The sequence below is a fragment of the Mesorhizobium sp. M6A.T.Ce.TU.016.01.1.1 genome, assembly GCF_003997065.1.
GTDB lineage: Bacteria > Pseudomonadota > Alphaproteobacteria > Rhizobiales > Rhizobiaceae > Mesorhizobium > Mesorhizobium mediterraneum.
Window position 1 is genome coordinate 210,133 of record NZ_RZTJ01000006.1, and the last position, 106,548, is coordinate 316,680.

Genomic DNA, 106,548 nt, shown 5'->3' on the forward strand with positions numbered 1-106,548 from the left:
ATGGTCATCGCCTCGACCTGGTCGTGGGTGACGTAGACCATCGTCGTCTTGAGCTGATGATGCAGCTCACTGATTTCCAGCCGCATGGTGCCGCGCAGGGCCGCGTCGAGGTTGGACAAAGGTTCGTCGAACAGGAAGGCCGAAGGCTGGCGCACGATGGCGCGACCGATGGCGACGCGCTGGCGCTGACCGCCGGACAGTTGGCCGGGGCGGCGTTCGAGATAGTTGGTGAGATTCAAGATGCGCGCCGCGTCCTTCACCTTCCTGTCGATGGTCGCCTGGTCCTCCCCCGCCATCTTCAGCGGAAAAGCGATGTTCTTGGCCACCGTCATATGCGGGTAGAGCGCATAGGACTGGAACACCATGGCCAGCTTGCGCTTGGCCGGCGCCTCGCCGGTCACGTCGCGGCCGTCAATGTTGATGGTGCCGGCGGTGGTGTCCTCCAGCCCGGCGATCAGCCGCAGCAGCGTGGACTTGCCGCAGCCCGACGGGCCGACGAAGACGACGAACTCGCCGTTCTCGATGACCAGATCGATGCCTGGAATGATGATCGTCGACCCGAAGGACTTGGAGACGTTCTTGAGCGTGATGTTTCCCATGGTTTCCTCCCCGAGAGGTATTTTTGTCGATTGCTTCAGGCAACGTCCGTTACTTCACGGCGCCAAATGTCAGGCCGCGCACCAGCTGCTTCTGGCTGAACCAGCCCATGATCAGGATCGGCGCGATCGCCAGCGTCGAGGCCGCCGACAGCTTGGCCCAGAACAACCCTTGCGGGCTTGAGAAGGAGCTGATGAAGGCGGTGAGGGGCGCGGCCTCGGTAGTGGTCAGCCGGATCGTCCAGAACGCCTCGTTCCACGCCAGGATGATGTTGAGCAGCATCGTCGAAGCAATGCCCGGCACCGCCATCGGCGTCAGCACATAGACGATCTCGTTCCAGAGCGAGGCGCCGTCCATGCGCGCCGCTTCCAATATCTCGCCGGGGATTTCGCGGAAATAGGTGTAGAGCATCCACACCACGATCGGCAGGTTGATCAACATCAGCATGATCATCAGGCCGATGCGGCTGTCGAGCAATCCGGTATCGCGGAAGATCAGGTAGATCGGGAACAGCACGGCAACCGCCGGCATCATCTTGGTGGAAAGCATCCACATCAGGATGTCCTTGGTCCACTTGCCCGGCGAGAACGCCATCGACCATGCCGCCGGTATGGCGACAAGCAAGGCCAGAATGGTCGAGCCGACCGACAGGAACACCGAGTTGAGGAAGAACTTGAAGTAGCCGCTCTGCGCCTCGACCGCGGTATAGCTCTCCGTGGTTCCCGACGGAAACAGGTTGAAGCCCTGGATGGCCTCCTGCTCCGACTTGAACGAGGTGATGATCGTATACAGGATCGGGAAGAAGACCAGCAGGGCGACGATCCAGGCGGCCGCGGTCGCAATCGTCTTGTGCTGGGTGCTGACTGCACGTGCCATCGTTTCCTCCCTTATTTGTCCAGGTTCTTGCCGACCGCGCGCATGGCGAAGAAGGCGACGATGTTGGCGAGAATGACGGCGAGGATACCGCCGGCGGATGCTTGGCCGATTTTGAACTCCAGCAGCGCCTTCTGGTAGACGAGGAAGGGCAGGTTGGTGGAGGCGTAACCGGGGCCGCCATTGGTGGTGACGAGGATCTCGGCATAGACCGACAGCAGGAAGATCGTCTGGATCAGGATGACGACGGTGATGGCGCGCGACATGTGCGGCAGCGTCAGATAGATGAAGCGGCTGATGAAGCCGGCCCCGTCCATCTCGGCGGCCTCTTTCTGCTCGCCGTCTAACGACTGCAGCGAGGTCAAAAGAATCAATGTCGCAAATGGCAGCCACTGCCAGGCGACGATGATGATGATCGCCAGCATGGGATATTGCCCGAACCAGTCGATCGGCTGCCCGCCGAAGAAGCGCGCAATATCGGCAAAGACGCCGTATTGCGGATGCATGATCATGTTCTTCCAGACCAGCGCTGCCACCGGCGGCATGACGAAGAACGGCGAGATGACGAGGATGCGGACGATGCCCTGTCCCCATATCGGCTGATCGAGCAGGAGGGCCAGCAGGATGCCGCCGATCACCGTGATCAAAAGCACGCTGACCACGAGGACGAGCGTGTTGAGGATCGACTGCAGGAATGCCGGGTTTGAATAGAAGAGCGCGTAGTTCGAGAAGCCGACGAACCCGTCGCGGATCGGGTTGAGCGGGTTGTACTGCTGGAAGGAGAACCACAGGGTGAACGCCAGCGGCACGATCATCCAGACGAACAGCAGCACCACGGATGGCGCCATCATGAAGCGGGCAAGCGAACGGGTCTGCTGAGTAGCCATGACGGTCACCCTTCAAAGGTCAGCCAAATTTTCGAAAGTGTGAAGGTGGCCGCCCGAACTGGGATTCGGGCGGCCCCTTTGCCGGCCATGATAGGCAACCGGCGTTCGGCACCGGGAGGAGCCTACTGGATATAACCGCCCTCGGTCATCGTCGCGGTGGCAGCGTCCTGCGCCTGCTTCAAGGCGTCGTCGACGCTCGTCTGGCCGGCGAGTGCCGCCGAGAACAGCTGGCCGACAGTCGTGCCAAGGCCCTGGAACTCGGGGATGGCGACGAACTGGACGCCGACATAGGGCACCGGCTTGACGGTCGGATGCGTCGGATCGGCGGCGTTGATCGAGTCCAGCGTCATCTTGGCGAAGGGCGCCGCCTTCTGGTATTCGGGGTTGTTGTAGAGTGAAGTGCGCGTTCCGGGCGGAACATTGGCCCAGCCTTCCTTCGATGCGACGAGCTCGGCATAGGCTTTGCTGGTTGCCCAGGAGACGAATTTCTGAGCGGCGTCAGCCTTCTGCGTGCCGGCTGGAATGGCCAGCGACCAGGCCCACAGCCAGTTGCCGCGCTTGCCAAGCCCGTTGTCGGGAGCAAGCGCGTAACCGACCTTGTCTGCGACTGTTGAGTTCTTCGGGTCGGAGACGAAGGACGCGGCGACGGTGGCGTCGATCCACATGCCGCACTTGCCCTGCTGGAACAGCGCCAGGTTTTCGTTGAAGCCGTTCGAAGACGCGCCCTCGGGGCCATTGGCCTTCATCAGGTCGACATAGAACTGCAGCGTGTTCTTCCACTCGGGCTGGTCGAACTGCGGCTTCCAGTTCTCATCGAACCAGCGTGCGCCGAAGGAGTTCGACATGGCGGTCAGGAAGGCCATGTTCTCGCCCCAGCCGGCCTTGCCGCGCAGGCAGACACCGTTCACGCCGCTAGCGCGATCCGTCATCTTGTCGGCGGCTTGCTTGATGAAGTCCCAGGTCGGCGCGTCGGGCATGGTCAGCCCGGCCTTCTCCATCAGGTCCTTGCGGTACATGACGAAGGAGCTTTCGCCGTAGAACGGTGCTGCGTAAAGGGTGCCGTCGACCGACAGGCCGCCGGCGATCGCCGGGATGATGTCCTTGACGTCATAGTCGTCGCCGAGCTTGTCGAGCGGCAGCAGCCAGCTTTGCTTGGCCCAGATCGGAACCTCGTAGGTGCCGATGGTCATCACGTCGTACTGGCCACCCTTGGTGGCGATGTCGGTGGTGACGCGCTCGCGCAGCACGTTCTCCTCGAGCGTGACCCACTGGAGCTGAATGTCGGGGTTCTTGGCGGTGAAGTCGTCGGTCAGCTTCTGCATGCGGACCATATCGCCATTGTTGACAGTGGCGATGGTGATGGATTCGGCATGCGCGGCGAACGCAAAAGCGCTGGCCGACAACAGACCCAGGGTGAGCGTGCGAAGTTTCATCAAATTCCTCCCATAGACCAAGCTGAGCATTTGCCTTGGCTATGGGCAATTACTCACTCTCCGTGAATTATGTCAAGCCGGATTCGTTGCTGCAGCGCAGCACGCAGCCTCGTGCGGGATTCGGTTCCGGACGGTTTGAATAAGCTTGCCGGCGCCCCAGACCTCGGGTTTTCGGCGCGGCGTATCGACCTATTGGCCGGCGATCTCAGCCAGGATCCATTCGCGAAAAGCGCGGATCTTCGGCACGTTGCGCCGCGCCTGGGGATAGACCAGCCAATAGGCATGGCCGTCGTCGCCGACCAGATCGAACGGCTGGATCAGGCGGCCATCGGCAAGCTCGGCGTTGAAAAGCGCGGCCGTCACGATCGCCACGCCCTGCCCGGCGATCGCGGCGTTGGCCTCGTAGGCCTGCGCACCCATGCTGGAGCCGGGGCGCTTGGCCAATTCCTCGACCGGCAGGCCGGCGGCGATAAACCAGTCCCGCCACCAGATGTCGCCGGGGTCTAGGATCGGCAGGCGCAACAGATCGGCAGGCTCCTTCACCCCGCCAATGGACGCCGCGAGTTTCGGGCTCAGCATCGGCGTGAAATCCGCATTGAAAAGCTTGTGCACTTCCACGCCCGGCCAGTTTCCCCCGCCTGAACGGATGGCGATGTCGATATCCTCGCGGGTGAAGTCGACCACGCGGTTCGATGTGTCGAGGCGAACCGCCAGCGACGGGTGCGCGACCTGAAACGAGCCGAGATGCCGCGCCAGCCAATTCGAGGCAAAGGTCAGCAGCGTCGAGACACAGAGCACCCCATCGGCGCCGCTGCGCGCGGCAGCATATGCTCCGCCCAACAGGGCGAACGCCTCGCTGACCGCAGGCGCCATGCGTTGCCCCGCCTCGGTCAGCACGATCTGCCTTGGCCGGCGCAAGAACAGAGGCGCGCCGACGCGCTCCTCCAGGAGCTTGATCTGATAGCTCGCCGCCGCCTGCGTCATGCCAAGCTCGCCGGCGGCCTTGGTGAAGGAAAGATGCCGCGCCACCGCCTCGAACACGCGGATCGCCTGAAGCGGAGGGAGTTGGGAGACCTGCCGTGACTTGAGTTCAGGCATAAGCCCTCCTTATGGGCCGTGATCGACGTTTGATTGGCAGCAAGGCGCCGTGAAGCCGATATTTGTGGTCGACGCATCAATCAGTTCAAGCATAGCGAAGGCTGACGATCATGACCACGATCCAGGAAAAGCTGTTTCTAACGCCAGGCCAAAGCTGGTTTTCGCGGCTGGCGCGCGGGCTTGCACGGCACGCGGCGAGAAAACGGGCCTATCTCGACATCAGGGAACTGCCGTCGCATCTGCAGCGCGACATGGGTTTTCTCGATGGCAACGATCCTTACGGTCGGCACAAATAGCCTTGCTGGACTTATCCCTAATCAACTGGCCGCCAGCAAAGCGGCGGCGGTCCGCTCGTCGGTGATGAGGCCGTTGACCAGCCGCCGGTTTACAGCCGCAAGGATGCCGGGCAGCTTCCGCTCGCCCATGGCGAGCGCGATCACCAGAGACTTTTCGCGCGACGGCAGTGACGCCGAAGACACCCTGTCATTGGTGATGCCCTCGATCATCCGGCCTTCGCGATCGAAGACCCAGCCGACGATCTCGGCGACGCCGCCGGCTTTCTGCAGCGCCTTCAATTCACTTTCCGAAATGAAGCCGTCTTCATAGAGCGGCGCCTTCGGGCCGAGATCGCCGATGCCGATGAACGTGACGTCGGCTTCCGCTGCAAGCGCCAGCGTCGGTTGAATCATCGGTTGGCTGAGCAGCATCTCGCGCTCCTCCGGCGAGGAGGCGATGACCGGCAACGGCATCGGGAAGGAGCGCGCCTTGACCCTGTCGGCCATGGTGAAGATGACGTTGTAGAAGGCGGCCGAGCCGTCGGGCGAGATGTTGCCGGTCAGCGACACGACCTTGTGCTGAGGGCATTCCATCGGCGGCAGCTGCTCGATTGCCGCCTTCAGCGTCCGGCCGGTGCCGATCGCCATGACGATCGGCGTCGGCGACCGCAGCCGCCGTTCAATCTCGGCCGCCGCCGCCTCGGCGACGCCGATGATGGTCGAGGAGGAAGCAGGATCGCTCGGCACCACCTCGACCAGATCGAGCGCGAAGCGCGATTTCAGTCGCGCCGCGAGATCGAGGCAATTGGCGATCGGGTGGTCGACGCGCACCTTGATCAGCCCTTCCGACACCGCCAGCGACACAAGCCGCTGCGCCGTCTGCCGTGAGATGCCGAGCGTCGAGGCGATCTGGTCCTGCGTGTTGCCGGCGACATAATAGAGCCAGCCGGCGCGTGCCGCGTCGTCCAGCCTGTTGCTGCCGCTGTCCTGCCGGGAATTCAACTTGCTGCCTCCCTGCCCCGAGCATCAAGGCGGGGGGCGCTTTACTTTTAAGGGGGAATGCGCTTGTGCGCAATTGCCTATCACCAGAGCAATTGCTTAGGTGAACTGCCCGAGGCGCCTGTGGTGCTTAGAGTGGATGATCGTAGCCAAGCAATTTTTGAAGTCCCGCAATGTCCGTGCAGTCAGGCGCGGCGGTTTATCTCCCGACGCAAACCCTTTAAGGGATTCAGACAAAGGAGCCTCGCATGACGCCGAAAGCGGTTTTCTGGGACATGGACGGCACGCTGGTCGATAGCGAGCCGTTGCACGAGGCGGCGCTGGTGGCGGCGCTGCACAGCGTCGGCATCGCGGCGCCGGCCAACCTGCATGAGCGGGTGCTGGGCATTGCCGCATGGCCGGTCTACGAGATGCTGCGCGACGAGTTCGGCCTCGACCTGCCCTTCGACGACTGGATCGTGCGCAAATACGATCACTATCTGCCGATGGCCGAGACGCTGAAGCCGCGCATCGGCGCGATCGAGATTTTTAACGAGCTGCGCGCGCTTGGCGTGGCGCAGGCGGTGGTGTCCAATTCCGACCGGCTGATCGTCGATGCCAATCTGCGCGCGGTTGGCCTCTTCTATCCTGGCATGAAGACAATCAGCCGCAATGACGTGCACGAGGGCAAGCCGCACGCCGAACCCTTCCTGCGCGCCGCTTGGCTGGCCGGTGTCGATCCGGCCGATGCCGTGGCCGTCGACGACAGCGTGACCGGCGCCACGGCGGGGCTGGCGGCGGGGATGAGGACGATCTTCTGGCCGGAGGCGCCTATGGACGGGCCGCCCGGCGCGATCGTCATCAACAGCGCCGACGAATTGCGGGCGGAGCTGGGGCTTTAAGTATCAGTTCCGGTAAACAGGCTCCTGCTCGTCGAGGATCGCCTTCAATTCAGACAGGTGCCGTTCGGCCTGGCCGGGATAGTCCTCTTGCTCCAGCGCTGCTTTTTCCGCGATTTCATCCGGCAGGACCCGCAGCGGACGGCCGGTCCACAGCGCCTTGATATAGGTCTCGGCGGCGCGCTCGAAATAGAACATGCGGTTGAAGGTGTCGGCGACGGTATCGCCGATGACCAGCACGCCATGGTTGCCCATGACCATCACCTTGACCTTCGGATCGGTAAGCAGCTGCGAGCAGCGTTCGCCCTCCTCCTCGAAGGCGAGTCCGCCATAGTGGCCGTCGACGACGTGGCGGTTGAAGAAGATCGCCGAGTTCTGGTCGATCGGCGGCAGCGTCGAGTCGGCGAGCGAGGCGAGCACCGTGGCGTGGATCGAGTGCACATGCATGACGCAACGCGCATGACGCACATTGCGATGGATGGCGCCGTGCAGGCCCCAGGCCGTCGGGTCGGGCGCATTCGGGCCGGAGAGGGTGTCGGGGTCGTTGGCGTCGATCAGCAGCAGGTCGCTCGCCTTGATGCGCGAGAAATGCACCTGGTTGGGATTCATCAGGAATTGCGAGCCGCCATCGTTGACGGCCAGCGAGAAATGATTGGCCACCGCCTCGTGCATGTTGAGCCGCGCCGTCCAGCGGAAGGCGCAAGCCAGATCGACGCGCTCCTCGTAGAAAGGCAGGTTGGTCAGCATTTCCTTCTGCAGGCGGGCGATGCTCATTGAAAACCTCCGTGAAAGAAACAAGGATGCCGCGCGCCGGCGGGACGCGCAACCGGTTTCGTTTGGTGCAGGCGAGGGCTTTGGCTCACGCCGCAGTGCTTCTGGCGGCGTCGATGCGCAGCCCGCCATTCTCGACGATAAAATCGATCACCTCCTGCAGGCCCTTGCCGCGCGACAGATCGGTAAATCCGAACGGCCGCTTGCCGCGCATGCGGGCGGCATCGCTCTCCATGACGTCTAGATTGACGTTCACATAGGGGGCGAGATCGCTCTTGTTGATGACCAGGAAGTCGGATCGGGTGATCGCCGGTCCGCCCTTACGCGGGATCTCCTCGCCCTGGCAGACCGAGATGACGTAGAGCGTCAGATCGGCGAGGTCGGGGGAAAATGTGGCGGCGAGGTTATCGCCGCCGGATTCGATGAAGACGATGTCGAGATCGGGAAATTTCTTGGTCATCTCGGCGATCGCCTGCAGATTGATCGAGGCGTCCTCGCGGATGGCGGTGTGCGGGCAACCGCCGGTCTCGACGCCGATGATGCGATCCTCGGGCAACGCTTGGAGCCGGGCCAGCATCATGGCGTCTTCCTTGGTGTAGATATCGTTGGTGACGACGGCGATGGAAAACTCGTCGCGCAGTGACTTGCAGAGCTTTTCGGTGAGCGTGGTCTTGCCGGAGCCGACCGGGCCGCCGATGCCGATGCGAAGAGGACCATTGGCTTGGGTCATGCGGAAAACTCCGTGATGGCAAGAATGGCGAAGCCGAGCCCGATCAAAAGGCACAGCGGCGAATAATAGCGGACATCGAACCGCGCGAAAGGCTGTTCCGGCGTCAGCCGGCGCCACCAGGGCGTGAAACCGGCAATGCCGCGCCCGAGGAAGACCAGCGCGATGAGCAGCGCCGTGGCGGCAAGCCCGGTCTTGGGAAAGGGCGTGGCAAACATGCCTTCAAGCGCCATCGGCCACAGCGTCGCCAGGCCGAGGCAGGCAGCAACGGCAAAAGAAGCGAAGGGCGCCGGCATCTCGTCGACGCCGCGAAAGCCTACCACCGCGCGGGCGCAGGAGGCAGCGTCGCTGCCCGGCCAGATCCCGCCAATACCCCAATAGACATGCAGCGTGGTGATCAGCAGCAGGACGATTGAGAGAATGAAGGCAAGTACGATCATGAGCGGAACAGCCGGGAATACTGGGTTTCGTGCTTCATCGCCATGATGTCGGAGACGAAGGCGCAGCCGCCGAGATCGTCAAGCGTCGAATTGGAGGCACGGGACGCCGTTTCCAGCGCCAGCGGCTCAAAGCCGGCGAGCAGCGCGGTGGCGCCGGTCTGGCCGACGACGCCGAGCCGGATCGCCGCCTGGACGAGATTGGAAAAGAAACTCTGCAGGAAGGCCGACAGCGCGTCCTGCAGCGCGATGGCGTTGCCACCGGCAGTTGCGCCGACTGCGACGCAATAGGGGCACTCGGCCCGCAGGCGTTCCAGCACCTGGCAGGGCCAGGCCGAAGCCGCCTTCAGGAAGGCCGCCCCTTGCAGGATGGTTTCAGTGTGGCGCTCGCGCGAGCCGGCCAAGGCCTCGGCGAGTGCGGCGATCTCGTCGAGATCACCGGCTTGCCGCGCGCGCCGCCAGCTTTCAGCAAACAGCACGGCATCGTTCCAGCCCGAGCCCATCTCGACCAGCGTCTCCAGCCATGCGGCGAGGTCTTTGCTGTCGGCAACCAGTCCGTCGTGCACGGCGCGTTCGAGGCCATGGCTGTAGGAAAAGCCGCCGACCGGAAAGGAAGGCGACAGCCACGCCATCAGCCGCAACAAGGCAACGTTGGAAGGCTGGTCAGTCATGATCATTGGTCGTGCGAGTGGCTGTGGGAATGCGATTCACTATGGGCATGGGAATGCGCCTCAGCGTGGCTGTGTGCATGCGCTTCGGCATGGGCATGACCGTGACTGTGCCCAGAATAGGCGCCGCGCACCGGCTTGAACGGTTCGGAGACGTCGCGCACGGTCGCGCCCAGCCCTTCCAGCATCGCCTTGATGACATGATCGCGCAGGATGAGTATGCGTTCCGCCTCGATGGCGGCCGCCAGATGGCGGTTGCCGATATGCCAGGCGAGCTCGGTCAGATGAACATGGCTCAAGGCGCGGATGTCGTAGAGCGGCTCCTCCGCGGCGATGATCTCGACATGGCGGCCATCCTCAAGCACCAGCCGGTCGCGATCGCCCAAAGCAACCGGCTCGGGCAGGTCGACCAGTATCTTGTCGCCGCCTGAAGTCTCGATGGCGCGGCGACGCAGGTGCCGCTCGTCATGGGCAAGCACGGCCCGATCATAGGGCGTGACCGCTCCCGCTTCGCCGGCGGCAAGCACGGAGACGGCACGCGGGAATTTAGTGAAGTCGGTGCGGATATCGAGCTTCATGTAACACCTGCCTTGCAAAAAGCTTAGTCCGTTCCAGGCATCGACCCAATGCCAGCGCATGACCCCGAAATCGAATTCGATTTCGGGAAGGATCATGCGCCAAGTCAAGTTTCTACAGCGTCCTTTGCGCGTCCGAAAGGACGCGCGGGGCTGTAGTCAAACGATCGTGTCGAAGAGCCGCAGGATAAACGATATCTGGTAGACGAGGGCGGCGGCGACAAAGGCGATGTGGAAGCGGCGATCGCGGACAAGCATCGCGATGATGCAAAGCGCGACGAACACCGGCGTGCGGAACAAATATTCAACGCCGAAGCGGGCAAAATGCTCGGGCCCTTTCAGAAGCGTGTCGATCACATCGAGCAAGTAAGTCGCCGCCAGCAGGCCGAAGAACCAGGCACGGCGCGAGTAGAAAAAATCCTCGTAGCTGGTGTAGTCCAGCATCGAGTCCGGAAACAGCAGCGCGCAGAGCAGGAACAGCGTGACCGCGTAGAAGATGATGAACAGGTACTTGCCAAAGGTCCAGGTCTCGATCTGGAACAGGCCGAACTCCCACCACCAGAAATGCACCAGCATCAAGAGCACCGACGCAACCCAGGCCAGATGCACCGAATAGAGCCGGTACTGCCCAGGATGCTGGACAATGCGGGCCACCCCGGACAGCAGCCGCGTGACGCCAAGCCCGATCACCATGCCCAAGATGATGCGGATGTGGGGGAATATGTCGTGGGCGTAAGGGAGTTGCTGGTTCATAAACGCCCAAGGAGGATTCGGTGCAATGGGGCTGTTTAAAGCGTCGCGGTCTAAAGGCTTAATCGCGGATAAGTTGATCCGACGACCAGGGAGCGCCCGGAAAAAAATCGTGGTGGAGTATGTCTCTGATCGAATACGGGCAGTCGACAGGAAAATCACGCTCGTTCAGACCCGTCTCGTCCGCCGTCTTTAGCCTCGCCATCCTGAATTCTCGTCCGAGCTGTTGCCCAGGATAAGCTTTCAGGCTTGGGCTTTCGTCGAGCAGGTTTTCGATCTGATATCGCTGCTCGCGGATTGTCATCAACCATCCGGCTTTACGCTTCTCGGGTTGAAATTGCCATTTGAGGAGGTGCAGTAGCAAGGTGCCCAGCCTGCTTCTGATCTCTCTTTTGTCGCTACGCCCCAAACTCTCGATCTCCTCCGCCAGATTTTCTCGATCGAGGTCGGACAGACGACCTTCGCGCAGCAGCGCGCCTTGTTCGGCGCACCACTGAGCATAGTCGGCCTCGTAGGGCGTCAATTGCTGTTTTCGAAAAATCTTGTTCATCCAGCGTATATTGCTCCAAAGGGTCCAGATTTCCAAGTTGGAAGCAAAAGATGGAGCCGATCAGGCGCTTTTCCGAAGCGTTTTCAGCGCGGCGGTTGACAATCCGTGCGCGGTTTTGGGCGAGCAGTTGACAGAACGCGCGCGCTTTGCCGTCAGAGACATTTGACCAAATTCATGAACTTTGGTGAAGTTGATTGGTTAGAACAAAAAGTACTTTTGTGCCATCGGCAGCACCGTGGCCGGCTCGCAGGTGAGCAATTCACCGTCGGCGCGGACCTCATAGGTTTCAGGGTCGACCTCGACATGCGGGGTGGCGTCGTTGAGCACCATCGAGTGCTTGCCGATGCCGCCGCGGGTGTTCTCGACGGCGACCATCTGCTTGTCGACGCCGAGCCTGCCGCGCAGGCCAGCGTCGAGCGCGGCCCTGGAAACGAAGGTCACCGACGAGTTGGTCATCGCCTTGCCATAGGCGCCGAACATCGGCCGGTAGTGCATCGGCTGCGGCGTCGGGATCGAGGCGTTGGGATCGCCCATCGGGGCGGCGGCTATCATGCCGCCGATCAGCACCATGTCAGGCTTGACGCCGAAGAAGGCCGGGTTCCACAGGACCAGATCGGCGCGCTTGCCGACCGCCACCGAGCCGATCTCTTTGGATAGGCCATGCGCGATGGCCGGGTTGATCGTGTATTTGGCGATGTAGCGGCGGACGCGGAAATTGTCGTTGTTGCCGGTCTCCTGCGGCAGCGAGCCGCGCTGGCGCTTCATCTTGTCGGCGGTCTGCCAGGTGCGGATCGCCACTTCACCGACGCGGCCCATCGCCTGACTGTCGGACGAGATGATCGAGAAGGCGCCGATGTCGTGCAAGATGTCTTCGGCGGCGATGGTCTCCTTGCGGATGCGGCTTTCGGCAAAGGCAATGTCTTCGGGAATCGACGGCGACAGATGATGGCAGACCATCAGCATGTCGAGGTGCTCGGCCAGCGTGTTGACGGTGTAGGGCCGGGTCGGATTGGTCGATGACGGGATGACGTTGGGCAGGCCGCAAACCTTGATGATGTCAGGCGCATGGCCGCCGCCGGCGCCCTCGGTGTGGAAGGCATGGATGGTGCGGCCCTTGATGGCCGCCACCGTGTTCTCGACAAAGCCAGACTCGTTCAGCGTGTCGGTGTGGATCATCACCTGCACGTCGTAATCGTCGGCGACCGACAGGCAGCAGTCGATTGCCGCGGGCGTCGTGCCCCAATCCTCGTGCAGCTTCAGCGAGCAGGCGCCGCCCAGCACCATTTCTTCAAGCGCGGCCGGCAAGGACGCGTTGCCCTTGCCCGACAGGCCGATGTTCATCGGGAAGGCGTCGAAGGACTGGATCATGCGCGCCATGTGCCACGGCCCTGGCGTGCAGGTCGTCGCCAGCGTGCCATGCGCCGGGCCGGTGCCGCCGCCAAGCATGGTGGTGATGCCTGACATCAGCGCCTCCTCGATCTGCTGCGGGCAGATGAAATGGATATGCGCGTCGAAGCCGCCAGCGGTGAGGATCTTGCCCTCGCCGGCGATGATCTCGGTGCCGGGGCCGATGATGATGGTGACGCCGTTTTGCATATCCGGATTGCCGGCCTTGCCGATCGCGGCGATGCGGCCGTCCTTGAGACCGATGTCGGCCTTGAAGATGCCGCCCGACGCATCGACGACCAGCGCATTGGTGATGACGGTGTCGACCGCGCCTTGGGCGCGGGAAACCTGGCTCTGGCCCATGCCGTCGCGGATGACTTTGCCGCCGCCGAATTTCACCTCTTCGCCATGAAGGGTGAGATCCTTTTCGACCTCGATGAACAGCTCGGTATCGGCAAGCCGCACCTTGTCGCCGACGGTCGGGCCGTACATCTGGGCATAGGCGGCGCGGGTGATTCTAGCCATCGGCAATTGCTCCTGAAATGCGGCCCAAAATACAGCCGGTCGAAGCCCGGCCCCACATTGTCGCCATCCTATGGTCACGCAATGACCCGCTGGGCGACACTTTCCGATCCCATTTAACGTTTGAGGTGGCTGGGCCACCCCAAAACGACCGTTTGCCAATCGATGGAAAGGAAGATCCATGCGCAAAACGATACGTCTCGCAGCCGCCGCCACCCTCCTGCTCGCGACCGCTGCCAGCGCCCAGCAACAGCCTGCGCCGCAACCCGGTGAGCCGCCGGCTTCGCCCGCTCCCGCGGCGCCCGGCGCTCAGCCGGAAGTGCCGGCGATTCAGACCGTCAACGTCGTCGACATCGAAGAACTGCCCGAGGAAACGAAGACGAAGGTCAATGAAGTGATCGCCAAGCGCGGCGAGGATGGCCTGCAGAAATTGCGCAGCTCGATCGACGCGACGCCCCAGGTCAAGTCCGCGCTCGAAGCCAAAGGACTCACCTCGGCGCAAGTGATCGCCGCCAGCATGGACACCAATGGCGCGCTGACCTTGATCACCAAGAAAGCGAGCTGACGATGCGCTATGGCGGGCCGGCACAAGGTCGGCCCGCCGCATCGGGGAGGGAACCTTCGCAGGGCAGAACACGTTTCGATTTTTTGGCGTAGAAACGAGCCTCGAAAGAGGCTCTGAGAGCGAGCGATGGCGATCACCACCTTCCCCGACACAAGATGGCTGCATATGATTGCCGCAACTGCGTTTCTCGCGGCGACCGTTCCTCAGGCCGCGCTGAATGCGCAGGGTCTTGAAGGCCCGGACACCGTCAACAGGATCATCGGCTCGGAGGTTGGCCAGGAAGAGACCAACACGGCTGTGGAGGCCGGCAAAGTCGCCACGGCGATCGACCGGACGCGTGAAAACATCGGCGCGGTGCGCAAGACCTCCAAGCTCGACAAGGTCGATATCGTGTTCCTCACCGATGCCGCGCGCACGGAAGGCGGTCCGCCGCCGGAGATCGAGACCAAGGTTAAGGAACATCAGGAAGACATTGCGGAACTGCGCAAGGAGATCGAGGCGAACGCATTGCTGTTCAACGCCATCGACTCGCGACGCGTGCTGACCGAAGACGTTCTCGCCGTGGAATTCGACGATCCCGGAAAGGTCGTCATCTACGCGGCGGCCAAGCCACCCAGCTGAGCCGGAACTGCTCGACGCCTTGGATTTCACAGCGCGCCCATGATCTTCTGCTGAAACCCACAGACTTCACGCTTGCCGCCGAGCGGCACCAGCGTGACGTCGCGCTCCTGGCCGGGCTCGAAGCGCATGGCCGTGCCGGCTGCAATGTCGAGGCGCATGCCCCGCGCCTTGTCGCGATCGAATTTCAACCCCTCATTGGTCTCGAAGAAGTGATAGTGGCTGCCGACCTGGATCGGCCGGTCGCCGCTGTTGGCCACTTTCATCGTGATGGTCGGCTGGCCCTTGTTCAGTTCGATCTCGCCGCCTGCCGTGATGATTTCGCCCGGGATCATCGCCAGCCTCACAAGACGCCGAAGGCGAGGCCGGCACCGACGGCCGCACAGGCGCCGCCGGCGGCGCGCGCAAGGCCTGGGAACCTGATGCCGAGGCCAAGACCGGCAGCGAGGCCGGCGGCATGGAGCAGCGCAGTGGCGACGGCAAAGCCGGCCATATAACCGAGTCCGCTGGCGTTTTCAGGCACTTCGGTGCCATGGGCGTGACCGTGGAACAGCGCAAACAGGCCGATGATGGCGACGCCGGCCGAGACGGGAAGATCGACCGCAAGCGCGACCAGCAGTCCCAGCGCCACGACCGACGCCAGTATGCCCGGTTCGATGAACGGCAACGGCACCTGCAGCATGCCGAGCGCGCCGCCCGCCAGCATGACGCCGACGAATGCGAGCGGCCATGCGACAACCGCCTTGCCGCCCTTGAGGGCCGCCCATAGCCCGACCGCGATCATCACCGTCAGGTGGTCGAGGCCGGAGAGCGGATGCATGAAGCCGGCTGACCAGGACGAGGTCGTGCCGATGCCGACATGGGCATAGGCGGGCATTGCAGCGGCGAGAAGCAGGACCGCCGAGAGGGACGTGCGTTTGATCGTTGCGGGAACCATCGATATGCCTTCCGTTGTCAGGATCGTGCCGTCACGCGGCATCGCGGGCCGGACCGCAGCCCTCGGCTTTGAAGACGCGCTTTGTCGAAGCGGGATATTTCATCAGCATCGCCGCCGGCCGAATCGGGCGCATGGAGAAATTGCCGCCGCAATTCGGGCAGGCGCCGGCCAGCACATTTGCCACGCAATCGGCGCAGAAGGTGCATTCGAAGGTGCAGATCAGCGCGTCCATTGCCTCAGGCGGCAGGTCCTTGTCGCAGCATTCACAGTTGGGTCGCAGCTCAAGCATTTTCCTCTCCTCACCTTATCGGCCTCACCTTATCGGCTCGTGCACGGTGACCAGCTTGGTGCCGTCGGGAAACGTCGCCTCGACCTGGACGTCGTGGATCATCTCGGCGATGCCCTCCATAACCTGCGCGCGGCTGACGACATGGGCGCCGGCCTCCATCAGCTCGGCGACCTGGCGGCCGTCGCGGGCGCCCTCGACGACAAAGTCGGTGATCAGCGCGATCGCCTCCGGGTGATTGAGCTTGACGCCGCGTTCGAGCCGCTTGCGCGCCACGATCGCCGCCATGGCGATGAGCAGCTTGTCCTTTTCCCTTGGCGTCAGGTTCATGCGTTTCCCTAGGATGGCTTAATCAGGAGTGGCGTAATCGGAATCAGAGTGACCATAATTTGGGCAGACCCGCCCGCCCGTTGAGCAATTCGACGAGCGGAACCAGCCGCTTGCGGAGCTGGTAGCCGTCCTCGGCAAACAGCCTCGCAAGAAGCTTGCCAGATTTCTTCACGCTCCAGACACTGGCGTCGCCCTGGCCGCCGATAATGTCCCGGGCCGGATCGAGCAAAGCCTCCACCCGCGGCGAGATCATCAGCACCGTCGCCATTGCTATGGCGCCGCCGGCCACCGCGGAACGGCCCAGAATGGCCGCAATGCCGGGCCCGATGCGGAAATCCTCGGCATGAACAAGCGCTCCGTCCTGACTGACGCGCCAGCGGTCGTGGAAACTGCCGTGCGCCGCGCGTTCGCCCATGGCGAGGCGGCCGAAGACGGTCGCCTCGAGCACCAGCGCCTCGGCACCGGCGGCAAGCTCCAGGTCGAGCCTGCGGGCAAAGGCCGATCGATCGAAGACGATGGTTTCCTGCGGCAGCCAGGCGATGCGACCGCCAGCGCCGACCGTCAGCTTCACCCGCACCTCGGCGCGATCGGATGCGGCACGGTAGATCTTCTCGCAGGCCTGGGTGGTTATGGTGGTGGAGGCGCCGGCGCCGACATCGACCTCCCAGCCAAGGCGGTCGCCGCCGGTCAACCCGCCGGCGGTGTTGATCAAGACGGCCTCGAGCGGATCGGCCGAGACGGCCGGCATGCGGATCTTGGCGGACCCATCCTGATAGAGGCGCCGAAGACGCGTGCGGTCGCCATTCCTGTCGCAGCCAAGCTGCGCCATTCCGGCGACGCGCTGGGCCGGCAGCACCGAGGTCAGGCCATGTTCGATCGTATCCACGGCGCCAACGTTAAGCACAGCGGCGCCTTTGTCGATATATAGCTTGTTGCTTGACAACGTTTCGGTTTCTATAGAGGGAGCCACCTTGGTACTGTCATGCAGCGCCTGACGGGGTAAAAGGCGACGATGACGATTTTGAATCCGGGAAAAAAGGGGCGCTGATCCGTTGGCGTCGAGAAACGACAAGGTTGGGGAAGGAACCGAATGGCTGACCAGCTGGCAACGGACATCATCGCGAAGATCAAGGCTCATGCCGAGCCCGGTGGCGAAGAAATCACCACCACTACCGAACTGACCTCACTTGGCATCCATTCGCTGGAACTGACGGAGATCATCTTCGACCTCGAGGAACAGTATGGCATCGAGATCGAGATGAACACGGTCGACGCCTGGAGCAACCTGAAGAACGTCGGCGACATGGTCGAGGCGGTTCGCGCGCTGATCGCGAAAAAAGCCTGACTGAATGCACAAGCGCGTCGTCATTACCGGCATCGGCGGCCTATGCGGGCTCGGCACCAATGCACCCGCGATCTGGGGCGAGATGCGCGCCGGCCGTTCGGCCATCGGTCCAATCGTCAATTCGGAGCTGCATGACCTGAAAGTCAGGGTCGGCTGCGAAATCAAGACGCTTCCCGATCACGGTATCGACCGCAAGCAGGTCGTGTCGATGGACCGCTTCAGCCTTTTGGCGACGATCGCCGCGCGGGAGGCCGCGCAACAAGCCGGGCTGACCTCGCACGCAGCCAACACCTACAGGATGGGCGCCATCGTCGGCGTCGGCGTCTGCGGCTGGGAGGCGATCGAAGAGAGCTATCGCGCCATCCTGCTCGAAGGCAAGAATCGCACCGGGATCTTCACCGTGCCGAAAGTGATGCCGGGCGCTGCGGCCGGCCATGTCAGCATGGATCTCGGCCTGCGTGGACCGGTCTTCGGCATCACCTCGGCCTGCTCTTCGTCCAATCACGCGATCGCCTCGGCGGTCGACCAGATCAGGCTCGGCCGCGCCGATATCATGGTCGCCGGCGGCACCGATGCGCCGCTGGTCTGGGGCATCCTGAAAGGCTGGGAGGCGCTGCGGGTGCTGGCGCCTGACACGTGCCGGCCATTTTCGGCCGATCGCCAGGGCCTGGTGCTCGGCGAAGGCGCCGGCATGGCGGTTCTGGAAACCTATGAGCATGCGGTGGCGCGCGGCGCCACAATTCTCGCCGAAATTGCCGGGGTCGGCCTTTCCGGCGATGCCTCCGATATCGTCGCGCCGACCATCGAAGGGCCGGAGGCGGCGATGCGCTTCTGCCTCGTCGACGCGGGGCTCAATCCGGAAGACATCGACTATCTCAATGCGCATGGCACCGGCACCAAGGCCAACGACCAGATCGAGACGGCGGCGATCAAGCGCGTCTTCGGCGACCATGCCTACAGACTTTCGATCTCGTCGACCAAATCGATGCACGCCCACTGCCTCGGCGCGTCGGGCGCCCTGGAGCTGATCGCTTGCGTGATGGCGATCCGCGACGGCATCGTGCCGCCGACGGCCAATTTTCGCGAGGCCGACGCCGATTGCGATCTCGACATCACGCCGAATGTGGCGCGCGAGCGCAAGGTGCGCGTTGCGATGAGCAACAGCTTCGCCTTCGGCGGCACCAATGCGGTGCTGGCGGTCAAGGCGGTCTGACCGCAGGCGGCTCACGGCTGGTTGCCCGGACACGGCGAAACTTTTCACCCGTCATATTGATTCGGGCCGCCCGTCACGCTTATTTCTCTGCGACCCGCCCCTCCCGCGTGCGCGCAAAAATCCCCGCCCAGGAGTTTTCGATGACCGACCTGTCCGCCTTTCCGATCGCCGCGCGCTGGCCGGCCAAACATCCCGAACGCATCCAGCTCTATTCGTTCCCGACGCCGAACGGGGTGAAGGTGTCGATCGCGCTGGAGGAACTCGGCCTGCCATACGAGGCGCATGCGGTGAACATCGGCAAGGACGAAAGCTGGACGCCGGAATTCCTGTCGCTGAACCCCAACGGCAAGATACCGGCGATGATCGATCCGGACGGCCCGGGCGGCAAGCCGATCGGGCTTTTCGAATCCGGCGCCATCCTGCTCTATCTCACCGACAAGACCGGCAAGCTGATCCCGGCCGACCCGGTGCGGCGTTACGAAACGATCCAGTGGGTGTTCTTCCAAATGGCCTCGATCGGGCCGATGTTCGGCCAAGTCGGCTTCTTCCACAAATTCGCCGGACGCGAGATCGCCGATAAGCGCCCGCTGGAGCGCTATCGCGACGAGTCGCGGCGGCTGATCGGCGTGCTCGAGACGAGGCTGAAGGACCGCAGTTGGATCATGGACGACGATTACACAATCGCCGATATCTCTATGCTGGGCTGGGTGCGCAATTTGATCGGCTTCTATGAAGCGCGGGAACTTGTCGGCTTCGACGACTTTCCCACTGTTGCGGCATGGCTGGAACGCGGCCTTGCGCGACCGGCCGTGCAAAAGGGCCTCAACATCCCCGCTCGGGGCTGACCGAACCGGCCGGTAGCGCAGAAAGGACGGCTCGGCCTATTTGGTTCTAGCGCCGCCCTTGCCCATGGCTGCCTTTGCCCATGACGGAAGCGGCAAGGGACGCAGCGCCCCGGGCCGCGGCGACAACCGCACCGGCCGCAACATTGGCCGTCGCCTTCACGGTGCGCATTGCGCTGTCTGCCAAGCCGCCATTTGCCGATTTCCTGGGCTCCGATTTCCTGGGCTTGGCGTGTTTTGCCGTGGCCTTGGCAGCGCCCGGCATCACCTTCCTCGGCGCCGCCTTGCCGAAAGTAGGCTTTGCATCCTTGGAGCGGGCGGCGACCGCCGGGCCGGCGCCTGTCTTTGATTCAGTTGCCTTTGATCGAGTCGCCCTGCCCTTGCCGGGCGCAGGCTTTCTTGCCTTGGTTGCCATCGGACAGTTTCCCTTATGTCAGCATCATTGCCGTATCTGACATAACGGTCGGAAAGTCCTAAGGTTCCGGCGGGGCCGTCCTGCGCATCAAGCGTGATCGCCAATCACCAGATCGGCAGGGCGGCGGCGGGCAAGCACGCGGTCGATGTTGGGCATGTCGTTGGAGGCGATCCAGGCGCGGGCATCCTCGTCGGAGCGGCCATGCTCGTGCCATCGCTCAAGCAGACGGCGCTCGAGCTCGGCACGCGGCACATCGACGAAAATAGAGAAATCGAACAGCGGGGCCAGTCGCGACCAGGGTTCTTCGTCAAGCAAGAGATAATTGCCTTCAACCAGGATGAACTTGGTGTCGGCAGCGATGATCGAGGCGGCGGCGCGCGACAATTCCATGCTGCGGTCGAACACCGGAATGGCGATGTCGGGCTCGCCCGCGCGGATGCGCTTCAGCAAGGTTTCGAAGCCGGCAAAGTCAAAAGTTTCCGGAGCGCCCTTTCGCGCGCGCAGGCCGCGCCGCTCAAGCACGACATCGTCGTAATGGAAGCCGTCCATGGGCACGATTTCGGCCGTGCCTTCCGGCAGCAGCTCATGCAGGCGGGTCGACAGCGTCGACTTGCCGGCGCCCGGAGGACCGGCGATGGCGACGACAAAACGCTGCGCCTTGCCGGCGCGCTTGAAGATGGTGGCGGCGAGATGAGCGATCTCGGACATCGGAGCCTTTCTGGCTGGTGTTTTCGATCGCATCTTGGCGATAGTTTGCCGGAATTTCAAATCTGCACTGGTGTTAAAGGCGACCAAGTTGTCGAGGTTGGCGCTAAAGCGATTGCCGCAGGGCACAGCCCAATCAGGCAGGCAGAGGTTGCCCGATCCGCAGGAAATCGCTGTCGAAGGCGACATCCCGCGCCGAACCGTCGGCCGCCGTGAGGCGCATACGCACCTGCGCGGTGGCGATGTCGCGCGGCGGCTCGCCGCCGGCTTCTTGGGGCAAGGCGCCGATGACGTGGCGGAACGAGACGCTGCGACCTTCGCCAAGAGCAAAGGCGGTCGCCACCCCTTCCCGCTTCAGCCAGTTGTCGCCGAGCGATGCGGCATGGCCGAGCGCCGTGCGGCCGTCCTCGATGCCGAGCACGCCGCGATGGCGGCCGCTCCACGGCGCGTAGTCGCGCCCGCCATTGCTGATCCACAGCATGGTGACCGGCAGCTCGGCCGGGTTCTTCAGCACCAGAACGAGATCGGCTTCCGCCTTTCGCGCCAGCGCGGTCCAGCCCGGCCCGCCATGGTCGGCCTCGACCAGCGTGACGAAATCCTCTCGGCTCTGGTCCATGCGATAGTCGGTCAGGTCGAGCGTGCCGCCATCGGCGGCGGGAAAATGCGTCAGGTCTGATGAGCGGGCCGGATAGGCGAAGAGAAAACGGCCACGGGCCGGATCGGGCTCCAACGGGTCGTCCGGCGTTGCCGCAAACCGCTTCGGCGAGAAGGCGAGCTTGCCGCCGTCCTTCATCACCGTCATCGGATGATGGGCGACGGAAATCGCGCCGGAACCGCCGGAAAAGACATGTTCCTGATAGAGAAACGGGTGGTCGTCGCGCAAGGTGAGGATCTTGTCGACCGTCGCGCCCATGACCTTGTGCTGCAACCTGAAGACCGCGCGCCAGCCATCGGCAGTCGCCTCGCTGCCGACGACATCCCACGGGCTGTTGGCCGGCCAGCCATGCAACGGCGCTTCCTCGACATCGCTGCGCGAAAACGGCGCGCAGAGAAAATCGCCGGACAGGCGAACGGTGCCGGCGGGCAGGTCTTGCGGCAGCGTTTCGCGCGGCTCGTCGATCCACGGCGCGCGATGCAGCGGTTTTAGCCGGCGCCCGTCGATATCGACCACTATCTCGGCGAGATGGCCGACGGTGAGATCGACCGACACCGAAATGCCCTTTGCCTTGATCGTGAGCGTATCCATGGCGCACCTGCTGATTCTGTCGGCGCCAGCAAACCCGCTCGATGCCGGTTGCGCAAGCCGCGTGGTCGGCATTTTACGTCAGGCAGCACTGGCGTCGGCGCAGCAGCCAGGCTTACTGCCGCTTGTATTCCCGCACCGGCGACTGGGTGCCGTCGGTGTAGGTTACCTGGACCGACATCGACCTCACGTCGTCGGCGACCTTGAAATAGGGGTGGTAGTCGTAGGGGATGGCGTAGGGATCCTTGGGGTCGCAGGCCGGCATCTTGATCTCTTTGTCGAGCGCCGCGCCGTTCAGGCCGTAATGCACCGCCTTGATGGCGCAACGGTAGGACAGCATATGGCTGAAATAGACCAGGCCGCGGTTGCCGCTGGCGTCGAAGGCGATCCACGACGTCCAGAACTGGTCGAGGATCTGCTTGTTGCCTTGCTGAAGTGCCGCCTCGGGGTCGAAGCGGATGTCGAACGGGCCGGTCTCGCGGCCGCTGACATCGAGATATTTGATCGCGATGCTGCCTGCCGCGGTGCTGTCGGGCAGTTCGAAGCTCGGATTGGGCATCGGCTTGCCGGTGGTCTGGTCGTTGAGCGCCAGGAAGCCGGTCTCGGTGAACGGGCCGCTGTCGCCCATGCGCCATGAAATGCCGGTGGCAGGTTCGGGAATGGAGATGGTCATCGACCAGCCCTGGTTCGAGCGCATCGGCGTCAACGTCGGGGCAAAGCGCTTGGCATCGAGCACGTCGCCAAGCGCCGCCAGCCGGCTGCGGCTGCGGTCCAGCCAGTCGGCAAGCTGGGTCTGGTCGACGAAATATTTGAGCAGCCCGCCATCCTTCTCATAGGACAGGAACTTGGTCAGCGCCGTCGCCTCGCTGCGCTTGTCGGACAGCGCTTGAAAGCCGAGACGATCTTCCGAAAACTCCTGCGACAGCAGGAAATAGGCCGGCGCGAAATCGGGATTGGCGGCGACGAACGCGTTGAGTTTTTGGAGACGCTGCGCATCTTCGAACTGCAAGGCATGGACAAGCTTGATCGACAGCGCCTTGCCCTTGTCGGCCAGTGCGCCGAACACCTCGCGGGCGCCGGCCTTGCCGTCCTGCACCCGCAGCAGAGTGGCGAAGCGCGTGTAGGGGTCGATGGCGTCGACATCGAAGCCGGCGAAGGCGAGGTAGGAGCGCCGGGCATTGAGCATGTCGCCCGACAGTTCGTAGACGCGGGCATTGTGATAAAACTCGTCCGGCCGCTTGGGCTCGGCGATCGCCCCGCCCTGTGCGGCAAGTGCGGCAAAACCCTTGGCGATGGTGTCGATCGAGACGGCGATCTGCTCGGTCGTCGCCTGCAGCTTCTGCGCCTCAGCCTGCTGCTGTTGCTGGCCGGCAGCCACGGTGTCGGCCAGGGCGTCGGTCGACTGCTTGACTGCTTCGACGGTCTTTTGCGTCTGAGCACCCTGCTCGGTCTGCTGCTGCTGGACCGAGGCGATCTCGTCGGTCTTTTGCAAAACCTTGTCGGTCGATTGCTTGACGGTCTCGACCGTCTTTTGCGTCTCGGTGACGGTCTGCTCGATCTTCGCCACCTTGGCCGAGACGATGCCCATCGAGCGCTGCAGCTCGGCCACGGCCGGCACCAGGCCGGCGACCAGCCCGTTCTGGGAATTCGTCTGCTTTTGAACGGCAAAGACGCCGCCAGCGACCGCCGCGGCGGTGCTGGCGAAGACCAGCGCCGGCAGCGCCTTGGCCGCCAGCACCAGCCGCAGCACAATGGCGATGGCGATGATCAGCGCGGCGATCGCGGCGACCAGCGCGATATAGGCGGCGAACGGCGCCAGCGGCGTGAGGATGTCGGAAATGAAGCCGCCGACGAAGGCCACCCCGGTGGCCCATCTGCCGGTGCGGCCAAGAGATGCCCTGATAAGCGACGGCGCAGCGCCGCCCATGCCGATACCGCCCGCCATGCAATCCCCCAATACCCAATGCCGCACTCTTTCTAGCCGGAGCGCGACCGCGTGGGAAGATCAGGACAGGAAGCAGGCGATTGCGCGGCTAGGTCAGCGACGGCGTGGCCGCGAAAATGCGTTTATCCGGGGATAACCCTGGGCAAGACCAGTGTTAACCAAATGGACGGCGCTTTTCGGTTAAGCTAGTTTCCCGTTCGTTTCAGCAACAGTCTACCTCCAGAACAGATCCATCTTGTCCAAACCGCGCCTCTTTCCGCTCATCCAGAAACTTGTCGCGGCGTTTGCGCTGCTGGGGCTCGTCGCCGGCTGCGTGACGACGCCGCCGGAGACCATGCTGGCGGTGCCGGCGGCGCCGCAGAAATATGCGGCAATCGTCATCGATGGCAGCACCGGCAAGACGCTGTTCGAGGTGAATTCGACGGCGCCGCGCTATCCGGCATCGCTGACCAAGATGATGACGCTCTACCTTCTGTTCGAGGCGCTGGACCAGGGCCGCGTCAGCAAGACGACGCTGATCCCGGTGTCGGACAACGCCGCCAGGCAGCCGCCGACCAAGCTGCGCTTCAGGCGCGGCGAGGCGATCGATGTCGAATCGGCGATCCGGGCGATCACCGTCAAATCGGCCAATGACGTGGCGGTCGCCGTCGCCGAATATCTCGGCGGCAGCGAAGACGCGTTCGCCGCGATGATGACGGCCAAAGCGCGCCAGATCGGCATGCGCAGCACCGTCTTCCGCAACGCTTCGGGCCTGCCGGACGGCGTCCAGCAGACGACGGCGCGCGACATGGCGGTGCTCGGCATGGCGCTGCGCGCCCGCTTCCCGCAGCATTTCCACTATTTCTCCGAAAGCGACTTCATGTTCCGGGGCAGGCTGGTGCGCGGCCACAACGACATGCTCGGCCGCGTCCGCGGCGTCAACGGCATCAAAACAGGCTATATCAGAGCCTCAGGCTTCAACATCGTCACCTCTTACGACGCCGACGGCCGCCGGCTCATCCTCGTGGTGATGGGCGCCGACAGCGCGCGCCAGCGCAACGACCATGTCGAGGCGCTGATCCAGCGCAACCTGTCGCCGGCATCGAACATGACGACAAGGTTGCTGTATGCCGAGGAGCAGTGAGGGGGACGCTCGGCGAGGGGCGAGCTCTTGATCGGTGGTTTCAACTTGACAGGTGACGGCAGTTATGCTAGGAATTTATTCATAGTGCTGACTTGCGCCAACGACCCGCCCGCCGAGGCGGGTTTTTCATTTCAGGCTTCGGCGCCATTCTTCATAGGTCCGACAAAACCGCAGGTTAGCCAGCCTTCGAGCTTGCTTCTCGCACCTTCGAGGAAAATGGCAGGCTCCAGATCGTGGGCCTCCGCGGAATGAGCAATCCGAAAAATGCGTTATTCCGAGTTCGCAGCCCTGCCGCCTGCCACTTGCCCGTTGAAGCCCGCGCCTGCTTCCGCTAAGAAGCCGTGGCTGGCCGGTTCACCGGCTGGTTCGTTTTCCGGATCACCGATCCTGAAAGCACCCGTAGCTCAGCTGGATAGAGCGCTGCCCTCCGAAGGCAGAGGTCACAGGTTCGAATCCTGTCGGGTGCGCCAAGGTTTCAGTCGGCCGCCTGCCGTAGAAGAGCCTCCGCCTGTTCAAGGACGAGTTTCACGGCGTCGTCTGCGAGATCGGGCGGATAACCATATTTTTTCAGGATGCGCTTCACGAGCACGCGCATTCGCGCACGGGCGCTCTCACGTTTGTGCCAGTCCACCGTGGCATTTTGCCGAAGCTGCTCCAAAAGCTCATGGGCAATAATTCGCAACGTATCGTTGCCGAGCACTTCGATAGCGCTCTCGTTTTGGGCTAACGCGTCGTAGAAGGCGATCTCCTCGCCTGATAGCCCTTGCTCCTCGCCGCGCCTTCTCGCCGCTTGCAGGTCTTTGGCAAGGTCGATCAGCTCGTTGATCATTTCAACGGCCGAGATGGTGTTGGAATGATAGCGTGCAACGGCCTCCTCCAAGCGCTTCGAAAACGCGCGGCTCTCGACAATATTGGATTGCGACCGGCTCTGGATTTCTCCATTCAGGAGCTTCCGCAGCGCCTCTAGCGCCAGATTTTTTCGCTCCATTCCTTGAAGCTCGGCAAGGAACTCATCGGACAGAATCGAGATATCCGGGCTCTCCATTCCGGCGGCGCGAAGTACGTCGATTATCTCAGTCGAAGCGACCGCCCGGTCAATAAGCTGCTGAACAGCGAATGCTCTATCAGATTGGGAGATAGCCCCCGTTGCGGTCGACTTGGCGATTGCAGCTCGGACTGCCTGGAAGAACCCCACTTCGTCCCGATTACCCGATGCTGCGTCGCTGGCGGAGGCAAGAGCATATGCCCTCGTCAGATTTAGTGCGAGGTCTTGAAAGGCGCGATGGGCCTGCTTACGGCGCTCATCGCTAGTGGCCTTTTCGGCTTCCGTTTCCTGCCACTTCAAGACCCAATCAATGGCGCGCGCCAGGGCACTTAGTCGCTCTCGTGGCCCGCCGACGAGCCCGGCAGAGTAATCAAGGCCATGGAAGACAGCCCTCACCCTTTCGAAGGCTTCCAGCATGGCGGCAACCGCGTCTTCCTCGCTGATACCGATCTTACTCTGATCTGATGGGCTGTAGTCCTTGAGCGCGTTTTTTAGGTTCTGGAGAATGCCGATGTAGTCAACAATCAAGCCGCCGGGCTTGTCTCGGAACACGCGGTTCACACGGGCGATGGCTTGCATCAGGCCATGCCCGCGCATGGGCTTGTCGATGTACATCGTATTCATGCACGGCGCGTCAAAGCCCGTGAGCCACATATCTCTGACTATAACCAGTTTGAGCGGGTCATTCGGATCGCGGGCACGCTTCGCAAGTAGGTCACGCCGCCGCTTGCTGCCGATATGTTGCTGCCAATCGAGCGGGTCAGAGGCCGCGCCGGTCATGACGACCTTAATGGCCCCGCCGGTGTCGTCATCCGAGTGCCAGTCTGGCCTCAGCTTGATGACTTCGCTGTAGAGATCGACACAGATGCGCCGGCTCATGCAGACGGCCATTGTCTTGCCATTGAGCGAGGCCAACCTCGCTTCTAGGTGCTGGACGAGGTCAGCAGCGATGAGAGAAACGCGTTTTTGAGCACCGACTAGCGCCTCGACGGTCGCCCATTTGGCCTTGAATTTCTCAGCCTCGGTCAGCGTGTCGTCTTCGACAAGCGCTTCAACCTCGGCGTCGATGTTGGGTTTCTCTTCCTCGTCCAACTCTATCCGGGCCAAGCGGCTCTCGTAATAGATCGGAACGGTCGCACCGTCCTCAACCGCGCGGGAAATGTCGTAGATGTCGATATAGTCGCCGAAGATCGCTGGCGTGTTCCGATCCTCACCCTCAACAGGCGTCCCCGTGAACCCGATGAAAGAGGCATTTGGCAGCGCCTGCCGAATATAGTGCGCATATCCATACCGCCGAACGCCTGTCCTAGTGTTCAGTCGGGCGTCCAATCCATACTGGGTGCGATGCGCTTCATCTGCTATGACGATGACGTTTCGCCGGCTCGTGAGTTCGGGGAAATTCTCTTCGGTTCCAACCGGCAGGAATTTCTGCACCGTCGTGAAGATTACCCCGCCGGCCGAGCGTTCCAGAAGGCGCTTCAAGTCTTCCCGATTTTCCGCCTGCTCTGGCTTTTGACGGATGAGGTCGCGACACAGACTGAATGTGCCGAAGAGCTGGTCGTCCAGATCGTTTCGATCAGTCAAGATGACCAAGGTCGGGTTTTGAAGCTCGGGAGAGCGGACAGCCAGACCGGCAAAGAAGGCCATCAGAAAGCTCTTACCCGAGCCCTGCGTGTGCCAGATGACCCCGATCTTGCGATCACCGTCCGGACTAGATGCGTTGATGGCCTCTTGGATCGCCTTCCGCGCACCATGGAACTGGTGATAGCCGGCAATGATCTTGAACGGTCCTTCGCCTCGGTCGGCGAAAACCGTAAAATCTCTGATGAGCTGCAAAAAGCGGCCACGCTCGAACACACCGCGCAAGAGGGTATCCAGCTCTGGCGTTCCAGGGGGCGCATAGTCCGCGCCCTCCACTGTTCGCCAAGGCATGTAGCGCTCTTCTTGAGCGGTCAGCGATCCGATGCGTGCCTTGATCCCGTCGGATGTAACGAGGACGGCGTTTGTCCGGAATAGCGACGGGATATCGCGCTTGTAGGTCTCGATCTGGTTGAATGCGGCGACAAGAGTGGCATTCTCGTCACCGGGGTTTTTCAACTCCAGTATCGCCAAGGGCATCCCGTTGACGAAGAGAACGAGATCGGGCCGTCGGTTCTTGCGACCCTCGATCAACGTGAACTGGTTGACGACGAGCCAATCATTGGCGGCCGGGTTCTCGAAGTCGACCAGCCAGACTTTGTCGCCGACGATGCGGTCGTTGGAACGGTACTCGACGGTCACCCCCTCGGTTATGAGGGCGTGAATGCGACGGTTTTCTTCGACGGTATCGGGCGATTGGCTCGTGAGCAGTTGCCGGATCGCCTCCGAGCGTCCTTCTTCCGGCACGCCCGGATTAATCTGCTCAACCCGCGCTTCCAGCCGCTTCAGCAACACAGCTTCCGAATAAGATGGCCGCTGTGGGGAAGCTCCATCCGGAGCGATGACGCTGCCATGCAGATGCAGCCAGCCGAGCGCGGTCAGCGTCTGGATGCTGGCTTGCTCAACAATGTCCTCATAGAAGCCGCTCATGCCGATATGGTGCTCCTAGTCGGCTGAACGTCCCACACTTTTGCATCCTTGCAGACAACGAAATACTCGTGGGCAAAATCCTTCGTTGCACTTTCATACTCGGCATAGATATCCAAGAGGAACTGACCGACCTCCTCACCGCCTTCACCTTTTGGGTCTGTTTCACCCCATACATATTCACGCTGATAGTCGGGCACGCGATAGAAATCATGGAACATGCGCTTCAGTGTCATGTCATCTGAAATGACGCTCTGTTCAGTCATCGTTGCCACTATCTCCTTTGAGGACATCGCTCAAACCATGCGTCCTGATGTATTCGTCTGCATAGAAGGCGACTATAGCCCGCATTGCATCATCTCGCCGGTCGCTCGGAAATCCCAAAGCGTTCAAGAGACGTCTAATCCGAATGTTTATTTCTTTTCGCGTACTAATGTGGATCGGCCAATCAAGCGATGCGTGTTCCTGATAAGTGCTGGCAATCTTGCCTGCCCATTCAGAGGTGGTGGCGGCTGTCAGGCTGTCTTCTGGAACTATGAGTTGGTTCAGCAGCTCTTCGATACTATGAGGTTCGCCGGAAACGGCGGTTGGGGGACCATGGTCCGGAGGGGGAGGTACCGCGCGGCTTTCGACGGCCTTTCTTGCGGCCTCCGCCCGCTTTCGCTCCGCCACCTCTCGTTGGAGCCAGTCATTAGAGTACTGGGATGCACCAGTCGGGTCGGGAAAAAGATTGGCATGGTGAATGTTCATGCGTCGCAGCATTGAAAGGCAAGCGACGCGACCTTGGTTCGGAATATGGACCTTATAGATGTATCGAGCGATTTCCTTGGGGTTGTCTGGATCGACTGCGCCGGTCTCAACAACGGCGTCGATAATTGCCGAGACCAGGTTGTCGTCTCCAGAGGGTGTTACAGTAAAAAGGCCAGCCTGATTGACCAGCCTGGCGTTCTCCCCCAGTGCTGGCTCAAAGAAAAGCTCGGGTAGAAGCTCCTCGACCAAGCCACGATTGAGGGAGAACACAGCGCGACTGTCATTGGGCTTCTCCGCAGGGTCATCCTCCTGCGCGAATGCGAAGAAGAGCGCAACAAAGGGAGATTCCGTCCAATCCAGTAGAGGTGTGGCAAGGCCGAAATGCTGGCCAAATGCCCAAATTTCGTTGTCATCATTGCCGTTCATGTCTGTTCCCCGCCCACGCATCGCGAGCTGGAATCGATTTAGGAGACGGCGAGACATTTCGGGCGGAATTGCACCGCCGTCGAATTCGCGAGTCAGTGTTGCGGCGATCTGCCAATCGTAGCGCCGCTGACCTCGGTAAATACGATCCCCGCCGCCGATTTGTTCATGTTCTGCCTCGATGAGGCGTTCAAAGCTTTGCCAATCTTCAATCCGGCAAACCGGCACGCGCCCGTCGATGTCGTTGTTTAGAAAGTCAAAATTTGGCCAAGCTGGAAGCTGCTCGAAATAATTGCTTCGCAAAGAGGGGCCGGGTGTCTCCTCCGTCATGCGTTGGCTGCCCCACCGAGATTTACCGTTTCGCGACCGCATACTTCACCTGACATCAACCTGGGCAGGAGATAGTCGCGAGCTTCAGCTAGGGTCAGGTTTTCCTGAACAGATGCTCTAATTCGATCGAACAATGGTGCGGCTAATTCCTCGAAAGCTTGTCTGATTTCTAACGAAGGTGCGGCAAGGCCGACACTTTCGAACGTCTGCCGCGTAATTGTTGAAAAAACCGATCCGTGCGCCATTGACTTCAGCCGTTCAACGATCTGTTTGGCGGCAAGATAAGTAAAGAATGGATGTAGGCCCTCAGAGGATCGCAGCGCATAGCAAGACTGATTGAAGGTCATCTCGCGGGCAGCAATTGCTAGGTTACCAACGGTGCCGCGCGCCGTGATGATCGTGGTTCCGGGTCCAATCAGCCGCGCTGAGCTCGCAGACAAGCCTCGAGGTGTGATGTTCTTCTCGGTTTGGAATACAAACGTATCGCTTCCCAAAGGCGTATCCACGACTGAGAACCAGGGAATGTCGCCGCTCCAATAGTCCGGTTCGGAGGTTTTCGGAGTGCCGCCGCCCACAATCTCGACCAAATTCGAGAACGGTCGTTCGGCCCACCCTTTAGGCAGGCCGTCATCTCCAAAACTATCCGGGAATAATACCGCGACGTCGTGGGCGCGGGTTGGATCGGGGAGTAGACCGCCAAGGATGAGAACCGGGTCGGATGTGCCCCCCTGCTTGCGATGAACGGGGCCAAAATCGACGAGCCAATCCCTAAAGATCGCTTGAGCTAACGCTGCAAGCGTCTCATTCATCCGCCGGTTCAGTTCAATCTTGTCGTCGATGGCAGAGAGAACTCCCAAGGCGTCCTTGCGCCGTGCTTCATCGGGAAAAGGAATAGGGATATTAGCAAGATCACTTAGATTGAAAGTTGCCTGAACAGTTGTGTTTGCGTGCTGATGGATGAAGTTCTGAGCGGATGGCGTCTGCAAGACATAATAGAGCCAGCGAGACAGGTGACTGTTGCGTGCGGGTAGCAATCCCACTGCCCGCGCCAAATTCCAACCTTCTATTTCGGATGGCGCAATTGCAACCTGCCCAATAGAGCCCACCAGCGAAATGAGAATGTCATCTGGACGAGGCCTAGAACGGGAGTAAGCAGCCTCGATTTGTGGCGCCACATAGCTGCGCTCTGTTAAATCGAGCCGGTGCCCCCGAAAATTGTTCACTCGGACAATAGGAACGCCGCCGGCATACAGTTTTCCTGGCTGCACGATGCCGTAGGTAATCGACCTGTCTGGATCGCATAACTGGCGTAGAGGAACAGTCGTGACATCAGACATTATTCTTTGCCAATTCAAGCGCCATAGCTATGCGTTCTTCCATCTCTCGGCTCGACTTAAACTGGCTCTGCAATCTGCCCCGGAGGCTCGCAATCCTCTCTTCAAAAAGCACGCCGTCATCCTCGGTATCCTCGGCCCCGACATAGCGCCCTGGCGTCAGAACGTAGCCGTTCTTCGCCATCTCTTTCCGGCTCGCAGAACTGCAAAAGCCCGGGACATCCTCGTAGCCGCCATCCTTGTTGCGCCAGCGGTGATATGTGCTCGCGATTCTTTCGATATCGTCGGGGGTGAACTCGCGCCGGGTCCGGTCCACCATCGTTCCCAGCTTCCGCGCGTCTATGAAGAGGATTTCGCCGCGCCGATCACGATGTCCATTGGCGCTCTTATCCTTTGCCAGGAACCAAAGGCAGGCCGGAATCTGCGTCGAATAGAAGAGCTGCCCTGGTAACGCCACCATGCAATCGACCGCGTCAGCCTCAATCATCCTCTTCCGGATTTCGCCTTCACCTGACTGCTGCGAGGACATCGAACCGTTGGCTAGCACAACGCCTGCCGTACCTCGCGGCGCAAGGTGATGGTAGATGTGGGACAGCCAGGCATAGTTGGCGTTGCCCTGCGGCGGCGTGCCGAACTCGGTCCAACGAATGTCTTCCGCAAGGCTCTCTCGCCACCAGTCCGACACATTGAATGGCGGGTTGGCGAGGACGAAATCGAACTTCAAGTTCGAGAACTCGTCGCGGATGAAGGAGCCTTCATTATTCCACCGAATGTCGGCGTCAATGCCGCGGACAGCAAGGTTCATCTTGCACAGACGCCATGTGGTGTGATTGCGCTCCTGTCCATAGATGGAGATTTGCCGCTTGGCTTCATTCACGTCACGGCGGTCCGAATGATCTTCGATGAATTTTTCGGACTGAACGAACATGCCGCCGGAGCCGCAGCAGGGGTCGTAGACGCGGCCCCGATAGGGTTCCAGCATTTCGACCATGACGCGCACTACCGAACGCGGAGTGAAGAACTCGCCGCCCCTGCGGCCCTCTGCCCCGGCAAAGCCCGAAAGGAAGTATTCATAAGCCCGGCCAAGTAGGTCGCGAGACTTTTCCCCGTCGGTGTGCATCGTGATGTCGGAGAAGAGTTCGACCAGATCGCCGATCATCTCCTTGTCGAGCGCCGGACGGCCATAATCCTTGGGCAGAACACCCCTCAATGTCGTGCTATTGGCCTTTTCGATGGCCTCCATCGCTGCATCGATTAGCCCGCCGATGTCGACCTTCTTCTTGCTCCCGGTAACGGGATCAATGATCTCGAGGTCGCGGACGCGAGCGTTGTCACGCAAGTAAGACCAGCGGGCAATATCAGGCACCCAGAAGACGCGCGCGGCAAGATATTCTTCCGGATCTTCCAGGTCGGCGAACTCTTCTTGTTCCAGCTTGGTGCGTTGTGCCTCGAACGCCTCCGAGATGTATTTTAAAAAGATCAGACCAAGAGCGACGTGCTTGTATTCCGAAGGCTCCAGATTGCCCCGCAACTTATCGGCAGCCCGAAATAGGTCCGCCTCAAAGCTCAAATCGCCGTTCCCGTTGCGTGCCCCCATCATACTCCCAATCCTAGCCTTCAGTCGTTATTCGTCATCAGTTCCTGGCTTCCTATAGCCTATGAAACCGCGCGAGCAACAAGCTATGCGATGAGGAAATCTGGCCCAAATTGACAGGCGGTGTCGCCCCGGTGTTAATCAGGGTCATTGTTGATGTGGAATTCGCTCGTTACCCTGATCCTTATGCCGAATCAGATCAAGATGTTAGGGGAGTAGTTTCACAATCCAAAACCTCCCGACGTTGGCCTTCGGCGAGCAGGGGGCCGAATCCTGTCGGGTGCGCCAAAACTTGCGATCTGCCGATCCTCCGGTCAGCCATATCTCGTAAAGCTGGAATCCACTCTTGCCCGCCCATCTCACCTTCCACCTCACCGATGCTCTGGAACCCAATCGGCTTCGAATGACTTATTTGTCGGTAGCTCTCGAAGGGAGAGGCCATTGCCCGCACCTGAGGAAATGGATGTCGTCCTCGAAAAGCTGCCTTTGAGGATCGGCGCCTACGTGCCCGACGACTTGCTGGAAGACTGGTTCGCGCCGGGAACGGGCATGAACCCGGTCAGCCCGGCAGCGCTGGCGGCGGCCAAGACTTACGGATGGCGCTTCGAATGTGAGTTCAAGCACTACCCCGAACGGATGGAGGGTGTGTTCTGGAAGTGGGTGCCGGCGATCTGATCCGCGCAATTGCGGACCAGACTCCTTGGCGCTTGGGTGATCGAAATTGCCGCGAAGCGTGATCGCTATCCTGATCGCCTCAGCCTATCGGCGTCGTCACCTTTCCGGTTCCGCCGCATTCGGGGCAGGTGCGGCCGTCGATCATGCCTGTCCCGGCGCAGCGGTGACAAATTTTCTCGCCGGCGCCGGCAATGCCTGCCGCGTCGGCATTGGCTTGCCCAAATTGCTCGGGTTTGCCTTGCAGCTTGTCTCGCAACCGGGCGACCGCGGCCTCGTCGACTTCAAGCGGCGTGCTGCTGTCGTCGGGCAGGCCTTCGCCGGATTGGCCTATGGTTTCGTTGCGCGGCCGGTCGTTGGTGCCTGTCGTTATCTTTGCTTTCTGAGCCATTGCAGTACTCTTTTGCGGATTGCAGGCGCAGCTCTCAGCTCCTGCGGTTCGAACGCCTCAGCTCCGCAGAGGTTCCGGTCGGCAATCGTTCGCCGGCGGGCCCGGACGGAAGCGGCAAACAGCCAAGCGCATCCAGGCTGGAACGGCACGAGATCGGGGAGCCGCTCAAGCAGGATTCCCATCAATGGCGCCGCGGCGCCTTTGCGTCAGCGCAGCCGCTCCGACCGCAGTTTCACATCGTCGCTCAGCTGCCGCACGACCTCGGCGGTCTTGCGAATATCCGCTTCGCCGAGAGCGACGCCCATGGTCGAGGCTATCGCCATCAGCTGGGCATTCAGCTCGCCGTAGCGCGCGGCGCCTTTGCGCGTCAGCTGCACAAGCTTCGAGCGCCGGTGCTTCGGATTGTCGATAAATTCGACGAGCCCCTCGCCCGCAAGCTCATCCGCCAGCCGCTGCATGCGCTGACGGCTGGTGGGCCGCATCTGGGCGATCTGCGGCACGGTGAGCGGACCAAGCAGCGCGAGGCTTCGCATGAAGCCGAACGCACCGCCGCCCCAACTGGTGATGAGCCCTGTCTTCTGGCCGAGAGCCCGTATCCTGAAGAAGCACTGGGCCACTTCGAGCATCAGCTCGGCGATCGCAGCGGCCTTGCCGTCAACGATGGCCCCTGTCCCTCGGTTGTTTCGTGCCGCCATCGCTTCCATTCCCTCTGTCCGTGCCAATTTCCACGATTGACACCGCTGTTGTCAACTTCTAGAATGACACCTTAGTTGTCGTTTCTAGGCGGCTATGGGCTTCGTAGCGCCTCAAGCATCTGCGGGAGCAGACATGGCAATGGCTGGGCAAACCGACACCGAAACCGCAGGCGTCATCGCGAGACCGCCCCTGCTCTTTCTCGCTGCTCTGCTGATTGGCTTCGTCCTGGACCGCCTGCTGCGCTTACCGTTCCCGGTTCCGGAAAATGACCTGGTCACCTGGATCATCGGCGGCTTGCTGATGCTGATCGGTTTTGTGCTTTTCATCGCGGGCATTCGCAACTTCTTGCGCGCGGAGACGCCGGTGCCGACGAATGAGCCGACGCGCGTGCTGGTGACGACCGGCATCCACGGATGGACGCGCAATCCGATCTACCTCGGCATGTTCCTCATCTATGGCGGCATCGGCGTGGCCGCGCAGAATATTTGGATCCTTGTCCTCACGCTGCCGCTTGCGATCCTGATCCGCTACGGCGTCGTGGCCCGCGAGGAGGCCTATCTCGAGCGGCGTTTCGGCGATGCGTATCGCGACTACAGGCAAAGCGTGCGGCGGTGGCTCTGAGCGGGAAAAGTGAGGGCCGGGAAAGCGACCACGTTGCGTCTGGTTGCGCGAAAGGGTCTTGCGGAAAAATGGCGTGCCCGCCTAGACGATGCACGCGGTAAGCGCCCCTGTGCTCGCAATCGCATAATCTTTGAGAGAATATTCCCGGCTTCGCATCCGGCGAGAAACGCGGTTCTTTGATCCATCGGCCAGCATCCCCGATGCTGTGATCAAGGCTTCGCGCTTTGCCTGGCCACCATGATCTAACAACGGACGGGATTCATCATGATCAGGAATACCAACACTTTGCTGTCATCCTTTTCGGCAACTATAAATCGCCGCACAGGTCTTGCATTACTTTTCGCTTCGGCTGTCGCAATTGCCGGTTTGGCTGCCCCCAGTTCGGCCTTCGCCGAGGACAAGAAGGCGATCAAGGTCGGCATCATCAGCGGCGAGGATGAAGACGTATGGCGCGTCGTCACCGCGCAGGCGGCCGAGAAAGGGCTGACGATCGAGACCGTGGTGTTCAACGACTACACCCAGCCCAACGAGGCGCTGGAGCGTGGCGAAATCGACGCCAACGCCTTCCAGCACAAGCCCTATCTCGACAGTCAGATCAAGACGCAGGGCTATCACATCGTCCCCGTCGGCTATACCGGCGTCTGGCCGATCGGCCTCTATTCCAAGAAGCTTGCTAAGGTCGCCGACCTGGCCGAGGGCGCCGTCATCGGCGTGCCGAACGACCCGTCCAATGAAGGCCGGGCGCTGCGCGTCCTGCAGAATGAGGGCCTGATCAAGCTGAAGGACGGCACCGGCATCCTGGCGACAACGGCCGACATCGCCGACAACCCGAAGAAACTGGTCATCAAGGAGCTCGACGCCGGCATCGTCGGGCGTTCGGTGGAAGACCTCGACGCGGCCGTGGTCAACACGGATTGGGCGCTGAAAAGCGGCCTGACTCCCGAAAACCGCATCGCTCAGGAGCCGATCGCCGACAATCCGTACCGCAACTTCATCGCGGTGAAGGCCGGCAATGAGAACGAGCCCTGGGTAAAGACACTGGTGGCTTCCTATCAGAACGAGGCGGTAAAGGCCGAGTTCGACAAGGTCTACAAGGGCACCGGCACCAGCGCCTATTGATGAGACATGGATCCGGGCGGATATGAAAAGCGGTCCGCGCCCAGTGCGCGGGCCGCAATCCTATTTTACGGACCGCCGAAACAGGAACGGCCATGAACCAGCATTTCCCCGCAACTGCCGAGATACCGGTCGGCACCCCGGAGCGGCCGGAGGACGTCGTGCGGATTATCGGGCTGAAGCGCCGCTTCGGCGCAACGCCGGCGCTCGATGGCGTGTCGCTCGCTGTGCAGAAGGGCGAGATCCTCGGCATCATCGGCCGCAGCGGCGCCGGCAAGTCGACGCTGATCCGCTGCCTGAACGGTCTGGAGCGGCCGGATTCCGGCCAGGTCTTCATCGAAGGCCGCGAGATCAGCCGGCTTGGCGAGCGCGAATTGCAGCCGCTCAGGCGGCGCATCGGCATGATCTTCCAGCACTTCAACCTGCTTTCGGCCAAGACCGTCGAAGACAATGTCGCGCTGCCGCTCAAGATCGAAGGCCGTCCCAGGGCCGAACGGCTGGCGCGCGCGGCCGAGCTGCTCGAGCTCGTCGGCCTGTCGGAGAAGGCGAAAGCCTATCCGGCATCGCTGTCGGGCGGCCAAAAACAGCGCGTCGGCATCGCCAGGGCGCTTGCCGCGCGGCCCGCGCTGCTGCTCTCGGACGAAGCCACCTCGGCGCTGGACCCGGAGACGACCCGCTCCATCCTTGCGCTTTTGAAAGACATCAACCGGCAGCTCGGCCTGACCATTCTGCTGATCACTCACGAGATGGAGGTGATCCGCTCGATCGCCGACCGCGTCGCGGTGATCGACGCCGGCCGCATTGTCGAGGAAGGGCCGGTGTGGTCGGTCTTTGCCGATCCGAAGTCGGCGATCACCCAGAGCCTCCTTAGCGGCATCCGGCCGCAATTGCCGGCGGAGCTTGCAAGCCGGCTAACGCAGACGGAAAGCGGCGAGGCGATTCTGAGGATCGACGTCGCGGGCGAGGCGGCGCGCGGCCCGCTGCTGTCCGACCTTGCCGCAGCGGTTCCCGGCTCGTTCCGCCTCGTCCATGGCGGCATCGACCATGTCCAGCGGCAGCCTGTCGGCACGCTGTTCCTGGCCGTGCCAGCTGCCGATGCAAATCATCTGACGCGGGTGATCGCGTTCCTGAAAGCCCGCGAGGCGCGGGTGGAGGTGCTTGGCCATGTCGCCAATTCTGTTTGAACTTCTCATCCGTTCGATCTGGGAAACCGTCCTGATGACGGGCGCGTCCGGATTCATTTCGCTGCTTTTCGGACTGCCGCTCGGCTTGGCGCTGGTCGCCACCGACCGTGGCGGCATCGCCGAAAGCCTGTGGGTGAATCGCGTCCTCGGCGCTGTCATCAACGGCTTCCGCTCGGTGCCGTTCATCATCCTGCTCGTCGCGCTGATCCCGGTGACACGGCTGATCGTCGGCACCTCGATCGGCACCTGGGCTGCGATCGTGCCGCTGTCGATCGCGGCCACGCCCTACTATGCCCGCATCGCCGAAGTGTCGTTGCGCGAGGTCGACCACGGACTGATCGAGGCGGCGCGCGCCATGGGCGGCAACCGCTGGACGATCATCCGCGAGGTGCTGGTGCCGGAAGCCCTGCCCGGCATCGTCGCCGGCTTCACGGTCACGCTGGTGACGCTGATCGGCGCCTCGGCAATGGCCGGCGCCATCGGTGCCGGCGGGCTTGGCGACCTCGCCATCCGCTACGGCTACCAGCGCTTCGAGACGTCAGTCATGGTCGCCGTGGTCATCGTGCTGATCATCCTGGTCTGTGGCATCCAGTGGGCCGGCGACCGGCTGGTGGCCAGGCTGGATCACAGGGGGTAGATCAAGCCCTCAGCCTCACGCCGTCTGGATCGAAGAACGGCATCGGCGACACCATTGCGCGCGTCGGCGTGCCGTCGATGTCGATGCTGAGTTCGGTGCCGATCCGGGTGAACGGCAGCCGCAGATGCGCGGTCGCCAGCACCGTGCCCAGCGAGTAGCCGTGGTCGCTGTAGGTGACGACGCCGGCATCCTCGCCGCCGGCCAGAACCCGCGCATTCGTTGCGGCCGGCGTGCCGCCTTCGACGGTCAGCCCGGTCCAGCGCTCGTCGACGCCTGTGTCGCGAACTTTGAGCAGCGCCTCGCGGCCAACGAAATCGCCCTTGTCGAACTTGATCCAGCTGTTAAGGCCGACATGAAACGGCGTGCGGGTCTCGTCCATGTCGATGCCATGCGCCGGATAGGCCTTCTCCAGCCCAAGCGTGAACATCGCCAGCACGCCATAGGGTTTCAGGCCAAAATCGCGGCCGGCCCGCATCAGCATGTCCCAGACGGCAGTGGCCTCGTCGGCCGGCACGAACAGCTCGAAGCCGAGCTCGCCGGTCACGCCGGTGCGCGAGATCAGCAGCTTCGTCTCGCCGATCCGCCCTGATGTGAACGACCAGCGTTTCAGGCCATCCAGGTCGGCGTCCTGCACCAGCACTTTCAGTAGCTCGCGCGAGCGCGGCCCCTGTATCGTCGGAAATGCGATGGCCGCCGTGATGTCGGTGACATAGGCTTTTCGGCGCTCGGCGTGATGCAGCAGCCAGGGCAGCATTTTCTGGCGGTTGACGGAGCCGGTCACCAGCATGAAATGCTCGGGCCCGAGCCTGAACACGGTGAGGTCGTCCATGATGCCGCCATCCTCGCGGCAAACGGTGGAATAACGCACCTGGCCCGGTCGCATGGCAGCGGCATCGTTGACGATGACGTGGTTGACCAGGGCCTCGGCGTCCGGACCCTTGATGTCCATCTTGCCCATGGTGCTGAGGTCCTGGACACCGACGTTTTCGCGGGTGTTCAGATGCTCGTCGGCGATGCCGGAGTAATATCTGGCCGAGATGAAATCGCCGCCGACCCGGCCCATCGTCGCACCCAATCCGACGATGCTGCTATAAAAAGGGGATCGCCGTTCGGCCAAGAAAGTCTCCATCTTCACGAAAACGGCAGCGCCGGACAGCGCTGCCGAATGCGTTTGTCGTCGGTCTCAGCTGCCGTAGACGTCGAAGGCAAAGTACTTGTCGTTGATTTCCTTGTATTTGCCGTTGGCGCGCAGCGCGTCGATCGCCGCATCGAGCTTTTCGGCCAGATCCTTGTTGCCCTTCTGCAGGGCGATGCCGACGCCTGGGCCATGGATAGCCGGGTCGGGGGCCAAGGTGCCGAGCAATTTGCAGCAGGCGCCTTCAGGCTTCTTCAGCCACTCGGTCAGCAGGATAGAGCCGTCCATCACCGCGTCGAGGCGGCCATTGACCATGTCGGTGCGGGCATCGTCACCGGTCGGATAGGGCTTGATGGTCGAGCCTGCGTACTTCTGTTCGGCGAAATTCTGGTGGATCGTCGCGCTCTGCACGCCAAGCGCCTTGCCTTTCAGGTCCTCGGGCGATGTGCCTGTGACAGTCGAATCCTTCGGCACCGCGATGGCCGGTGGCGTCTGGTAGTATTTGTGGGTGAAGTCGACCTTCTCGGCTCGTTCCGGCGTGATGGTGATGTTGATGATGGCGTCGAACTTGCCGGCCTGCAGTGCCGGAATCGAGCCGTCGAAATCCTGCACGACGAACTCGCACTCGGTCTTCATCTCAGCGCACAGCGCTGTGCCGAGATCGATATCGAAGCCGCCCAGCGTGCCGTCGGCATTGGCATAGTTGAAGGGCGGATAGGCGCCCTCGGTGCCGAGCCTGAGTTTCTTGTCCTGGGCGGAGGCGGCGCCGGTAGCGACAGCCAGGGCGACGGACGCAGCAAGCACGAAACGACCGAAAAGGCGCATGATCCAGATCTCCGTTGACGGGCGAAGTCTACGGGGTTTTGTACCTCCGGCGGAGACGGAAACGACATGCCCTGCGGCGATCGCGGCGCACAGGGAGATCGGCGTTTGCGCGGACCAGCGACACTAGCTGGCGGCGCGCTTCTTGTCCGTCGCAGCCCGATTGATCGCCAGCCTGTCCGCCGACAGAGCGACACCGAATTTTCCATCGGCTTCCTCGGGCGTATAGTATCCCAAGGCCACATCCCTCAGCACCAGTTCCGGATCGCGCTGTAAGGGATCGCCATAGCCACCGCCACCCGGCGTGCCGACGCGCACGCGGTCGCCGGCCTTCAGCGCGATGTCCTGCTCCTTGGAAAGGTGCGGCGGCACATGTTCCTTGCCGTCGCGGAACACAGTCACCGTGTTGACCGCGCCGTCCTTGCCGCCGAGCGCGCCCTGCGGGCCGAAGCGGCCGTGGTCCATAACGAAGGAGGCGCGGGCGTCGCCACGCAGGATCTCGACCTCATAGGCGAGTCCAAAACCACCGCGATGCTTGCCGGCGCCGCCCGAGCCTTCGCGCAAGGCATAGTGGCGATAGAGCACCGGAAAAGCCTGCTCCATGATCTCGACCGGCGGCGACTTGGAAATGCCGATGGTCGAGCAGCCGTTGGTCAGGCCGTCATGGCCGGCATTGCCGCCATAGCCGCCGCCGGAGATCTGGTACATGACATAGTCGCGGCCGCGCGCCGGATCGCTGCCGCCAAGCGCGAAATTGCCGCTGGAGCCGGCCGGGGCCGCCGTCACCTTGTCCGGCAAGGCCTGCACCATGGCCGCGAACACCGCCTCGGCGATGCGTTGCGAAACCTCGGCCGCGCAGCCGGACACCGGTCGCGGATATTTGGCATCGAGGAAGGTGCCTTCCGGCCGCTTGACGATCAGCGGCTCGAAGGCGCCGGCGCTGATCGGCACGTCGGGGAAAATATGGCGCATGGCGAGATAGACCGACGACAAGGTCGTCGCCAGCACGCTGTTCATCGGCCCGGCACAAGGCTTCGACGAGCCGGCGAAATCGAAGCTCAGCGTGTCGCCCTGTTTCTCGACGGCGAGTGCAATGGTCAGCGGCTCGTTCACCACCCCGTCGGAATCGACAAAGGCTTTGGAGCGGTAGGTGCCGTCGGGAATGGCCGAGATGTTGGCGCGCATCTGATCAGCGGCGCGGCGGCGCAGTTCGGCAATTGCCTCGACAACTGTTTCGTCCCCGTAACGATCCAGGATTCCATTCAGCCGGTCCTGACCAATCAGCAGCGCCGCCGCCTGGGCGCGGATGTCGCCGATGCGCTGGTCGGCAACCCTGATGTTCGAGCAAATGATGGCGTAGATCTCGCGATCGAGAACGCCATTCTTGAACAGTTTGACCGGCGGCAGCCGCAAGCCTTCCTGCTCGACCGCCGTTGCCGAGGCGGAAAAGCCGCCCGGCACCGAGCCGCCAATGTCAGGCCAGTGGCCGGTGTTCGACAGCCAGCAGAAAATCTTGCCATCCCTGTAGACCGGCATGGCGAAACGCACATCCATCAGGTGGGTGCCGCCGAGATAGGGGTCGTTGACGATGTAGATATCGCCTGGCTCGGGCGGCAGGCAACGGCCGTCGGCGATCATCTCGATCACCGTCCTAGTCGAATATTGCATCACGCCGACGAATACCGGCAGACCCTGGCTGCCTTGCGCGATCAGCGATCCGTCGACGGCCGAGTAGATGCCGTCGGAGCGGTCATTGGCCTCGGCGATAACAGGCGAGAAGGCGGCGCGCGAGAACGTCAGGTCCATCTCGTCGCAGACCTGCTGCAGCGCCGCCTGGATGACCGAAAGCGTGATAGCGTCGAGCTTTTCCATCTCAGGCCTCGCCGATATCGATGATGATGTTGCCGTCGGCGTCCGATCGCGCCCGGTCGCCGGGCTCGAGCACGGTGGTGGCGTCCATCTGTTCGAGGATCGCCGGCCCTTCGATGACGGCGTCGAGCGGCAACTTTTCCCTGACGTAGACCGGCGTGTCGTGCCAGCGCCCGCCATACCAGACCGGCCGGATCTCGCGGCGCGCCTCGTCGAGCGTTCTGGCGCGTCCTGCTGGGTCGATCAGCCGGGACAGATCGATCGCCGGACGCACGCCGGTCACCGAGGTGTTGAGGTTGACCAGATTGGCGCGGATCTCCGGTAGCTCAACCTTGAAGCGAGCAAAATAGGCCTTTTCGAACAGTTGCTGCAGCGTTGCGCGCGTTACCGATGGCGACGGCAGCGGCACGTTGATGATGTGGGTCTGACCGACAAACTGCATGTCGGCGGAATGCGTGACCCGGATCGTCTCCGGCTTTACCGCTTCCTTGCCGATCAACTCCTCGCCTTCGTTTCGGTGCCGTTCCAATACGGCGTGAAGTTGGGGTTCATCGAGCCCCGCTACCGGCTGGTTGACCGTGTTGACGAAGTCGTGCCTGAGATCGGCGACGACGCAGCCGAGCGCATTGGTGATACCCGGCCGTGCCGGCACCAGCACTTTGGGCAGGCCGAGCTCGCGCGCCAGTGCGGTCGCATGCAGCGGCCCGGCGCCGCCGAAGGCGAACAGCGCGAAATCACGCGGGTCGTGACCGCGTGACACCGAGACCATGCGGATAGCGCCGGCCATCTTCATGTTGCCCAGCCGCAGCACGGCGCCCGCCGCCTCGACGCCGGACAGGCCGGTGGCACGGCCGATCCGGTCCTCGAATATGCCGGTAACATGCTCGATGGTGACCGGATTCTCGACCGCAAGCAGCTTCTTCGGCGCCAACCGGCCGAGCACCAGATTGGCATCGGTAATGGTCGGCTCGCTGCCGCCGCGCCCGTAGCAGATCGGGCCGGGATTGGCGCCTGCGCTTTCCGGGCCGATCTGAATCAGGCCGGCCGCATCGACGCGGGCGATCGAGCCGCCGCCGGCACCGACCGTATGCACCGCCACCATCGGCACATGGATCGGCATCGCATATTCGATCTCGATCTCGTTCGACACCGCCGGCTCGGCATTGCGGATCAGCGCCACGTCGGTCGAGGTGCCGCCCATGTCGTAGGTGACGAGGTTTTCGAAGCCGGCGCGTTTTCCCGTATAGGCGGCGGCAATGACACCGGAGGCCGGGCCGGACATGACGGTCTTGGCCGACTCACGTGTGACAAAGCGGGCCGAGATCATGCCGCCATTGCCGTTCATGATCAGGAAGTCGCGGGCATAGCCTTGCGATCCCAATTCCTTGCGCAGCCGCTCGACATAGCGTTCGAGAATCGGCTGCACCGAAGCGTTGACCGAGGCGGTCACGCCGCGCTCGAATTCGCGCGCTTCCGACAGCAATGCGTGGCCTGACGTGATGTAGCCGTTTGGCCAAAGCTCGGCGGCGATTTCGGCCGCCCGCCGCTCATGCGCCGGATTGGCATAGGAATGCAGGAAATGGATGACGAGGGATTCGCAGCCGGCCTCGATCAGGCTTTTCACCGCGTCGCGCATCTCGGCTTCGTCGAGCGGAATGCGCACCGCGCCCGAGGCTTCGACGCGCTCCGACACTTCAAGCCGCAGATTGCGCGGAATGATCGGGACGAAGGTCCCTGTCATGCCATAGGCCTGCGGCCGTGTCCGCCGGCCAAGCTCGATGACGTCGCGAAAGCCGCGCGTGGTGATCATGCCGGTTTTGGCCAACCGGCGTTCCAGCACTGCGTTGGTGGTGGTCGTCGTGCCGTGGACGATGAGGTCGATGCCGCGGATGGGAAAACCGGTGGCACTGAGCGCCGAAACGACACCGAAAGCCTGGTTGTCGACCGTGGTCGGGGTCTTGGCGATATGCACCCGGCCACCGCCACGGCCGTCGATCAGAAGCAGGTCGGTAAAAGTTCCGCCGACGTCGATGCCGGCGACGACACTGCCCAGGGAATCCAGCGTCTGCGCCGAAAAATTCTCTTTCATTGTCGAAACCCGAAATGCCCGGACTACTGATATGTCTCAGTTTGGAAAGGTGTTTCACGCTGGCGTCTTGACGCAAATATCATTTGTATACTAATAAATTCCGGACACAAGAGCTTACCGCTTCGCAGTGTGCAAACGGCACGCCGGAACCTGATCGGTTCGGGCGCGCAGGAGAAGGTTTGGCGCCCATCTGAAGATTGGGTCTTGAGCCCGGGCCAGAAGGTTAGGTTTGATGAACACCACATCCGCGCTCAACACCGCCGACGCCCGGCCGTTGCAGTTCCCTATACCGGCCAATGTCTATGCCGAGACCGTCGTCTCGGTGAAGCACTATACCGACCGGCTGTTCTCGTTCCGCATCACCCGGCCGCAGTCGCTGCGTTTCCGCTCCGGCGAGTTCGTCATGATCGGCCTGCCCAACGCCGAGAAGCCGGTGTACCGCGCCTATTCGATCGCCAGCCCTGCCTGGGACGACGAGCTGGAATTCTTCTCGATCAAGGTGCCGGACGGCCCGCTGACCTCTCAGCTGCAGAAAATCCAGATCGGCGACACCGTCATCATGCGGCAGAAGTCGACCGGCACGCTGGTGGTCGACGCGCTGACCCCGGCCAAGCGCCTGTTCATGATCTCGACCGGCACAGGCATCGCGCCCTTTGCCAGCCTGCTGCGCGATCCCGATACCTATGAGAAATTCGAGCAGGTCATTTTGACTCACACTTGCCGCGACAATGCCGAGCTCACCTACGGCCAGGAGCTGGTCGCGGCGCTGGAGAACGATCCGCTGATCGGCGAGCTGACCGGCGGCCGCGTCACGCTCTACAATTCGACGACGCGCGAAACCTCCGAGCGCATGGGCCGCATCACCGCGCTGATCGGGTCGGGTAAATTCTACACCGATCTCGGCATCGACAAGCTCGATCCTGAGACCGACCGCATCATGATCTGCGGCTCGATGCATATGCTCAAGGACGTCAAGGAACTGGCCGAAAGCCTCGGCTTCCAGGAAGGTTCGCTGCATCATCCGGCGAGCTTCGTCGTCGAGCGCGCCTTCGTCGGCTGATACGCCGGCAGTCCAGCGTTCGCTGCATTCAGACTATGATTTTGACCATGCGGTCAAAATCAGCTGCTTTCGCAGGCTTTTTCCGTTATGACCTCCTGAAGGACTCGTGAAGCGCTGCTTCACGGTCTATCTTCGGCATAAGTCGTCGAACGAAAGGGTAGGAGATGAGCAGCACAATCCGCGAAGCCGATCTCGGACCTTCCAAGATCACGCCGCTGCCAGCGCGCACCGCCGCCAATGCACCGGCGCCGCAAGCGCACGGTATTGCCCGCAATCCCGGCATGAAGCTCGATCTCGGCTTCATGGAATCGATGCGCAGCGTCAACCGCTCGGCGCTGGAGCGGCGCGTCGCCAGCCTGACCAAGCGCCGCTCGATCAAGGCCGACAACCAGGCCGCCTGGCTGCTGCGCGCCGTCGCCTGCATGGACCTGACCACGCTGAACTCGAACGACACCGAAGAGCGCGTGCGCCGGCTCTGCGCCAAGGCGGTCGATCCGATCCGCCGCGACATCGCCGAAGGGCTCGGCATCACTGGTCAAAAGATCCGCCCGGCGGCGGTCTGCGTCTATCACCCCTTCGTTGCCACCGCCGTCGAGGCGCTGCGCGGCAGCGGCATCCATGTCGCCGCCGTATCCACCGCTTTCCCGCACGGCCTCACCCCGCTTTCGACGCGCCTGCAGGAGATTGAAGCGTCGGTGAGGGACGGCGCCGACGAGATCGACGTCGTCATTCCGCGCGGGCTGGTCTTCGGAGCGAAGTGGCAGGAACTCTATAACGAGATCGTCTCGATGCGCGCCGCCTGCGGCGAGGCGCATCTGAAGGTTATTCTCGGCACCGGCGACCTCGCCACGCTGCGCAACGTCATGCTCGCCTCGATGGTGGCGATGATGGCCGGCGCGGATTTCATCAAGACCTCGACCGGCAAGGAAAGCGTCAACGCGACGCTGCCCGTCGGCCTTGCCATGGTGCGCGCCATCCGCGCCTATTTCGAGGAGACCGGCTACCTCATCGGCTTCAAGCCGGCCGGCGGCATTTCCACGGCAAAGGCTTCGCTCGACTGGCTGGTGCTGATGAAGGAAGAGCTTGGCCGGCGATGGCTGGAGCCAGACTTGTTCCGCTTCGGGGCGTCGAGCCTGCTGACCGACATCGAGCGCCAGCTCGAACATCATTTGACCGGTCACTATTCGGCCAATCATCGCCACGCAATGGCGTGATTTCGGAGCCCCTGATGAACATTCTCGAACGCTATCATGCCATGGAATACGGTCCGGCGCCGGAGGCGCGCAACGAGGCCGATGCGTGGCTTGCCGCGCGCGATTTTTCCAAAGCACTGTTCATCGGCGGCGACTGGAAAGCAGCCACAGGCGGCAAGACCTTCGAAACCAGCGATCCTGCCTCGGGCAAATTGTTGGCCAAGGTATCGGATGCCGGTGCCGCCGACATCGATGCCGCGGTTTCGGCCGCGGCAAAAGCGCTGCCGAAGTGGAGCGCATCCTCAGGCTACAGCCGAGCAAAAGTGCTCTATGCCATCGGCCGCTCCATGCAGCGCCACCAGCGTCTGTTCGCGGTGTTGGAATCGATCGACAATGGCAAGCCGATCCGCGAAAGCCGCGACATCGACGTGCCACTGGCCATCCGCCATTTCATCCACCATGCCGGCTGGGCGCAGGCGTTGGACAGGGATTTTCCCGGCCATAAGGGCGTCGGCGTCGTCGGCCAGATCATCCCGTGGAACTTCCCGCTTTTGATGCTGGCCTGGAAGATCGCGCCGGCGCTCGCCGCGGGCTGCACCATCGTGCTGAAGCCGGCCGAGTTCACGCCGCTCACCGCCATCCTGTTTGCCGAGATCTGCGAACGATCCGGCGTGCCGAAGGGGGTCGTCAACATCGTCCAGGGCGGACCCGAAGCGGGCGCAGCAATCGTCAATCATCCCGGCGTCCAGAAGATCGCCTTCACCGGTTCGTCCGAGGTCGGCAAGATCATCCGCAAAGCCACCGCAGGCTCCGGCAAGAAATTGTCGCTGGAACTTGGCGGCAAGTCGGCCTTCGTCGTCTTCGAGGACGCCGATCTCGACAGCGCCGTCGAGGGACTGGTCGACGGCATCTGGTTCAACCAGGGCCAGGTCTGCTGTGCCGGCTCGCGCCTGCTGGTGCAGGAAGGCATCGCCGACGCCTTCATCGCCAAGGTCAAGACGCGGATGAGCCGGTTGCGCGTCGGCAGCCCGCTCGACAAGAACACCGATATCGGCCCGCTGGTCGACCTGACCCAGCTCGATCGCGTCAAGGGACTGGTTGCCGAAGGCGCCAAGCAGGGCGCTGTCTGCTGGCAGCCGGACGTGGCGCTGCCGTCCTCCGGCTATTACCATTTGCCGACGCTGGCGACAGGCGTTTCGCCGGCTAACATCCTGGCACAGGAGGAGGTATTCGGCCCGGTGCTCGCCACCATGACCTTCCGCAACACCGAGGAAGCGGTCGAGCTCGCCAACAACACGCGCTACGGGCTGGCCGCCTCGGTGTGGAGCGAGAACGTCAACCTCGCACTGCACGTCGCGCCGCAATTGAAGGCCGGCGTCGTCTGGGTCAACGGCACCAACATGTTCGACGCCGCCTGCGGCTTCGGCGGCTACCGCGAGAGCGGTTTTGGCCGCGAAGGCGGGCGCGAGGGCATGTTCGAATATCTCTCGGCAAAGCTGCCGCTCGGCCCCGTCATCAAGCCGGCAACGGCTTCCGCCCAGCCTGTCGAGCAGGCCGAAAGCGACGCCATCGATCGCACGGCAAAACTGTTCATCGGCGGTAAGCAGGTCCGGCCGGACGGCAATTATTCGATTGCGGTGGCTACCGCCAAGGGCAAGCTTGCCGGTGAGGTTGGTCTCGGCAGCCGCAAGGATATCCGCGACGCCGTCTCCGCTGCCCGCGCTTGCAAGGCCTGGCCGGAGGCGACCGCCTACAACCGTGCCCAAGTGCTCTACTATCTGGCCGAGAACCTGTCCGGCCGTGCCGACGAGTTTGCGGCGCGCCTCACTCAGCTCGTCGGCGCCACCGCCAAGGCCGCGCGCGAAGAGGTCGAGTTGTCGATCGAGCGGCTGTTCCTCTATGCCGGCCTGGCCGACAAGTTCGAAGGCCGCGTCCACCAGCCGCCGGCCCGCGCCGTCACATTGGCACTGCACGAGCCGGTCGGCGTCGTCGGCATCGTTGCGTCCGACAATGCGCCCCTGCTCGGCCTGATCGCACTGGTGGCGCCGGCGCTCGCCCTGGGCAACACCGTGGTCGCGGTGCCTTCGGAACGATATCCGCTGCTTGCCACGGATCTTTATCAAGTCATCGAATATTCCGACATCCCGGCCGGCGCCATCAACATCGTCACCGGCCGCACCGCCGAACTCGCCGGCGTGCTGGCCAAGCACGACGATGTCGACGGGCTCTGGGTGTTCGCCGATGCCGAGACCTGCGCCAAGGCCGAAGCCGACTCTGTCGGCAATCTCAAGCGCGTCTGGACCGGTAACGGCCGCAGCCTCGACTGGGCATCGAGCGAGGCCGCCGGCGACGCCTTCCTGCGGCGTGCCGTCGAGGTCAAGAACGTCTGGGTGCCCTACGGCGACTGAGCGGTCGCCTTGCGCGCGGCGGCGGGCGAGAAGCGTTCGGGCTTGACGGCAGAAATGATGTTCTTTACCGAGAAAAAACATTTAGGCGAACAGCGATACAGGCGGCATGATAGTGCCTATCTGGCACATTGCGCCTTGGCCGCGTGCCGGTAAAACCGGGCGGCCACAGAGGAGAAAAGCATGGCGGATCTGGCAGGCAAGATCGTTGTCGTCACGGCGGCGGCACAGGGCATCGGCCGGGCGAGCGCGCTGGCTTTCGCCAAGGCAGGCGCCGTCGTCCATGCCACCGACATCAACGAGGTAATGCTCGCCGAACTTGGCAAGACGCCCGGGATCAAGACCCGCAAGCTCGATGTGCTGAACGACGAGGCGGTTTCAACCGCCTTTGCCGAGATCGGCGCCGTCGACGTGCTGTTCAACTGCGCCGGCTTCGTTCATTCGGGCTCGATCCTCGAGATGAAGGATGCCGATCTCGACTTCGCCTATGATCTCAATGTCCGCTCGATGATCCGCACTATCCGCGCCGTGCTGCCCGGCATGCTGGAGCGCGGCGACGGCTCGATCATCAACATGGCGTCGCTGGCCAGCTCGACCAAGGGCGTGCCGAACCGCTTCGTCTATGGGCTGACCAAGGCGGCCGTCATCGGCCTGACCAAATCGGTCGCCGCCGACTATGTCGGCAGGGGCGTACGCTGCAACGCCATCTGCCCCGGCACGGTCGAAAGCCCGTCGCTGCAGGACCGCATGCATGCGCAGGGCGACTACGAGGCCGCCCGCGCCGCCTTCATCGCCCGCCAGCCGATGGGCCGCTTGGGCACACCCGAGGAAATCGCCGATCTCGCCGTCTATCTGGCCGGCGCCACCTATACGTCGGGGCAGGCTTATAATATCGACGGTGGCTGGTCGATCTAAGAGGCTTCCGGCCGCAATCAGGAGAAAATGAATGAAACTGCTGCGCTATGGCGAAGTGGGGAGCGAACGCCCCGGCATGCTCGACGCGGACGGGACGATCCGTGACCTCTCCGCCCATGTCAACGACATTGCCGGCAAGGCGCTCGACCCGGCATCGCTCGAGACATTGTCGAAGCTCGATCCGAAATCGCTTCCGGCGGTTTCCGGCAAGCCGCGCATCGGCGCCTGCGTCGCCGGCACCGGCAAATTCATCTGCATCGGCCTCAACTATTCCGACCACGCCGCCGAGACCGGCGCCACCGTGCCGCCGGAGCCGATCATCTTCATGAAGGCGAGCTCGGCCATCGTCGGGCCTGATGACGACGTGCTGATCCCGCGCGGCTCGGTCAAGACCGACTGGGAAGTCGAGCTTGGCGTGGTCATCGGCAAAACCGCGAAATATGTCACCGAGGCCGAGGCGCTGGATTATGTCGCCGGCTACTGCGTCGCGCACGACGTTTCCGAACGCGCCTTCCAGGCCGAGCGTCAGGGCCAGTGGACCAAGGGCAAGAGCTGCGACACCTTCGGGCCGATCGGCCCGTGGCTGGTGACCAAGGACGAGGTCAAGGACCCGCAGAACATCCCGATGTGGCTGAAGGTCAACGGCAAGACGATGCAGAACGGCTCGACCAAGACCATGGTCTATGGCGTCGCCTACCTGGTTTCCTACCTCAGCCAGTTCATGTCGCTGCATCCGGGTGACATCATCTCCACCGGCACGCCTCCCGGCGTCGGCCTCGGCATGAAGCCGCCGGTGTTCCTGAAGGCCGGCGACGTCGTCGAGCTCGGCATCGAAGGGCTGGGCATCCAGAAGCAGACGTTCAAGGCGGATTTGTAGCGGCGCTCTGCCTTCTCCCCTTGTGGGAGAAGGTGGCCTCGCGAAGCGAGGTCGGATGAGGGGTGCTCCAGCTTGGCGCCGACAGCACTCCGTCCAACACCCCTCTTCCGTCTCGGCGCTGCGCGCCGATCCACCTTCTCCCACAAGGGGAGAAGGAAGGGGTGCTACTTCAGCACCTTGCCATCGGCGCCGAACCGATAGGTCTTTGCCGGATCCGGCGTCGCATAAAGCGTCGCACCAGGCTCGGCATTGTAGACGCCGAAGATGCGCACGGTGATCAGGCCGGCCTTCTCGCAGTCGAGATAGAGGTTGGTGTCGGCGCCGAGATGCTCGGCATGGACGACCGTGCCTTTCCAGGCGCCGGATTTCGCATCGACGGTCAGGTGCTCGGGACGGACGCCGATGGTCTTGGCCGTCTCGCCAAGCCTGGCGCCGTCGACGAAGTTCATCTTCGGTGAGCCGATGAAGCCGGCGACGAATTCATTTGCCGGCGAATTGTAGAGCTCCATCGGTCCGCCGATCTGCTCGATTTTCCCCGCGTTGAGCACGACGATCTTGTCAGCCAGCGTCATCGCCTCGACCTGGTCGTGGGTGACATAGATCATCGTTGCCTTCAGCCGGCGATGCAGTTGCGCGATCTCCAGCCTGGTGTTGACGCGCAGTGCCGCATCGAGGTTCGACAAAGGCTCGTCGAACAGGAAAAGCTTGGGCTCGCGCACCACGGCGCGGCCGATGGCAACGCGCTGCCGCTGGCCGCCGGACAGCTCGGCCGGCCGCCTTGCGAGATAGGGCTCCAGCGACAGCATCGAGGAGGCGATGCCGATGCGGCGGTCGATCTCGGCCGCCGGCGTGCCCGCCTGCTTGAGGCCGAGGCCCATATTGTTCTTCACCGTCAGATGCGGGTAGAGCGCGTACGTCTGGAACACCATGGCGATGCCGCGTTTGGCCGGTGGGGTTGCTGAGACGTCCGCCCCGTCGATCACCACGCGCCCCGACGTCGAATCCTCCAGTCCGGCAATGACCCTGAGCAGCGTCGACTTGCCACAGCCGGAGGGGCCGACGAAGACGACGAATTCGCCGTCGGTCACTTCGAGGTTGATGCCCTTCAGCACCTCGACCGGCCCAAAGGCCTTCTTCACATTTTCGATGTTCAGCGAGCCCACGGCGTTCCTCCGGATTGGAATGTGGGCGCAGAAGCACCCCCCTCTGGCCTGCCGGCCATCTCCCCCTCAAGGGGGGAGATTGGCAGCTTTGACGCCGCCGCACTCTTCTCGATGTTGGTGATTGGCGAAAGAAAACGTGACGGCAAATCTCCCCCCTTGAGGGGGAGATGGCCGGCAGGCCAGAGGGGGGCGCCGTAGAGCGCAACTCCGGACAATAATTCTCTTGTCACAATTGCACCGCCTTCCCACTGCGCACGCTCTCGTCGGCGGCAAGGCAGACGGCGAGCGACTTCACCGCGTCGTCCATGTGGCGGGTGAGGTCGAGATCCTCGCGGATCGCCTTGAGCAGAAAGGCCTGTTCGAGATCGCAGAGATCCTGATGGCCGGGCTCACCCTCCATCGACAGCATCTCATCGGCCTTGGCGAACTTGCCGCCCGCCCCGGTCGCGGCACTGTGCAGGCGGATGGTCGAGGTCCTGGTGTGGGTGTTGATGTCGTCGGATTTGACGCCCTCCTTCATGACGATCGACACGCAGCCATTGGGCGAGATCACGTCCTTCACGAAAAAGGCGGTTTCCGAGATCATCGGCCCCCAGCCGGCCTCGTACCAACCGACCGAGCCGTCGTCGAACAGCACCTGCAGGTGCCCGTAATTGTACATCGTGGGCGCAATCTCGTCGCTCAGCCGCAGCCCCATGCCGCGCACCTCGACCGGCCTGGCGTCGGTGATCTGCAGCATCACGTCGAGGTAGTGCACGCCGCAATCGACGATCGGCGACGTCGTCTGCATCAGCTGCTTGTGTGTCTCCCGGCTATGGCCGGAGGATTGCTGGTTGAGATTCATGCGGAACACGTAAGGGCCGCCGAGCTTGCGCGCCTCGGCGATCAGCCTGATCCAGGACGGATGATGGCGCAGGATGTAGCCGATCACCAGTTTTTTGCCGTTGGCCTTGGCTGCCGCAACCACGCGTTTGGCATCCGCCACCGTCGTCGCCAGCGGCTTTTCGACAAAGACATGGCAGCCGGCCTCGAACGCCTTGACCGCATAGTCGGCATGGCTGTCGGAATAGGTGGCGATACAGGCGACATCGGGTTTCTCGTCGCGCAGCGCCTCGTCGAAGGAGCGCCTGATATCATAGCCGGAAAGCCCGGCCGGCAACGGCACGTCCGAGCGGTTGACCAGTGCCGCGATCTGGAACCCCGGATTGGTGTGATAGGCCAGCGCATGGCTGCGGCCCATATTGCCCAGACCGGCGACGACGACGCGAAGAGGTTTTTCCGAATTCACTTGACCGCTCCCGAGGTGATGCCGCGGATCAGTTGCCGCGAGAAGATGACGTAGAGGATCAGCACCGGCATGATCGCCAGCGACAGCGCAGCCAGGATGGCGTTCCAGTTGGTGACGAACTGGCCGAGGAACAGCTGGGCGCCGAGCGTCACCGTCTTGGTCTCCTCCGACGGCGCCAGGATCAGCGGGAACCACAGATCGTTCCAGATCGGGATCATGGTGAAGACGGCGACGGTTGCCATCGATGGCCTGACCAGCGGCAGCACCAGCCGGAAGAAGATGGTGTACTCGGACAGACCGTCGATGCGTCCGGCATTCTTCAGATCGTCGGATACCTGCTTCATGAATTCCGACAGGATGAAGACGGCGAGCGGCAGGCCTTGCGCGGTGTAGACCAGGATCAGCGCCGTCAGCGTGTTGACCAGCCCGCTCGCCACCATCAACTGCAGGATGGCGACGGTGCCGAGGCGAATCGGGATCATGATGCCGAGCGCGAGATAAAGCCCCATCATCGTGTTGCCGCGGAAGCGGTATTCCGACAGCGCGAAGGCCGCCATCGCGCCGAACAGCAGCACGAAGAACAGCGAAGCGACGGTGACGACGAGGCTGTTCTGGAAATAGTGGATGAAATCGCCCTGCCCGATCACGGTGGTGTAGCCGATCAGGTCGAAGGTTTTCGGGGTCGGCGGCGCTAGAGGCGCGCCGAAGATCGCCGCGCGGGATTTAAACGAATTCACGATGACGATGATCACCGGAAACAGGGCAATCACCGTGTAGGTCAACAGCACCGCATGGGCGCCGATGGTGCGGGGCAGGGAATGGGTTGCCGTGCTCATCCCAGAGTCTCCCGATTTTGTGCCAAGGCACCCCCCTCTGTCCTGCCGGACATCTCCCCCTCAAGGGGGGAGATTGGCAGCTCCAGCCTGGCGGCTTCTCTTGCAACGTTGAAAAGTGGCGAAAGCAATGCGGCAGTCCAATCTCCCCCCTTGAGGGGGAGATGGCCGGCAGGCCAGAGGGGGGTGCTCAAGCTCAACATCTCGCCCCCTAAAACTGATACCGACGCAGGCGCGTCTGGACGAGGAAGAGATAGACGCAGACGCCGCCAAGGATGATCAGGAACATCATCGTGGCGATCGCCGCGCCCATGTTGGGATCGCCGACCTGCAACTGGAAACCGAAGAAGGCGCGATAGAGGAAGGTGCCGAGGATATCGGTCGAATAATTCGGCCCGGCCAGCGCGCCTTGCGCGGTATAGATCAGGTCGAAGGCGTTGAAATTGCCGACGAAGGTGAGAATCGAGATGATACCGATCGACGGCAGGATCAGCGGCAGCTTGATCTTCCAGAACTGCGACATGCCGGTGATGCCGTCGCATTCGGCCGCTTCGATCACTTCCTCGGGGATCGACAGCAGCGCGGCGTAGATCAGCATCATCGGGATGCCGACGAACTGCCACACCGAGATCAGGCTGAGCGTGGTCAGCGCATATTGCTCCTTGCCGAGCCACGGCGTGAACAGGCTTTTGAGGCCGACAATATCCATCAGGTTAGGCGCCACGCCCCACAGCGGCGACAGGATCAGCTTCCAGGCGAAGCCGACGATGACGAAGGACAGGATCGTCGGCACGAAGATCGCCGTGCGGTAGAAGGCGGAGAACCTAAGCCGCGGGCTGGACAGCAGTGCGGCCAGCAGGACGCCGATCGGGTTCTGCACGACCATGTGGATGATGAAGAACCAGACGTTGTTGCGCAGGGCGTTCCAGAAATTGACCGACCAGTTGGGATCGCCGAACAGCCTGCGGAAATTTTCGAACCCGACGAAGACCTGGGCCTGCTCGATGTTGCGAAACAGCGAGAGCTGCAGCGTGCCGGCCAGCGGCAGGATCATGATCGCCGTATAGACCAGCACCGCCGGCGCCAGGAAGACGACGATATGCCAGCGGAACGGTCGTTTCGGTGCTGCGGCCATGCGTTCGGTCCCCGCCGATCAGGTTCTTGCAATTGCCGCAAAAAGGCGCGGCGCCTCCCTCCCCCCTCGAGGGGAGGGTGCCTCGCGAAGCGAGGCAGGTGGGGTCGGCCAAGGCAGTGCGCCATCGTGACTTCGACCGTGCCTTTCAGCAACGATGAAGCCGCGGCCTGCCTTTACCGACCCCCTCTGTCGCCTTCGGCGACATCTCCCCCTCGAGGGGGGAGATAGCGCTCGCTCTTACTTGCCAGCCTTATACCAGCTGTCGAGGCCGTCCTGCAGCTTCTTGGCGGCAGCTTCCGGCGTGACGGTGCCGTTGATGACGTTGGCCGATTCAACCCACGTCTCGTTCTCGAGGTTCGGCGTGCCGCGCGACAGGATCTGATAGGTCGAGCGGATCGTCGACTTGCACTTGTCGCGCCAGGAGACGAATTCCTGTGCCAGCGGGTCTTTCATCTTCACCGGGGTGTTGTTCAGGCTGAAGAAGCCCGGCAGCGCGTTGGCGTAGATGGTGGCGAAGTCAGGCGAGGCCACCCATGTCAGGAAGGTCTTGGCCGCATCCGCGTTCTTCGACGCTGCATTGAGGCCCATGCCGATGTCGGTGTGGTCGGAGATGTAGCAGGTGTCGCCGGCCTTCTGCACCGGCGGCGGGAATGCGCCCATCTTGAACTGCGCCTGCGTGTTGAACAGGCCGATTTCCCATGAGCCGGCCGGGTAGATGGCAGCGCGGCCGAGCGTGAACAGGTTCTGGCTGTCCGGATAGGTCTGCGCCTCGAAGCCGTCGCCGAGATAGGGCTTCCACTTGGCCAGCTCTTCATATGGCGCCACCCAGTCCTTGTCGGTCAGCTTCTGTTCGCCCTTGATCAGCGCTGCGCGGCCTTCCTCGCCCTTCCAGTAGTTCGGGCCGATGTTCTGGTAGCCCATGGTCGCGGCTTCCCAAAGGTCCTTGGTTCCCATCGCAATCGGGATGTAGGTGCCGTCGGCTTTGATCTTGTCGAGCGCGGCGTAGAACTCCTCGTTCGTCGTCGGCACCTTGATGCCGAGCTTGTCGAAAGCGTCCTTGTTGTAGATGAAGCCGTGGATGACGGAAGCCATCGGCACGCAGAAGCTCGCCTTGCCGTCGTCGGTCTGCCATGCGGCCTTGGCGACGTCGGAGAAATTCTCCATGCCGGGCAGTGTCGAGATGTCGGCGAGGTTGCCCTTCTTGAAGAGCTCCAGCGACTTGTCGAACGGGCGGCAGGTGATCAGGTCGCCCGCCGAGCCGGCGGCGAGCTTGGCGCCGAGCGCGGCGTCATATTCGGTCGGCGCCGACGGCGCGAACACCACTTTGATGCCCGGGTTCTTGGCCTCGAAAGCCGGGATCAGCTTGTCCTTCCAAATGGCAAGGTCGTCGCCGCGCCAGCTTTCGATGTTGAGCGTTACGTCCTGGGCGTAGGCCATTCCGGCTGAGCCGAGAATGCTGGTGCCGAGAAGAAGTGCCGTCAGTAGATTCGTTGTCATGCTCAGTCTCCCTGTTGACCTTTTTCAGGTTCGGTTTTGAGAACAGGGGCTTTTTGCCCCATGCTCCCCTCAATCACGGAAAGGGCCGGGCGCAGTTTCTGGCCGGTCCCTTCCAGTATCTTCTCGGCCGCACCGGCGCCGGCCGCGCCGGCGGCGAGCAGAATAGCAGTCTTGACGCCGCCGCCGCTCTTCTCGAGCAGGCGCGCCGCATCCTCCTTGTCGCGCCCGCTGATGGCGGCGACGATGCTTGCTGCGCGATCGCGCAGCTTGATGTTGTCGGCCATGAGGTTGACCATGTAGCCGTCATGCACATGGCCAAGATGAATGGCGGCCAGCGTCGAAAGCATGTTGAGCGCAATCTTCTGGGCGGTGCCGGCGCCCATGCGCGTCGAGCCGGCGATCAGCTCGGGCGGCGTTTCGAGCACTATGGCGATGTCGGCCAGCCGAAGCAGCGGCGCATCCTTGTTGTTGGCGATGGCGATGGTTGCCGCACCCCGGCGCCTGGCGTCCTCGATCGCCCTGACGGCATAGGGTGTCGAGCCGCTGGCCGAGACCGCGATCAAGCAGTCGCCCTCGCCGATGCCGGCATTGGCAACCGCCGCCGAGGCTTCGTCGATATTGTCTTCCGGCCCGCCGGCCAATGTCTTGAAGGCATCGTCGCCGCCGGCGATCAGTATGGCGATGCGGTCGCGCTGGATGCCGAAGGTGCCCGGCAGTTCCAGCGCATCGGCCAGCGCCATCAGTCCCGAGCTGCCGGCCGCCGCGTAAGCGAGCTTACCGCCGCTCTTCAGACGGCCGGCGATGATCTCGGCTGCTTTGGCGATGGCGGGAATGGCGCCGCGAACCGCCTTGGCGGCCTCGATCTGCGCATTGGCCAAGGAGGAAAGGATGGCGTCCGGGGCCTGGATGTCCAGCCCCTCGGCATTCTGGTGATGCGCTTCGGTGCGCTTCTCGGCCATACCGTTCCCTCCAATCCACAAAACAATACCAAAAAAATACCACTTGTCCACACGCATTAACGGAATCGTTGCAACCAAATCGGCCTGCCGGCAGAATGCATTGATTTTTCAACAAAATACCGCTTAATCTTTTTGAAACAGAAATTAATCCTTGGCTATTGGTACTTTATTGGTATTATCCACCCGGAGGAGAAATCGCGTGAATTTCGTGCTTGGCATCGATGGCGGAGGCACCAGCTGCAGGGCGGCTCTTGCGACAGCGGGCGGCATGGTCGTCGGCCGCGCCAAGAGCGGCGCCGCCAATATCCGCACCGATCTCACCGGCGCCAGGGCCAACATCGTCGACGCGGCGAGGCAGGCCTTTGTAGCCGCCGGACAAGACCCCGAACTGATCCCGCAAACCCCGGCCATCCTAGGCCTCGCCGGCGCCAATGTCGGAACCTACAGACAGCAACTCGAAGCCATCCTGCCGTTCAGCCAAAGCCGTGTCGAGACCGATGCCGAGATTGCGCTCGAAGGCGCGATCGGCTCCGGCGACGGCGCCATGGCCATCCTCGGCACCGGCACCGCCTATATGGCGCGCAGACAAGGCAAATCGCGCGCCATTGGCGGCTGGGGTTTCCAGGTCGGCGACCAGGGCAGCGGCGCCCGCATCGGCCGCGACCTGCTCGAACAGACGCTCCTCGCCTATGACGGCATCCGCGAAGCGTCGCCGCTGACGCAGGCCATGCTCGCCATCTTCCGTGACAATCCCGAGGATTTGGTCGAGTTCACCACCAATGCCAAGCCCGGCGATTTCGGCGGCTTCGCGCCCAAGGTCTTCGACCATGCCGAAAAAGGCGACGCCGTCGCCAACTGGATCCTGGACAAGGCGGTCGCCGATGTCGAGGCAGCACTTGGCGTCCTCGATCTCGGCGGCGACGATCCGCTGTGCCTGCTCGGCGGGCTGGCGCCGTTTTACGGGCCGCGCCTGTCGTCGCGCTACCGGGCGCTGCTGAAGCCGCCGCTCGACGATGCGCTGGGCGGCGCGGTGCAGATGGCGGTCCGTGTCTTCGCCAAAACGGCGGAGGCAGCGCGATGAGCGAGGCCGCCGACCAGATTTTCGCCACGCTGAAACAGTCCTCGCAAAGCGGCGCGCCACTCTATCTGCAGCTCAGGAAGAGCATCGAGGACGCGGTCAATCGCGGCCTGATCGGGCCGGGCGACGCGCTGCCTTCCGAGCGCGACATCGCCAGCAAGGCCGACATTTCGCGCGTCACCGTGCGCAAGGCGGTGCAGGATCTGGTCAAAGGCGGCATCCTCGTCCAGCGCCACGGCTCCGGCACCTTCGTCGCGCCGCGCATGGAGCGCGTCGAGCAGTCGCTGTCGCGGTTGACCTCATTCACCGAAGACATGGCCCGGCGCGGCATGGTCGTGCGCTCGGCCTGGCTCGACCGCGGCCTCTATGCGCCCTCGCCGGACGAGATGATGGTGCTCGGCCTGTCGTCGAACGAGCTGGTGGCCCGCGTGGCGCGCTTGCGCATCGCCAACGACACGCCGCTGGCGATCGAACGCGCGGCACTGTCGGCCAGCGTGCTGCCGGACCCGGCAGGAATAGGGTCCTCGCTCTACGCTGCGCTGGAAACGACCGGCCTCCGGCCGGTGCGGGCGGTGCAGCGCATTTCGGCCGCCAATCTCGGCGACAGTGACGCGCGCCTGCTCGAAGTGCCGCCCGGGATTGCCGGCCTGCACATCGAGCGTATTTCCTATCTGGCGAGCGGCAAGGTGATCGAATTCACCCGCTCCATCTACAGGGGCGACGCCTATGATTTCGTCGCCGAGCTCCGGCTGAGCGGGCCGGGCGAAGAGGGCCGGCCATGAGCGCAACCAAAACTCATATGCGGCGCGAGATCGAGGAGATCCCGGAGGCCACCGCCCGTCTGCTCGACGGTTCGGGCGTCGTGCTGACCGAGGCCGGGCGTGGCATTCGCGAGCGCGACCCGAACTTCGTCGTAACCGTGGCGCGCGGCTCCTCCGATCATGCCGCCACCTTCATGAAATATGCCGTGGAGCTGACCGCCGGCCTCGCGGTCGCTTCGGTCGGTCCTTCGATCGCCTCGATCTATGGCGCCAAGCTCAAGCTGGCCGGCTCGGCCTGCCTGGCGATCTCGCAATCGGGCAAGAGCCCGGACATCGTCGCCATGGCGCAAAGCGCGAGGGCGGGCGGTTCGCTGACCGTCGCCATCACCAACACCGCCGATTCGCCGCTGGCGAGCGCCTGCGACTACGCGATCGACATACTGGCCGGGCCGGAGCGCAGCGTCGCGGCGACCAAGACCTTCGTCAATTCCGCCGTCGCCGGCCTCGCCTTGATGGCGCACAGCACCGGCGACGACAAGCTTCTGGCAGCACTTGCCCGCCTGCCGGAGCATTTCCGCAAGGCGATCGCCTGCGACTGGATGGCGCTGGCCGGTGCGTTGGAGACGCCGAAATCGCTGTTCATCCTCGGTCGCGGTCCGTCCACGGCGATCGCCAATGAGGCGGCGCTGAAATTCAAGGAAACCTGCGCCATGCATGCCGAGGCCTATAGTGCTGCCGAAGTGATGCATGGCCCGCTGGCGCTGGTCGGGCCCGACTTCCCGGTGCTGGCGCTCGCCGCCCGCGATGCTTCCGAGCCGTCGGTTGCCGAGGCTGCCGACAGCCTGGCGGCCAAAGGCGCGGCCGTCTTCGTGACCTCGGACAAGGCGAAAAGCGCTCAGCACCTGCCGCATGTCGCGACCGGCCATCCGCTGACCGACCCGCTGGCGCTGATCGTGTCCTTCTATGGCTTCGTCGAGGCTTTTGCCCGTCATCGTGGCCTTGACCCCGACACGCCGCCCAATCTGCGCAAGGTGACGGAAACCATATGAGCGATCGTTTTGCCCTGACTGGCGCCCGCATATTCGACGGTGAGGACTGGCATGACAACGCCGCCCTTGTCGTGCGTGACGGCCTTGTCGAGGCCATCGTTACGGCGGGCGCCATTCCGTCCGGCGTCACTCGTATCGAGACTGGCGGCGGCATGCTTGCGCCGGGCTTCGTCGACCTGCAGGTCAATGGCGGCGGCGGCGTCATGCTCAACGATCATCCCGATGTCGCCTCGATCGAGACCATCTGCCGGGCGCACGCGCCGTTCGGCACGACGGCACTGCTGCCGACGCTGATCACCGACACGCCTGAAATCACCGCAGCGGCGGTTGCCGCCGGAGCGCTGGCCGCGCAACAGAAGGTGCCGGGTTTTTTGGGCCTGCATCTCGAAGGCCCGCATCTATCGGTCGCCCGCAAGGGCGCGCATGATCCGGCATTGATCCGGCCGATGACCGACGTCGACCAGGCGATGCTGATAGCAACGCGAACAACTCTGCCGGTGCTGCTGACAACGATCGCGCCTGAATCCGTCGACCCCGCGCGCATTTCGGCGCTCGTTGAGGCCGGCATCGTCGTCAGCCTCGGCCATTCCGATACCGGCTATGCCAAGGCGCGCGGGTTCGCCGATGCCGGCGCAACGGTGGTCACGCATCTGTTCAACGCCATGAGCCAGATCGGCAATCGCGAGCCGGGGCTGGCGGGTGCCGCCATCGATACCGGAACATTGTTTGCCGGCATCATCGCCGACGGCATCCACGTCGATCCCGCCACCATGGCGATTGCCTTGCGCGCCAAGCAGGGGCCGGCAAAAATTTTTCTGGTCACCGACGCCATGGCGACGATCGGTACCGATATGACCTCGTTCACGCTGAACGGCCGCACCATCTACCGCAAGGACGGCAGGCTGACGCTTGCCGACGGGACGCTGGCGGGCGCCGATCTCGACATGATCTCCGCCGTGCGCTTCGTCCACCGCATTGTTGGGCTGGAGCTTTCGGAGGCGCTGCGCATGGCTTCGCTCTATCCAGCGCAGGCGATCGGCCAGTCGCACCGGCTCGGGCGCTTCGCCAACGGCACCGCTGCCGATATTGTTGCGCTGTCGGACGAATTGGACGTCAAGGGCGTCTGGATAGAAGGCGACAAGGTTTTCGGAGCAGGCATCAATTGAACGCAAACCTCTTGCTTCAGCCGGCTTTGGCCGGCGCGTAGAGGTCCTTGTAGGTTTCGCGCAGCAGGTTCTTCTGCACCTTGCCCATCGCGTTGCGCGGCAGCTCGTCGGCGAAGATCACCCGCTTCGGGTGCTTGTATTTCGCCAACCGCCCGGCGATGGCATCGACGATGTCTGCGGCGGTGATGGTCGAGGCCGGCGCGCGCACCACGACCGCGGTGACACCATCGCCGAAATCCGGATGAGCAACGCCGATCACTGCGCTTTCGATGACGCCGGGCAGCGAGTCGACCTCGCTCTCGACCTCCTTCGGATAGATGTTATAGCCGCCGGAAATGATCAGATCCTTGCCGCGCCCGACGATGTGGACATAGCCGTCGGCATCGATCAGGCCGAGATCCCCGGTGATGAAGAAACCGTCGTCACGGAATTCCGCTTTGGTCTTCTCCGGCATGCGCCAATAGCCGGCAAAGACGTTGGGGCCCTTCACCTCGATCATGCCGACCTCGCCCCTGGCAAGTGTTTCGCCGTTCTCGGCGTCGGCGATACGAAGCGCGACGCCAGGCAAGGGAAACCCGACCGTACCGGCACGCCGCTGGCCATCATAGGGGTTCGACGTGTTCATGTTGGTCTCGGTCATGCCGTAGCGCTCGAGGATCGAATGGCCGGTGCGCTCGCGCCAGGCCTTGTGCGTCTCGGCCAGCAGCGGCGCCGAGCCGGAAACGAACAGGCGGATGTTTTTGGCCGCTTGGCGGTTCAAGCCGTCCTGCTGCAGCAGGCGCACATAGAAGGTCGGCACGCCCATCAGCGCGGTGGCGCGCGGCAGCAGCGAGACGATGCGGGCCGGGTCGAATTTGGTTTCGAACAGCATCGAGGCGCCGGCCATCAGGATAACGTTGGTGGCAACGAAGAGGCCATGCGTGTGGAAGATCGGCAGCGCGTGGATCAAGACGTCTGCGGCAGTGAAGCGCCAGTGGTCGACCAGCACGCGCGCATTCGAAGCGAGGTTCTCATAGCTGAGCATGGCGCCCTTCGAGCGGCCGGTCGTTCCCGACGTGTATAGGATCGCCGCAAGATCGTCCGGCCCGCGCACCACATCGTGGAAATCCGAAGACTGCCGCGAGGCCTGATCCATCAACGACCCTTCGCCATTGCCCTCGAGCGTCGCGATGACGGCGCCCGATGACTCCGCCAGGCGGCCGATCTCGGCTGCCCGTGCCGGATCGCAGACGACCAGCCGCGGCTCGGCATCGCCGAAGAAATAGCCGAGTTCGGTCAGCGTATAAGCGGTGTTGAGCGGCAGGAAGACCGCACCGGCGCGTAGGCAGGCGAGATAGAGCAGGACCGCCTGCGGGCTCTTCTCGACCTGGACGGCGACACGGTCGCCGGGTTCGACGCCCAATTGCAGAAGCGCGTGGGCCAGTTGCGCGGACCGCGCCAGCATATCGCCATAGGTGATCGAGCGCCCGTCATCCGTCTCCATCAACAGACGCTCGGGCGCCGGCATGCGAGCGCGGAAGGCGTCGAACAAATGGTTGCTCATATGTCCCTCTTGTCCTCATTCCCCTGAGGTTGCGCCGGAAGCCGCGGCGCGGCCGGCCTCGCCGCCGCTTTTGGCAGCAGACGACGCACGGCGGGTGCGGCCGCCACATCGTTCCTGGCGGCGAACAGCTCGTGGTTCTTCTCGATGTCGTCGAGCTTGTAGCGATAATTGACCATCAGCCCATGCGCCTGACGCAAGGCTCGGGGCGACAGGTCGCCGAAAAGGTCGATGCGCTCCAGCCGTGCGCCATTGCCGAGATGGAACCGGGCGACCGAGTCGATCACCTTGCCGGAAGCGGTGCGGGCTTCGAGGAAATACTGTGCCGCGAGAGGAAGCAGGACCTGGCCCACGCGGTCGCGCGCGGCAGCGTCCGCATGCCAGCCTTCGTCGGCGACGAGGTCCAGCGCCTCAGTGGCGGAGGGACCGGTCTGCTCGGCTAGCCAACGGGCAAAGCCCGGCACCGGGGACAGCGTGACGAAATCGGTCAGGCCGGGAAGGTCGCGGCGCAGATCCTCGACCACCTGCTTGATCAAAAAATTGCCGAAGGAGATGCCGCGCAAGCCCTCCTGGCAGTTGGAGATGGAATAGAATACCGCCGTCGTGGCCTGCCGTGGTTGCACCAGCGGCCGCTCATCGGCAAGCAGCTCGGCGATCGTCGTCGGCATCGCCCGGGTCAGCGCGACCTCGACGAAGATCAGCGGCTCGTCGCCAAGCTGCGGATGGAAGAACGCATAGCAGAGCCGGTCGGCGGGCTCGATCCGGCGGCGCAGATCGTCCCAGGTGTGGATGGCGTGCACCGCCTCGTAGCGGATGATTTTTTCCAGGATGTTGGCCGGCGTCGACCAGTCGATCCGCCGCAGCACCAGGAAGCCGCGGTTGAACCATGACGACAAGAGGTGCGTGAAGTCGGCATCGACGATGGCGAGATCGGGCGACGTGGTCAACCGGGCAAGCAGATCCTCGCGCATGCACACCAGCGTCTCGATGCCGCCGGGCGCCAGGTTCAGGCGGCGCAGAAGCTCCTGCCTGGCCGGCTCGGCGGCGTCGTGCAGGGCAAGTGCCGAGCGATCGTCGGGCGCGTCGCGATAGGCATCCACGGCAGCGGCAAGCCTGACATGATCGGTGCCGAACCGATCGCGCAGCACATGCAGGAAGGCCAGCCGGCCGTCAGCATCAAGGGTGCGCCAGCGATCGAGGATTTCGCGGGCATAGGCGACGCCCGATGCCTCACCCTGGCTGGAAAGAAGACGCGTGCACAGACGCGCCAGGCTGTCGGCCGAGACCGGCTCGTCACCGCGAACGAGGTTCAGCATCATCCGGCCGCGGTCGGCGATGGTGTTCAGCAGATCAGCAAAGAAAGGGCTGCGGTTCATCGATCCAACCGTCGAAGAGGCGCCTGCGGGAGGGTCCGGGCATAAGGATGAGACAGAGAATATGGGACCGCATGTGATGAGCACAAGCGCACCGGCGTCGGACCGGCTGGAGAGACGGCACGTGGCGCCGTCAGCATCAGCGTTAGCCGGCCGCCCGGTCGGCCGCTGTCCGGATCGCCTCGATGTTCGCCCGATAGGCTTCGACGCTACCGCCCTTGAAGATCGCCGCACCGGCGACCAGCACGCTGGCGCCGGCGGCGGTGACCAAAGGTGCGGTTTCGGGCGAGATGCCGCCGTCGATCTCAATCCGGATCGGCCGGTTGCCGATCAGCGCCTTCACCCGCTTCACCTTCTCGACAATCGCCGGAATGAAAGCCTGGCCGCCAAAACCCGGATTGACGCTCATGATCAGGATCAGATCGAGCCGGTCGAGCACATATTCGACAGCCGATTCCGGCGTCCCCGGATTGAGCGACACGCCCGCCTTCTTGCCGAGATTCCTGATCATCTGCAGCGAACGGTCGAGATGCGGCCCGGCCTCGGCGTGCACCGTCATGCCGTCGCAGCCGGCTTCGGCGAAGGCTTCCAGATAAGGATCGGCGGGCGCGATCATCAGATGGCAGTCGAAGAAGGCCTTGGTGCGGTTGCGGATCGCCTTGATCACCGGCGGACCGAAGGTGATGTTGGGCACGAAATGCCCGTCCATGACGTCGAGATGGATCCAGTCGGCGCCGGCAGCCGCCACCGCCTCGACCTCGTCGCCGAGCTTCGAAAAATCCGACGCCAGCACAGATGGCGCGATCAGGGTTTTTTTGCTCATGATCCGGCCTTTCCAGGCGCCCGTGGCTGCGGGCGCATCGTCTGGATCGACTGCTAGACCATGATCCGGAAAAGGGGAAGCCGGTTTGTCCTTGGCGCGATGGCTTCAGATGTCGGCGCCAAGACCCCGCCGGATTGCACCGGCGGGGTTTTGGTGGGTGCGAATGGTTAGTTCAAAATGCTGTTGCGCGCGGGATCCTGCTGCCGGGGAATCCGTTGTTTTTGCCTCGGCACAAACTGCTGCAGGATGTTCGGGTTCAAGAGGTTCGGATTGATCTCCAAGCCCGGCCTTCTGCGGATCGGGGTGCAGTCCGGATACTGTCCGGTTGTCCCAACCGGACAGCGCCGCTTGATGATCGGCTGGCACTGGCCGTCGATCAGCCGTGAGCCAGGCGCACACTCCACCTGCGGCCGGCGGCATGCGCCTCTGATCACCTCGGTCCCGCGCGGGCAGACACAGGCGCCGCGTTTGTTGTGGACCTGGCCGCGGATGGTGCACTGTTCCACCGTCGGCTTTTTGACGATCGGCACGCAGGCTCTGCCCTTCAGTTCCGTCCGTCTCGGGCAGACGCAGTCGCCGTTCTTGGTGCGGATCTGGCCGGGCAGCAGCTTGCATTGCTCCACTACCGGCGGCTTTTTCCGGATCGGCTGGCAGGCGTCGCCCCTTAGCTCCGTCCCTCTCGGGCAGATGCAATCGCCGTCCTGGGTACGGATCTGGCCCGGCAGCAGCTTGCACAGGCGTGCCGGCGGCTCGTCGGTCGACACGCACCTGCGGTTCTCCAGCTCGGTTCCGCGCGGGCAGATACAACGCCCGTCGGAGGTCCGGATCTGGCCCTTGAGCAGCACGCAGCGCTGCGGGTCCTTCGGCTTCGGCATGATGACCGTGCCGCCACCGGACGAGCACTGGCCGTTACGGAAAGTGGTGCCTTCCGGGCAGACACACCGGCCGGCGTCGTTCATGACGAGGCCTGCCGAGCACTTCTTCTGCACCTCACGCTTGATGGTGAAGGGATGGCAGGCATAGGCCTTGCCACGATCGCCCTGCACGTTGGTCGGGTCGCGGGAGAGCACGTCGCCCGCGCCTCGCACCGGCGTGTCGGGGGACAGCACGCCAACGCAGTTCTGGCCGCTGACGGTGCCCTGCAGATTGGCCAGGCGGCCGTCGTCGGGAATGATCACGGTCACTTGGTGAACGTGGCTTTCCCCGGCGCCGAGCGTCAAATTGGCGATGCAGGATGCGGGCAAGGTCGCCGGTTCCGGCGCGCAGCCGAAGGGCGGGTCGATCGAGGTGATCGCAACGCCTTCCAGCCGGCCGAGGCCTTCAACGCCGATCGCATCCCCGATGCGAACCGGACCGGAGAAGGTGCCTTCCCCATCATTCGTGATGGTGATCTCGAACGAGCAGGGCTGGCCGACCCGGCACTCGGCATCGCCGGTCTTTTCGACCCGGATGGTGGCAGGGCCGCCACCCTTGGCGCAGGCCCTGCCGATCGGATAGACGATGTCGTCTCCGGGCGCTGGGCCGTAAGAGCCGCGCGCACAGTTCTCGAATTCGCCGTTCGCAGCAACCGTCACGTCGAAGTGGCGGCTGGTTCCAGGCGTCATCACGGCGCCAGGAATCTGGCACGACAGCGTATTGGCCGGAACCGGTCCGCACGCCCATTCCGCGCCATCAGGGATGACGGTCTGGATCTGGATGGGCGCGCCGCCGGCCACCAGCGTGGCGGCATCGTTGACCCGCACCGGACCGGTGGGGGCCGTGGTGCCGGTGCTGATGACGGTGATGCGGCAGGTGACGGCCGCAGCACCGGCCAGTGCTCCGCCGCACACCTTGGTGATGCGCATGGCCGGCTTTCCGCCATCACGGATGCGTTGCTTGGCGCAGGCCTTGTTGTTGGTGAGGTCGTTCTCACCGGGGATGGCCTTCACTTCGGCGCAGTTCTCGACGGTGTCCGGCCGGTAGCCGGCCGGCGTCACCGCTTCGACGAAGATCGGCGTCGAGGCGCCCGGCGAGAGCACGATGCCGGCATTGTCGCAACGGAACTGGCCGGGGCCGTTCGGCCCGCATGTCCAGGGCGGAGTCGGGCCGAAGGTCGAGGATACCGGCGCGCCGCCCGGATAGGTGTCCGTGACCGTCAGCGGCCCGTCATAGGGGACGCTGCCGTTGTTGATGATGTCGATCACGAAGGTGCAGACACCATCGGCCGTGCAGACCGGGGTGCGCGCACGCTTCTTCAGGATCAGATCGACCTTCTTTTCCACCGGCGGCCGGCAGTCGCGGTCACGGTCGCCACGCCGGCAGATCGGGATCGAGGCGCAGCCGCGGTCGTTTTGCTGGCTGCCGAACAGCGGCTTGCCGCTGGCGCCATAATTATAGGCGGCGCAGTTGCGCAAGACGCGGCCTTGCCAGCCTCCCGCTGGCTTGAAGCCGAGCTTGAGGTCGACAGAGGCACCCGGGTTGAGCGTGGTCACCGGATGGGTGCATGTTATCGGGGTGGCCGCCGGCGCACAGGCCCAGGGCGCATTCGGCCCTGAATCGAGGGTGGAGCCGGCCGGCAAGGTCACTTCGTCGAGAACGATCTTGCCGTGATACGGCCCGTCGCCGACATTGGTGACCCTGATGGTGAAGTCGCAGCCACCGCCCATCGTGCAACGCCGGACATCGGCGCGTTTTTCGACTTTCAGATCCGGTTCCCTGTCCTTGGGCGGGCACCTCTGGTCGCGCGGAATGACGATTTCGATCGTCTGCGTGCAGCACAGGCCCCAGCCCTCCTCCGGGCCGGCGTAGGTTTCGATGCCGGTGACGACGAGGTGGACGACGTCTCCGGGTGAGGCCCCGACGATCTTCCAGTCGAGCACACCGCCGCCCGCCGGCACCAATTGCGTGTCGGGGATGATGGTGATGCCGGGTGTCGTTGTCGAGAGCTGCACCCACTTGCCGCCCATCTCGGGGCCGACCGGCATATGGTAGATGAAGGCGCCGCCACCGGGCACGCAGTCGACCGTGCCTCGTTCGACCTTGAAGCATTCCTTGTCGCCGGGAGGTGGCGGCGGCGGGTTGCACTTGGTCAGGTCGATCTTGATCGAGGTCTTTTCGCCGGTGAGGATGTTGCCGTCGTCCGGCCTGCCCGGGTCCTGCGACGGGATGATGGTCCCGGTGCCGGGTCCGACGGTTAGCTTGATCATGCCCTGATTGTCGATGATCGCCGGCGAGGCAAACGCCGCATGGTCGATCTTGGCCGTGATCTGAAAGGTGATGATGCGCTCGTTCTGGGCGCCGACGCCGTCAAGATCGGAGGGGGAAATCCGGAAATCGGAAACCGTGGCCGTGTCGTTGGGATTTGCCGACGTGCTGATCGAGGCTCCGGGCAGCGGTCCGCCGGACGCATCCGTGCCGTCGCCGGACACATGCACACCGACGATCCGCAGGCCATGCGGAAGCTGGTCCTTGAAGTCGATCTTGGCCTTTTCCAGCGCGGCCGCGAGGCTCGGGCTGGCAAAAGCTTGCGGGTTGCCGCGCAAGCCGAAGCTCAGGGAATATACGACATAGTCGCAGCCTCGTTGCCTGCCTTTCTTGGTGAAGAAAGGCACGACCCGGCCGGGCCGCGGATTGACGATGCGCGGCTCATCGAGGTCGAGCCCGAAATCCGGACTGGCGGTTTCGAGTAGACCGGAATCGGCAGGCTTGTCGATGTCGGCCTGGCTGGTCTGGATCGGAACAAGATCTTCCGCGAAGCCTTGCGCCGGGCTCAGCATGGCGAACGCGATACCGGCCGCCATCAGCCAGCGCGCGCCGCGTCTGGCGAGTGACAGCGGTTTCATGGTCGTCGCGAGCGGGGAAAGTGCTGAAATGCTCATCTTCCCCTCCTCAACGTTCGCAGCTGACGGCTGGGGTTCTGAGCGGCACGGTCATCTTGCAGCAAGGGAAGTAGCCGCCCTTGTCGCGATCGGACTGCCTGTAGAAGCAGAGCCCGACATCGACCGTGTCGCCAGGATAGTGGCCGGTGATGCCGATCGTGTAGGGCGCGCCGGGAGCATGCGAGAGGGGCGACGTCACCCCGACGCCTGATGTCCTGGACAGAGCCTTGATCGAATCGCCGCCAAAGCCGGCATGATCGTGGAGATAGAGTTCGGCCTCGAGACCGGAGGGCGTGCAGAAGTACCTGACATCCTCGACATCGAGGCAAGGAGGCACGCCACCGGGGGGCGGAAAATCAGGCGGATAGAAAGGTGGCAGGTAGCCGCCGCCCGGTATCTGCTCGTAATAGCCGGCACGGCCCTCGCAGGGGTGCCAGACCTCGACGTCGCCGACATGGCCTTCAACCTCAGGGTCTTCGAAATAGCCGTCGAAGTCGACGAACCACGAGCCGAAGGGTGGCACGTTGGCCGGCTTGACCAACGCCGTCGGCGTGATCTGCACGCCGTGCATGGCGAGCGGCCCGCCGCCGGCAAGCTGTTCGGCAAGTTCCGGATTGTCGCGCAATTTGTCGCCGGTGTTGACCAGCGTCTCGGTGCAGACTGATGTGTCGAGATTGCCGTCGGAATCATAACCATACTGCAGGTCGAGGCCGCCGGCCGACTGCCGGTTGTCCTCGGGGAAACCGACCGCATATTCCTGCGGCATTTCCACCCAGATTGATTCCGTCGCCGGATCGTCTGGGTTGTCGCGCCAGTAGCGGATGACCTCGCCTTTGCCGGAATCGGCGAACTGGCTGTAGTCGTAGCGGTTTTCTATCGGGCCGCGCTGGGCTAGGTACATGAAGCCGCCGATATCGAAAGCGATGTCGGTGACGGCGTGGTCCCTGTCGGCCTTGACCGTCAGCTCCCAGCGCGGGTCGCCGGCAAAACTGCCGTCGCGGGCAATGCCCACCGACCAGATCTCGGCCTTTTCACCAACCGAATAATAGAGCCGGCCGCCGTGATAGGCGACGGACCAGACGCGGCGCTCATCCTGCGTGTAGCCCCAGCTGTCGGGGTCTTCGCTGTCGAAGGCAGCGTCCTCGATGTCCATCGCCGAGGCATCGTCGGCAAGCGGGGCCAGCCGGTGCGCCGGGCGCCCGGCAACGCCGTGGTCGAACGTGTCGACCAGGGTGCCGTTGGCGTCGATGCGGTGGATGAGACCGGTGTCGAGATCGCTGGCGAAGAGCTGTCGATGGATATTGTCGAAGCTGATGTCGCCGACGCCGGGACCGCTGTTGGTGTCGATGTCGGCGAATTTGCTCACCTTGCCGGTGATGCCGTCGATCTTCCAGATCGTGCCCGGTCCGCCGCCGTTCTCGGTGCCGAACTGGCCGTCCATGAAGATGGCGCCGGCAGCACCGCGACGCTGCCGCTCCGGGCGACCGTCCGCATCTTCGTCAGATGTGACGATGCGGATACCATGCAGCGAGGTGGCGCCGGCATAGAGGTTCGGAATGCCTGATGGAACGCCGTCGCGGACGCCGTCGTCATAGGTGATGCCGAACACCTGGCCGATCTGCTCGGCTGTCACCTCGAAGGGCGGCGGCGTGAAGACGAGCTGGCCGGAGGCCGGCCCGCCTAGCCTTGAAACGTCGAAAACGCGCAAGGTTGCGCGCGTCGTGTCGATGAAGGTTTCGTCGACGGGATCGACGCCGGGCGGCAAGCCTGCTTCGAAATTGGGCCCCTCTTCGAAATTGGGAATGACAGTGCCGGAAAATCCGGTCACCGCCATCGAGCCCGGATAGATGATCTGCGTTTCCTGCGCCTGGGCGGCACAGCCGAGCCACAGGGTGGTGGCGAGCGCCAGGAATCTACTGGTTGCCGGGAATCCACTGGTTGATTGGATCGCACGGCGCAAGTGGCCAGCACGAGAGCGCACGAACGCGCCGTGGTCGCAAGACATGGAATTCCCCCCGCGGGCGGGAGAAACATCCGGCGTTTCCGCGCAAATCAGGGCAAGGCGCGACGTTCCGGCACGTTTTTCCCTGATCGAATTGTCTGCTTTCCTCGCAGTCACGATACGCCGGCTCTTACGCAGGGTCAACGGAATCAGCGGGAAGCCCAGCGGATCGACCCCATCCCGAAAGCGGTGGTCGCGCTGAGCTCCCGTTGTTCCCGGAGACTGCGGAGCCTCTGGATTTCCAGTCATGGCACTTTCCTTTCCGGGGCCGCACCATGCGGCGCACCTAGGTGTCAGTCGCGAACGAACGCGGAAAGGTTCATGGGAAGCGCTGGACGGCCTGAGCTCCCCGCGCCATGGCCGGAGAACACCCGGCTCGGCCGAGCAAAGGATGTTGGGCGGCCTTGCGCAGAATGCTTGCGCGCCGCGCAGCCTGTTCTTATATACGCGCCAAGCCGTTCGACGCCGGAATGCCGGTTGCCGAAGCGGAATTTCTTGTGAACAGGGGCTTTCGTCGGAACGCCTGTACGGGTCCTGAGAGCCTGCTTAGCGGAGAGACTAGAAAAATGGCAAAAGTAATCGGTATCGATCTGGGGACCACCAACTCCTGCATCGCCATCATGGATGGCAAGGAGTCGAAGGTCATCGAGAATGCGGAAGGCGCGCGCACGACCCCTTCCATCGTCGCCATCAACAGCGATGGCGAGCGCCTGGTCGGCCAGCCGGCCAAGCGCCAGGCGGTCACCAATCCTGAAAACACCATCTTCGCGGTCAAGCGCCTGATCGGCCGCCGCTATGACGACCCGGTGACGGACAAGGACAAGAAGCTTGTCCCCTATAAGATCGTCAAGGGCGACAATGGCGATGCCTGGGTCGAGGCCGGCGGCAAGAAGCAGTCGCCCAGCCAGATCTCGGCAATGATCCTGCAGAAGATGAAGGAAACGGCGGAAGCCTATCTCGGCGAGAAGGTCGAGAAGGCGGTCATCACCGTTCCGGCCTATTTCAACGACGCCCAGCGCCAGGCCACCAAGGATGCCGGCAAGATCGCCGGCCTTGAAGTGCTGCGCATCATCAACGAGCCGACCGCGGCCGCACTTGCCTACGGCCTCGACAAGAAGGAAGGCAAGACCATTGCCGTCTATGACCTTGGCGGCGGCACGTTCGACATTTCCGTGCTCGAAATCGGCGACGGCGTCTTCGAGGTGAAGTCGACCAATGGCGACACCTTCCTTGGCGGCGAAGATTTCGACATGCGTCTGGTCGAATATCTGGCGGCCGAGTTCAAGAAGGAGCAGGGCATCGACCTGCGCAACGACAAGCTCGCCCTTCAGCGCCTCAAGGAAGCCGCCGAAAAGGCCAAGATCGAGCTGTCGTCCACCACGCAGACCGAGATCAACCTGCCCTTTATCACCGCCGATGCCAGCGGCCCCAAGCACCTGACGCTGAAGCTGACGCGAGCGAAGTTCGAGAGCTTGGTCGAGGATCTCGTCCAGCGCACGATCGAGCCCTGCAAGGCAGCGCTGAAGGATGCCAGCCTGAAAGCTGGCGAAATCGACGAGGTCGTCCTGGTTGGCGGCATGACCCGCATGCCCAAGATCCAGGAGATCGTGAAGCAGTTCTTCGGCAAGGAGCCGCACAAGGGCGTCAATCCGGATGAGGTCGTCGCATTGGGCGCCGCTATCCAGGCCGGCGTGCTGCAGGGCGACGTCAAGGACGTGCTGCTGCTCGACGTGACGCCGCTGTCGCTCGGCATTGAGACGCTGGGTGGCGTGTTCACACGGCTGATCGAGCGCAACACGACGATCCCGACCAAGAAGAGCCAGGTGTTCTCGACGGCCGAGGATTCACAGTCGGCCGTGACCATCCGCGTCTTCCAGGGCGAGCGTGAAATGGCCGCCGACAACAAGGCGCTCGGCCAGTTCGACCTGGTCGGCATTCCGCCGGCGCCGCGTGGCGTGCCGCAGATCGAGGTCACTTTCGACATCGATGCCAACGGCATCGTCAACGTCTCGGCCAAGGACAAGGGCACCGGCAAGGAGCACCAGATCCGCATCCAGGCATCCGGCGGCCTTTCGGACGCCGACATCGAGAAGATGGTGAAGGACGCCGAAGCCAATGCCGAGGCCGACAAGAAGCGGCGCGCGCTGGTTGAGGCCCGCAACCAGGCCGAGGCGCTGGTGCATTCCTCGGAGAAGTCGCTGAAGGAATATGGCGAGAAGGTTTCCGAGGCCGACCGCACGGCGATCGCCGATGCGATCGCAGCGCTGAAGACCGCCGCCGAAGGCGACGACGCGGCCGAGATCGAAGCCAAGACCCAGGCGCTCGCCGAAACCTCGATGAAGCTCGGCCAAGCCATGTACGAGGCTTCGCAGAAGGAAGCCGCGGAGGCCGACGCCAAGGCGGATGCCGCCAAGGACAGCGACGTGGTCGATGCCGATTTCGAGGAAATCGACGAGGACGACGACAAGAAGAAGTCGGCCTGAGCCGCCTGACGGCAGATAAAGCGGAAAGCCCGGCGCAAAGCCGGGCTTTTTTGCAACTCTGGTCGAAAAAATACGGGCTTGATCGAAAAAATGCGGGCAAGCCCGCGTCGACACTGGCATCCCGGCCCCATCGCACCTAAATCGGAACAGCGTGCCGGCAAACGACGCAACAAGGCTTCAAGACGTTGAATATCCGGACTGCAGGAAAAGATGAAAGCTGATTTCTACGAAACGCTGGGCGTGCAAAAGGGGGCAGACGAGAAGGAGCTCAAGAGCGCTTTCCGCAAGCTCGCCATGCAGTTCCATCCCGATCGCAATCCCGGCGACCATTCCTGCGAGCACAAGTTCAAGGAAATCAACGAGGCCTACGAGACGCTGAAGGACCCGCAGAAGCGCGCGGCCTACGACCGCTTCGGCCACGCCGCCTTCGAGCAGGGCGGCATGAATGGCGGCGCGCAAGGCTTCGGCGCCGGCGGCTTCGCCGACATCTTCGAGGATATTTTCGGCGACATGATGGGCGGGCGCCAGCGCCGCTCCTCAGGCGGCCGCGAGCGCGGCGCCGACCTGCGCTACAATATGGAAATCACGCTGGAGGAGGCATTCGCCGGCAAGACAGCGCAGATTCACGTGCCAGCGTCGATCTCCTGCACGGAATGCTCCGGCACCGGCGCCAAGCCCGGCACCCAGCCCGTCACCTGCTCGATGTGCAATGGCCACGGCAAGGTGCGCGCCACGCAAGGCTTCTTCTCGATCGAGCGCACCTGCCCGCAATGCCAGGGCCGAGGCCAGACCATCAAGGAGCCGTGCCCGAAATGTGCTGGTCAGGGTCGCGTCACCGAGGAGCGGTCGCTGTCGGTCAACATCCCGGCCGGCATCGAGGACGGCACCCGCATCCGCCTTGCCAATGAGGGCGAGGCCGGCCTGCGCGGCGGCCCGTCGGGCGATCTCTACATTTTCCTTGCGGTCAAGCCGCATGAATTCTTCCAGCGCGACGGCGCCGATCTCTATTGCAAGGTGCCGATCTCGATGACGACGGCCGCCCTTGGCGGCTCCTTCGAGGTGGCGACGCTGGACGGCACCCAGACGAAAGTGAAGGTGCCGGAAGGCACCCAGAACGGCCGTCAGTTCCGCCTCAAGGGCAAGGGCATGCCGGTGCTACGCCAACACAATGTCGGCGATCTCTATATTCAGACCACGGTCGAGACGCCGCAGAACCTTTCCCGCCGCCAGCGCGAGTTGCTGGAGGAATTCGAGCAGCTTTCCTCGAAGGACAATTCGCCCCAGTCGAGCGGCTTTTTTGCCCGCATGAAGGACTTTTTCGAAACCTTCAGCGAGCGCTGATGCCTATTCTCGTCAATCGGGTGTAGAGTGCAATTAAGGCGAAGCTTCCCTAGCGTCATCAACATCTTATACCGGCATCCGCCTTGCCTAGAACCCCGTAGCTGCTAATTAGCCTCTCGGGGGAGCGTTCAGGAGAACTTGCATGGCACATGGTCCCGGACTGCGAAAAGCGCTGGCGGAAAAGTTCGACGACGAGCTGAAGTTCTTCAAGGGCTGGATCGACAAGCCGAAGGCAGTCGGTTCGATCGTGCCGACCAGTTCCATCACGGCCCGCAAGATGGCATCCGTCGTCAACCCGAAGTCGGGCCTGCCGGTGCTCGAAGTCGGACCCGGCACCGGCGTCATCACCAGAGCCATCCTCGCCCAGGGCGTAAAGCCTGAAAATCTCTATGCGGTCGAATATTCCCCCGATTTCGTGCGCCATCTGCGCCGGCTCTATCCCGGCGTCAACGTTATCGAGGGCGACGCCTTCAATCTCGATGCGACGCTTGGCGACAAGAGCAGCCTGACCTTCGATTCGGTCGTCTCCGGCGTCCCACTGCTCAATTTCCCGGTCGCCCAGCGCATCGCCTATGTCGAAAGCCTTCTCGACCGCATCCCGACAGGCCGTCCGATCGTGCAGCTGACCTACGGCCCAATGTCGCCGATCCCGCCTGGCCGCGGCGACTACACGGTTGAGCATTTCCATTTCGTCATCCGCAACATCCCGCCAACGCAGCTGTGGATCTACCGGCGCGCGGCACACTAGCGTCGAAACGCAAATGGCCTAAAATGGGTGAGAAGCGGACATCTCTACCTCGCCTGGTGCCAGACTTTCCACGCGGAGATTACGAGGATCGCGGCTAGCGCTGGCAATAGCAGGGCGCTAGGAACGATGCCGAGCAGAAAACCGCCGATCAAGGTCCCCATGATTGATCCAGCTGCCATTACAAGCAAGAGCGACCGATTTCGTCCGATGGTGGCGAAGCTCTGATCGCGGCTGTAGCGTGAGAAGCCGACCAGCACCGTCGGAAGGCTCACGGCGAGCGACAGGCTTCCAGCAAGCTTGATGTCCGCACCGAAGAGCAGAACCAGCGTGGGTATCAGGAGTTCGCCGCCGGCAACGCCGAGAAACGACGCGACGACGCCTATTGCGAACCCTGCGACAGCACCCACCGCCATTTGGGCCGTACCCGTCAACAGTGCTCGCCCCACACTGGCATCATGTCCGAACACAAGCACAGCCGCGATGACGATGAGCAGCGCTGCGATCACCCTGTAGAGCGTTTCCGATTTCAGGCGCGTTGCCCATCCCGCTCCGAACCATGCGCCGAGAAGGCTTCCGGCAAGCAAATTCACGATGATCGGCCAATGCGCCGCAATCTGGCCAAAAGGCACCGTGCCCATGCGAAAGGGTAGCGCCGTGGCGACGACCACCAAGCTCATGGCCTTGTTGAGGATGACGGCTTCCAGCGCGGTGAAGCGGAAGACCCCGATCAGCAGCGGCAAACGAAATTCAGCACCGCCGAGGCCGATCAGGCCGCCGAGAGCGCCAATGATTGCGCCACCGCCGAATGCAAGCGGAAGTTTTTGCGGAGGATTTGTCGAGGTCAATCCTTGAGTCATAGCGCTATATCTACACGGAAACGACGCCTGGAACAGGCGATCCTTGGGCCCGTCAGTAAGCGTCCGCTCCGCGTCGAACTCGGTCGCTCAGAGTGAGCGAGGTTTGATCCCTTGAGCGACGTGCGTCCTCTTGGACGCACAACACCTTGAATCCAAGCATCGTGCTTTCCAGAAATCGATTTTCGATTTTTGGGCCGATGCGTTGATCTGAGCGATCCTTGGCTGTACCTGTCCGGGAACAAAGGTGGCCAATGGCAGTGATCCCGAAAATTCTCGTCTTCGCTGGCTCGATTCGCGCTGGCGCCTACAGCGGCAGGACCGCCGACGTGGCGCAGAAGGAACTCGCCATGCAGGGCGCCGAGGTGACCCGGATCTCGCTTGCCGACTATCCGCTGCCGATCCTGGACGAGGATCTGGAAAAGGAGAAAGGCGTTCCAGAAAACGTCTTCAAGCTTGCCAGGCAGATCGCTGCCCATGACGGGCTGCTGATCGCGACGCCCGAATATAACGGCTCCATCCCGCCGCTGCTCAAGAACACTATCGACTGGGTGAGCCGGGTGCGCACGGATGGCGGGCGGTCGTTCAGGCCGTTCACCGGCAAGCCCGCCGGCCTTTGTTCGTCTTCCAAAGGACACTTCGCCGGGGTACGCTGCATCAACCATCTGCGCGCCGTGCTGGTGCGCTGCCAGATGGAGGTGGTAACGCCGGAGTGTTCCGTGCCGGAGGGCGGCAACGCCTTCGACGACGACGGAAATTTCAGGGACGAGAGACTGCACAGATCGATGGAGCACCTATGCCGCACGCTGATCGAAACCTCGCGCCTGCTGTCCACGCGGATCGAGGCTTGATCCAGGAGCGCGCCAGCACCATGCAAGACAGGCTGATCGTCGGCCTCGACGTGCCGACGCTGAAGGAAGCCGAGAAGGCGGTGCGCGAGCTCGACGGGGTCGTCTCCTTTTACAAGATCGGCTATCAGCTCGCCTTCGCCGGCGGGCTCGACTTCGCCCGCGAGCTCGCCAGCGGCGGCACCAGAATCTTCCTCGACATGAAGCTGCTCGACATCGACAACACGGTGGCCAAGGGTGTCGAGGCCATTGCCAGGATGGGCATGACCATGCTGACGCTGCACGCCTATCCGAAGACGATGAAGGCAGCGGTCGAGGCCGCCAGGGGCAGCGATCTCTGCCTGCTTGGCGTCACCGTGCTGACCTCGATGGACGAGCAGGACGTGATCGACGCCGGCTATGAATATGACCCGCATACGCTGGTGCTGAGGCGCTCCGAGCAGGCGCTGCATGCCGGCATGGGCGGCATCGTCTGCTCGGCCGAGGAAGCGGAAGCGGTGCGCCGGATCGTCGGGCCCAACCTGGCCGTCGTCACGCCGGGAATACGGCCCAAGGGCAGCGACCATGGCGACCAGAAACGCGTCGTCACGCCGGCGCAGGCGATCCGCAACGGCTCTAGCCATCTCGTCGTCGGCCGGCCGATCGTCGGCGCCGCCGACAGGCGGGCAGTCGCGGAAGCGATCCTTGACGAAATGCGCTCGGCCTAAGGATCAATTCCGAAACTGGAGAAAAAGCATGCCCAAGGGATACTGGATCGCCCGCGTCGATGTGCGCGATGCGGAAGGCTACAAGGACTATGTCACTGCCGCCAAACCGGCTTTCGATCGTTTCGGGGCCGTTTTCCTGGCACGTGGTGGTGCGCATGAAAAGGCAGAAGGGCCGGGCCGCGACCGCAACGTGATCATCGAATTTCCGTCATTGGCTGCGGCGCACGATTGCTATCACTCGCCGGAGTATCAGCGCGCCGTGGCGATCCGCCAGAAAGTGGCCGACGGCGAGATCGTGCTGGTCGAAGGGGTTTAGTCCAGCGGCAACCGCCTGCGGCGGTCAGACCGAATGCAGGATGTAAAGCTTGCGCGTTTTCTCGTGGATGGTCCATTCGCCCTCCCAGCCAAGCGGCAGGACAAGCAATTCGCCAGGTCCGACATTCCTGGCCGCGCCATCGGGACCGTGCAGCGTCACGCGGCCGGAGACGATGTGGCAGATCTCGGAATTCGTGTCTCGGCGCGCAGTGAACCGGCCCTGCGAACATTCCCAGACACCGACCTCGATCTTGCCATCATCCGAAGCCCACAGGGTGTTGGCTGCTTCCAGCTGATCGCCTTCCACCGAGGTGGGTTTCGGCTGAGGCTCACCGAGGTCGATGTGCGCAAGGTGGGCGAAGGTCTTGAAGTCGATCATTTTCTTAAGTCCTCGAGGTAATGCGGTTCAGTGCCCGGTGATGCGATCGGCCAGGGCGGCCAGCCGCGATGTGCGCGGCAGCCCCTTTGCTTCCCGCTCGTCGGCAATCCGATAGAGCTGATACATGGAATGGACGCCCAGCCAGCGCAGCGGCTCCGGTTCCCATTTGCGCACGGTTCGATTGACCCAGGGAAGCCGCGTCAGCTCGGTGTCGTTGCCCAGCAGCAGATCCCTCAATGTGCGTCCCGAGAGGTTCGAGGTGGAAACGCCGAGGCCGACATAGCCGCCGGCCCAGCCTATTCCGGTCTGCCTGTCAAAGCCCACCGTCGTGCACCAGTCGCGCGGCACGCCCAGCGTTCCACACCACGCATGGTCGAGCCTGAGTCCCTTGGTCTGTGGCAGAAGCGTCGTCAGGATCTTGTGCAGCTTGTCGATCGTCGCCTGCTGGGTGACGCCTCGAACGTCGGTCTTCGAGCCGAAACGATAAGGCACCCCGCGCCCGCCCATGGCAATGCGTCCTTCCCGGGTGCGCTGCGCATAGCAGTATGTGTGCGCAGCGTCGCCGAGCACCTCGTAGCCATCCCAGCCGATTTCACTCCACAGTTTTTCGGACAACGGCTCGGTCACAACGATGGCGCTGTTGAGCGCCAACCAAAGTCTCTCGTGGCCGGCGATGCCCGCGGTAAAACCCTCGGTTGCCCGCACGATCTTTTCGGCACGCACCACGCCCCGGTTGGTTGCAACCTTGCCTTTTTCGATCGACAGCACGGTCGTCTGTTCACAGATCCGGACACCGAGGCGCTCCACTGCCCTGGCGAGCCCCTGCACCAGCTTTGCAGGCTGAACCCGCGCAACTTTCTTGATGACGAAGGCGCCGCGCGCGTTGTGCACCGCTATGCGCCGGCGCATCTCTGCTGCATCGATGTACCCGACGCGGTCGTCGGTCAGCTCCCAGGACCTGGCATCGGCATACATCGCCTTGGCGCGCTGCTCCTGCGCCTCGTTGGTTGCGACAAGCAGTTCGTCGGTACGGCGAATGTCGGCGTCGATGCCTTCGGTCTCCGCGACCGATATGACCTCGTTCACCGTGCCCATCATCGCCGCCTGCATGGCGATGACCCCTTGGCGCGACGATGCCTCCTCATATTTTTCGCGCGACCATGAGAATCCGCCGGACAGCCAGCCGCCATTACGTCCCGAAGCACCGAAGCCGGCGAATTCCTTCTCGACGATGACAATGTTGAGGTGCGGCGCTGCCTGCTTCAGGTAGTAGGCGGTCCAAAGGCCGGTGTAGCCGGCCCCGACGATGCAAACGTCGGCTACGATATCGCCCTGCAGCGGCGGCCGGTAGCCGGGCACCCCGCCGATGTCGGCATACCAGAATGAAACGTCGCCGTTCTTCTTCACATCCATTGTCGCGATTTTCCCAGATAGGATTCAGGTCAGCGTGAAATCGGCCTTTTCGTCGTCCGCTAACAGCTTCACGTCGCTGCCTGCGAATATGAGGTCGACCTCGTCGCCGATGGCGAAGGTCTCGGCATCCAGCGTCGAGCGCACGATCGCCTTGGAGGTGTCCGCCAGCACGACCTCGTATTTGGAGCCCGATCCGAGATAGATGGCTTCGCCGATGCGCCCGGGCAGGGTGTTTCGATCCTGTCCGCCCTTCCCCCGTCTGGCGAGGCTCAGCTTCTCCGGCCGCAGCAGCATCACGGGTTTGGCGCCATCGGGAAGGCGTTTGGCGGCGGCCACTTTCCGCCCTTCTATCTCGATGGCGGTCTCGTTCCCGGAGGTGGAGGCCGCGCCACGCAGTATCGTCGAGTCGCCGACGAACTTTCCGACGAACAAGGTCTCGGGCTCGTCGTAGAGCTGGCGACCGGTGCCGATCTGCTCGATGCGTCCTTGGTTGAACACGGCGATGCGGTCCGAGAGGACCAAGGCCTCCTCCTGGTCGTGCGTGACGTAAACGAAGGTGGTGCCCAACTCCCGGTGGATCCGTTTGATCTCGAGCTGCAGCCATTCACGCAACTTCTTGTCGAGCGCGCCGAGCGGCTCGTCCATCAGGAGCAGTGGCGGGTCGAATACGATGGCGCGCGCCAGCGCGACGCGCTGCTGCTGCCCGCCGGAAAGCTCGCTGGGGAAGCGGTGGCCGAAATCCGCCATCTTCACCATGTCCAGCGCCTTGCGCACCCGCGCCTCGCGATCGGGATTGGCGATGCCGCGCAAGGTCAATGGGTATGCGACGTTCCTGCTCACCGTCATGTGCGGAAACAACGCATAGTGCTGGAAAACCACGCCGATGTTGCGTTTGTGCGCCGGTACGCCGATGACGCTCTTGCCGCCGACATCAAGCGAACCCGAGCTGACCTCGGTGAAGCCGGCGATGACGTTGAGCGTGGTCGTCTTGCCCGAACCGCTGGGTCCGAGCAGCGTCATGAACTCCCCCGGCTCGATGCGCAGCGAAACCTTATCGAGAGCAATGAAGCTGCCATACTGTTTGCTGACGGATTTGAGATCGATGGCTGCGCCGCGGGTCGATGGTGAGGCCATGTCAACGTTTTCCCTGTCTCGAACCGATCAGCAGCCCCGCCCCGATCACCAGCGACGTCACGATGAAGAGCAGCGTGCCCACCGCCGCAACGGTGGGGTCGGCATCCCGGGTAATGCTGGAGAAGATCTGTACCGGCAGTGTCTTCAGATAAGGGCTGGTGATGAACAGCGCGACGATGATCTCGTCGAACGAGGTTACGAACGCAAACAGCAGCCCCGACAGGATGCCCGGCGCGATCAGCGGCAACGTCACCGTCCTGAATGCCGTCAGCCGGGTCGCGCCGAGGCTGGCCGCAGCCGTCTCCAGCCGTTTGTCGAAGACTTCCAGGCTGGCGGAAACGGCGATGATCACGAAAGGGACGGCGAGCATCGTGTGGGCCAGCACGAAGCCGGTCATGGTGCCGACCAACCGCGTATCGAGATAGACCGCATAGATTCCGACGGCGAGCACCACCCCCGGCACGACCATCGGCGTGATCAGCAGTGCACGCAGCACGCCGCTGACGCGGCTTTTCATGCGATCGAGGCCGAATGCCGCCAGCGTGCCGATGACAGTGGCGAACACCGCAGTGACGACGGCAACCTTTAGCGAGCCGACCAGGCTCGCCGACCATTCGGGGTTGGTGAAAAAGTTCTGGTACCACTGCCAGGAAAAGCCGGATGGCGGAAAGGCCAGCGACTTCTTGTCGTTGAACGACATCGGCACGACGACGATTGTCGGTGCGACCAGCCAGACCGCGACCAGCAGGCAGAACAGACCGAGCAGGATTCGACCGGGCTGTTTCATCAGCGTGTCGAGCCCGTCTTGTGCGGTTGGCGCGACAGCGGTGCTGCGAGCGCGAGCAGGACGAAGGTCGCGATCAACAACACCACACCCATCGCACCGCCACGACCCCAGTTGAGCAGGCTGAGCACCTGGTTCTGGATCAGGGTCGAGAGCATGGTCGAACGCGGACCGCCGAGCAGCGCTGGGGTGATGTAGAACCCAAGCGCAAGAATGAACACGATGATGGCGCCAGCATAGACGCCCGGAAGCGAGAGCGGCAGATAGACCTGGGCAAAGGCGCGCGCCGGGCTCGCGCCGAGGCTCCGTGCCGCCTGCATGAGCCGCAGGTCGATCGTTTTCATCACCGAATAGAGCGGCAGGATCATGAACGGCAACAGCACCTGCGCCATGCCGATCACCACGCCTGTCTGCGTGCGGATCAGCTTGACCGGACTAAGGCCGACTGCCCGGATAACGGAGTTGATCACGCCGGAGTCCTGCAAAAGGATGACCCATGCCAGGGTGCGCACCACACCGCTCACCCAGAACGGCACCAGAACGCACAGGATGAGGACGAGCCGCATCTTGGGCCCGACCGCAGTCATCACATAGGCATAGGGATAGCCGGCAATGAGACATACCAGCGTCACCCAGGCGGAGATCGCGAAGGTCCGCTGAAGCACGGTCAGGTTGACCGGTGTGCCGAAGAACCAGGCATAGTTCTGCCATCCCCATTGCGGCTCGGAAAAGCTACGCAAGGTCACGATGGCGAGCGGCAGGCCCAGGCAGACGACGAGCAGCAGCAGCGCCGGCGCGACGAGCCAGAAAGCCTGTCCACGAAACCAGCGCCGGCGGTCGTCTGCTGCGACAGCCGGACCAGTTTTCCGGCTGTCGGTTGTTATCGTTGCCACTGCGGCGGACCTAGTTGCCCGCCATCAACGCGTTCCACTTTTCGTTCGCCACCTCGAAGTTCTCCACCCAGAACTTGATGTTCTGCTGATAGCCAAGCTTCAGCTTGTCCGGCGTATTGGTCATGAACGCCGCGGTGACCTCGTCCACTTCGGGCTTCGCGTCCTTGTGGATCGGGGTATACGAGGTGGTTTTTGCAAGCGTCTCCTGCGCGCTCTTGCCGACATAGGCGTTGATCAGCGCATGTGCTGCGTCGGGATCCTTGACGCCCATCGGAATGGTCATCTGGTCCATCACAACCAGCCAGTCCTGCCACGCCGGCGTGTACGCCGCGCCGTTCTTCACCGCGGTCATGGCACGTCCGGTCCACATGGCGATCATGTCGGCTTCACCGGATTCGGCGAGCTGCTGGGAATCGGCGCCGGTTTTCCAGAAGATCGTGTCCGGACCGAGCGACTTCACCTTCTCGATAGCCTTGTCGATGTCGGCAACCGTCATGTTTTCCACCGACCCGCCGGCTGCGAGCAGCGCCTGCTCGATCATGCCGCCGGACAGATCGCCGCTGCCTTCCAGAGCGCGCGAGCCCGGGAACTTCTCGATATCGAAGAAATCCTTCCAGTTCTTGGGCGGATTATCCTTGTACTTTTCGGTGTTGTACATCAGCACCACGCCATAGTTCATGGCCGGCACACTGCAATCACTGATCTGGCCCTGTGGAATGTTGGACGTATCGATCTTCGAGAAGTCCAGCTTCTGGAACAGCTTGCCGCAATAGACGTAGGGCGGGAAATCGCCGGTGTCGACGACGTCCCAGGTCACATTTCCGGACTCGACCTGCGCCTGCAGTTTCGAGATTTCGGTTGGCCCGTCGCTGAGCAGCGTCACACCGGACTTGTCGACGAACTCTTTCAGCGCGGCGATCTGACCATCCTGATAAATGCCTCCATACGAGACGAAGGTAAGCGTCTTGTCCTTCAGCGAGCCCTCGGCCACCTCGCCCGCCACGGGCTTGCTCTGCGCAAGCGCTGCGGTCGTGATCATCAGCAGCCCGAGCGCGGTCACCTTTCCGATCTTGGTCTTCATGTTTTATCTCCCATTTACGTGCACCCGCATTACTTCTGTCCGCCCGGCTGCGAGCCTTGTCCGGGCGTGTATTGATTGAGTTCCGCCGCGCCGCTGGTCGGGGGCGCGATGATCCAGAGCACCTGCGCCGGCGTCTTGCCGATGTTCACCGTGCGATGCGGCGTCGAGGTTGCGTACTCGATGCTGTCGCCCTCGTTCATGGTGAAGCGCTCGTCCGCCAGCGTCAGCTCGACTGTCCCCTTCAGGACGACGAACATCTCGTGCTTGCCGCCGTGCGTGTAAGCGTCGTTGCCGGTCGAGCCGCCGACGTCGAAATCCCCCGAATAAACCTCGAATTCATGGATCGGCCGCCGCGACAGCACCGTCTTTCGACAACCGTGGCTGATCGGCAGCAGGGGGCGGTCGGCTCTGGTGAGCACCTTGTGGAACCCACCGTCGGTCTGCTCGAACAAGTCGTTGATGCCGAGGTCCAAGGCAGCCGCGATCCGCATCAGGGTGCTGGCGCTGGCTCCGCTCAGATTGCGCTCGAGCTGGCTGATGAAGCTCGCCGTCGTGCCGATCATGTCGGCCAGTTGGCGAAGCGAAATGCGTCGGGCCGTGCGAATGGCCTTGATCCGCCCACCGACATGCTTCGTCTTGTCCGCGTCCGCCGCCGGCAGCGCCGCCACGTCCGGGGATGTCGCAGGGTCGACTTTCACCGAGTGCCTCCTTCACTTAACACCCTATTAAGTGAGGTGCCGGAACGCAAGCCATTTGTCGAGATACGATCCTGGATCCCAGCAGCTGCCGCGTACGCGGGCGCTGCTCATCCCGTTGGCGAGGTAAAAAAACGGTTCGCCGCGGTCTCGGCCATCGCATCGGCGAGGCCCATCTCCCAATGCGTGCGGCAATAGGCGCGAAAATCGAAGCAGGGCAGGCCGGGGCAGACCTCGAATTCGATGAGATGGATCGTGTCGTCGGCTTCGACCCTAAAATCGATGGAAAACACGTCCTTCAGGCCAAGCCCGGTCATCAGCCTTTGCGCGACCTCGCGTATCCTTGCGTCGGCGCGCGGCTGGCTGTCGGCGACTTGCAGCAGCACCGGCTCGGCGTATGTCCCCGCCGCCCTGGCCGCCTCGCCGGTGTCGCCGTAGAGCGCCAGGCTGTCTGCCATGGTCTGGAAATCACTACCCGAATCGACAAAGGCGACGCCGAGCGCCTCGACGCCAGTGTTCGGCTTCAAGCCCAGAAAACTAGCGCGCGCGTTGCGCCCGGCGACGTAGGGCTGCACGACGACATCGTCGCGATAGGCGGCGAACACACGCCGGCTAAGCTCCAGCGCGTGGCCGAGATCGGCACAGCGTGAATCCGGCCAGATGCCGATCTTGGCGCCGAGCCGGTTCGGCTTGACGAACCAGCCGGCTGGCGAAGCCGGCGGCTCGACCAGCCAACGGCCGTCGCGGGCCAAGCCGGATCGCGGCACCGGCAGGCCGAGCGCGCCGAGCACGGCGCCGGAGCGGAATTTGTCCTGGCAGAGCGCAAACAGCGCATCATCGGCGCCGAGCACGTTCAGGCCGTTCAGTCTTACCAGAGCCGGTGCCGCGCCACCGCGGAAATAGGCGACGCCGTCGGTCAGCGTCCACACCAGCGTCGTGTCCGGGCCCTCACCGGCAAGCACGTTTGCGGCATCGTCGAGCGCCACCGGCGCGAAGGACAGGCCGCGCGTCAGACAGGCTGCGGCTAGTGCATCGAACTCAGGGGCGATGTCAGTCGACTGCGCCAGATAGGAGGCGATTTCGGCGGCACGCGCCGGCAAATGGCCTTCGACGACCAACCGGTCGAAGCAGGCCTTTTCCGGCTCGTAGACAAGGATCAGCTTCGGCTTGCGGCTTGACATGGGATGAGCGGGTCCTGGGGATGAACGGGTCCTGGCAGCGCGATTGCCTACCATCGCACGGCGAATGTATCAGGCTTTCGCGGAAACCGACGTCAGTCGGACGCCTGCACGACAGTGCTGGTGCGATCTTCCCGTTTGGGACCATGTTCTTTTCCGAACCGAAGGTTCGGGATCATCGCCTAGGCGATCAGCACGCGCGGCTCGAAGCGGCCGTTGACCGGAATATCGAGCAGAAACGCCATGCCGGCTTGCGGGTCCAGCAGGCGCTGTTTCTCGTCCTTGCCCGACCAGGCGGACGTCACCGCCAGCCGATCCGCGTTCCTGCCGACAAAGGCTGGGCAAGACGGTTGCGTCACCGGCATCGCGATCGAACGGACGAGGCTGCCGTCAGGCCCGTAGGCTTCGATGACGCCGCCGCCCCAGCAGGCGTTCCACAATATGCCATCGCGATCGAGCACCGAACCGTCGATATAGCCCTTGGCCGAGCGGTGATCGACGAAGACCTTCGGCTCGCCGACCGGCAGGCCGGTCGCCGGATCGCAGCCGACGCGCATCAACAATCCGGTGCTGGTATCGGTGTAATAGGCGACCGTTCCATCTTCGGAAAAACAGATAGAGTTCGACACGGTGATGTCCGAGTAAAGCCGGCGCAACTCCCCCCTAGAGAACCAGTAGATCGAGCCGGCGCCCTTTTCCTCGCCCTTGCCCATGGTGCCGACCCAGAAGGCGCCGCAGGGGTGGACGCGCGAATCGTTCGAGCGCGTCACCGGGTTGTCGGCCTCGATCGCCGTGTGCAGCGTCATCTTGCCGGTCGCCACGTCGCGGACGTGCAGGCCGGTTTCGGTGGCGATCAACTGCCTGCTGTCGTCGATGATGGCTATCGCGCTGGCCATCTGGCCAAGCTCGTGGATTTTGACCGCGCCGCCGGAAAGGCGTTTTTCCAGAAGCTGGCCATTGACGATGTCGAACCAGTAAAGCGTGTCGGTGGCTGGATCATAGCTCGGTCCCTCACCGAGCTGGCATACATGGTCGGAAAAAACCGAAACTTTGGCTTCACTCATCCTGCTGCTCCAAACGCCGCATCCCAGGCTACTGTGGCAGCACGGGCCCGCACGGCCACCTCTTCGACGCTCATGCCAGGTTTGAACAGGCTGGATCCCAAGCCGAAGACGCTGACGCCGGCGGTCTTGTAGCCGGCAAAGTCCTTCTCCGAGACACCGCCGACCGCGCCGACCAGCGTCTCTGCCGGCAAAACCGCGCGCATCGCGGCGATGCCGGCCGCCCCAAGCACGCTGGCCGGGAAGAATTTCAGCGCCGAGGCGCCGAGCCGGATCGCTTGGAAGGCTTCGGTCGGCGTGAACACGCCGGGCATCGTCACCATGCCGTAATCCATCGCGCGGTCCATGACCTCGGCATCGATATTGGGGCTGACCAGCAGCCGCCCGCCGGCTTTGTGCAATCCGTCAACATGTGCAGCTGTCAGCACAGTCCCAGCTCCGACCAGAGCTGTCGATGGAAGCGCCTCGACGATGCTGGCGATCGAGGCAAACGGGTCCGGCGAATTGAGTGGCACTTCGATCGCTTCGATGCCGGCCTCGAAGATCGCCCGGCTGACGGCCACCGCCTCGCCTGGCTTGAGGCCGCGCAGGATGGCGACAACGCCGCGTCTGAGCTTCGGAAACGGTGCGGTCTCGGTCATGCTGCAACTCCGCTTCCGGCAATCATGCCATTTTCGCGCGCGGCCTCGATCAAGCCGGCACGCACTGCCTCGTCAGCGTCGACAGTCCGAACCGCAAGTCCGGCAAGGCCGAGCGCCTCAGTGTAGAGCGCGCCGAGCGCGCCGGAAGCAATCAGCACGACCGACGCAGCGCCTCTCCCATAGCGGTGGCTGGCAGAAGCGATCTCGCCGCCGATCAGCAGGCCGGACAGGCAAGCAGCGGCATCGTCGGGTTTCAGGTCCTGCAGCAGGCCCGCCGCGCGGATCGAGAACAGTCTCGACGTGACATCGCCGCCGTCGGCCAGCGCTTGCTCGCACCAGCGCCGAAAGAACGCATTGCCTGATGCGACCGGCTTGGGCTGCTCGCCCAGCGAATGGCGCAGGATCGAATGCGCCGCCAGCACCGAAAACAACTCGCCGGTCGGCCACGTGCCGAAACCGGTAACGGCGCCGTCCTCGACCAGCACCCATTTCGAATGGGTGCCGGGCATGCAGACGAGATGGCGACCCTTTGTCGGCAAACCAGCGCCGGCAAGCTGCGTTTCCTCGCCGCGCATGACGTCGGGCGCGTCGGCCTGGCGCTGGGCAAGGCCCGGCACGATGCGGATGTCGCGGCGCTGGCCCGGAATGCGCGCCGCACCGGCCAAAATGGCGCCGATCGGCGCCGGCACGGTGACATAGGGCGCCTCGAGCCAGCCCTGGCGCGAGCCGGCCATGCCGCAGATGATGACGGGCATCGCTTCCGGCGCGCCCATCGCCGCCAGATGTCCTTCGAGGATGGTCGAAAAGCCGGTGGCTTGCGCAGTGATCAGCCCGTCGTCGCCGCGGCGCTCGGCAAGGATTTTTCCGGCCTCATCGACCAGCCAGACCCTGAGACGGGTGGTGCCCCAATCCACGGCGGCGACAGAGGGTGCTTTGCTCGGGGATCCTGGGTTCACAGGAAGCCCCCGTCGACGATCAGCATCTGGGCGGTCAGCATCCGCGAAGCGTCCGACGCCAGGAACAGCACCGTGCCGACGATGTCATCCGGCTGCATCACCTGCTTGATGCATTGCTTGGCGACATGGGCGGCGAGCGCCTGTTCGGTGACCCAGAGCTCCTTCTGCCGCTCCGTGATCACCCAGCCGGGTGCGATCGCATTGACGCGAATGCCGTCGGCGCCGAGCTTGCCGGCAAGGCCCTTGGTCAGGCCGACGATGCCGGCCTTGGCCGCGGTATAGGCCGGCATGTCGGGGTGGTTGATGAGAAACGACGTCGACGTGAAGTTGATGATCGAGCCGCCGCCGGCCCGCTTCATGCCCGGCGCCACCGCTTGGGCGGAGAAGAAATGCGGACGCAGATTGATCGCCTGATTGTTGTCCCAGAATTCCACCGTGACGTCTTCCACCGCGTGGCGTTCGTCAAGTGCTGCATTGTTGACCAGCACGGTGACGTCGCCATGCGCTTCGGCCGCCTTGGCGGCAGAAGCCCGCAGCGCCTCGATGTCGCGTATGTCTGTGTTGAGATAGAGGGGTCGCCGGCCGAGATCCTTCTCGATGCGGTCGGCCAGCGCCAGGCTCGGGCCGTCAGCGATGTCGATGAAGGCGACCTTCGCCCCCTGGCGTGCAAAACCCTCCGTCAACGCCGCGCCGATGCCGGAGCCGCCGCCGGTGATCAGCACCGAAGCGCCTTCAAGGTCGGCAAAGCGCGCCGATGGCATCATTGTTTTCTCCACAAAGTCAAAGTGCGGCAGCGTCCTTGGCGCGTCCCAAACGACGCACGGGGCTGTGGTCTGGCCGGCGCGCATCCTAGCCAGCCCGGTCCAGGGAGCAAGGGCGAAAAACGGATTCTTACGGCTTATGTCTGACAAAAAGAAGGCTGCGCCGCAGTGGCAGCGTGGCCGGTCGTCAGATTGCCTTGACGCGCAAGGCGCCGCGGAAGCTATCCCTGAGATAGCCGAGCGTGGCGTCGGCATCGACCGGCCTGCCGAACAGAAACCCTTGCCCACCGGCGCAGCCGAACTGGACAAGGCGCTCGGCCTGCGCTTCCTGCTCGATGCCTTCGGTGACCACGTCCATGCCGAGCCCCTCGCACATGGCCAGGATCGCCCGGATGATGTGTTCGGACGGGCGGTCGTCGAGAATGGAGGAGACGAAGGCCCGGTCGATCTTGAGCTTGTCGAAATGAAATTCGCGCAGACGCCCGAGCGAGGACTGGCCGGTGCCGAAATCATCGAGCGCGACGCGGATGCCGACGCGGCGCAGATTCTCGACGATCTTTTCGGCCGAGGCCGGATCGTTCATCAGGCCGGTTTCGGTGATCTCGATCTCCAGCCGGCGCGGGTCGAAGCCGGTGCGGTCGAGGATCGCCAATATGTGCAGCCCGGTGTTCTGGTCGACGAGCTGCGACGGCGACAAGTTGAAGGACAGGAACAGATCCTTGGGCCAGCTCCTGGCCGCCTCGGCGGCCTTGCGCAGCACAAGCTGCGACAGCGGCCGATGATGCCCCGCTCCTCGGCGATCGGGATGAAGACCGTCGCCGGGACCGAGCCGAGATCACCATCTGTCCAGCGCGCCAGCGTCTCGAAGCCGATGATGCGGCGGGTCCTAAGATCGACGATGGGCTGGAAATGCGGCTCGACCTCGCCGGCCGAGACGGCCCGGCGCAGCGCCTGCTCGATGCGGGTGACGCGCTTGGCTGCTTCCTCCATCTCTCTGCTATAGACGACCACCCGTCCGCGACCCGAACGCTTGGCATGGTACAGCGCCGTCTCGGCCTTGCTGACCAGAATTTCGGTGGTCTCGTCGCCCGAATAGAACATCGAGCAGCCAACCGAGGCCGAAAGCCTGGCAGTGCGTTCGCCGACATCATGGGGTGCCGACAGGATCTCGATCAGCGTTCGCGACTTTTCGGCCGCCGCCTCCTCGCTGAACACCATCGGATAGAGGAAGGCATATTCGTCGGCGCCGATGCGGCAGACGGTGGAATGGCTGTCCATAGAAGCGCGCAGCCGCATCGCCACCTGGATCAGGATCTCGTCGCCGGCCTTGTGTCCGAACAAGTCGTTGATCGGCTTGAAACCATCGAGGTCGAGGATGCCGACGGTGAACGGCGCCGGATCGTCGGCGCGGTCGCTGATCAGGCGGTCGACCTTGTCGAAGAAGCGGCGATGATTGCCAAGCCCGGTCAACGGATCGGTAAAGGCCAGATCCGTGCTTTCCCCGGTTGCTTGCCCGGTGCCAAACGTCGTTTGCATCGGTAACCCTGTTAGGTCGGAATATTTCGAGGCTGGCAGCAAACCCTTTAGGAACCGTATCCCAAACCGATTTCTTTCACAGGTGAAGAACCGTTTCAGCGGCCGAGCCGAACGCGGTACAGTTCGAGGGAACCTCGGCTGATTGGTGTGACCGGCTCGAGCCATTCCGGCACGCTGCCGCGCATCAGCCCGGCAAGAAAGCCCTGAGGCGCCGTGGCGGTGAGAAGCTCGCTTTCCGCATTGCCACGACAAACCGCGACGAGGCCGACGTGATGCGTTGCCACGACCGCCCTGGCAGCGGTGGATGACCCCAGGAAGGTGTCGAGCGCAAGCAGATCTCCGGCGATGTTGCGGTGATAGGGCCCGGCGAAGACGCGATGACCGGAATAGGCGAGGATCGGCGACCCGAGATTGGAAATCGCCAGCACGGTGGTGTCCGGCACACCGCCAAGCGCTGCAAAGGAGGCCTGGCGCTGGCAGGCCATGTCGGCACCGCTGTCATTGGTCGCCGTCTTATCGGCTTCGAACGCCACCGCGGCCGCTGCCGCGGCGCCCGTCCACACGGCATTCACCGAGACGAGCCAGACCGCGGCCATGCGCAGCGCCACGCTGCTCGAGCCGCTTGTCTCGGCCCGCTGACGCCAACTGGCGATCCAGGCGGAAAGCGGGATGACCGCCAGCGCGACCGAGAATGTCGAGCCGCGCACCTGCCAGGCACTGACGACGAACGCCACGACAAGCAGCGCGCCGACAAGACTGTCCTGCCGCCGCCAACCGCCACGACCAAGGCGAAGCGCCATCAGGACGAGCGCGACGGCCGGCGTGACATAGCGCGCCGCCACTCTGGCCGGGTCTTGGGCGACAAGGCTGAACAGCGACTGGGCTTCGTCGACGTGATCGAGCCACAGCTCCTTGAGGCGCGGATTGAGGTTCGCGTAGGGAGCCGCCAGGCATTGCGGGAACAGCACCATGACGACCGTGCCCAGCGCGAGCGCAAGGATGCCAAGCGACACCAGCCGGCGCGTGCGGCCGACGGCCTCGATCGAGGCTATCGCCGCAAGGCCGGTTCCGGCCAACACGGCGACGACGAACTGCACGGTCGAGAAGGCGTCGCATTGCGCCTGGCTCCAGGCGGAGACGGGAACAGTGGTGACAAAGACGAGAGCGGAAGCGCCGGCAAAACCGACGCCGAAGTCCCTGGCGATCCGTCTTTCGCCATCTGCGTCAAAAGCGAACAGGAGCGCGACGCAGGCGCCGATGGTGGCGACATAGGGGGCGGTTTCCATGCCGACAGCCAGCATCAGCGCGGCGCACACGCCGGAGAACAGCGCTGCCGGCCCGCGCATGGTGGCTTCAAGCAGCAGGCTGAGGCTGGCTATGGTCAGCGTGAGCTGAACATTGTGATGATCGAGCGCGCCCGGCGAGAAGATGCCTATGAAGTGCAACGCCGCCGCGCCGACGACGACAGCGGGCAGCACGGCGGCCTCACCGGCGAAATTGCGCGCCGCGCGGGTGATGAAAAACACCGCGAGGCAGAAGAGCAGCGCCGGCCACAGCACTTGCGCGACGTTCTCGGCCAGAGCCATGCTGCCGGTCAGGGCCGTCGCTGCAAGAATGATGGCGGCGATCGGCGCATCGACCAGCCGCGACCAGTGCATGACGAAGCCGCCTTCGAGCCCCATCCTGTACTGGTGCAGATCGAACCAGCCCTGGCCGGCCAGAAAGTCGCGAACCTCGACCAAACGCAGCAAATTGTCGTTGTCGCCGTGGGCGTTGGTCAATTGGGGGAATCCGGCCCAGGCATTGACGGCGGACGCCACCAGCGTGGCAAGCAGCGCCAGCACGATTTCGGACCTCCAAATGGAGGCGCCATGCTTGGCTATGCTCATTCTATGACCTTTGGAAGGAATATGGGGCAACTTAAACCTAGCCTTAACGGCTTCAATAAATAGTAAAGGCGCCCGAGCAGGCCGGCATTCAGCACGGCCAAGGACCCGGGCCAAGGCATCCGGAGACGAAAATGCCGCAAGAAGTTCGCTACGAACCCGCCATCGCCGTGCTTCTGCCTTGCTACAACGAGGAGCTGACGATCGCGGACGTGGTGCGGCGTTTTCGCGAAACCCTGCCTACGGCCGCGATCTATGTCTATGACAACAATTCGCGCGATCTGACGGCGCTCCGAGCCCGCGCGGCCGGCGCTACCGTCATCCGCGAGCCGCGCCAGGGCAAGGGCAATGTGGTGCGCCGCATGTTCGCCGACATCGAAGCCGACATCTATCTGATGGCCGACGGCGACGGCACCTATGCGCCGGAGGACGCGCCGCAACTGATCAACACGCTGCTCACCGAGCGCTCCGACATGGTGGTCGGGACAAGGCGAGGCGTCACCGACGATGCCGGTAGGACTGGCCATGCCTTCGGCAACAGCGTCTTCAATCGCCTCTACAAATGGCTGTTCGGCAGCGAGTTCACCGACATCTTCTCCGGCTACCGCGCCTTCACCAGGCGCTTCGTCAAGAGGTTTCCCGCCGTCTCCGGCGGCTTCGAGATCGAGACCGAAATGTCGGTCCACGCCTCGCAGCTCAAATTGCCGGTCAGCGAGATCGGGCTCGACTATGGCCGCCGGCCGGAGGGCTCCTCGTCGAAACTGTCGACCTATCGCGACGGCGCGAAGATCCTGTGGATGTTCGCCATGCTGATGAAGGAGACGCAGCCGCTGCGCTTTTTCGGCGCCTTCGCGGTGCTCTTCCTGGCATCGAGCCTGTTCCTGATGATGCCGGTGCTGATCGAGTTCGTCGAAACCGGCCTTGTCCCACGCATGCCGACCTGGGTGCTGTCGGTCGGCCTGCTGCTTCTGTCGATGTTGGCGGCGGTGACCGGGCTGATCCTCGATTCGGTATCACGCGGCCGGGCCGAGCAGAAGCGCATCTTCTATCTGTCGATGCCCTCCGGACGGGTCGAACGCGAACGCACAGGCGCGCCCTCGACCTTGAAGACCGGAGCGGGCAAGACCCCACGGGCGGCCTAGGCTCTGTTGTGAAGCGCCTCGTCCGCTTCATCTTTGCCGGCGGCGTCGGTTTCGTCGCCGACGCGGCGGCGCTGTGGCTTCTGCTGGCCTTCACGCAGCTTGGACCCTTCGTCGCACGTGTCGTCTCGATCGGCTTTGCGCTGTCCGTCACCTGGGCCATCAACCGCCACCTGACCTTCTCGCCGTCGAGCCGCGGCATCGCGCAAGAGGGCGCACGCTATGGCGGCGTCGGCATCGCCACCAGCATCGTCAATTACCTCGCCTATTGCGCCATCCTGATGGCGCTGCCGGCAATGCCGCCGCTGACGGCACTTGCCATCGCCTCGCTGGTCGCGATGGCGCTCTCCTTCCTCGGTTATTCCAGGCTGGTCTTCGATCGGTGAAGGGTGCGCCAAGCGAAGCGCGGCCCCATATAGTCTTGGTCGATATAGGTCTTGGGCCGATTGGCAGAAGGCGCCGAGTTCCATATATCGCTGTAGTCGATGCCTCGGCCCGAAAAGCGGAATCGATTTTCGGAAAGCACGATGGATAGATTCGAAGTGTTGGAGCGTACTTTGTGCGTCCAAATGGACGCACGTCGCTCCAAGTGCGCCGGAGAGCCGCCATGAAATTGAAAATCGCCGTCCAGATGGACCACATCTCCACCGTCTCGATTGCCGGCGACACCTCGTTTGCGCTGTCGCTGGAAGCGCAGCGCCGCGGTCACCAGCTGTTCCACTATACGCCCGACCGGCTGTCGCTGCGCGGCGGCAAGGTGTTTGCCCGCATCGAGGCAATGCAGGTCCGCGATGAGAAGGGCGATCACTATTCGCTCGGCGAAGAAGTGCACACCGACCTGTCGGAGATGGACGTCGTCCTGCTCAGGCAGGATCCGCCCTTCGACATGAACTACATCACCACGACGCACATACTCGAGCGTATCCATCCTAAGACGCTGGTGGTCAACGACCCGGCCTGGGTGCGCAACAGCCCGGAAAAGATCTTCGTCACCGAGTTTCCCGACCTGATGCCGGAAACGCTGATCACCAAGGATCCGCTAGAGGTCGCCGCCTTCCGCAAGGAGTTCGGCGACATCATCGTCAAGCCGCTCTACGGCAATGGCGGTGCCGGCATCTTCCATCTGCACGAGGCCGACCGCAATCTCGCCTCGCTGCTCGAGATGTTCGGCCAGATGTTCCGCGAGCCCTACATCGTGCAGCGTTATCTGAAGGACGTGCGCAAGGGCGACAAGCGTATCATCCTGATCGACGGCGAGCCGGTCGGCGCCATCAACCGGGTGCCGGCCGAGCATGATTCACGCTCCAACATGCATGTCGGCGGCCGCGCCGAAAAAACCGAACTGACGGCGCGCGAGCGCGAGATCTGCGCCCGCATCGGCCCGTCGCTGAAGGAGCGCGGTTTTATCCTCGTCGGCATCGACGTGATCGGCGACTACATGACCGAGATCAACGTGACGTCGCCGACCGGCGTGCGCGAGGTAAAACGCTTCGGCGGCGCCGATATTGCGAGCCTGTTCTGGGATGCGGTCGAGGGCAAGCGCAAGTAGCCTTCCCAGGCGCATTTCGAGCCCGCAACTCTGACGCAACTTCCTGGCAGCAATGGTATTTGTCTGTTCCCCTAATGTTCTTGCCTTGGCCGTAAATCTGTGGTTGTCTCTGGTGAAGCCGTTCGCGGCATGATCGCAGAGGCTTGGGCAAGCCTGCATCCGGGGTGAAAAAATGGTTGCGCGGGTCCGCACGGTCGCTTTCCAGGGCATCGAGGCCGTGCCGGTCGACGTGCAGGTGATGATCGCGCCGGGCAAGGTCAACATGCACATCGTCGGCCTCGCCGACAAGGCGGTGGCCGAAAGCCGCGAGCGGGTGCAGGCGGCGCTGCATGCGTCCGGCCTGTCGATGCCGTCGAAGAAGGTTACCGTCAATCTGGCGCCGGCCGACCTGCCCAAGGAAGGCAGCCATTACGACCTGCCGATCGCGCTCGGCCTGATGGCGGCGCTTGGCGCCATTCCGGGCGACATGCTGGCCGGCTATGTCGTGCTTGGCGAGCTGTCGCTCGACGGCACTATCGCCGCGGTGGCCGGCGCGCTGCCGGCGGCGATCGGCGCCAATGCCGAGGGCAAAGGCCTGATCTGCCCTTTCGCCTGCGGACCGGAAGCGGCCTGGGCCGGCAAGGATTTCGACATTCTGGCGCCGCGCAGCCTGATCGCCATCGCCAATCATTTTCGCGGCACGCAGGTTCTGTCGCGGCCGGAAGCCGGCATCCATGTCTCGGCGCGCGACCTGCCTGATCTGGCCGACATCAAGGGCCAGGAGACCGCCAAGCGGGCACTGGAAGTGGCGGCGGCCGGCGGCCACAACCTGCTGATGATCGGACCGCCGGGGTCGGGAAAATCGATGCTGGCGCAGCGGCTGCCGTCGATCCTGCCGCCGCTGGCGCCGAGGGAGTTGCTCGAAGTCTCGATGATCGCGTCGGTGGCCGGCGAACTCGGTGAGGGAAAACTGACCGACCGGCGGCCATTCCGCGCGCCGCACCATTCGGCTTCGATGGCGGCGATGGTCGGCGGTGGCCTGCGCGTGCGGCCGGGCGAGGCGTCGCTTGCCCATCACGGCGTGCTGTTCCTCGACGAGTTTCCCGAATTCTCGCCGCAGGCGCTCGATGCGCTGCGCCAGCCGCTGGAGACCGGCGACTGCATGATCGCCCGCGCCAATCATCGCGTCACCTATCCGGCGCGCATCCAACTGGTCGCGGCGATGAACCCGTGCCGCTGCGGCATGGCCGGCGAGCCGGGCTATCGCTGCCTGCGCGGCGACCGTTGCCGCACCGATTACCAGGCGCGCATTTCCGGCCCGCTGCTCGACCGCATCGACCTCAGGATCGAGGTGCCGGCGGTCTCGGCCAGCGATCTGATCCGGCCGGACCGGGCGGAGAAAAGTGCTGCGGTGGCGCTGCGCGTGGCCCGCGCCCGCACGATCCAGCGCGAGCGTTTCGAGCGGCACGGCGCGACCTCCGCCACCACCAACGCGCATTGCTCGCCCTCCGTCATCGAGGAGATCGCGATGCCGGATGCATCAGGCCTGGCGCTGCTCAGGGATGCCAGCGAGAAACTCGGCTTTTCCGCGCGGGCCTACCACCGCGTTTTGAAAGTGGCGCGGACGCTGGCCGATCTCGAGGCCAGCGAGACGGTCGGGCGCATTCATCTGGCCGAGGCGATTTCCTACCGCATGAGCTCGGAGCGAATGGCGCAGGCGGCGTGATACAAGGAGAGGCCGAGAACCGGCCCGGGAGATGGGATGCTCGACGCGACCTGGATAAGAAATATGCCACTAGACAGACCAACTCGATCCCCAGCGGTGGCTCTCGCCGTGGGTGCACTTGTCGCCGGTGCTGTCAGCCTTCTCGTCTTATTGCTCATTTGGTTAACCGGCTATGACGCCTGGTGGGTTCGTTCTGCGTGCGTTGGAACGGGCATTTTCTTTGGAAGTAAGGCTGCCCACCGACTGCTGAAGGAGAGGGCGTAGCCGTCGGCGCACTTCACGCAGGACCCACCCGGCCCTTTGGGCCACCCTCCCCTCAAGGGGGAGGGACGCTTCGCTCAGGCCTGCTCTTTCGCCTTCAGCTCCAATCGCCGCGCGTGCAGCACCGGCTCGGTGTAGCCGTTGGGCTGGACCCGGCCCTTGAAGACGAGGTCGCAGGCGGCGAGGAAGGCGATGGACTTGTCGAAGTCCGGCGCCATCGGCTGGTAGAGCGGGTCGCCTTCGTTCTGGCGGTCGACGATCGCTGCCATGCGCTTCATCGTCTCCATCACCTGATCCGAGGTGCAGACGCCATGATGCAGCCAGCTGGCGATATGCTGCGAGGAAATGCGCAGCGTGGCGCGGTCCTCCATCAAGCCGACATCGTTGATGTCAGGCACTTTCGAGCAGCCGACGCCCTGGTCGATCCAGCGCACAACATAGCCCAGAATGCCTTGGGCGTTGTTGTCGAGCTCCTTCTGGATGTCTGCCTGAGACCAGTTCGGCCGCACCGCGACCGGCACCGACAATATGTCGTCGAGCTTTGCCTTGGGCCGGCTCTTCAGCGCCACTTGGACGGCATGAACATCGACCTTGTGATAGTGAGTGGCGTGCAGCGTCGCCGCCGTCGGCGAAGGCACCCAGGCGGTGTTGGCGCCGGCCTTGGGGTGAGCGATCTTCTCCGCCAGCATCGCCGCCATCAGATCGGGCATCGCCCACATGCCCTTGCCGATCTGGGCGCGGCCGGCCAGCCCGCATTCCAGCCCGGTATCGACATTCCAGGCTTCGTAGGCGGCAATCCAGGCAGCCTGCTTCATGTCGCCCTTGCGGATCATCGGACCGGCTTCCATCGAGGTGTGGATCTCGTCGCCGGTGCGGTCGAGAAAGCCAGTGTTGATGAAGACGACGCGGTCTTTGGCGGCGCGGATCGCCTCCTTGAGGTTGACGGTAGTGCGCCGCTCCTCGTCCATGATGCCCATCTTGATGGTATTCGCCGGCATCGCCAGCAGCGCCTCGACGCGGTCGAAGATCTCTACGGCGAAGGCGACTTCCTCCGGCCCGTGCATCTTGGGCTTTACGACATACATCGAGCCGGCGCGGGAGTTTTGCCGGCGTCCGTTCGGCCCGACATCATGCAGCGCGATCAGCGCCGTCATCGTCGCATCCATGATGCCTTCCGGCACCTCGTTGCCGTCGCGGTCTGTGATCGCCGGATTGGTCATGAGGTGGCCGACGTTGCGGATCAGCATCAGCGAGCGGCCGGGCAGCGTCAGCGCGCCGCCATCGGGCGCGGTGTAAGAGCGGTCGGGATTGAGTTTTCGCGTAAACGTCTTGCCGCCCTTGGTGATCTCCTCGGCAAGGTCGCCCTTCATCAGGCCGAGCCAGTTGCGGTAGACCACGACCTTGTCCTGCGCATCGACTGCCGCGACCGAATCCTCGCAGTCCTGGATGGTGGTCAGCGCCGATTCCAGCACGACGTCGGCAATGCCGGCCGGATCGGTCTTGCCGATCTGATTGCTGCGGTCGATGACGATCTCGATATGCAGGCCATTCCCGGTGAGCAGGACGGCTTCGGGATTGTCGGCATCGCCGCGATAGCCGGCAAACTGTTTTGGGTCGGCAAGCGTGGTGGCGCCGGCGCCCTCGCCCAGCCGCAACATGCCGTGGGCAACCGAAAGCCCGTTCACCCCAGCCCATTTTCCCGAGGTGGCCGGCACCGACTCGTCGAGAAAACCCTTCGCCCAGGCAATGACCTTGGCGCCGCGCACGGGATTGAACTTCCCGCCCCTATCGGCGCCGTCGGTCTCGGGGATAGCGTCGGTGCCGTAGAGCGCGTCATAGAGCGAGCCCCAGCGCGCGTTGGCGGCGTTCAGCGCATAGCGCGCGTTCATCACCGGCACCACCAGCTGCGGCCCGGCAACCACCGAGATTTCCGGGTCGACATTTTCCGTCGCGACGGAGAAGGCCGGCCCCTCCGGCACGAGATAGCCGATCTCCTTGAGGAACGCCTTGTAGGCTTCCATGTCGCTGGGCGCGCCATTGTCGCGATACCAGCGGTCGATCTGATCCTGCAGGGCATCGCGCTTTTCCAGCAGCGCCCGGTTCTTCGGCGAAAGATCGTGCACGATGGCCGAGAAGCCGGTCCAGAAGGCGTTGGCGGCAATGCCGGTGCCCCGCAGCGCCTCGTTCACGACGAAATCATAAAGCTCGCGGGCAATCCGCAATCCGGCGATTTCGACGCGATCGGTCATCAGGGCTTCTCCAAGATGAAAGGCTTTGGCCGGGCCTTTGGCATGTCAGGGTAGCACGGTCAATTCAGCTTAGGGTGAAGGGGTGGATTTTGGGGGCGGCGAAGCTGCCAATCTCCCCCCTTGAGGGGGAGATGGCCGGCAGGCCAGAGGGGGTCGGTCCGACCGGGCTCGGCCTCCTGCGACAGAAGGAAGTAGCGCTGCACGCGCGGCGACCCCCTCTGTCGCCTTCGGCGACATCTCCCCCTCGAGGGGGGAGATTACGCGCTTACACCGCAATCCTTGGCCTTCCCGACGCCACCGCCACTACATGCGCCTCGATGAACATGCGCTGCGCTTCGACGGTCGAGACGCGGAATTCGGTGGCGACCTCGATCTCGGCGCTGTCGGTGCCGGCGTCCCTGGCCCGCCCGGCGGCAATGGCGCGGACGTCGGTTTCCGCCGCCGCGATCGCCGCCGCCTCGTCATTGAAATCGCGCACGGTTTCGCCTGAGGCGACGCGAAACAGGCCTTCCTTGGGCTGGCTGACGCGCGCTTCCGCCGAGACCCTGACCTGGCCGACGACGGCGCCGAGCGCGTTGGCGACGTCGGTATCCTCCGGCACCACGCAGCCATTGCCGACCAGCGGTGGCAGCCCGGCATAGTGCAGCGGCGCCGAAGCGCCGAGGCCGATGACCGGACGGTCGAGCGCGACGCTGAGACGGGCGATGCCGGGATGGGAATCGACGGCGCGCTGGACCAGCGCATGGGCGACGGTCGCCGCGCCATCGAGCCCGTCCTCGGCAAAGGCGGTTTCGAGAATGACTTCCGCTGACAGGCGAGTCAGTGTGGTCAGCACCCGTTCCGAAATCGCCTCCGGCGAGGCGGCTATTGATTGCCCGCGGCCGTCGCGCTTGCGGGCGAACAGCTCGGCGCCGAGCCGGGCCGTTGCCGCATCCCAATTCGCCTGCTTGCCCAGCACATGGGCGGCATCCGACGGCGTGAAGCCGGCGACATGCACCAGCCCGCGCGACACCAGCCGGTTCAAGGTGGCGTTCTGCGCGTTTGAGGTCAAAAGCCTGTCGACGGCGAGCGGCACAGCGCCGATCAGCTCGTAAAGCTTGGCTTCGGCACCGGTCAGGCCGGCAGCCAGCCGCTCCGGCACGCCGGTCCTGATCGCCAGGCGGCCATCCATGCGGCCGGGGTTCTGTGCCCGCAGCTGACGTTCGAGCTCTGATGTGACCGCTTCGCCATGCATCATGCCGGCCAGCGCCAGCGGCACCAGGCGGCGCGGCCCGAGCAGGATTCTTGGGTTGAGCGCGCCATCCTCCAGCGCCACTTCGGAATCGCCGCCGAGCCCAAAAGTGCGCATGGCGACGGCCTCGACCATGGTGCGGAAGCCGCCGACGGTGGCGCCTTCCGGATCGAGCCTGGGGCGGCCCCCGTCGAGCACAGCGACATCGGTGGTGGTGCCGCCGATGTCGGAGACGACTGCATTGTCGAGGCCGGTCATGTGGCGGGCGCCAACCAGGCTGGCGGCCGGACCTGAAAGAATCGTCTCGATCGGTCGCTGGCGGGCGAAGGCCGCCGAGACCAGGGCGCCATCGCCGCGCACCACCATCAGCGGTGCGGCGATCTTGCGCGCGACAAGAAAACCTTCAGTCGCGGCCACCAGCCGGTCGATCATCGAGATCAGCCGGGCGTTGAGCAGCGTCGTCAGCGCCCGGCGCGGACCGCCGAGCTTGGCCGAAAGCTCGTGGCTGGCGGTGACCGGCAGGCCGGTCTTTTCGCGGATCAGATCGCGAGCGGCGAGTTCATGCGCCGGGTTGCGGGTGGCGAAATAGGCGCAGACGGCAAAGCCGGACACCGAGGCGCCGAGTTCCGGCAGCGCCGCCTCCAGCCCGGACAGGTCGAGTTTTGCCGCATTGCCGTGGACATCATGGCCACCGGGGCAGAACACGACAGGGTCGGTGCCGAGTGCGGCCTTCAGCCCGTCGCGGGCAAGATCGCCTTCGGAAAAGCCGATCATCACCAGCGCCACGCGCCCGCCCTGGCCCTCGACGAGCGCATTGGTGGCAAGCGTCGTCGACATCGACACCAGTTTGATCGCGGCCGGGTCGGTGCCGGATTTTTGCAGCACCGCATCGACCGCGCTCGATATGCCGACCGCGAGGTCGTGGCGCGTGGTCAGCGCCTTGGCCTTGGCCAGCACTTTTCCGCTTGGGCCGCCGGCCTCCGACCACAGCACGGCGTCGGTATAGGTGCCGCCGGTGTCGATGCCGAGGAACAGGGGGGAGGATTTGGTCTTGGCGGTCATATTTTTGGCAGGTCCGGGGATTTTCGTCTCCGCCCCTTAGCCGATACGGAACGGCGGATAAAGCCGCGAGCGCTGGGCCAAGCGCCTAATCTCCCCCCTTGAGGGGGAGATGTCGCCGAAGGCGACAGAGGGGGGCGCTTCGCGTGAAGTGCCAAGCTCTTATAGGGCGAAAGAAGAAGTCGGCGCTCCACGCGACACGACCCCCTCTGGCCTGCCGGCCATCTCCCCCTCAAGGGGGGAGATTCCAGCGTCAACTACCCCACAAACCCCACGCGCTTGTGGCTGCCGTCGCAGAACGGCTTGTTGGCCGAATGGCCGCAGCGGCAGAGGAAGGTGCGTGTGGTGCGGTCGACCGTGTGGCCGGTGCCGGTGACGATCTCGAGATTGCCTTCGAGCTTGAGCGGGCCGTTGGTCGTCGGCGTCACCGTCAGCGGGCCATTCCGCGCGTCCAGCGCCGGCGTGTCCTTCAGCGCCGGCTCGCCGGTGGCGGCAAAGCCTGATTTGTTGTGGCTGCCGTCGCAAAATGGCTTGTTTTCCGAGGCGCCGCAGCGGCAGAGCGTGGCGCGGAAAAACGTCTCGTCGCCCAGCACGATCTCGGCATGCAGCGCCAGCGGGCCGTTTTCCCGGATGCGCACGGTGTTGACCACCGGCGGCTGTTCCTGCGGCCCGCCATCCTTCCTGATGTAGGTGATGGCGCCCGATGGGCAGCTTTCGGCGATCGCCACGATCTTCTCGACGCTGGCCGCCTCGGGATGTATCCAGTGGCCCTTCGCGTTGGGCACGAAGACATGCGGATCGCCAAGCACGCAATTGCGCGAATGGATGCAGCGTTTTCCCGAAAAGCCGACATCGATCTTTTCGCCTTCGACCGTGCCTGCCATGGGTGGGGTCTCCTGGGTTGCAGATAGGCTAGGGCCGCCGCGAAGGGCGTCAAGTAGCGATCTCCCCCCTCGTGGGGGAGATCGGCTGTCACGGCACCAGATCGATTTCCTCGGTCTCGCCGCCGCTGCAGGTGTAGCAGCAATCGTCGCATTTTTCGGTGTTGCCGGGGCCGACGCCCCAATAGGTGCCCTCGTCGCCGTCGACCCAGGCGCCGTAGCAGATCGATTCGCCGTCATTGCAGGACAGCGGGATCGACTTGGTCTCGCCGTCGTTGAGATAATAGTCCTGATCGTTGCCCGGCCAGATATAATCACGGTCCTGGCTGTAGAGCTCGACGCGCATGGCGTTGGGATGGCTGTTCTTGATGGCGAAGGTGACGTCGCCGGCATGCGCGGCAGGCGCGAACAGAACGGCAAGACAGAGCGCAACGGCTATGCGCCGCGCGAAAGCGTAAGACAACATGATGATTCCCCCCGGAATGAAACGGCCTGCTCGGCCGCGAGGGGAGCATGGCATGGCGCGTGGAGAGGAGGAAGGGGGTGGTAATCTTCGCTTGGCGAAATGCGTGAGGCTCAATCGCCCATCTTCAGCGCCTGAATAAACGCCTCCTGCGGGATATCCACCTTGCCGAACTGGCGCATCCGCTTCTTGCCCTCTTTCTGCTTGTCGAGCAGCTTGCGCTTGCGCGAGACGTCGCCGCCGTAGCATTTGGCCGTGACGTCCTTGCGCAGCGCCGAGATCGTCTCGCGGGCGATGACCTTGCCGCCGATGGCGGCCTGGATCGGGATCTTGAACAGATGGTTCGGGATCAGCTCCTTGAGCTTCTCGCACATCAGCCGGCCGCGCTTTTCCGCTGCCGTGCGGTGGACCAGCATCGACAGCGCGTCGACAGGCTCCTCGTTGACCAGGATCGACATCTTCACCAGGTCGCCCTCGCGATAGTCGGTCAGGTGATAGTCGAAGGAGGCGTAGCCCTTGGAGATCGACTTCAGCCGGTCGTAGAAGTCGAAGACGACCTCGTTGAGCGGCAGGTCGTAAGTAAGCATGGCGCGCTTGCCGACATAGGACAGATCGGCCTGGATGCCGCGCCGGTCCTGGCACAGCTTTAGGATGCCGCCGAGATACTCGTCCGGGGTGAGGATGGTGGCGCGGATCCACGGCTCCTCGATGGCCTGGATTTTGACCACGTCGGGCATGTCGGCCGGGTTGTGCAGTTCCTTCGTCGTGCCGTCGTTCAGCAGCAGCCGGTAGACGACCGAAGGCGCGGTGGCGATGAGGTCGAGGTTGAACTCGCGCTCCAGCCGCTCCTGGATGATCTCGAGATGCAGCAGGCCAAGGAAGCCGCAGCGATAGCCGAAGCCGAGCGCCGCACTGGTTTCCATTTCAAAGGAGAAGGAAGCGTCGTTGAGGCGCAGTTTGCCGACCGCGGCGCGCAGATCCTCGAAATCGGCGGCGTCGACCGGAAACAGGCCGCAGAACACCACCGGCTGCGCCGGCTTGAAGCCGGGCAGGGCCTTCGCCGTCTGGCGCTTGTCCTCGGTGATGGTATCGCCGACGCGGGTGTCGGCGACTTCCTTGATCGAGCCGGTGAAGAAGCCGAACTCGCCGGGGCCGAGCTCGTCGACATTGATGCGGGCAGGGGTGAAGACGCCGGTGCGCTCGACCAGGTACTTGGCGCCGGTGCCCATCATGCGGATGGTCTGGCCCTTCTTCAGCACGCCGTCGATGACGCGGACCAGCACGATGACGCCGAGATAGGCGTCGTACCAGCTGTCGACCAGCATTGCCTTCAGCGGTGCCGCGATGTCGCCCTCGCGCGGCGGCGGCAATTCGTTGACGATAGCCTCCAGCACGTCGGGAATGCCGAGCCCCGTCTTGGCCGAGATCAGCACGGCGTTGGAGGCATCGATGCCGATCACCTCCTCGACCTGCTCGCGGATGCGCTCGGGCTCGGCGGCCGGCAGGTCGACCTTGTTCAGCACCACGACGATCTCGTGGTTGTTGTCGATCGCCTGGTAGACATTGGCCAGCGTCTGCGCCTCGACGCCTTGCGAGGCATCGACGACCAGCAGCGAGCCCTCGCAGGCGGCCAGCGACCGCGACACTTCGTAGGCGAAGTCGACATGGCCGGGCGTGTCGATCAGGTTGAGGATATAGTCCTCGCCATTGTTGGCGCGGTATTTCAGCCTGACGGTCTGCGCCTTGATGGTGATGCCGCGCTCGCGCTCGATATCCATCGAGTCCAGCACCTGCTCCTTCATGTCGCGCAGCTCCAGCCCGCCGGTGGACTGGATCAGCCGGTCGGCAAGCGTGGATTTGCCATGGTCGATATGGGCGACGATGGAGAAATTGCGGATGTTCTTGATCGGCGTTGTCATGATGGGGCGGCTTTAGCAGGGGCAGCTTGCCCGGGCAAGCGGCCGGGCGGTGGGCAATCGCTTGTGGTTTGCGCTGCCCTCATCGCCCTGCCCTCCAGAGTTTGTGTTTGGCGAAAGCCGAAGCGACATCTGATCTCCCCCCCTTGCGGGGGAGATGTCCGGCAGGACAGAGGGGGGTTGGAAGGATCGCCAACTTTTGACTTCAGCCATTCCCAACCAAGATCAGCCTGAGGGCGCGACTATAATTGGTTGACAGGCCGGAGGGACAGCACCCCCCTCTGCCCTGCCGGGCATCTCCCCCGCAAGGGGGGAGATCGGCAGCTTCGCCGACGGCACCTACCCCCCGGGAGCAACCTCGTTAAACTTTGATCCATCCCGTTAGAGCATAGTTCGCGCCCTGCGTGATAGGGCACACCCCGTCACCGTTTGGGGGAACCAAGACATGCTGCAAGCAGGACGTCATTTTCTCAACTCCGAGAGCGGCTCCCTTGCGCCGATACTCGCCATCGCGCTTATCCCGATGATTGCCACCCTTGGCTTTTCGCTCGACTACAACTCGGCCGTTTCGACCAAGGCATCGATGCAGAACGCGCTCGATGCCGCGACCCTGTCGATTACGACGCTGCCGACGGACACGTCGTTGGCGGACCGTCAGATTAAGCTGCAGGAGTCATTTGCCGCCAATAGCGGGCAAGGCACTGCCAAACTCGACGGCTTCGTCGTCGCCGCCGACGGCACTGCCACCATCAACGCTTCGGCCGGCTTCGCCATGCCGACCAATTTCATGCAGATCGCCCACGTCCCAACGGTGCAGATCGGGGTTGCCTCGGCGGTAGTAAAGAGACCGGCGCTGGTGGAGGCCACGTTCAAGGTCAACAAGATCTCGGGCTATTGGGACAAGACGATGACGCTGTACGGCACCAAGTTCGGTGAGACGCTGGCCAACAAGCTGATGAAGATCTCCTACGTACACAACAGGTATGGCGATCCGAAAGGCTATGGAACGGCCAATGTGTATAAGATCAACGGATCGACAGAGACGCTGGCCCAGAAACAAGTATGCACGACCACCACGGTGACCAGCTTCTACGGCTTGCCCACCACCACGATCACCCAGACGAGCGGCAACACCAAATATGCGACCACCTGCGTCAACAC

Annotated in this window: 97 protein-coding genes, 1 tRNA gene and 1 pseudogene (1 of these 99 only partly in view); 35 read left to right on the top strand and 64 right to left on the bottom strand. The window is 63.3% G+C overall.

Annotated features, from left to right (window positions below; translation table 11 throughout):
* The 5 genes from EOC94_RS14700 to gcvA all read right to left on the bottom strand — a co-directional run.
* Positions 1-599: the 5' portion of an ABC transporter ATP-binding protein gene (locus EOC94_RS14700; protein WP_127205552.1), read on the bottom strand. It extends 406 nt beyond the left edge of the window; 599 of the gene's 1,005 nt are visible here — the first part of the coding sequence; it begins with the start codon at positions 597-599; the stop codon falls past the left edge of the window.
* A gap of 49 nt (positions 600-648) precedes the next feature.
* Positions 649-1,473, bottom strand: a complete 825-nt coding sequence (locus EOC94_RS14705; protein WP_095484590.1) for a carbohydrate ABC transporter permease — start codon at positions 1,471-1,473, stop codon at positions 649-651.
* A gap of 11 nt (positions 1,474-1,484) precedes the next feature.
* Positions 1,485-2,357, bottom strand: a complete 873-nt coding sequence (locus EOC94_RS14710; protein WP_126104098.1) for a sugar ABC transporter permease — start codon at positions 2,355-2,357, stop codon at positions 1,485-1,487.
* Positions 2,358-2,479: 122 nt separating this feature from the next.
* On the bottom strand, positions 2,480-3,790 hold the full coding sequence (locus EOC94_RS14715; RefSeq protein WP_095484592.1) for a sugar ABC transporter substrate-binding protein: 1,311 nt from the start codon (positions 3,788-3,790) through the stop codon (positions 2,480-2,482).
* Between the two features lie 189 nt (positions 3,791-3,979).
* Positions 3,980-4,888, bottom strand: a complete 909-nt coding sequence (gcvA, locus tag EOC94_RS14720; protein WP_095484593.1) for a transcriptional regulator GcvA — start codon at positions 4,886-4,888, stop codon at positions 3,980-3,982.
* A 110-nt stretch (positions 4,889-4,998) separates the two neighbouring features.
* Here gcvA and EOC94_RS14725 point away from each other — a divergent pair, with 110 nt between their 5' ends.
* Positions 4,999-5,184 (top strand): hypothetical protein, encoded by a 186-nt coding sequence (locus EOC94_RS14725; RefSeq protein ID WP_095484594.1) that lies wholly within the window; start codon positions 4,999-5,001, stop codon positions 5,182-5,184.
* 21 nt (positions 5,185-5,205) lie between these two features.
* Here EOC94_RS14725 and EOC94_RS14730 read toward each other — a convergent pair whose 3' ends face one another.
* Positions 5,206-6,165, bottom strand: a complete 960-nt coding sequence (locus tag EOC94_RS14730) for a sugar-binding transcriptional regulator (protein WP_095484595.1) — start codon at positions 6,163-6,165, stop codon at positions 5,206-5,208.
* A 245-nt stretch (positions 6,166-6,410) separates the two neighbouring features.
* Between EOC94_RS14730 and EOC94_RS14735 the strand changes: the two genes are divergently transcribed.
* Complete coding sequence (locus EOC94_RS14735; RefSeq protein ID WP_095484596.1) at positions 6,411-7,043, top strand: HAD family phosphatase; 633 nt, start codon at positions 6,411-6,413, stop codon at positions 7,041-7,043.
* Positions 7,044-7,046: 3 nt separating this feature from the next.
* Here EOC94_RS14735 and EOC94_RS14740 read toward each other — a convergent pair whose 3' ends face one another.
* The 8 genes from EOC94_RS14740 to ureC form a co-directional block, all read right to left on the bottom strand.
* A complete protein-coding gene (locus tag EOC94_RS14740) occupies positions 7,047-7,814 on the bottom strand; it encodes a class II aldolase and adducin N-terminal domain-containing protein (RefSeq protein WP_127291303.1) in 768 nt (255 codons plus the stop codon).
* Positions 7,815-7,899: 85 nt separating this feature from the next.
* Complete coding sequence (gene ureG / locus EOC94_RS14745) at positions 7,900-8,541, bottom strand: urease accessory protein UreG (RefSeq protein WP_127291306.1); 642 nt, start codon at positions 8,539-8,541, stop codon at positions 7,900-7,902.
* The gene (locus tag EOC94_RS14750) at positions 8,538-8,978 is read right to left on the bottom strand and encodes a DUF3995 domain-containing protein (RefSeq protein WP_127291309.1); all 441 of its coding nucleotides are present in this window, start codon (positions 8,976-8,978) and stop codon (positions 8,538-8,540) included. Before EOC94_RS14750 ends, ureG begins: the two co-directional genes overlap by 4 nt.
* Entirely contained in the window at positions 8,975-9,646 is a 672-nt protein-coding gene (locus tag EOC94_RS14755) for an urease accessory protein UreF (RefSeq protein ID WP_127291312.1), read from the bottom strand. The genes EOC94_RS14750 and EOC94_RS14755 overlap by 4 nt, the downstream gene beginning before the upstream one ends.
* 2 nt (positions 9,647-9,648) lie before the next feature.
* Positions 9,649-10,221: an urease accessory protein UreE gene (locus EOC94_RS14760; RefSeq protein ID WP_127291494.1), complete on the bottom strand. Its 573-nt coding sequence runs from the start codon at positions 10,219-10,221 to the stop codon at positions 9,649-9,651.
* Positions 10,222-10,377: 156 nt separating this feature from the next.
* Positions 10,378-10,971, bottom strand: a complete 594-nt coding sequence (locus EOC94_RS14765; protein ID WP_127291315.1) for a hypothetical protein — start codon at positions 10,969-10,971, stop codon at positions 10,378-10,380.
* Positions 10,972-11,029: 58 nt separating this feature from the next.
* Entirely contained in the window at positions 11,030-11,518 is a 489-nt protein-coding gene (locus EOC94_RS14770) for a DUF29 domain-containing protein (RefSeq protein WP_127291318.1), read from the bottom strand.
* Between the two features lie 198 nt (positions 11,519-11,716).
* Positions 11,717-13,429, bottom strand: a complete 1,713-nt coding sequence (gene ureC, locus EOC94_RS14775; protein ID WP_127291321.1) for an urease subunit alpha — start codon at positions 13,427-13,429, stop codon at positions 11,717-11,719.
* Positions 13,430-13,607: 178 nt separating this feature from the next.
* Between ureC and EOC94_RS14780 the strand changes: the two genes are divergently transcribed.
* Both EOC94_RS14780 and EOC94_RS14785 read left to right on the top strand, forming a co-directional pair.
* Entirely contained in the window at positions 13,608-13,991 is a 384-nt protein-coding gene (locus EOC94_RS14780) for a hypothetical protein (protein WP_095484604.1), read from the top strand.
* Between the two features lie 126 nt (positions 13,992-14,117).
* On the top strand, positions 14,118-14,612 hold the full coding sequence (locus tag EOC94_RS14785) for a hypothetical protein (protein WP_126104106.1): 495 nt from the start codon (positions 14,118-14,120) through the stop codon (positions 14,610-14,612).
* Positions 14,613-14,638: 26 nt separating this feature from the next.
* Here the strand turns inward: EOC94_RS14785 and EOC94_RS14790 are convergent, their stop codons facing one another.
* From EOC94_RS14790 to EOC94_RS14810, 5 genes are read right to left on the bottom strand one after another with little or no spacing between them, the layout of a single operon-like run.
* Positions 14,639-14,944 (bottom strand): urease subunit beta, encoded by a 306-nt coding sequence (locus tag EOC94_RS14790; protein ID WP_127291324.1) that lies wholly within the window; start codon positions 14,942-14,944, stop codon positions 14,639-14,641.
* Positions 14,945-14,952: 8 nt separating this feature from the next.
* Entirely contained in the window at positions 14,953-15,546 is a 594-nt protein-coding gene (locus EOC94_RS14795; RefSeq protein ID WP_127291327.1) for a HupE/UreJ family protein, read from the bottom strand.
* Between the two features lie 31 nt (positions 15,547-15,577).
* Positions 15,578-15,835 carry a DUF1272 domain-containing protein gene (locus EOC94_RS14800; protein ID WP_095484606.1) on the bottom strand — a complete coding sequence of 86 codons (258 nt, stop codon included), beginning with the start codon at positions 15,833-15,835 and terminating at the stop codon, positions 15,578-15,580.
* Between the two features lie 24 nt (positions 15,836-15,859).
* On the bottom strand, positions 15,860-16,162 hold the full coding sequence (locus EOC94_RS14805; protein ID WP_095484607.1) for an urease subunit gamma: 303 nt from the start codon (positions 16,160-16,162) through the stop codon (positions 15,860-15,862).
* A gap of 43 nt (positions 16,163-16,205) precedes the next feature.
* Entirely contained in the window at positions 16,206-17,048 is an 843-nt protein-coding gene (locus tag EOC94_RS14810) for an urease accessory protein UreD (RefSeq protein ID WP_185928240.1), read from the bottom strand.
* Between the two features lie 204 nt (positions 17,049-17,252).
* Here EOC94_RS14810 and EOC94_RS14815 point away from each other — a divergent pair, with 204 nt between their 5' ends.
* From EOC94_RS14815 to EOC94_RS34090, 4 genes are all read left to right on the top strand, one after another.
* Positions 17,253-17,507: an acyl carrier protein gene (locus tag EOC94_RS14815; RefSeq protein ID WP_126104109.1), complete on the top strand. Its 255-nt coding sequence runs from the start codon at positions 17,253-17,255 to the stop codon at positions 17,505-17,507.
* A gap of 4 nt (positions 17,508-17,511) precedes the next feature.
* Positions 17,512-18,720 (top strand): beta-ketoacyl-[acyl-carrier-protein] synthase family protein, encoded by a 1,209-nt coding sequence (locus tag EOC94_RS14820; RefSeq protein WP_127291330.1) that lies wholly within the window; start codon positions 17,512-17,514, stop codon positions 18,718-18,720.
* A 140-nt stretch (positions 18,721-18,860) separates the two neighbouring features.
* Positions 18,861-19,565: a glutathione S-transferase N-terminal domain-containing protein gene (locus EOC94_RS14825; protein WP_127291333.1), complete on the top strand. Its 705-nt coding sequence runs from the start codon at positions 18,861-18,863 to the stop codon at positions 19,563-19,565.
* Positions 19,566-19,708: 143 nt separating this feature from the next.
* A complete protein-coding gene (locus tag EOC94_RS34090; protein WP_164547066.1) occupies positions 19,709-20,017 on the top strand; it encodes a hypothetical protein in 309 nt (102 codons plus the stop codon).
* A 47-nt stretch (positions 20,018-20,064) separates the two neighbouring features.
* On the opposite strand, the gene EOC94_RS14835 is transcribed toward EOC94_RS34090, so the two are convergent.
* From EOC94_RS14835 to EOC94_RS14845, 3 genes are all read right to left on the bottom strand, one after another.
* Positions 20,065-20,685, bottom strand: coding sequence for a nucleoside triphosphate hydrolase (locus tag EOC94_RS14835; RefSeq protein WP_126104113.1), 621 nt, complete (start codon positions 20,683-20,685; stop codon positions 20,065-20,067).
* 133 nt (positions 20,686-20,818) lie between these two features.
* Positions 20,819-21,928, bottom strand: a complete 1,110-nt coding sequence (locus EOC94_RS14840; RefSeq protein ID WP_127291336.1) for a hypothetical protein — start codon at positions 21,926-21,928, stop codon at positions 20,819-20,821.
* 112 nt (positions 21,929-22,040) lie between these two features.
* A complete protein-coding gene (locus EOC94_RS14845; protein ID WP_127291338.1) occupies positions 22,041-23,870 on the bottom strand; it encodes a methyl-accepting chemotaxis protein in 1,830 nt (609 codons plus the stop codon).
* A 235-nt stretch (positions 23,871-24,105) separates the two neighbouring features.
* Between EOC94_RS14845 and EOC94_RS14850 the strand changes: the two genes are divergently transcribed.
* On the top strand, positions 24,106-24,993 hold the full coding sequence (locus tag EOC94_RS14850; RefSeq protein WP_127291341.1) for a D-alanyl-D-alanine carboxypeptidase family protein: 888 nt from the start codon (positions 24,106-24,108) through the stop codon (positions 24,991-24,993).
* Between the two features lie 393 nt (positions 24,994-25,386).
* Positions 25,387-25,463: transfer RNA gene (locus EOC94_RS14855), tRNA-Arg, on the top strand.
* 5 nt (positions 25,464-25,468) lie between these two features.
* On the opposite strand, the gene EOC94_RS14860 is transcribed toward EOC94_RS14855, so the two are convergent.
* The 5 genes from EOC94_RS14860 to EOC94_RS14880 are packed head-to-tail and all read right to left on the bottom strand — an operon-like array spanning position 25,469 to position 33,040.
* Complete coding sequence (locus EOC94_RS14860; RefSeq protein ID WP_127291344.1) at positions 25,469-28,606, bottom strand: type I restriction endonuclease subunit R; 3,138 nt, start codon at positions 28,604-28,606, stop codon at positions 25,469-25,471.
* Complete coding sequence (locus EOC94_RS14865) at positions 28,603-28,869, bottom strand: DUF262 domain-containing protein (RefSeq protein WP_245465570.1); 267 nt, start codon at positions 28,867-28,869, stop codon at positions 28,603-28,605. Before EOC94_RS14865 ends, EOC94_RS14860 begins: the two co-directional genes overlap by 4 nt.
* On the bottom strand, positions 28,862-30,106 hold the full coding sequence (locus tag EOC94_RS14870) for an FRG domain-containing protein (RefSeq protein WP_185928235.1): 1,245 nt from the start codon (positions 30,104-30,106) through the stop codon (positions 28,862-28,864). The genes EOC94_RS14865 and EOC94_RS14870 overlap by 8 nt, the downstream gene beginning before the upstream one ends.
* Entirely contained in the window at positions 30,103-31,443 is a 1,341-nt protein-coding gene (locus EOC94_RS14875; RefSeq protein WP_127291350.1) for a restriction endonuclease subunit S, read from the bottom strand. The genes EOC94_RS14870 and EOC94_RS14875 overlap by 4 nt, the downstream gene beginning before the upstream one ends.
* Positions 31,436-33,040 (bottom strand): class I SAM-dependent DNA methyltransferase, encoded by a 1,605-nt coding sequence (locus tag EOC94_RS14880; protein WP_127291352.1) that lies wholly within the window; start codon positions 33,038-33,040, stop codon positions 31,436-31,438. The genes EOC94_RS14875 and EOC94_RS14880 overlap by 8 nt, the downstream gene beginning before the upstream one ends.
* 435 nt (positions 33,041-33,475) lie before the next feature.
* Here EOC94_RS14880 and EOC94_RS14885 point away from each other — a divergent pair, with 435 nt between their 5' ends.
* Positions 33,476-33,709 carry a hypothetical protein gene (locus tag EOC94_RS14885; RefSeq protein WP_127291355.1) on the top strand — a complete coding sequence of 78 codons (234 nt, stop codon included), beginning with the start codon at positions 33,476-33,478 and terminating at the stop codon, positions 33,707-33,709.
* A 79-nt stretch (positions 33,710-33,788) separates the two neighbouring features.
* Here EOC94_RS14885 and EOC94_RS14890 read toward each other — a convergent pair whose 3' ends face one another.
* Both EOC94_RS14890 and EOC94_RS14895 read right to left on the bottom strand, forming a co-directional pair.
* On the bottom strand, positions 33,789-34,097 hold the full coding sequence (locus EOC94_RS14890; RefSeq protein ID WP_127291358.1) for a hypothetical protein: 309 nt from the start codon (positions 34,095-34,097) through the stop codon (positions 33,789-33,791).
* A 206-nt stretch (positions 34,098-34,303) separates the two neighbouring features.
* The gene (locus EOC94_RS14895; protein ID WP_127291360.1) at positions 34,304-34,801 is read right to left on the bottom strand and encodes a MarR family transcriptional regulator; all 498 of its coding nucleotides are present in this window, start codon (positions 34,799-34,801) and stop codon (positions 34,304-34,306) included.
* A gap of 130 nt (positions 34,802-34,931) precedes the next feature.
* On the opposite strand from EOC94_RS14895, the gene EOC94_RS14900 reads away from it, so the two are divergent.
* The 4 genes from EOC94_RS14900 to EOC94_RS14915 all read left to right on the top strand — a co-directional run bounded on the left by EOC94_RS14900 (position 34,932) and on the right by EOC94_RS14915 (position 38,351).
* On the top strand, positions 34,932-35,414 hold the full coding sequence (locus EOC94_RS14900) for an isoprenylcysteine carboxylmethyltransferase family protein (protein WP_210212080.1): 483 nt from the start codon (positions 34,932-34,934) through the stop codon (positions 35,412-35,414).
* Between the two features lie 264 nt (positions 35,415-35,678).
* Positions 35,679-36,533, top strand: a complete 855-nt coding sequence (locus EOC94_RS14905) for a MetQ/NlpA family lipoprotein (RefSeq protein WP_127291366.1) — start codon at positions 35,679-35,681, stop codon at positions 36,531-36,533.
* Between the two features lie 92 nt (positions 36,534-36,625).
* Entirely contained in the window at positions 36,626-37,714 is a 1,089-nt protein-coding gene (locus EOC94_RS14910; protein ID WP_127291368.1) for a methionine ABC transporter ATP-binding protein, read from the top strand.
* A complete protein-coding gene (locus EOC94_RS14915) occupies positions 37,695-38,351 on the top strand; it encodes a methionine ABC transporter permease (protein ID WP_127291371.1) in 657 nt (218 codons plus the stop codon). The genes EOC94_RS14910 and EOC94_RS14915 overlap by 20 nt, the downstream gene beginning before the upstream one ends.
* A 1-nt stretch (position 38,352) precedes the next feature.
* Here the strand turns inward: EOC94_RS14915 and EOC94_RS14920 are convergent, their stop codons facing one another.
* The 4 genes from EOC94_RS14920 to EOC94_RS14935 form a co-directional block, all read right to left on the bottom strand.
* Complete coding sequence (locus tag EOC94_RS14920; protein ID WP_245465571.1) at positions 38,353-39,468, bottom strand: aminomethyltransferase family protein; 1,116 nt, start codon at positions 39,466-39,468, stop codon at positions 38,353-38,355.
* 66 nt (positions 39,469-39,534) lie between these two features.
* Positions 39,535-40,311 (bottom strand): ABC transporter substrate-binding protein, encoded by a 777-nt coding sequence (locus tag EOC94_RS14925; RefSeq protein ID WP_127291374.1) that lies wholly within the window; start codon positions 40,309-40,311, stop codon positions 39,535-39,537.
* A 123-nt stretch (positions 40,312-40,434) separates the two neighbouring features.
* On the bottom strand, positions 40,435-42,180 hold the full coding sequence (locus EOC94_RS14930) for a hydantoinase B/oxoprolinase family protein (RefSeq protein WP_127291377.1): 1,746 nt from the start codon (positions 42,178-42,180) through the stop codon (positions 40,435-40,437).
* Position 42,181: 1 nt separating this feature from the next.
* Positions 42,182-44,266, bottom strand: a complete 2,085-nt coding sequence (locus EOC94_RS14935) for a hydantoinase/oxoprolinase family protein (RefSeq protein WP_127291380.1) — start codon at positions 44,264-44,266, stop codon at positions 42,182-42,184.
* 232 nt (positions 44,267-44,498) lie between these two features.
* Here EOC94_RS14935 and EOC94_RS14940 point away from each other — a divergent pair, with 232 nt between their 5' ends.
* The 5 genes from EOC94_RS14940 to EOC94_RS14960 all read left to right on the top strand — a co-directional run bounded on the left by EOC94_RS14940 (position 44,499) and on the right by EOC94_RS14960 (position 50,716).
* On the top strand, positions 44,499-45,326 hold the full coding sequence (locus EOC94_RS14940; protein WP_127291382.1) for a ferredoxin--NADP reductase: 828 nt from the start codon (positions 44,499-44,501) through the stop codon (positions 45,324-45,326).
* Between the two features lie 164 nt (positions 45,327-45,490).
* Positions 45,491-46,540 (top strand): deoxyribose-phosphate aldolase, encoded by a 1,050-nt coding sequence (deoC, locus tag EOC94_RS14945; protein WP_127291385.1) that lies wholly within the window; start codon positions 45,491-45,493, stop codon positions 46,538-46,540.
* A gap of 14 nt (positions 46,541-46,554) precedes the next feature.
* On the top strand, positions 46,555-48,927 hold the full coding sequence (locus EOC94_RS14950) for an aldehyde dehydrogenase family protein (RefSeq protein WP_126104135.1): 2,373 nt from the start codon (positions 46,555-46,557) through the stop codon (positions 48,925-48,927).
* 180 nt (positions 48,928-49,107) lie between these two features.
* Positions 49,108-49,839: an SDR family oxidoreductase gene (locus EOC94_RS14955; RefSeq protein ID WP_127291388.1), complete on the top strand. Its 732-nt coding sequence runs from the start codon at positions 49,108-49,110 to the stop codon at positions 49,837-49,839.
* Positions 49,840-49,870: 31 nt separating this feature from the next.
* Complete coding sequence (locus EOC94_RS14960) at positions 49,871-50,716, top strand: fumarylacetoacetate hydrolase family protein (protein ID WP_127291390.1); 846 nt, start codon at positions 49,871-49,873, stop codon at positions 50,714-50,716.
* Between the two features lie 164 nt (positions 50,717-50,880).
* On the opposite strand, the gene EOC94_RS14965 is transcribed toward EOC94_RS14960, so the two are convergent.
* The 6 genes from EOC94_RS14965 to EOC94_RS15000 form a co-directional block, all read right to left on the bottom strand.
* A complete protein-coding gene (locus EOC94_RS14965) occupies positions 50,881-51,879 on the bottom strand; it encodes an ABC transporter ATP-binding protein (protein ID WP_095484638.1) in 999 nt (332 codons plus the stop codon).
* Between the two features lie 226 nt (positions 51,880-52,105).
* Complete coding sequence (locus EOC94_RS14975) at positions 52,106-53,167, bottom strand: Gfo/Idh/MocA family oxidoreductase (protein WP_127291396.1); 1,062 nt, start codon at positions 53,165-53,167, stop codon at positions 52,106-52,108.
* Positions 53,164-54,003: a carbohydrate ABC transporter permease gene (locus EOC94_RS14980; protein WP_126104138.1), complete on the bottom strand. Its 840-nt coding sequence runs from the start codon at positions 54,001-54,003 to the stop codon at positions 53,164-53,166. Before EOC94_RS14980 ends, EOC94_RS14975 begins: the two co-directional genes overlap by 4 nt.
* 208 nt (positions 54,004-54,211) lie before the next feature.
* Positions 54,212-55,135, bottom strand: coding sequence for a sugar ABC transporter permease (locus EOC94_RS14990; RefSeq protein WP_095484643.1), 924 nt, complete (start codon positions 55,133-55,135; stop codon positions 54,212-54,214).
* A gap of 237 nt (positions 55,136-55,372) precedes the next feature.
* The gene (locus tag EOC94_RS14995) at positions 55,373-56,632 is read right to left on the bottom strand and encodes an ABC transporter substrate-binding protein (RefSeq protein WP_127291399.1); all 1,260 of its coding nucleotides are present in this window, start codon (positions 56,630-56,632) and stop codon (positions 55,373-55,375) included.
* A 2-nt stretch (positions 56,633-56,634) separates the two neighbouring features.
* On the bottom strand, positions 56,635-57,591 hold the full coding sequence (locus tag EOC94_RS15000) for an N-acetylmuramic acid 6-phosphate etherase (RefSeq protein WP_095484645.1): 957 nt from the start codon (positions 57,589-57,591) through the stop codon (positions 56,635-56,637).
* Positions 57,592-57,790: 199 nt separating this feature from the next.
* On the opposite strand from EOC94_RS15000, the gene EOC94_RS15005 reads away from it, so the two are divergent.
* From EOC94_RS15005 to nagA, 4 genes are read left to right on the top strand one after another with little or no spacing between them, the layout of a single operon-like run.
* Positions 57,791-58,672 (top strand): N-acetylglucosamine kinase, encoded by an 882-nt coding sequence (locus EOC94_RS15005; RefSeq protein WP_095484646.1) that lies wholly within the window; start codon positions 57,791-57,793, stop codon positions 58,670-58,672.
* Positions 58,669-59,451 carry a GntR family transcriptional regulator gene (locus EOC94_RS15010; RefSeq protein WP_095484647.1) on the top strand — a complete coding sequence of 261 codons (783 nt, stop codon included), beginning with the start codon at positions 58,669-58,671 and terminating at the stop codon, positions 59,449-59,451. The genes EOC94_RS15005 and EOC94_RS15010 overlap by 4 nt, the downstream gene beginning before the upstream one ends.
* Positions 59,448-60,479 (top strand): SIS domain-containing protein, encoded by a 1,032-nt coding sequence (locus EOC94_RS15015; RefSeq protein WP_095484648.1) that lies wholly within the window; start codon positions 59,448-59,450, stop codon positions 60,477-60,479. The genes EOC94_RS15010 and EOC94_RS15015 overlap by 4 nt, the downstream gene beginning before the upstream one ends.
* Complete coding sequence (gene nagA, locus EOC94_RS15020; protein WP_095484649.1) at positions 60,476-61,645, top strand: N-acetylglucosamine-6-phosphate deacetylase; 1,170 nt, start codon at positions 60,476-60,478, stop codon at positions 61,643-61,645. The genes EOC94_RS15015 and nagA overlap by 4 nt, the downstream gene beginning before the upstream one ends.
* A gap of 16 nt (positions 61,646-61,661) precedes the next feature.
* Here the strand turns inward: nagA and EOC94_RS15025 are convergent, their stop codons facing one another.
* From EOC94_RS15025 to EOC94_RS15045, 5 genes are all read right to left on the bottom strand, one after another.
* The gene (locus EOC94_RS15025) at positions 61,662-63,188 is read right to left on the bottom strand and encodes a malonyl-CoA synthase (protein ID WP_127291401.1); all 1,527 of its coding nucleotides are present in this window, start codon (positions 63,186-63,188) and stop codon (positions 61,662-61,664) included.
* Positions 63,185-64,561, bottom strand: coding sequence for a malonyl-CoA decarboxylase (locus EOC94_RS15030; RefSeq protein ID WP_127291404.1), 1,377 nt, complete (start codon positions 64,559-64,561; stop codon positions 63,185-63,187). The genes EOC94_RS15025 and EOC94_RS15030 overlap by 4 nt, the downstream gene beginning before the upstream one ends.
* 142 nt (positions 64,562-64,703) lie before the next feature.
* Entirely contained in the window at positions 64,704-65,381 is a 678-nt protein-coding gene (gene rpe, locus EOC94_RS15035) for a ribulose-phosphate 3-epimerase (protein ID WP_127291407.1), read from the bottom strand.
* A 167-nt stretch (positions 65,382-65,548) separates the two neighbouring features.
* Entirely contained in the window at positions 65,549-69,238 is a 3,690-nt protein-coding gene (locus EOC94_RS15040) for a DUF11 domain-containing protein (protein ID WP_127291410.1), read from the bottom strand.
* A 10-nt stretch (positions 69,239-69,248) separates the two neighbouring features.
* A complete protein-coding gene (locus EOC94_RS15045) occupies positions 69,249-71,243 on the bottom strand; it encodes a hypothetical protein (RefSeq protein ID WP_127291414.1) in 1,995 nt (664 codons plus the stop codon).
* 563 nt (positions 71,244-71,806) lie between these two features.
* Here EOC94_RS15045 and dnaK point away from each other — a divergent pair.
* From dnaK to pmtA, 3 genes are all read left to right on the top strand, one after another.
* On the top strand, positions 71,807-73,723 hold the full coding sequence (dnaK, locus tag EOC94_RS15050; RefSeq protein ID WP_126104150.1) for a molecular chaperone DnaK: 1,917 nt from the start codon (positions 71,807-71,809) through the stop codon (positions 73,721-73,723).
* A 210-nt stretch (positions 73,724-73,933) separates the two neighbouring features.
* Positions 73,934-75,064: a molecular chaperone DnaJ gene (gene dnaJ / locus EOC94_RS15055; protein WP_127291417.1), complete on the top strand. Its 1,131-nt coding sequence runs from the start codon at positions 73,934-73,936 to the stop codon at positions 75,062-75,064.
* Between the two features lie 142 nt (positions 75,065-75,206).
* Positions 75,207-75,812, top strand: coding sequence for a phospholipid N-methyltransferase PmtA (pmtA, locus tag EOC94_RS15060; protein ID WP_126104151.1), 606 nt, complete (start codon positions 75,207-75,209; stop codon positions 75,810-75,812).
* Positions 75,813-75,856: 44 nt separating this feature from the next.
* On the opposite strand, the gene EOC94_RS15065 is transcribed toward pmtA, so the two are convergent.
* On the bottom strand, positions 75,857-76,669 hold the full coding sequence (locus EOC94_RS15065; RefSeq protein WP_095484657.1) for a sulfite exporter TauE/SafE family protein: 813 nt from the start codon (positions 76,667-76,669) through the stop codon (positions 75,857-75,859).
* Positions 76,670-76,920: 251 nt separating this feature from the next.
* Here EOC94_RS15065 and EOC94_RS15070 point away from each other — a divergent pair, with 251 nt between their 5' ends.
* From EOC94_RS15070 to EOC94_RS15080, 3 genes are read left to right on the top strand one after another with little or no spacing between them, the layout of a single operon-like run.
* Positions 76,921-77,517 carry an NADPH-dependent FMN reductase gene (locus tag EOC94_RS15070; RefSeq protein ID WP_127291419.1) on the top strand — a complete coding sequence of 199 codons (597 nt, stop codon included), beginning with the start codon at positions 76,921-76,923 and terminating at the stop codon, positions 77,515-77,517.
* Between the two features lie 20 nt (positions 77,518-77,537).
* Complete coding sequence (pyrF, locus tag EOC94_RS15075) at positions 77,538-78,221, top strand: orotidine-5'-phosphate decarboxylase (protein WP_095485091.1); 684 nt, start codon at positions 77,538-77,540, stop codon at positions 78,219-78,221.
* 28 nt (positions 78,222-78,249) lie between these two features.
* Complete coding sequence (locus EOC94_RS15080) at positions 78,250-78,537, top strand: DUF1330 domain-containing protein (RefSeq protein WP_091591899.1); 288 nt, start codon at positions 78,250-78,252, stop codon at positions 78,535-78,537.
* Positions 78,538-78,561: 24 nt separating this feature from the next.
* Here the strand turns inward: EOC94_RS15080 and EOC94_RS15085 are convergent, their stop codons facing one another.
* The 14 genes and pseudogenes from EOC94_RS15085 to EOC94_RS15150 form a co-directional block, all read right to left on the bottom strand.
* Positions 78,562-78,915: a cupin domain-containing protein gene (locus EOC94_RS15085; RefSeq protein ID WP_095484660.1), complete on the bottom strand. Its 354-nt coding sequence runs from the start codon at positions 78,913-78,915 to the stop codon at positions 78,562-78,564.
* A gap of 27 nt (positions 78,916-78,942) precedes the next feature.
* The gene (locus EOC94_RS15090) at positions 78,943-80,328 is read right to left on the bottom strand and encodes an FAD-binding oxidoreductase (protein WP_127291422.1); all 1,386 of its coding nucleotides are present in this window, start codon (positions 80,326-80,328) and stop codon (positions 78,943-78,945) included.
* Positions 80,329-80,352: 24 nt separating this feature from the next.
* Positions 80,353-81,462, bottom strand: a complete 1,110-nt coding sequence (locus tag EOC94_RS15095) for an ABC transporter ATP-binding protein (protein WP_126104155.1) — start codon at positions 81,460-81,462, stop codon at positions 80,353-80,355.
* Position 81,463: 1 nt separating this feature from the next.
* Positions 81,464-82,249 carry an ABC transporter permease gene (locus EOC94_RS15100; RefSeq protein WP_095484663.1) on the bottom strand — a complete coding sequence of 262 codons (786 nt, stop codon included), beginning with the start codon at positions 82,247-82,249 and terminating at the stop codon, positions 81,464-81,466.
* Positions 82,249-83,139, bottom strand: a complete 891-nt coding sequence (locus tag EOC94_RS15105) for an ABC transporter permease (protein ID WP_126104157.1) — start codon at positions 83,137-83,139, stop codon at positions 82,249-82,251. Before EOC94_RS15105 ends, EOC94_RS15100 begins: the two co-directional genes overlap by 1 nt.
* Before the next feature lie 10 nt (positions 83,140-83,149).
* On the bottom strand, positions 83,150-84,220 hold the full coding sequence (locus EOC94_RS15110; protein WP_126104158.1) for an extracellular solute-binding protein: 1,071 nt from the start codon (positions 84,218-84,220) through the stop codon (positions 83,150-83,152).
* 29 nt (positions 84,221-84,249) lie between these two features.
* Entirely contained in the window at positions 84,250-84,888 is a 639-nt protein-coding gene (locus tag EOC94_RS15115; RefSeq protein ID WP_245465572.1) for an XRE family transcriptional regulator, read from the bottom strand.
* A 137-nt stretch (positions 84,889-85,025) separates the two neighbouring features.
* Complete coding sequence (locus EOC94_RS15120; RefSeq protein ID WP_127291427.1) at positions 85,026-86,096, bottom strand: D-alanine:D-lactate ligase-like protein; 1,071 nt, start codon at positions 86,094-86,096, stop codon at positions 85,026-85,028.
* A gap of 179 nt (positions 86,097-86,275) precedes the next feature.
* On the bottom strand, positions 86,276-87,157 hold the full coding sequence (locus tag EOC94_RS15125; protein WP_127291430.1) for an SMP-30/gluconolactonase/LRE family protein: 882 nt from the start codon (positions 87,155-87,157) through the stop codon (positions 86,276-86,278).
* The gene (locus tag EOC94_RS15130) at positions 87,154-87,795 is read right to left on the bottom strand and encodes a 2-dehydro-3-deoxy-6-phosphogalactonate aldolase (protein WP_127291433.1); all 642 of its coding nucleotides are present in this window, start codon (positions 87,793-87,795) and stop codon (positions 87,154-87,156) included. The genes EOC94_RS15125 and EOC94_RS15130 overlap by 4 nt, the downstream gene beginning before the upstream one ends.
* Entirely contained in the window at positions 87,792-88,751 is a 960-nt protein-coding gene (locus EOC94_RS15135; protein WP_127291435.1) for a 2-dehydro-3-deoxygalactonokinase, read from the bottom strand. The genes EOC94_RS15130 and EOC94_RS15135 overlap by 4 nt, the downstream gene beginning before the upstream one ends.
* On the bottom strand, positions 88,748-89,515 hold the full coding sequence (locus EOC94_RS15140; protein WP_095484670.1) for an SDR family oxidoreductase: 768 nt from the start codon (positions 89,513-89,515) through the stop codon (positions 88,748-88,750). Before EOC94_RS15140 ends, EOC94_RS15135 begins: the two co-directional genes overlap by 4 nt.
* Positions 89,516-89,699: 184 nt before the next feature.
* A pseudogene (locus EOC94_RS15145) lies at positions 89,700-91,048 on the bottom strand (EAL domain-containing protein).
* Between the two features lie 95 nt (positions 91,049-91,143).
* Positions 91,144-92,937: a GtrA family protein gene (locus EOC94_RS15150; RefSeq protein WP_127291438.1), complete on the bottom strand. Its 1,794-nt coding sequence runs from the start codon at positions 92,935-92,937 to the stop codon at positions 91,144-91,146.
* 131 nt (positions 92,938-93,068) lie between these two features.
* Here EOC94_RS15150 and EOC94_RS15155 point away from each other — a divergent pair, with 131 nt between their 5' ends.
* The 4 genes from EOC94_RS15155 (at position 93,069) to EOC94_RS15170 (ending at position 97,327) form a co-directional block, all read left to right on the top strand.
* Positions 93,069-94,076, top strand: a complete 1,008-nt coding sequence (locus tag EOC94_RS15155; protein WP_127291441.1) for a glycosyltransferase — start codon at positions 93,069-93,071, stop codon at positions 94,074-94,076.
* Positions 94,077-94,084: 8 nt separating this feature from the next.
* The gene (locus EOC94_RS15160) at positions 94,085-94,459 is read left to right on the top strand and encodes a GtrA family protein (protein WP_127291443.1); all 375 of its coding nucleotides are present in this window, start codon (positions 94,085-94,087) and stop codon (positions 94,457-94,459) included.
* 221 nt (positions 94,460-94,680) lie between these two features.
* Complete coding sequence (gene gshB / locus EOC94_RS15165) at positions 94,681-95,622, top strand: glutathione synthase (RefSeq protein ID WP_127291446.1); 942 nt, start codon at positions 94,681-94,683, stop codon at positions 95,620-95,622.
* A gap of 172 nt (positions 95,623-95,794) precedes the next feature.
* Positions 95,795-97,327, top strand: coding sequence for a YifB family Mg chelatase-like AAA ATPase (locus EOC94_RS15170; RefSeq protein ID WP_127291449.1), 1,533 nt, complete (start codon positions 95,795-95,797; stop codon positions 97,325-97,327).
* 338 nt (positions 97,328-97,665) lie between these two features.
* On the opposite strand, the gene EOC94_RS15175 is transcribed toward EOC94_RS15170, so the two are convergent.
* The 5 genes from EOC94_RS15175 to lepA all read right to left on the bottom strand — a co-directional run bounded on the left by EOC94_RS15175 (position 97,666) and on the right by lepA (position 105,390).
* Complete coding sequence (locus EOC94_RS15175) at positions 97,666-99,837, bottom strand: malate synthase G (protein ID WP_127291452.1); 2,172 nt, start codon at positions 99,835-99,837, stop codon at positions 97,666-97,668.
* A gap of 265 nt (positions 99,838-100,102) precedes the next feature.
* Positions 100,103-102,130 carry a hydantoinase/oxoprolinase family protein gene (locus EOC94_RS15180; RefSeq protein ID WP_127291455.1) on the bottom strand — a complete coding sequence of 676 codons (2,028 nt, stop codon included), beginning with the start codon at positions 102,128-102,130 and terminating at the stop codon, positions 100,103-100,105.
* Between the two features lie 254 nt (positions 102,131-102,384).
* The gene (locus EOC94_RS15185) at positions 102,385-103,011 is read right to left on the bottom strand and encodes a CDGSH iron-sulfur domain-containing protein (protein ID WP_127291458.1); all 627 of its coding nucleotides are present in this window, start codon (positions 103,009-103,011) and stop codon (positions 102,385-102,387) included.
* A gap of 88 nt (positions 103,012-103,099) precedes the next feature.
* The gene (locus EOC94_RS15190; protein WP_127206078.1) at positions 103,100-103,471 is read right to left on the bottom strand and encodes a hypothetical protein; all 372 of its coding nucleotides are present in this window, start codon (positions 103,469-103,471) and stop codon (positions 103,100-103,102) included.
* A 113-nt stretch (positions 103,472-103,584) separates the two neighbouring features.
* Positions 103,585-105,390, bottom strand: coding sequence for a translation elongation factor 4 (lepA, locus tag EOC94_RS15195; RefSeq protein WP_127291461.1), 1,806 nt, complete (start codon positions 105,388-105,390; stop codon positions 103,585-103,587).
* 442 nt (positions 105,391-105,832) lie between these two features.
* On the opposite strand from lepA, the gene EOC94_RS15200 reads away from it, so the two are divergent.
* On the top strand, positions 105,833-106,548 hold a 716-nt coding region (locus EOC94_RS15200; RefSeq protein WP_148128429.1), incomplete at its 3' end, for a TadE/TadG family type IV pilus assembly protein.

Excerpts from the sequence above, each read along its gene's own strand:
- EOC94_RS15095 (WP_126104155.1), bottom strand. The coding sequence starts at position 81,462 with ATGGCCTCACCATCGACCCGCGGCGCAGCCATCGATCTCAAATCCGTC.
- lepA (WP_127291461.1), bottom strand. The coding sequence starts at position 105,390 with ATGACAACGCCGATCAAGAACATCCGCAATTTCTCCATCGTCGCCCAT.
- EOC94_RS15110 (WP_126104158.1), bottom strand. The coding sequence starts at position 84,220 with ATGAAGACCAAGATCGGAAAGGTGACCGCGCTCGGGCTGCTGATGATC.
- pyrF (WP_095485091.1), top strand. The coding sequence starts at position 77,538 with ATGCAAGACAGGCTGATCGTCGGCCTCGACGTGCCGACGCTGAAGGAA.
- EOC94_RS14725 (WP_095484594.1), top strand. The coding sequence starts at position 4,999 with ATGACCACGATCCAGGAAAAGCTGTTTCTAACGCCAGGCCAAAGCTGG.
- EOC94_RS14755 (WP_127291312.1), bottom strand. The coding sequence starts at position 9,646 with ATGACTGACCAGCCTTCCAACGTTGCCTTGTTGCGGCTGATGGCGTGG.
- gshB (WP_127291446.1), top strand. The coding sequence starts at position 94,681 with ATGAAATTGAAAATCGCCGTCCAGATGGACCACATCTCCACCGTCTCG.
- EOC94_RS15150 (WP_127291438.1), bottom strand. The coding sequence starts at position 92,937 with ATGAGCATAGCCAAGCATGGCGCCTCCATTTGGAGGTCCGAAATCGTG.
- EOC94_RS14785 (WP_126104106.1), top strand. The coding sequence starts at position 14,118 with ATGGCGATCACCACCTTCCCCGACACAAGATGGCTGCATATGATTGCC.
- EOC94_RS14875 (WP_127291350.1), bottom strand. The coding sequence starts at position 31,443 with ATGTCTGATGTCACGACTGTTCCTCTACGCCAGTTATGCGATCCAGAC.
- EOC94_RS14825 (WP_127291333.1), top strand. The coding sequence starts at position 18,861 with ATGACCGACCTGTCCGCCTTTCCGATCGCCGCGCGCTGGCCGGCCAAA.
- EOC94_RS14740 (WP_127291303.1), bottom strand. The coding sequence starts at position 7,814 with ATGAGCATCGCCCGCCTGCAGAAGGAAATGCTGACCAACCTGCCTTTC.
- EOC94_RS14870 (WP_185928235.1), bottom strand. The coding sequence starts at position 30,106 with ATGACGGAGGAGACACCCGGCCCCTCTTTGCGAAGCAATTATTTCGAG.
- EOC94_RS14705 (WP_095484590.1), bottom strand. The coding sequence starts at position 1,473 with ATGGCACGTGCAGTCAGCACCCAGCACAAGACGATTGCGACCGCGGCC.
- EOC94_RS14960 (WP_127291390.1), top strand. The coding sequence starts at position 49,871 with ATGAAACTGCTGCGCTATGGCGAAGTGGGGAGCGAACGCCCCGGCATG.
- EOC94_RS15010 (WP_095484647.1), top strand. The coding sequence starts at position 58,669 with ATGAGCGAGGCCGCCGACCAGATTTTCGCCACGCTGAAACAGTCCTCG.
- EOC94_RS15155 (WP_127291441.1), top strand. The coding sequence starts at position 93,069 with ATGCCGCAAGAAGTTCGCTACGAACCCGCCATCGCCGTGCTTCTGCCT.
- ureC (WP_127291321.1), bottom strand. The coding sequence starts at position 13,429 with ATGGCTAGAATCACCCGCGCCGCCTATGCCCAGATGTACGGCCCGACC.
- EOC94_RS15025 (WP_127291401.1), bottom strand. The coding sequence starts at position 63,188 with ATGAGCAACCATTTGTTCGACGCCTTCCGCGCTCGCATGCCGGCGCCC.
- EOC94_RS15125 (WP_127291430.1), bottom strand. The coding sequence starts at position 87,157 with ATGAGTGAAGCCAAAGTTTCGGTTTTTTCCGACCATGTATGCCAGCTC.
- EOC94_RS14980 (WP_126104138.1), bottom strand. The coding sequence starts at position 54,003 with ATGAGCACGGCAACCCATTCCCTGCCCCGCACCATCGGCGCCCATGCG.
- EOC94_RS14995 (WP_127291399.1), bottom strand. The coding sequence starts at position 56,632 with ATGACAACGAATCTACTGACGGCACTTCTTCTCGGCACCAGCATTCTC.
- EOC94_RS14750 (WP_127291309.1), bottom strand. The coding sequence starts at position 8,978 with ATGATCGTACTTGCCTTCATTCTCTCAATCGTCCTGCTGCTGATCACC.
- EOC94_RS14795 (WP_127291327.1), bottom strand. The coding sequence starts at position 15,546 with ATGGTTCCCGCAACGATCAAACGCACGTCCCTCTCGGCGGTCCTGCTT.
- EOC94_RS15180 (WP_127291455.1), bottom strand. The coding sequence starts at position 102,130 with ATGACCGCCAAGACCAAATCCTCCCCCCTGTTCCTCGGCATCGACACC.
- EOC94_RS14840 (WP_127291336.1), bottom strand. The coding sequence starts at position 21,928 with ATGGATACGCTCACGATCAAGGCAAAGGGCATTTCGGTGTCGGTCGAT.
- EOC94_RS14895 (WP_127291360.1), bottom strand. The coding sequence starts at position 34,801 with ATGGAAGCGATGGCGGCACGAAACAACCGAGGGACAGGGGCCATCGTT.
- ureG (WP_127291306.1), bottom strand. The coding sequence starts at position 8,541 with ATGACCCAAGCCAATGGTCCTCTTCGCATCGGCATCGGCGGCCCGGTC.
- EOC94_RS15045 (WP_127291414.1), bottom strand. The coding sequence starts at position 71,243 with ATGTCTTGCGACCACGGCGCGTTCGTGCGCTCTCGTGCTGGCCACTTG.
- nagA (WP_095484649.1), top strand. The coding sequence starts at position 60,476 with ATGAGCGATCGTTTTGCCCTGACTGGCGCCCGCATATTCGACGGTGAG.
- EOC94_RS14805 (WP_095484607.1), bottom strand. The coding sequence starts at position 16,162 with ATGAACCTGACGCCAAGGGAAAAGGACAAGCTGCTCATCGCCATGGCG.
- EOC94_RS14710 (WP_126104098.1), bottom strand. The coding sequence starts at position 2,357 with ATGGCTACTCAGCAGACCCGTTCGCTTGCCCGCTTCATGATGGCGCCA.
- EOC94_RS14800 (WP_095484606.1), bottom strand. The coding sequence starts at position 15,835 with ATGCTTGAGCTGCGACCCAACTGTGAATGCTGCGACAAGGACCTGCCG.
- rpe (WP_127291407.1), bottom strand. The coding sequence starts at position 65,381 with ATGAGCAAAAAAACCCTGATCGCGCCATCTGTGCTGGCGTCGGATTTT.
- EOC94_RS14935 (WP_127291380.1), bottom strand. The coding sequence starts at position 44,266 with ATGAAAGAGAATTTTTCGGCGCAGACGCTGGATTCCCTGGGCAGTGTC.
- EOC94_RS14990 (WP_095484643.1), bottom strand. The coding sequence starts at position 55,135 with ATGGCCGCAGCACCGAAACGACCGTTCCGCTGGCATATCGTCGTCTTC.
- EOC94_RS14835 (WP_126104113.1), bottom strand. The coding sequence starts at position 20,685 with ATGTCCGAGATCGCTCATCTCGCCGCCACCATCTTCAAGCGCGCCGGC.
- EOC94_RS14950 (WP_126104135.1), top strand. The coding sequence starts at position 46,555 with ATGAACATTCTCGAACGCTATCATGCCATGGAATACGGTCCGGCGCCG.
- EOC94_RS14770 (WP_127291318.1), bottom strand. The coding sequence starts at position 11,518 with ATGAACAAGATTTTTCGAAAACAGCAATTGACGCCCTACGAGGCCGAC.
- EOC94_RS14955 (WP_127291388.1), top strand. The coding sequence starts at position 49,108 with ATGGCGGATCTGGCAGGCAAGATCGTTGTCGTCACGGCGGCGGCACAG.
- EOC94_RS14880 (WP_127291352.1), bottom strand. The coding sequence starts at position 33,040 with ATGATGGGGGCACGCAACGGGAACGGCGATTTGAGCTTTGAGGCGGAC.
- EOC94_RS14815 (WP_126104109.1), top strand. The coding sequence starts at position 17,253 with ATGGCTGACCAGCTGGCAACGGACATCATCGCGAAGATCAAGGCTCAT.
- EOC94_RS15120 (WP_127291427.1), bottom strand. The coding sequence starts at position 86,096 with ATGTCAAGCCGCAAGCCGAAGCTGATCCTTGTCTACGAGCCGGAAAAG.
- EOC94_RS14760 (WP_127291494.1), bottom strand. The coding sequence starts at position 10,221 with ATGAAGCTCGATATCCGCACCGACTTCACTAAATTCCCGCGTGCCGTC.
- pmtA (WP_126104151.1), top strand. The coding sequence starts at position 75,207 with ATGGCACATGGTCCCGGACTGCGAAAAGCGCTGGCGGAAAAGTTCGAC.
- EOC94_RS14900 (WP_210212080.1), top strand. The coding sequence starts at position 34,932 with ATGGCTGGGCAAACCGACACCGAAACCGCAGGCGTCATCGCGAGACCG.
- EOC94_RS15070 (WP_127291419.1), top strand. The coding sequence starts at position 76,921 with ATGGCAGTGATCCCGAAAATTCTCGTCTTCGCTGGCTCGATTCGCGCT.
- EOC94_RS14845 (WP_127291338.1), bottom strand. The coding sequence starts at position 23,870 with ATGGCGGGCGGTATCGGCATGGGCGGCGCTGCGCCGTCGCTTATCAGG.
- EOC94_RS14905 (WP_127291366.1), top strand. The coding sequence starts at position 35,679 with ATGATCAGGAATACCAACACTTTGCTGTCATCCTTTTCGGCAACTATA.
- EOC94_RS14735 (WP_095484596.1), top strand. The coding sequence starts at position 6,411 with ATGACGCCGAAAGCGGTTTTCTGGGACATGGACGGCACGCTGGTCGAT.
- EOC94_RS14715 (WP_095484592.1), bottom strand. The coding sequence starts at position 3,790 with ATGAAACTTCGCACGCTCACCCTGGGTCTGTTGTCGGCCAGCGCTTTT.
- EOC94_RS14890 (WP_127291358.1), bottom strand. The coding sequence starts at position 34,097 with ATGGCTCAGAAAGCAAAGATAACGACAGGCACCAACGACCGGCCGCGC.
- dnaJ (WP_127291417.1), top strand. The coding sequence starts at position 73,934 with ATGAAAGCTGATTTCTACGAAACGCTGGGCGTGCAAAAGGGGGCAGAC.
- EOC94_RS15100 (WP_095484663.1), bottom strand. The coding sequence starts at position 82,249 with ATGAAACAGCCCGGTCGAATCCTGCTCGGTCTGTTCTGCCTGCTGGTC.
- EOC94_RS15030 (WP_127291404.1), bottom strand. The coding sequence starts at position 64,561 with ATGAACCGCAGCCCTTTCTTTGCTGATCTGCTGAACACCATCGCCGAC.
- EOC94_RS15175 (WP_127291452.1), bottom strand. The coding sequence starts at position 99,837 with ATGACCGATCGCGTCGAAATCGCCGGATTGCGGATTGCCCGCGAGCTT.
- EOC94_RS14910 (WP_127291368.1), top strand. The coding sequence starts at position 36,626 with ATGAACCAGCATTTCCCCGCAACTGCCGAGATACCGGTCGGCACCCCG.
- gcvA (WP_095484593.1), bottom strand. The coding sequence starts at position 4,888 with ATGCCTGAACTCAAGTCACGGCAGGTCTCCCAACTCCCTCCGCTTCAG.
- EOC94_RS14780 (WP_095484604.1), top strand. The coding sequence starts at position 13,608 with ATGCGCAAAACGATACGTCTCGCAGCCGCCGCCACCCTCCTGCTCGCG.
- EOC94_RS15080 (WP_091591899.1), top strand. The coding sequence starts at position 78,250 with ATGCCCAAGGGATACTGGATCGCCCGCGTCGATGTGCGCGATGCGGAA.
- EOC94_RS15130 (WP_127291433.1), bottom strand. The coding sequence starts at position 87,795 with ATGACCGAGACCGCACCGTTTCCGAAGCTCAGACGCGGCGTTGTCGCC.
- EOC94_RS15085 (WP_095484660.1), bottom strand. The coding sequence starts at position 78,915 with ATGATCGACTTCAAGACCTTCGCCCACCTTGCGCACATCGACCTCGGT.
- EOC94_RS15015 (WP_095484648.1), top strand. The coding sequence starts at position 59,448 with ATGAGCGCAACCAAAACTCATATGCGGCGCGAGATCGAGGAGATCCCG.
- EOC94_RS15185 (WP_127291458.1), bottom strand. The coding sequence starts at position 103,011 with ATGGCAGGCACGGTCGAAGGCGAAAAGATCGATGTCGGCTTTTCGGGA.
- EOC94_RS14940 (WP_127291382.1), top strand. The coding sequence starts at position 44,499 with ATGAACACCACATCCGCGCTCAACACCGCCGACGCCCGGCCGTTGCAG.
- EOC94_RS14925 (WP_127291374.1), bottom strand. The coding sequence starts at position 40,311 with ATGCGCCTTTTCGGTCGTTTCGTGCTTGCTGCGTCCGTCGCCCTGGCT.
- EOC94_RS15040 (WP_127291410.1), bottom strand. The coding sequence starts at position 69,238 with ATGAGCATTTCAGCACTTTCCCCGCTCGCGACGACCATGAAACCGCTG.
- dnaK (WP_126104150.1), top strand. The coding sequence starts at position 71,807 with ATGGCAAAAGTAATCGGTATCGATCTGGGGACCACCAACTCCTGCATC.
- EOC94_RS14790 (WP_127291324.1), bottom strand. The coding sequence starts at position 14,944 with ATGATCCCGGGCGAAATCATCACGGCAGGCGGCGAGATCGAACTGAAC.
- EOC94_RS14930 (WP_127291377.1), bottom strand. The coding sequence starts at position 42,180 with ATGGAAAAGCTCGACGCTATCACGCTTTCGGTCATCCAGGCGGCGCTG.
- EOC94_RS15065 (WP_095484657.1), bottom strand. The coding sequence starts at position 76,669 with ATGACTCAAGGATTGACCTCGACAAATCCTCCGCAAAAACTTCCGCTT.
- EOC94_RS14865 (WP_245465570.1), bottom strand. The coding sequence starts at position 28,869 with ATGACTGAACAGAGCGTCATTTCAGATGACATGACACTGAAGCGCATG.
- EOC94_RS14860 (WP_127291344.1), bottom strand. The coding sequence starts at position 28,606 with ATGAGCGGCTTCTATGAGGACATTGTTGAGCAAGCCAGCATCCAGACG.
- EOC94_RS14820 (WP_127291330.1), top strand. The coding sequence starts at position 17,512 with ATGCACAAGCGCGTCGTCATTACCGGCATCGGCGGCCTATGCGGGCTC.
- EOC94_RS14765 (WP_127291315.1), bottom strand. The coding sequence starts at position 10,971 with ATGAACCAGCAACTCCCTTACGCCCACGACATATTCCCCCACATCCGC.
- deoC (WP_127291385.1), top strand. The coding sequence starts at position 45,491 with ATGAGCAGCACAATCCGCGAAGCCGATCTCGGACCTTCCAAGATCACG.
- EOC94_RS15000 (WP_095484645.1), bottom strand. The coding sequence starts at position 57,591 with ATGGCCGAGAAGCGCACCGAAGCGCATCACCAGAATGCCGAGGGGCTG.
- EOC94_RS15170 (WP_127291449.1), top strand. The coding sequence starts at position 95,795 with ATGGTTGCGCGGGTCCGCACGGTCGCTTTCCAGGGCATCGAGGCCGTG.
- EOC94_RS14915 (WP_127291371.1), top strand. The coding sequence starts at position 37,695 with ATGTCGCCAATTCTGTTTGAACTTCTCATCCGTTCGATCTGGGAAACC.
- EOC94_RS15140 (WP_095484670.1), bottom strand. The coding sequence starts at position 89,515 with ATGATGCCATCGGCGCGCTTTGCCGACCTTGAAGGCGCTTCGGTGCTG.
- EOC94_RS15090 (WP_127291422.1), bottom strand. The coding sequence starts at position 80,328 with ATGGATGTGAAGAAGAACGGCGACGTTTCATTCTGGTATGCCGACATC.